The 115,343-nt window shown below is 35.6% G+C and carries 90 protein-coding genes, 1 tRNA gene, 4 pseudogenes and 2 riboswitches (2 of these 97 cut by a window edge); of the genes and pseudogenes, 39 read left to right on the top strand and 56 right to left on the bottom strand.

What is annotated here, in order from left to right:
- From ABEA36_RS04770 to brnQ, 3 genes are all read right to left on the bottom strand, one after another.
- Positions 1-556 carry the 5' end (the start) of a membrane-bound PQQ-dependent dehydrogenase, glucose/quinate/shikimate family gene (locus ABEA36_RS04770; protein ID WP_345489345.1) on the bottom strand. Its footprint begins 1,841 nt before the window's first position, so only the first 556 of its 2,397 coding nucleotides appear in the window; its start codon is at positions 554-556; its stop codon lies off the left edge, out of view.
- Between the two features lie 219 nt (positions 557-775).
- Entirely contained in the window at positions 776-1,327 is a 552-nt protein-coding gene (apt, locus tag ABEA36_RS04765) for an adenine phosphoribosyltransferase (RefSeq protein ID WP_345489343.1), read from the bottom strand.
- An 11-nt stretch (positions 1,328-1,338) separates the two neighbouring features.
- On the bottom strand, positions 1,339-2,682 hold the full coding sequence (gene brnQ, locus ABEA36_RS04760; RefSeq protein ID WP_345489340.1) for a branched-chain amino acid transport system II carrier protein: 1,344 nt from the start codon (positions 2,680-2,682) through the stop codon (positions 1,339-1,341).
- A 192-nt stretch (positions 2,683-2,874) separates the two neighbouring features.
- Here brnQ and ABEA36_RS04755 point away from each other — a divergent pair, with 192 nt between their 5' ends.
- The 5 genes from ABEA36_RS04755 to ABEA36_RS04735 all read left to right on the top strand — a co-directional run bounded on the left by ABEA36_RS04755 (position 2,875) and on the right by ABEA36_RS04735 (position 7,925).
- Positions 2,875-3,639 (top strand): transporter substrate-binding domain-containing protein, encoded by a 765-nt coding sequence (locus ABEA36_RS04755; protein ID WP_345489338.1) that lies wholly within the window; start codon positions 2,875-2,877, stop codon positions 3,637-3,639.
- Positions 3,640-3,834: 195 nt separating this feature from the next.
- The gene (locus ABEA36_RS04750) at positions 3,835-5,178 is read left to right on the top strand and encodes a vWA domain-containing protein (protein ID WP_345489336.1); all 1,344 of its coding nucleotides are present in this window, start codon (positions 3,835-3,837) and stop codon (positions 5,176-5,178) included.
- A 132-nt stretch (positions 5,179-5,310) separates the two neighbouring features.
- On the top strand, positions 5,311-6,819 hold the full coding sequence (locus ABEA36_RS04745; protein WP_345489334.1) for a sensor histidine kinase: 1,509 nt from the start codon (positions 5,311-5,313) through the stop codon (positions 6,817-6,819).
- Positions 6,820-6,825: 6 nt separating this feature from the next.
- Positions 6,826-7,509, top strand: coding sequence for a response regulator transcription factor (locus tag ABEA36_RS04740; RefSeq protein WP_345489332.1), 684 nt, complete (start codon positions 6,826-6,828; stop codon positions 7,507-7,509).
- An 83-nt stretch (positions 7,510-7,592) separates the two neighbouring features.
- Positions 7,593-7,925, top strand: coding sequence for a DMT family transporter (locus ABEA36_RS04735; RefSeq protein ID WP_345489330.1), 333 nt, complete (start codon positions 7,593-7,595; stop codon positions 7,923-7,925).
- Between the two features lie 67 nt (positions 7,926-7,992).
- Here ABEA36_RS04735 and argS read toward each other — a convergent pair whose 3' ends face one another.
- On the bottom strand, positions 7,993-9,729 hold the full coding sequence (gene argS, locus ABEA36_RS04730; protein ID WP_345489328.1) for an arginine--tRNA ligase: 1,737 nt from the start codon (positions 9,727-9,729) through the stop codon (positions 7,993-7,995).
- Between the two features lie 116 nt (positions 9,730-9,845).
- A riboswitch (TPP riboswitch) is annotated at positions 9,846-9,973 on the top strand.
- Positions 9,974-10,040: 67 nt separating this feature from the next.
- On the opposite strand from argS, the gene thiB reads away from it, so the two are divergent.
- The 8 genes from thiB (at position 10,041) to ABEA36_RS04690 (ending at position 25,813) form a co-directional block, all read left to right on the top strand.
- Complete coding sequence (gene thiB / locus ABEA36_RS04725) at positions 10,041-11,021, top strand: thiamine ABC transporter substrate binding subunit (protein WP_345489326.1); 981 nt, start codon at positions 10,041-10,043, stop codon at positions 11,019-11,021.
- On the top strand, positions 10,997-12,577 hold the full coding sequence (thiP, locus tag ABEA36_RS04720) for a thiamine/thiamine pyrophosphate ABC transporter permease (protein WP_345489324.1): 1,581 nt from the start codon (positions 10,997-10,999) through the stop codon (positions 12,575-12,577). Before thiB ends, thiP begins: the two co-directional genes overlap by 25 nt.
- Positions 12,574-13,278 carry a thiamine ABC transporter ATP-binding protein ThiQ gene (gene thiQ / locus ABEA36_RS04715; protein ID WP_345489322.1) on the top strand — a complete coding sequence of 235 codons (705 nt, stop codon included), beginning with the start codon at positions 12,574-12,576 and terminating at the stop codon, positions 13,276-13,278. Before thiP ends, thiQ begins: the two co-directional genes overlap by 4 nt.
- Positions 13,279-13,487: 209 nt before the next feature.
- A complete protein-coding gene (gene proC / locus ABEA36_RS04710; RefSeq protein WP_345489320.1) occupies positions 13,488-14,300 on the top strand; it encodes a pyrroline-5-carboxylate reductase in 813 nt (270 codons plus the stop codon).
- Between the two features lie 237 nt (positions 14,301-14,537).
- Positions 14,538-16,241, top strand: coding sequence for a ShlB/FhaC/HecB family hemolysin secretion/activation protein (locus tag ABEA36_RS04705; RefSeq protein ID WP_345489318.1), 1,704 nt, complete (start codon positions 14,538-14,540; stop codon positions 16,239-16,241).
- Positions 16,242-16,324: 83 nt separating this feature from the next.
- Complete coding sequence (locus ABEA36_RS04700) at positions 16,325-24,991, top strand: hemagglutinin repeat-containing protein (RefSeq protein WP_345489316.1); 8,667 nt, start codon at positions 16,325-16,327, stop codon at positions 24,989-24,991.
- Positions 24,992-25,002: 11 nt separating this feature from the next.
- Positions 25,003-25,290, top strand: a complete 288-nt coding sequence (locus tag ABEA36_RS04695; RefSeq protein ID WP_345489314.1) for a hypothetical protein — start codon at positions 25,003-25,005, stop codon at positions 25,288-25,290.
- The gene (locus tag ABEA36_RS04690; protein ID WP_345489312.1) at positions 25,280-25,813 is read left to right on the top strand and encodes an O-acetyl-ADP-ribose deacetylase; all 534 of its coding nucleotides are present in this window, start codon (positions 25,280-25,282) and stop codon (positions 25,811-25,813) included. Before ABEA36_RS04695 ends, ABEA36_RS04690 begins: the two co-directional genes overlap by 11 nt.
- Positions 25,814-25,873: 60 nt before the next feature.
- On the opposite strand, the pseudogene ABEA36_RS13245 reads toward ABEA36_RS04690, so the two are convergent.
- Positions 25,874-25,975: pseudogene (locus ABEA36_RS13245) on the bottom strand (SymE family type I addiction module toxin); the annotation flags it as partial.
- Between ABEA36_RS13245 and ABEA36_RS04685 the strand changes: the two are divergent.
- Both ABEA36_RS04685 and ABEA36_RS04680 read left to right on the top strand, forming a co-directional pair.
- Positions 25,937-27,703, top strand: coding sequence for a VENN motif pre-toxin domain-containing protein (locus tag ABEA36_RS04685; RefSeq protein WP_345489310.1), 1,767 nt, complete (start codon positions 25,937-25,939; stop codon positions 27,701-27,703). The pseudogene ABEA36_RS13245 and the gene ABEA36_RS04685 overlap by 39 nt on opposite strands.
- Positions 27,700-28,080 carry a contact-dependent growth inhibition system immunity protein gene (locus ABEA36_RS04680; RefSeq protein ID WP_345489308.1) on the top strand — a complete coding sequence of 127 codons (381 nt, stop codon included), beginning with the start codon at positions 27,700-27,702 and terminating at the stop codon, positions 28,078-28,080. Before ABEA36_RS04685 ends, ABEA36_RS04680 begins: the two co-directional genes overlap by 4 nt.
- A gap of 100 nt (positions 28,081-28,180) precedes the next feature.
- Here ABEA36_RS04680 and ABEA36_RS04675 read toward each other — a convergent pair whose 3' ends face one another.
- Entirely contained in the window at positions 28,181-28,294 is a 114-nt protein-coding gene (locus tag ABEA36_RS04675) for a SymE family type I addiction module toxin (RefSeq protein WP_345490863.1), read from the bottom strand.
- Positions 28,295-28,682: 388 nt separating this feature from the next.
- Between ABEA36_RS04675 and ABEA36_RS04670 the strand changes: the two genes are divergently transcribed.
- The 9 genes from ABEA36_RS04670 (at position 28,683) to ABEA36_RS04630 (ending at position 37,018) form a co-directional block, all read left to right on the top strand.
- On the top strand, positions 28,683-30,758 hold the full coding sequence (locus ABEA36_RS04670) for a hemagglutinin repeat-containing protein (protein WP_345490861.1): 2,076 nt from the start codon (positions 28,683-28,685) through the stop codon (positions 30,756-30,758).
- 979 nt (positions 30,759-31,737) lie between these two features.
- On the top strand, positions 31,738-32,136 hold the full coding sequence (locus ABEA36_RS04665) for a hypothetical protein (protein ID WP_345489306.1): 399 nt from the start codon (positions 31,738-31,740) through the stop codon (positions 32,134-32,136).
- Positions 32,137-32,155: 19 nt separating this feature from the next.
- Entirely contained in the window at positions 32,156-33,658 is a 1,503-nt protein-coding gene (locus tag ABEA36_RS04660) for a VENN motif pre-toxin domain-containing protein (protein WP_345489303.1), read from the top strand.
- An 8-nt stretch (positions 33,659-33,666) separates the two neighbouring features.
- Complete coding sequence (locus ABEA36_RS04655; protein WP_345489301.1) at positions 33,667-34,032, top strand: hypothetical protein; 366 nt, start codon at positions 33,667-33,669, stop codon at positions 34,030-34,032.
- 16 nt (positions 34,033-34,048) lie between these two features.
- On the top strand, positions 34,049-34,390 hold the full coding sequence (locus ABEA36_RS04650) for a DUF6717 family protein (RefSeq protein WP_345489299.1): 342 nt from the start codon (positions 34,049-34,051) through the stop codon (positions 34,388-34,390).
- A gap of 117 nt (positions 34,391-34,507) precedes the next feature.
- Complete coding sequence (locus ABEA36_RS04645; protein WP_345489297.1) at positions 34,508-34,741, top strand: hypothetical protein; 234 nt, start codon at positions 34,508-34,510, stop codon at positions 34,739-34,741.
- 634 nt (positions 34,742-35,375) lie between these two features.
- Positions 35,376-35,636 carry a hypothetical protein gene (locus ABEA36_RS04640; protein WP_345489295.1) on the top strand — a complete coding sequence of 87 codons (261 nt, stop codon included), beginning with the start codon at positions 35,376-35,378 and terminating at the stop codon, positions 35,634-35,636.
- Positions 35,637-35,891: 255 nt separating this feature from the next.
- Positions 35,892-36,791, top strand: coding sequence for a hypothetical protein (locus tag ABEA36_RS04635; protein ID WP_345489293.1), 900 nt, complete (start codon positions 35,892-35,894; stop codon positions 36,789-36,791).
- The gene (locus ABEA36_RS04630; protein WP_345489291.1) at positions 36,776-37,018 is read left to right on the top strand and encodes a hypothetical protein; all 243 of its coding nucleotides are present in this window, start codon (positions 36,776-36,778) and stop codon (positions 37,016-37,018) included. Before ABEA36_RS04635 ends, ABEA36_RS04630 begins: the two co-directional genes overlap by 16 nt.
- Positions 37,019-37,924: 906 nt before the next feature.
- On the opposite strand, the gene ABEA36_RS04625 is transcribed toward ABEA36_RS04630, so the two are convergent.
- The 5 genes from ABEA36_RS04625 to ABEA36_RS04605 form a co-directional block, all read right to left on the bottom strand.
- The gene (locus tag ABEA36_RS04625) at positions 37,925-38,335 is read right to left on the bottom strand and encodes an H-NS family histone-like protein (protein ID WP_345489289.1); all 411 of its coding nucleotides are present in this window, start codon (positions 38,333-38,335) and stop codon (positions 37,925-37,927) included.
- 3 nt (positions 38,336-38,338) lie between these two features.
- Complete coding sequence (locus ABEA36_RS04620; protein WP_345489287.1) at positions 38,339-39,871, bottom strand: Ppx/GppA phosphatase family protein; 1,533 nt, start codon at positions 39,869-39,871, stop codon at positions 38,339-38,341.
- Positions 39,872-41,941: a polyphosphate kinase 1 gene (ppk1, locus tag ABEA36_RS04615; protein ID WP_345489285.1), complete on the bottom strand. Its 2,070-nt coding sequence runs from the start codon at positions 41,939-41,941 to the stop codon at positions 39,872-39,874.
- A gap of 160 nt (positions 41,942-42,101) precedes the next feature.
- Positions 42,102-43,511: a pyruvate kinase PykF gene (gene pykF, locus ABEA36_RS04610; RefSeq protein ID WP_345489283.1), complete on the bottom strand. Its 1,410-nt coding sequence runs from the start codon at positions 43,509-43,511 to the stop codon at positions 42,102-42,104.
- A gap of 414 nt (positions 43,512-43,925) precedes the next feature.
- Positions 43,926-44,357: an META domain-containing protein gene (locus tag ABEA36_RS04605; protein ID WP_345489280.1), complete on the bottom strand. Its 432-nt coding sequence runs from the start codon at positions 44,355-44,357 to the stop codon at positions 43,926-43,928.
- 87 nt (positions 44,358-44,444) lie between these two features.
- Between ABEA36_RS04605 and hrpA the strand changes: the two genes are divergently transcribed.
- A complete protein-coding gene (gene hrpA, locus ABEA36_RS04600) occupies positions 44,445-48,347 on the top strand; it encodes an ATP-dependent RNA helicase HrpA (RefSeq protein WP_345489278.1) in 3,903 nt (1,300 codons plus the stop codon).
- A gap of 9 nt (positions 48,348-48,356) precedes the next feature.
- Here hrpA and ABEA36_RS04595 read toward each other — a convergent pair whose 3' ends face one another.
- The 8 genes from ABEA36_RS04595 to ABEA36_RS04560 form a co-directional block, all read right to left on the bottom strand.
- Positions 48,357-49,373 carry an alpha/beta hydrolase family protein gene (locus ABEA36_RS04595; protein WP_345489276.1) on the bottom strand — a complete coding sequence of 339 codons (1,017 nt, stop codon included), beginning with the start codon at positions 49,371-49,373 and terminating at the stop codon, positions 48,357-48,359.
- Positions 49,374-49,474: 101 nt separating this feature from the next.
- Positions 49,475-50,554 carry a YdgH/BhsA/McbA-like domain containing protein gene (locus ABEA36_RS04590; RefSeq protein WP_345489274.1) on the bottom strand — a complete coding sequence of 360 codons (1,080 nt, stop codon included), beginning with the start codon at positions 50,552-50,554 and terminating at the stop codon, positions 49,475-49,477.
- Positions 50,555-50,590: 36 nt separating this feature from the next.
- Positions 50,591-51,310 carry a fumarate/nitrate reduction transcriptional regulator Fnr gene (gene fnr / locus ABEA36_RS04585; RefSeq protein WP_345489272.1) on the bottom strand — a complete coding sequence of 240 codons (720 nt, stop codon included), beginning with the start codon at positions 51,308-51,310 and terminating at the stop codon, positions 50,591-50,593.
- A gap of 742 nt (positions 51,311-52,052) precedes the next feature.
- A complete protein-coding gene (locus tag ABEA36_RS04580) occupies positions 52,053-52,943 on the bottom strand; it encodes an SDR family oxidoreductase (RefSeq protein WP_345489270.1) in 891 nt (296 codons plus the stop codon).
- A gap of 1,001 nt (positions 52,944-53,944) precedes the next feature.
- The gene (locus ABEA36_RS04575) at positions 53,945-56,812 is read right to left on the bottom strand and encodes a valine--tRNA ligase (protein ID WP_345489267.1); all 2,868 of its coding nucleotides are present in this window, start codon (positions 56,810-56,812) and stop codon (positions 53,945-53,947) included.
- A 202-nt stretch (positions 56,813-57,014) separates the two neighbouring features.
- The gene (locus tag ABEA36_RS04570) at positions 57,015-57,446 is read right to left on the bottom strand and encodes a DUF3597 domain-containing protein (RefSeq protein ID WP_345489265.1); all 432 of its coding nucleotides are present in this window, start codon (positions 57,444-57,446) and stop codon (positions 57,015-57,017) included.
- A gap of 119 nt (positions 57,447-57,565) precedes the next feature.
- Complete coding sequence (locus tag ABEA36_RS04565; RefSeq protein WP_345489263.1) at positions 57,566-58,024, bottom strand: DNA polymerase III subunit chi; 459 nt, start codon at positions 58,022-58,024, stop codon at positions 57,566-57,568.
- A 67-nt stretch (positions 58,025-58,091) separates the two neighbouring features.
- Positions 58,092-59,579, bottom strand: coding sequence for a leucyl aminopeptidase (locus tag ABEA36_RS04560; protein ID WP_345489261.1), 1,488 nt, complete (start codon positions 59,577-59,579; stop codon positions 58,092-58,094).
- Positions 59,580-59,836: 257 nt separating this feature from the next.
- On the opposite strand from ABEA36_RS04560, the gene lptF reads away from it, so the two are divergent.
- Together lptF and lptG are read left to right on the top strand one after the other, a co-directional pair.
- Complete coding sequence (lptF, locus tag ABEA36_RS04555) at positions 59,837-60,952, top strand: LPS export ABC transporter permease LptF (RefSeq protein WP_345489259.1); 1,116 nt, start codon at positions 59,837-59,839, stop codon at positions 60,950-60,952.
- Between the two features lie 13 nt (positions 60,953-60,965).
- The gene (gene lptG, locus ABEA36_RS04550) at positions 60,966-62,033 is read left to right on the top strand and encodes an LPS export ABC transporter permease LptG (RefSeq protein ID WP_345489256.1); all 1,068 of its coding nucleotides are present in this window, start codon (positions 60,966-60,968) and stop codon (positions 62,031-62,033) included.
- A 35-nt stretch (positions 62,034-62,068) separates the two neighbouring features.
- On the opposite strand, the gene ABEA36_RS04545 is transcribed toward lptG, so the two are convergent.
- Positions 62,069-62,947, bottom strand: a complete 879-nt coding sequence (locus tag ABEA36_RS04545) for a DMT family transporter (protein WP_345489254.1) — start codon at positions 62,945-62,947, stop codon at positions 62,069-62,071.
- A gap of 175 nt (positions 62,948-63,122) precedes the next feature.
- Between ABEA36_RS04545 and ABEA36_RS04540 the strand changes: the two genes are divergently transcribed.
- The 5 genes and pseudogenes from ABEA36_RS04540 to ABEA36_RS04520 all read left to right on the top strand — a co-directional run bounded on the left by ABEA36_RS04540 (position 63,123) and on the right by ABEA36_RS04520 (position 66,969).
- Positions 63,123-63,209 (top strand) — tRNA-Leu (locus ABEA36_RS04540).
- Between the two features lie 563 nt (positions 63,210-63,772).
- Positions 63,773-66,133, top strand: coding sequence for a hypothetical protein (locus ABEA36_RS04535; protein WP_345489252.1), 2,361 nt, complete (start codon positions 63,773-63,775; stop codon positions 66,131-66,133).
- Positions 66,103-66,528, top strand: coding sequence for a DUF7878 domain-containing protein (locus ABEA36_RS04530; protein ID WP_345489250.1), 426 nt, complete (start codon positions 66,103-66,105; stop codon positions 66,526-66,528). Before ABEA36_RS04535 ends, ABEA36_RS04530 begins: the two co-directional genes overlap by 31 nt.
- A 44-nt stretch (positions 66,529-66,572) precedes the next feature.
- Positions 66,573-66,740 (top strand): annotated as a pseudogene (locus ABEA36_RS04525) (polymorphic toxin type 17 domain-containing protein); the annotation flags it as partial.
- A 7-nt stretch (positions 66,741-66,747) separates the two neighbouring features.
- Positions 66,748-66,969 carry a hypothetical protein gene (locus ABEA36_RS04520; RefSeq protein WP_345489247.1) on the top strand — a complete coding sequence of 74 codons (222 nt, stop codon included), beginning with the start codon at positions 66,748-66,750 and terminating at the stop codon, positions 66,967-66,969.
- Between the two features lie 201 nt (positions 66,970-67,170).
- On the opposite strand, the pseudogene ABEA36_RS04515 reads toward ABEA36_RS04520, so the two are convergent.
- From ABEA36_RS04515 to ABEA36_RS04470, 10 genes and pseudogenes are all read right to left on the bottom strand, one after another.
- Positions 67,171-67,419 (bottom strand): annotated as a pseudogene (locus tag ABEA36_RS04515) (integrase core domain-containing protein); the annotation flags it as partial.
- Positions 67,420-67,494: 75 nt separating this feature from the next.
- Complete coding sequence (locus ABEA36_RS04510) at positions 67,495-69,552, bottom strand: DUF262 domain-containing protein (RefSeq protein ID WP_345489245.1); 2,058 nt, start codon at positions 69,550-69,552, stop codon at positions 67,495-67,497.
- A gap of 52 nt (positions 69,553-69,604) precedes the next feature.
- On the bottom strand, positions 69,605-72,688 hold the full coding sequence (locus tag ABEA36_RS04505; protein ID WP_345489243.1) for a type I restriction endonuclease subunit R, EcoR124 family: 3,084 nt from the start codon (positions 72,686-72,688) through the stop codon (positions 69,605-69,607).
- Positions 72,689-72,701: 13 nt separating this feature from the next.
- Positions 72,702-73,943 (bottom strand): restriction endonuclease subunit S, encoded by a 1,242-nt coding sequence (locus ABEA36_RS04500; RefSeq protein ID WP_345489240.1) that lies wholly within the window; start codon positions 73,941-73,943, stop codon positions 72,702-72,704.
- Positions 73,940-76,519: a type I restriction-modification system subunit M gene (locus tag ABEA36_RS04495; RefSeq protein ID WP_345489238.1), complete on the bottom strand. Its 2,580-nt coding sequence runs from the start codon at positions 76,517-76,519 to the stop codon at positions 73,940-73,942. The genes ABEA36_RS04500 and ABEA36_RS04495 overlap by 4 nt, the downstream gene beginning before the upstream one ends.
- Positions 76,520-76,793: 274 nt before the next feature.
- The gene (locus ABEA36_RS04490; RefSeq protein ID WP_345489236.1) at positions 76,794-77,462 is read right to left on the bottom strand and encodes an antirestriction protein ArdA; all 669 of its coding nucleotides are present in this window, start codon (positions 77,460-77,462) and stop codon (positions 76,794-76,796) included.
- A 72-nt stretch (positions 77,463-77,534) separates the two neighbouring features.
- Entirely contained in the window at positions 77,535-78,782 is a 1,248-nt protein-coding gene (locus tag ABEA36_RS04485; RefSeq protein ID WP_345489235.1) for a tyrosine-type recombinase/integrase, read from the bottom strand.
- A gap of 97 nt (positions 78,783-78,879) precedes the next feature.
- Positions 78,880-79,089 carry a helix-turn-helix transcriptional regulator gene (locus ABEA36_RS04480; protein WP_345489234.1) on the bottom strand — a complete coding sequence of 70 codons (210 nt, stop codon included), beginning with the start codon at positions 79,087-79,089 and terminating at the stop codon, positions 78,880-78,882.
- A gap of 186 nt (positions 79,090-79,275) precedes the next feature.
- Positions 79,276-79,619, bottom strand: a pseudogene (locus ABEA36_RS04475) (JAB domain-containing protein).
- A 174-nt stretch (positions 79,620-79,793) separates the two neighbouring features.
- Positions 79,794-80,375, bottom strand: coding sequence for a YagK/YfjJ domain-containing protein (locus ABEA36_RS04470; protein ID WP_345489232.1), 582 nt, complete (start codon positions 80,373-80,375; stop codon positions 79,794-79,796).
- A gap of 377 nt (positions 80,376-80,752) precedes the next feature.
- Between ABEA36_RS04470 and ABEA36_RS04465 the strand changes: the two genes are divergently transcribed.
- Positions 80,753-81,619, top strand: a complete 867-nt coding sequence (locus ABEA36_RS04465) for a hypothetical protein (protein ID WP_345489230.1) — start codon at positions 80,753-80,755, stop codon at positions 81,617-81,619.
- Positions 81,620-81,737: 118 nt separating this feature from the next.
- Here ABEA36_RS04465 and ABEA36_RS04460 read toward each other — a convergent pair whose 3' ends face one another.
- The 13 genes from ABEA36_RS04460 to ABEA36_RS04395 form a co-directional block, all read right to left on the bottom strand.
- A complete protein-coding gene (locus ABEA36_RS04460; protein ID WP_345489228.1) occupies positions 81,738-82,178 on the bottom strand; it encodes a toxin-antitoxin system YwqK family antitoxin in 441 nt (146 codons plus the stop codon).
- A 45-nt stretch (positions 82,179-82,223) separates the two neighbouring features.
- Positions 82,224-82,778: a GYF domain-containing protein gene (locus ABEA36_RS04455; RefSeq protein WP_345489226.1), complete on the bottom strand. Its 555-nt coding sequence runs from the start codon at positions 82,776-82,778 to the stop codon at positions 82,224-82,226.
- A 1,535-nt stretch (positions 82,779-84,313) separates the two neighbouring features.
- Positions 84,314-85,219: a radical SAM/SPASM domain-containing protein gene (locus ABEA36_RS04450; protein WP_345489223.1), complete on the bottom strand. Its 906-nt coding sequence runs from the start codon at positions 85,217-85,219 to the stop codon at positions 84,314-84,316.
- Positions 85,220-85,351: 132 nt separating this feature from the next.
- Positions 85,352-85,753 carry a hypothetical protein gene (locus tag ABEA36_RS04445; RefSeq protein ID WP_345489219.1) on the bottom strand — a complete coding sequence of 134 codons (402 nt, stop codon included), beginning with the start codon at positions 85,751-85,753 and terminating at the stop codon, positions 85,352-85,354.
- 1 nt (position 85,754) lies between these two features.
- Positions 85,755-86,114: a hypothetical protein gene (locus ABEA36_RS04440; protein ID WP_345489217.1), complete on the bottom strand. Its 360-nt coding sequence runs from the start codon at positions 86,112-86,114 to the stop codon at positions 85,755-85,757.
- On the bottom strand, positions 86,111-88,759 hold the full coding sequence (locus tag ABEA36_RS04435) for an SMEK domain-containing protein (RefSeq protein ID WP_345489215.1): 2,649 nt from the start codon (positions 88,757-88,759) through the stop codon (positions 86,111-86,113). Before ABEA36_RS04435 ends, ABEA36_RS04440 begins: the two co-directional genes overlap by 4 nt.
- A 1,024-nt stretch (positions 88,760-89,783) precedes the next feature.
- Positions 89,784-89,996, bottom strand: a complete 213-nt coding sequence (locus ABEA36_RS04425) for a hypothetical protein (protein ID WP_345489213.1) — start codon at positions 89,994-89,996, stop codon at positions 89,784-89,786.
- A 2-nt stretch (positions 89,997-89,998) separates the two neighbouring features.
- Positions 89,999-90,151 carry a hypothetical protein gene (locus tag ABEA36_RS04420; RefSeq protein WP_345489211.1) on the bottom strand — a complete coding sequence of 51 codons (153 nt, stop codon included), beginning with the start codon at positions 90,149-90,151 and terminating at the stop codon, positions 89,999-90,001.
- Between the two features lie 124 nt (positions 90,152-90,275).
- The gene (locus ABEA36_RS04415) at positions 90,276-90,635 is read right to left on the bottom strand and encodes a hypothetical protein (protein ID WP_345489209.1); all 360 of its coding nucleotides are present in this window, start codon (positions 90,633-90,635) and stop codon (positions 90,276-90,278) included.
- 300 nt (positions 90,636-90,935) lie between these two features.
- Positions 90,936-91,124 (bottom strand): hypothetical protein, encoded by a 189-nt coding sequence (locus ABEA36_RS04410; RefSeq protein ID WP_345489207.1) that lies wholly within the window; start codon positions 91,122-91,124, stop codon positions 90,936-90,938.
- 113 nt (positions 91,125-91,237) lie between these two features.
- Positions 91,238-91,639, bottom strand: coding sequence for a hypothetical protein (locus tag ABEA36_RS04405; RefSeq protein ID WP_345489205.1), 402 nt, complete (start codon positions 91,637-91,639; stop codon positions 91,238-91,240).
- Between the two features lie 95 nt (positions 91,640-91,734).
- Complete coding sequence (locus ABEA36_RS04400; protein ID WP_345489203.1) at positions 91,735-92,388, bottom strand: antirestriction protein ArdA; 654 nt, start codon at positions 92,386-92,388, stop codon at positions 91,735-91,737.
- Between the two features lie 81 nt (positions 92,389-92,469).
- A complete protein-coding gene (locus ABEA36_RS04395; RefSeq protein ID WP_345489201.1) occupies positions 92,470-93,711 on the bottom strand; it encodes a tyrosine-type recombinase/integrase in 1,242 nt (413 codons plus the stop codon).
- Between the two features lie 472 nt (positions 93,712-94,183).
- Between ABEA36_RS04395 and ABEA36_RS04390 the strand changes: the two genes are divergently transcribed.
- The gene (locus ABEA36_RS04390; RefSeq protein WP_345489199.1) at positions 94,184-94,390 is read left to right on the top strand and encodes a helix-turn-helix transcriptional regulator; all 207 of its coding nucleotides are present in this window, start codon (positions 94,184-94,186) and stop codon (positions 94,388-94,390) included.
- A gap of 63 nt (positions 94,391-94,453) precedes the next feature.
- Here the strand turns inward: ABEA36_RS04390 and ABEA36_RS04385 are convergent, their stop codons facing one another.
- On the bottom strand, positions 94,454-95,032 hold the full coding sequence (locus ABEA36_RS04385) for a YagK/YfjJ domain-containing protein (RefSeq protein WP_345489197.1): 579 nt from the start codon (positions 95,030-95,032) through the stop codon (positions 94,454-94,456).
- A 365-nt stretch (positions 95,033-95,397) separates the two neighbouring features.
- On the opposite strand from ABEA36_RS04385, the gene ABEA36_RS04380 reads away from it, so the two are divergent.
- Positions 95,398-96,258, top strand: a complete 861-nt coding sequence (locus ABEA36_RS04380; RefSeq protein ID WP_345489195.1) for a hypothetical protein — start codon at positions 95,398-95,400, stop codon at positions 96,256-96,258.
- A 478-nt stretch (positions 96,259-96,736) separates the two neighbouring features.
- On the opposite strand, the gene ABEA36_RS04375 is transcribed toward ABEA36_RS04380, so the two are convergent.
- From ABEA36_RS04375 to ABEA36_RS04355, 5 genes are all read right to left on the bottom strand, one after another.
- A complete protein-coding gene (locus ABEA36_RS04375; protein WP_345489193.1) occupies positions 96,737-97,741 on the bottom strand; it encodes a carboxylesterase family protein in 1,005 nt (334 codons plus the stop codon).
- Positions 97,742-98,005: 264 nt separating this feature from the next.
- Entirely contained in the window at positions 98,006-99,121 is a 1,116-nt protein-coding gene (locus ABEA36_RS04370; protein WP_345489191.1) for an MBL fold metallo-hydrolase, read from the bottom strand.
- Between the two features lie 356 nt (positions 99,122-99,477).
- Positions 99,478-100,590, bottom strand: a complete 1,113-nt coding sequence (locus ABEA36_RS04365) for an alpha/beta hydrolase (RefSeq protein ID WP_345489189.1) — start codon at positions 100,588-100,590, stop codon at positions 99,478-99,480.
- Between the two features lie 144 nt (positions 100,591-100,734).
- Positions 100,735-101,841 (bottom strand): cupin domain-containing protein, encoded by a 1,107-nt coding sequence (locus tag ABEA36_RS04360; RefSeq protein ID WP_345489187.1) that lies wholly within the window; start codon positions 101,839-101,841, stop codon positions 100,735-100,737.
- 52 nt (positions 101,842-101,893) lie between these two features.
- Entirely contained in the window at positions 101,894-102,970 is a 1,077-nt protein-coding gene (locus ABEA36_RS04355; protein ID WP_345489185.1) for an alpha/beta hydrolase, read from the bottom strand.
- A 122-nt stretch (positions 102,971-103,092) separates the two neighbouring features.
- Between ABEA36_RS04355 and ABEA36_RS04350 the strand changes: the two genes are divergently transcribed.
- Together ABEA36_RS04350 and ABEA36_RS04345 are read left to right on the top strand one after the other, a co-directional pair.
- Positions 103,093-104,001 carry a LysR family transcriptional regulator gene (locus ABEA36_RS04350; protein ID WP_345489183.1) on the top strand — a complete coding sequence of 303 codons (909 nt, stop codon included), beginning with the start codon at positions 103,093-103,095 and terminating at the stop codon, positions 103,999-104,001.
- Between the two features lie 125 nt (positions 104,002-104,126).
- Entirely contained in the window at positions 104,127-105,044 is a 918-nt protein-coding gene (locus ABEA36_RS04345; RefSeq protein ID WP_345489181.1) for a bifunctional helix-turn-helix transcriptional regulator/GNAT family N-acetyltransferase, read from the top strand.
- Positions 105,045-105,203: 159 nt separating this feature from the next.
- On the opposite strand, the gene ABEA36_RS04340 is transcribed toward ABEA36_RS04345, so the two are convergent.
- The 7 genes from ABEA36_RS04340 to queD form a co-directional block, all read right to left on the bottom strand.
- Entirely contained in the window at positions 105,204-107,135 is a 1,932-nt protein-coding gene (locus tag ABEA36_RS04340; protein WP_345489179.1) for a heavy metal translocating P-type ATPase, read from the bottom strand.
- Positions 107,136-108,167, bottom strand: a complete 1,032-nt coding sequence (locus tag ABEA36_RS04335; RefSeq protein WP_345489177.1) for an SPFH domain-containing protein — start codon at positions 108,165-108,167, stop codon at positions 107,136-107,138.
- Positions 108,160-109,113, bottom strand: coding sequence for a protease modulator HflC (gene hflC, locus ABEA36_RS04330; protein WP_345489175.1), 954 nt, complete (start codon positions 109,111-109,113; stop codon positions 108,160-108,162). The genes ABEA36_RS04335 and hflC overlap by 8 nt, the downstream gene beginning before the upstream one ends.
- Positions 109,114-109,197: 84 nt before the next feature.
- A complete protein-coding gene (gene hflK, locus ABEA36_RS04325; RefSeq protein ID WP_345489173.1) occupies positions 109,198-111,228 on the bottom strand; it encodes a protease modulator HflK in 2,031 nt (676 codons plus the stop codon).
- A gap of 208 nt (positions 111,229-111,436) precedes the next feature.
- Entirely contained in the window at positions 111,437-112,432 is a 996-nt protein-coding gene (locus ABEA36_RS04320) for an aldo/keto reductase (RefSeq protein ID WP_345490859.1), read from the bottom strand.
- 198 nt (positions 112,433-112,630) lie between these two features.
- Positions 112,631-113,245 carry a 7-carboxy-7-deazaguanine synthase QueE gene (locus ABEA36_RS04315; RefSeq protein WP_345489171.1) on the bottom strand — a complete coding sequence of 205 codons (615 nt, stop codon included), beginning with the start codon at positions 113,243-113,245 and terminating at the stop codon, positions 112,631-112,633.
- Complete coding sequence (gene queD, locus ABEA36_RS04310) at positions 113,242-113,670, bottom strand: 6-carboxytetrahydropterin synthase QueD (RefSeq protein ID WP_345489169.1); 429 nt, start codon at positions 113,668-113,670, stop codon at positions 113,242-113,244. The genes ABEA36_RS04315 and queD overlap by 4 nt, the downstream gene beginning before the upstream one ends.
- Positions 113,671-113,672: 2 nt before the next feature.
- Positions 113,673-113,718: riboswitch (PreQ1 riboswitch) on the bottom strand.
- 213 nt (positions 113,719-113,931) lie between these two features.
- On the opposite strand from queD, the gene ABEA36_RS04305 reads away from it, so the two are divergent.
- Positions 113,932-114,828, top strand: coding sequence for an acetamidase/formamidase family protein (locus ABEA36_RS04305; RefSeq protein ID WP_345489167.1), 897 nt, complete (start codon positions 113,932-113,934; stop codon positions 114,826-114,828).
- An 82-nt stretch (positions 114,829-114,910) separates the two neighbouring features.
- On the top strand, positions 114,911-115,343 hold the 5' portion of the coding sequence (yddG, locus tag ABEA36_RS04300) for an aromatic amino acid DMT transporter YddG (RefSeq protein WP_345490856.1). The gene runs 479 nt beyond the window's last position; the window shows 433 of its 912 coding nt (coding positions 1-433); it begins with the start codon at positions 114,911-114,913; its stop codon lies beyond the right edge, outside the window.

The following is a 115,343-nucleotide window of genomic DNA, read 5'->3' as shown; positions in this document are numbered from 1 at the left end:
CAGCGCCAGAGAATCGTGTGCCCTTTGTGGTATTGGCATATTGTTGCCAATCAGTCGGTGCATCTTTTGCTGCTAGTGTATTTTTTTGGACTTGAATTGAATTGTAAATGGTATTATGTTCAGTAAACATCAGCCCTAATGCAATCACCAAACAGACGGCTATGATGCCGCCAAGTTTATAACCACCCGACGATTTTTCACGTCGTTTTGCTAAAATGAGTGCAGGATATGCAAACGCAACGAGCATTGCAAAGCCACCAAACACGGCTAAACGTGAAAATAATGGCCAAAATTGCAGACCCACTTCGATTAATGCCCAGATAATTGTTAATGCATAAGCGATACCATAAACGACAGCACCGATGGGTTTGAACATGAAAAGGGTGATTGATGAAAATAGCATAGCAATGCCCATTAGAGCAAAATACCAGCTACCGCCGACCATGATCAGCCGAATACCATTAATAAATAAAAATGCTCCACTTGCCAGCAATATCAATGCAACCAGCCAAATGAAATACTTGCTAAAACCTGTCGGTTTATTTTGTATACTCATTCTTAATTCCTTACTTTCTATGTGGTTTATATTTTGAGATAAGCCTATGGCATTATCTGTTTTTATAGTGCGCTTTAAACACAATAAAAGCTAATAAAAATAACCTATCGAAGTATTAGGAAAAATGACAATATCATTGCCATAATAGCGTGTATTGATAGACGTTATAACACGGTTAGAAAAAAGGGCACAGACGTGCCCTTGATAATTTATGAAAAATTAGTGTCCAGCAAAATCAACCAACGTAAAGCAATTGACACCCATATCCGTTAATTTTTGTTTACCACCAAGATCAGGTAAATCAATCACAAACGCCGCATCTTCAACAATTCCACCGGCTTTGCGAATTAAATTTGCTGTCGCCGTTACCGTACCACCGGTCGCAAGAAGATCATCAACGATTAACACTCGCTCACCAGAATTAATCGCATCGGTATGAATTTCTAACGCATCAGTACCATATTCAAGTTGGTACTCTTCTTTAAACACATGACGTGGTAATTTGTGCGGTTTTCTTACCGGAATAAATCCGACACCCAGTGCTAAAGCAATTGGCGCTGCAAAAATAAAGCCTCGCGCTTCAGTACCAACAACCTTATCTATCTTTTTACCTTGATAGTGTTCAACAAGTAATTCAATTGTGGTTTTAAAGGCCATTGGATTTTCTAACAAACTGGTGATATCACGAAATAGTATGCCTTCCTTTGGATAATTAGGAATAGTGATAATACTATTTTTAATAAGATCTAATTGAGCTTGTTTATCTGACATCGCTGATTTCCTTATTGACGTACGATACATTTACTACAAATATAGCCTAGTATAGCACCAATTATTGCTGGTGTGATCCATCCTAATCCTTGCAGGTAAAGTGGCACATACATCACACATAAATCATTGACAGACCAAACTGCTTTAGCGAGCGCTGGCATATAATCATACAGCATTGAACCCGGCAACATGACGGCATTTAATTCGAATAGAATACTGGTTAATAATGTTAAATAAATTGCCCCAGCATAAACTAATTTGCTCCCATTAAAGAGTTGATGTGCAAAAGTCAATACGATGAAAATGATCGTGACCGGGTAAATAATCGATAAAACCGGCACAGAAAATGAAATTAATGTGGTTAAGCCAACATTTGCAAATAACGCACTTACAATCGAGAAAATAACGGCATACTGACGATAAGACAATTTTGGAAAGATTGAGACTAAATAATTAGCGCAAGCATGTGTTAAGCCAATATTTGTCGTCATACATGCAACGGTAACCATTAGACCTAGAATTAAGTTACCCCATGTACCAAAGTAGTAAGTTGACACTCGGGCTAATACTTGCCCACCATTTTCAAGTACGCCTAATGTGGTGACACTTGTTGCGCCCATGTAGGCTAAAGAAACATAGAAAAAGGCTAAAATAATACCGGCAATTAAACTTGCTTTAAAGCAAGCAATAACAATTTTACTTTTATCTTTTATGCCAAAACTGATGATACCCTGCACAACAATAATACCAAATACTAATGAGGCTAATGTGTCCATTGTTAAATAGCCTTCAGAAAATCCCGTGAAGAAGGGCAAGTTTTGATACTCTGCGGTAATAGGCGGTAGTGATTGGCCCATAGGGAAGATTAAAGCGGCTAAAATTAAAATCAGGATAAAAGTAATTTTTACAGGGGTTAAAAATTTACCAACAATATCGATAAATTTATGCGGGTTTAATGATAATAAACAGCAAAAACCATAAAAACCAACAGAAAAAAGAGCTAAGCAAACAGTATTATATTTTTCATCGACAAACGGTTTAATACCGATTTCATAAGAAACACTTCCCGTTCTTGGCATTGCGAATAAAGGCCCAATTGTCAGATAGAGAGTTGTTGCAAAGATAAGTCCAAACACGATTCCGCAGCGTTGAGCAATTTTTAGAAAATCTTTCTCACCTGAGAACCCCATCGCCATGACGCCAAGCAAGGGCATAATGACACCTGTTACAACAAAACCTAAAGAAGCTAGACTAAAATGGTTACCAGACAATTGCCCTAACATAACCGGAAAGATAAGATTACCCGCACCAAAAAACAGTGCAAATAGAGTGATACCAATAAGAATAATACGCATAATATAAAATTGATTAATAGAAAAGTTTGGGATTATAGCGTAAAAATTACGTTATACACATAAATAAAATTTTATTTTATGTTAAGTAATTAAAAGATGAGTCATTATTGCTGCATTTTTCGCTAGACAACAAAAATACAGATAATCAATAATGTCAGTCTATTTTGACGATAACGATAAAAAGAAGGGTTTATGAAAAAGGTCTTATTGATTTTAGTGTTGCTGTTAACCGCTCAATCACTTTCTGCTAGAACATTTGAACAAATACAATCATCAGGGATGTTACGTATTGGGGTGCCTGCCGATTATGCACCATTGGCGTATTTTGATAATAATAAATTGGTCGGTTTTGATATTGATCTAGCAAAAGATTTAGCGCATTCATTAAATGTTGTCCCAGTATTTGTTATCAGCAGTTGGCCCACATTATCTCAAGATCTTGCCGATGATAAGTTTGATATTGCGATGGGCGGTGTCACCTATACCACGGCAAGGGCTGAGCAATTTTTATTATCAAAGCAAATTGTTCCCAATGGGAAAATTGCTTTAGCCAGTTGTGCGTCAGCCCCGAAACTAGTTGATCTTCAACACATTAATCAAGCTGAGGTTAAAGTCGTGGTTAATCCTGGTGGGACGAATGAAAGTTTTGTCAACCGCTATATTGATACAGCCCAAGTGATTCGTGTTAAAAATAATATTGATAATCTACAAGCGCTAAGGGATAAAACCGCGGATATGATGGTCACCGATTTAATTGAAGGTTATCACTATGCTTATACAGAACCTGGTGTTTTATGTATGGCGACCACCACACCATTTACTGGTACCAAAAGTTACAAAGCGTATATGATGCAGAAACAAAATGATGAATTATTAATTTTTGTCGATAATTGGCTTGCACATGCAGATATTGAAAATGTTGCTAAACGATGGGGTGTTCATACATCTAATGATTAAATGATCAGTTAAAGTTATTCAAATCTCACGTTAGTCACGATGACTAACGTGTTCCATGATAAAGTCAATTTCAAAAAAATCAGTGTATATTTTTACAAATTTTTACAATATTCTACAAATATCTAACAGATAATCTTTTTTATCGTGCAAACTGCCTAAAACAACACAGTTATAATCAATAAAAGGAATGATGGCATGAAGATCAAATATACCCTTACTGTCTTAGGCTTATCTTGTTTGGCTTTGTTTGCACAAGCAAAAACATTACCAAGCCAAGTCACCGTAAAAACAGAATTAGCATCGCCCGTTGTCTTAGTCGATGAAGCTCAGCCCAATTATTTAAAAGTATCATTAATTGGCGATCCCATTAAAAATCAAACACGCGTGCCCATTAATTTAGCATTAGTGATTGATCGTTCGGGTTCAATGTCTGGTGACCGTATTGAGAAAGCGCGTCAAGCCGCCATCATGGCGATCAATATGCTGAATCAAGATGATATGGTTTCAGTTATTGCTTATGATAGCGATGCTAAGGTGGTGATTCCGGCGACTAAAGTCGTGAACAAAACGCAACTCATTACAATAATCAACCAAAAAATACAGGCTAATGGCATGACGGCATTATTTGCTGGTTTAAGCAAAGGTATTAATCAAGTCGATAAATACTTAGATAAAAGTAAAGTGAATCGCATTATTTTACTTTCAGATGGTCAAGCTAATGTTGGACCGACCTCGGTCAACGAGCTTGCTGAATTAGCGAAAATTGCAGCGAGTAAAGGCATTGCCGTTACGACTATTGGTTTAGGTGATGATTACAATGAAAAATTAATGGCAAGCATTGCCAGTTATAGTGATGGAAACCACGCATTCGTCGAGAAATCAGCTGATTTAGAAGCTGTTTTTGTGAATGAATTTAAAGATGTTATGTCTGTGGTTGCACAAGAGGTTACCGTAACCATTACTTTACATGACGGGGTCACTCCAATTCGCTTATTGGGGCGTGACGGAAATATTGACAATAATACCGTTACCGTCAAAATGAATCAGCTATATGCTAATCAAGAAAAGTATGTCCTGTTAGAAATCGTGTCTGATGAAGAGGCTAGTGAACAACAAAAAACCATTGCTGATGTCACCGTTAATTATGAGGATTTGGTCAACCAGCAGGCGATTAACTATGAAGACTATATTATATTGACTTATACAGACCAAGAAGACGACGTTAAACAAAATATTGTTGAAGCCGTGTTGGCTGAGTCTGAAATCCAAAAAGTCACGCTTGAAAACGAAAAAGCGTTACAACTTTATAATCAAGGCAATATTACTGAAGCTAAAGAATTGATTATTGAGAATGCGAATAAATTGAAAGTACTAACCAGTAGTTTTGCATCACCAGAAGCGTCAAATCGAGCTTTAGAACAAGCTGAAAAAAATCAAATCATGGCAGACAGTATTGATGAAGATAGTTCGGATGTGTATATGAAAAAAGCCACTGAATTCCAATTTGATTCAAGACAAAGTACGATAAAACAAAAATAATGTTATGATTGCATAAAACCACATCACACATTGTTAACGACGATGGATCATCGATTTTACCTTAAAGGTTTCAGTATTCAGTGTGAAACCTTTTTATGATCACAGGATATTTCATATATAGTTATGAGCAAAATGAAAATAGATAAAAAACGATTATTTTTTATAGTGAGTGCATTAGTTATTATTACTTTTGTCATTTTGCTTGGTGCGAGGGCGATTAAGCATGAAGTCTTATCACGGCAATATCAAAGCAGTCAGTTTGCACAAAGCCGTGTTAATACGATCAGTTTAATGGTACAAACGCTGTTAGAACAAAAAGCGGTACATATTCAGGCAATCAGCCGCTTTATTCAGCCTGAGAAACCAAATTTTAACCACTTATTAGACAATGATATTGATATTAAAAATGTTTTTGTTATTGATGGTAAAGATGAGGTATATACGTCAAATTCGACTCAAACTAATACATCTTGGCAATCTCTTGTGGGGATGATTGCACAAGATCCATCTGTACTATTTGCTCATTACATTGATTCAGAGCAAGCAAAACCGAAATCAGGCTGGTATATGAGCTATGATAATAACGGCCCGGTATTAATTTATTGGCTTTATAATCAAAACCAATTAATGGGATTTCAGCTTAATTACATTAAATTATTACTTGATTTAACCTTAGAACTTGATGATCATCATTTAGTTGATCACTTTGTGATTATCGATAACGGTCAATTGATTTATCAGAATTCACCTGAACAAGTGCTTGATGACCAATCACTTCAGTCAATATCATTACTTTTAAACTATCCCTTAAAAAATTGGCAGATAGAATATTACTTTCAAGATCAAAATAATACCATCCTTTATTTGTTAGGTATTGTCGTACTTACTGTGTTAGTTGGATTTATTATCGTTATTTTTGTCTATAGCTACCTTGAATACACACGAACATTGAGACTTGCTCGTCAGCAAGTTAGTTTTGTTGGTCAAGTCTCTCATGAATTTAAGACCCCCTTAACGAATATCACATTGTATTCTGAAATGCTTAAAGAGCGTTTAGTTGATGAAGCGGAACCTGTTCCACAATATATTGATGTTATTACCCAAGAAAGTCAGCGATTAACCCGATTGATTCAAAATGTACTCAATTTTACAAAATCAGCAAAGTTAACGATCAAAAAAATTCATCTTAATGTATTGTTAAATAAAAACTGCCTAATTTTTGAACCTATTTTAGCTAAAAAATCAATGAAATTACATTTCAACCCTTATGTTGGTGATGATACGATTGTGACAGATGAAGATAAACTAATCCAAATTATTAACAACTTACTCAGTAATGCAGAAAAATATGCAGCAAAAGGTCAACGTGTGGATTTATCAATTGATCGTCAAAACTCACATTTTATGATTTCTATTCGTGATTATGGTGAGGGTATTGCTAACCATGCATTATCAATGATTTTTAAACCTTTTTATCGATTAAATAATTCATTAACTGAAGGGGTATCAGGGACTGGCATTGGACTTACCATCGCTAAACAATTGGCGATTCAGTTACAAGGTGATATTACCGTCAAAAATAGGAATCCAGGGGCTCAGTTTACATTAATGTTGCCAATCCATCAGGACATAAAGGAATAATATAAAATGAAAATTTTAATTGCAGAAGATGATTATAATATCAGACGGGGTTTAGTCGATGTATTAAGCCATGAAGGTTATGACGTGATTGAAGCTGAAAATGGCCAGCATGCTATTGAACAGTTTAAACAGTTTTCCCCTGATTTTGTCATTCTTGATATTATGATGCCAATGCAAGATGGATATAGCGTATGTCGTGAAATACGTAAACAAAATGAACAGATTCCCATCCTCTTTTTATCGGCAAAAGATGAAGAAATTGATCGCGTGGTTGGCCTTGAACTTGGTGCCGACGATTATATGACAAAACCCTTTGGTATTCACGAGCTAAGAGCTAGAATTAAAGCCATAGCTAAACGTTGCCTACACAATCAACGCAGTCCAATAGATGATAATTCTTTTGCCTTTGGTGACTTAATCATTTATCCCAAAGAGTTAAAAGCCAAAAGGGCGGATGTTGAAATCGAATTAACACTACGAGAAATCAAAATCATCAGCTGCTTTTATCAACATAAAAACCAAGTGGTAACACGTGATATGCTATTTGATTATGCTTGGGGATATGATTACCTACCTAATAGTCGAACCTTGGATCAACACATCTCGAAATTACGTAAAGCCATTGAATGGGATCCAACCGAACCAGCAATGATTAAGACCGTGCATGGCGCAGGCTATCGTTACAGTTAGTGGCGTCATTAAAAGAATGTCACTTGATTTTTACCATTGACATAGTATGCTTGCTACTTGTTTAGCAAGCTGTTGATATTAAGATGAATGCTTATTTATTTCTTTTTTTAGCAATTATTTGTGAGGTGATTGCTACCTCATCATTAAAGTTATCAAATGGTTTTACGCAGTTAGGTTTTACCATTATTACTATTGTTGGTTATAGTGCGTCATTCTATTTACTTTCACTTACCTTAAAAACCATGCATGTGGGCATTGCATATGCCATTTGGTCCGGCATCGGGATTGTGCTAGTCAGTTTAATTGCGTGGTTTTTTTTCAAGCAAAGTTTAGATTTAGCGGCTTTAATTGGGATGGGATTAATTATGGCTGGCGTGGTCGTTATTAATGTATTTTCGAAAGTAGCAGGGCACTAAATTTAAATTATCATAAAAAATAAAGGGCTTTAGTTAGCCCTTTACTCAAAATCCAACATGTTATGTCTTACATTTTTTCGACCGTTTTAATGCCTAGCATATCCAAACCGGTTTGAAGTGTTCGGGCAGTTAATGCGGCAAGTTTTAAACGACTCAGTTTTTGCGGTTCGTTTTCAGCACTTAAAATTGGGCAATGTTCATAGAAACTCGAAAATAGCGTTGCTATATCATATAAGTAATTACATAAAACATGTGGCAATCCGTCACTCGCAACCGTTGTGATCGTTTCATCAAATTGGCATAAGCGTAAGGCTAAAGCACGTTCTTTTTCATGCTCAATTGTAATATGACCACTTAATGCTTGGTCAATACTCAGTTCAGCCTTTCTAAACACTGATAAAACACGCGTGTAAGCATATTGTAAATAAGGTGCCGTATTCCCTTCAAACGATAGCATATTATCCCAATCAAACACATAATCGGTCGAACGGTTTTTGGATAAATCTGCGTATTTAACTGCTCCAATTGCAACAGCATCGACTACATCAGCAAGCTCTTGTGCGGAAAGTGATGGATTTTTCGCTTTAATTAAATTCGTTGCGCGTTCAGTTGCCTCGTCTAATAAATCATTTAATTTAACGGTATCACCTGAACGTGTTTTAAATGGTTTACCATCTTTACCTAGCATCATACCAAACATATGATGCTCTAGTTGTAGGCTTTGTGGTATATAGTTTGCTTTGTGGGCAATTAGCCAAACTTGCTCTAAATGTTGGTGCTGTCTTGAATCGGTATAATATAAAATACGATCTGCATGTAATTGTTCATAGCGATATTTTACACTTGCAATATCGGTTGTTGCATATAAGTAGCCACCGTCGCGTTTTTGAATAATCACGCCCATTGGTTCGCCTTCTTTATTTTTATATTCATCTAAAAAGACCACTAAAGCACCATCACTTTCAACGGCAATCCCTTTTGCTTTTAGATCGGCAACAATTTGTGGCAACATCGCATTATAAATGCTTTCACCCATGGTATCTTCAAGTGACAATGTCACATTTAAGCGTTTGTATGTTGCAATATTTTGCGACATCGTGATATCAACAAGTTTACGCCACATGGTGCGGCAATATTCATCACCACCTTGTAATTTAACCACATAACCACGGGCCTTTTCAGCAAAAATCGCATCGTCATCATAATGCTGTTTAGCTGCACGGTAGAACGCTTCTAAATCAGCAAGCGCCATGTCATTGGCATTTTCATTTTGCATCTTTTCAAGATAGGCGATTAACATGCCAAATTGAGTTCCCCAATCCCCGACATGGTTAGCACGAATAACATGGTGACCTAAAAATTCTAATACACGTACACTCGCATCACCAATAATAGTTGAACGCAAGTGACCAACATGCATCTCTTTTGCTACGTTAGGAGCCGAATAATCAATTACCACATTTTGTATTTGGGTTGCTAAGGTTAAATTAAGTTTTTCATGTTGCAAGGCGAGCTCATTTTGAGTTGCAAGCCATTGTGCTTTTAGAAAAAGATTAATAAAACCAGGGCCTGCAATTTCAACTTTCTCAATATAATCATCAAGCGTTAAGTGCTGTATAACATTTTCAGCTAACTGACGTGGGTTCAATCCCATTTTTTTGGCAGCCGCCATAATACCGTTAGCTTGGTAATCACCAAACTGGACTTTAGCGGATTGTTTGACTAATGCATCACAATCCTCTGGAGCACCAACGGCTAACATAGCTTGTTTAATTTTGTCTGCTAATAAAATTTGAATATTCACTGAATTTACCTAAAACATTGCTAAAATATTGGCGCATATCATACCTGTAAAGCGCAAGATTGTCATTCTTACAATGTAATTAGGTTTACTTTGTTTTATTATCAGCTAGAATAAATCTGTTCTCAACGGGGAGCATACAGGCGATCGCCTAAGCTGAGAGTTGCTGTTTATCAAGATCATAAAAGCATGACCCGTCGAACCTGAACCGGCTAATACCGGCGGAGGGATTGAGTATGTCTAAGGGGGATCATCACCATCTTTATTGACTCAAACCTTTTGCCCATATTGAAATTTCTTAATCTGGAGGCAAAATGTTTCGTTTTATTTCTGTGCTTATATCATTACTTTTTATCATCACCACAGCGAAAGCAAATGATAAACCGACATTAACGGTTTACAGTTACAGCTCGTTTGGTCCAGCCAAAACACTCAAAGCTGATTTTGAAGCTCAATGTTATTGTGTGGTCAATATTATCAGTATCGGTGATGGCGTCACTATTTTGAATCGACTTCGCTTAGAAGGAAGTCGCACTAAAGCAGATGTTATCATTGGACTTGATACTAACCTAACCAGTACCGCAAAACAGGCTAATTTGGTGCAACCACATCATATAGCAAAACCTCAAAATTTAGCGGTTGATTGGTGGGACAATGATTTTGTTCCTTATGACTATGGTTATTTTGCGTTTATTTATGATAAAGAAAAGATAGCCAATCCTCCAAAAAGTTTTGAACAACTGATTAATAATCAAAACGGTTGGAAAATTGTGTATCAAGATCCTCGAACAAGTACACCGGGATTAGGGTTATTACTCTGGATGAATTATGTTTATGGAACACAGACGCCTCAAGCTTGGCAGCAACTTGCCCAACATACGTTAACTGTAACAAAAGGATGGGGCGAATCTTACGGGCTATTTTTAAAAGGTGAGGCTGATTTTGTTTTAAGCTACAGTACTTCGCCTGTTTACCATATTATTAATGATAATGAACATCGTTACCAAGCGGCTATTTTTGACGAGGGTCATTATAACCAAGTTGAAGTGGCTGCAATCACCAAATATACAAAACAATATGACTTAGCTAACCAGTTTATGGCCTTTTTATTAACACCAAAAACACAAGCAGTGTTTGTTGATAAAAATATTATGTATCCAGCGATAAATATTGAATTACCTGCGGCATATCACGAGATTAACACGGTCAATCAATCATTGTCGTTTACGGCAGATGATGTGACGAATAATCAAAAACACTGGATTAAACAATGGCAAGACATCGTCAGTCAATAGTGACGTTTATACCAGGAACAATCGTTGTAATAGTGATAACAACGATTGTTTTTAGTGCATTAACTGCACTGTGGTTATTTGCATTTCAAAATAGCGACGAAAGCTTCTATTTTGACCGCTATTTATGGCGAGTATTATCGTTTACTTTCATACAAGCTACATTATCAACGATTATCTCCGTTGGGTGCGCTGTGTTATTAGCTAAATCACTTTATCAAAATCGTTTTTTGGGTAAGACTGCATTTATTCGCATTCTTTCTATTACCTTTGTTCTCCCTTCATTAGTGGTTGTGATGGGGATATTAAGTGTTTATGGTAATCAGGGATGGCTTGCCCGACTATGTGATGGTTTAGGCTTTAATTATACTGGGTCAATATATGGATTAAATGGTATTTTAATTGCTCACGTTTTCTTGAATTTCCCCTTTGCAACGCGTTACTGCTATCAGTCATTACAACTTATCCCAAATGAACAAAAACAGTTAGCAGAGCAATTAGGTTTGAGTTATTGGCAAACGTTTCGACATCTTGAATTACCGCTTTTACTCAAACAGCTCCTGCCGCTTGGTGGATTAATTTTTATGCTGTGTTTTTCGAGTTTTGCAACGGTGTTAGCGCTCAGTGGGGGGCCTAAATATACCACAATAGAAGTTGCCATATATCAAGCAATACGTGACTTTGAACTGTATCAAGCCGTCATCTTATCGGGCATTCAACTACTCTTTTGTTTAGGGTTTATGATCGTGTTAAAACGGTTAGAGCCAAAACAATCGCCCAAACAGATGAGCAATATTCAACCCTATATTGTGAAGTCAACACGATTACAGCAATGGCTGAGTTACAGTTGTATCATTAGTAGTATGTTATTTGTTTTCATGCCACTGTTGGCACTGGTTATCGATGGTATTTCCTTATTTTCGCCGCAATTTATGACCGCTAGTTTAGTCCAAGCATTGCTAACCTCGGTAAGCATTGCAATAAGTTCCGCAAGTTTAGCTATGATAATGGCGATGGGGTTATTATGGACGAATAGCCGCTTACAGTTAATAGGTAACCTAAAGGCAAGTGAAGGATTGATGCTTTTAGGATCATTAATTTTAGCGATCCCCTCTATGGTATTGTCTGCAGGACTCTTTATTTTATTTTTCCGTTTTACTGATATACCGGGCTTTATTTTTATATTGGTGGTTATCAGTAACAGTTTGCTTGCCTTACCGTTTATATTAAAGCAATTAGCGTTGCCGCTTTCGGAACTGACAAAACAATACTATTTTTTAAGTCAATCATTGAATGTTCAGGGTCTAAATTATTTCTATCGTATTGAGTTTTTGGGGTTAAAACGCTTATTTTTATATTGCTTTGCATTGGCCTGTATCATGTCTATGGGTGATTTTGGTATTGTCGCTTTATTTGGTGGACAAGATTTTATGACACTCCCTTTGTATCTTTATGAATTGATTGCGCATTATCGCTATGATGAAGCGTCGTTTGTCGCCATGCTACTCTTAGTAATCAGTTTTCTATTTATGACATTTTTTGAGTATAAAAAACCATGATCAAACTTAAGCACGTCATCTATCTTTATGGTCAACAACAGATGGTCTTTAATTTTAATGCCAATAAAGGTGAAACGATCACTATTTTAGGGCCAAGTGGGGCAGGTAAAAGCACTTTGCTTAGCCTCATTGCTGGGTTTATTCAACCAAACTCAGGGCAAATCCTACTCAATAATCAAGATGTCACAGAGGTACCTGCCAGTAAAAGACCGGTATCAATGCTGTTTCAAGATAATAATTTATTTAATCATCTTACGGTTGAACAAAACTTGGCATTGGGGTTATCTCCCACATTAAAATTATCGCCACAACAACGCGAACAATTATTGCGTATTGCCAGTCGAATCGGTCTTGACACCTATTTGTCAGTTTATCCAAGTCAGTTATCTGGTGGGCAAAAACAGCGTGTTGCAATTGGTCGATGTCTATTACAACATCGTCCGATTTTGTTGTTAGACGAACCGTTTTCATCACTAGACCCAAAATTAAAAAAAGAGATGTTTGAACTTTTATATGAAATTCAACAAGAGTATCAGTTAACTGTTCTAATGGTGACGCATCAATTAGAAGATATTAATAAAAATAATTGTCGTTGTTTGGTGGTTGTCAGTGGCGAAATTGCCTTTGATGGGGATTATGCTCAATTAGTTAAGGAAACGCAAATCGCCAGCTATTTAGGCATAAATGCATCTTCGTTATAATAGTTTTCGTTAAAAAATGGTTGTAATGGGTAATTATAGTGTAAAAATGTAATGATAGGCATTAAGCTAAAATTGATTGTTTAGCAAATCCGCAAACTCATGCAATATTGCTTAATAAGCTAGCGATTTAAAATATATTTTGCTATTTTAATTAAATCATTATATAACTTTTGTACTTCAATTTGTTTAATCATTAAAGGTGAACCTCAGTGGAACAACGTATTGGATTTATTGGATTAGGAAACATGGGCAGTGCAATCTTGCAAGGCATTTTAGCGAGTCAAACAGTAACAGCTGAACAATTTTATGTTTACGATATTAATCCTGAAGCAACGGATGCATTAAAACAACAATATAGCATCAACGTCCTTGAAACAGCAAAAGACGTTGCTAAAGAATCTGATATCGTATTTATTGCAGTAAAACCCAATAATATGAGTGAGATTCTTACTGAGATACAAAAAGAACTTAAAAAATCGACGGTTGTGGTTTCCATCGCAGCGGGTATTACCATTAAAGCGATCGAAGCGGTTATTGGTTATGATCAAAAAATTGTCCGTGTAATGCCAAATACACCGGCGTTAGTTAATTCGGCCATGTGTTCAATTACGCCTAATACAGAAGTCTCAGCCGAGGAACTGTTAACAGTTAGGGCATTGCTCAACTGTGTCGGTTTAACCGAAGTTTTACCTGAGTATCAAGTCCATTCAGCAACCGGGGTCGGTGGCAGTGCACCTGCCTTTGTGTTTATGTTTATTGAAGCCTTAGCGGATGGTGCCGTAAAAGGCGGCATGTCACGCAAACAAGCCTACAAATTTGCAGCGCAAACGGTATTAGGTTCGGCAAAACTCATGTTAGATACAGGTAAACATCCTGGTGAGCTTAAAGATATGGTCTGTTCACCAGGCGGGACAACCATCGATGGTGTGCAAGTGCTTGAGGAAAAAGCATTTAGAGCCGCTGTCATTGATGCGGTTGAAGCCTGCATCAATCGTTCAAAAATGCTTAGCGGTGAAAAATAGCCACATCATAAAATTAACGGGTTTTATCATTAACCCGTTAATATCAAAATATCCTATCTGTTTTATTTCTGCCATTAATTTTTTCTTTAAAAATCTTAATCTTACTATTTGTGGTGAATTAAATTCATTATTAATCAATAGGTTGTGAATTCTGTCAAAATTGTAATTTTTGCTAGACAATTGTTAACGAGCGGTTTAGCATACTGCGCAAGTTTGTAAAGAAATGGTTAAGAATCAGTGAGAAATATAATAACAAAAAATAAGCTATTAACTGCAATGCTAGGTTGCACAGTGTCTGTACAAGGTTTTGCTGCACCAGAGGTAACACCTCAGGATAAAAATATCAGTAATCAGCAACTTATTTATCAGCAAGAGCGCCAAAAAGCGATTGAGGAGACCTTATCACCACAAGCGCCAGATGTTCGTTTACTGCCACCATTAGAAAGCAATCAAACGCTTCATTTTCCGCAAGAGAGCTTATGTTTTCAAATCGATCAGGTGGAATTGCTTGAGCGCGATGCGTTACCTTATATTATGCCTTTGTGGCCACTTGCCAAACAAGCCGAAGGCCAATGCCTTGGTGGTGAAGGGATTAATTTACTGATGAGTGAACTGCAAAACCGTATTATTCGTTACGGCTATATCACAACTCGGGTTGTTGCCCCTGAACAAGACTTAACAAATGGGACGTTACAATTACTGCTCGTAAAAGGGTTAGTTCGCGATATTTATTACTCACCTGAGAGTGATACTCATGCTAATTTAAACAGTTCGATGCCCGTACAAAAAGGGAAAATCTTAAACTTGCGTGATATTGAACAAGGGCTTGAGAATATGCAGCGTTTACCCACCACGAGTGCACAAATGCAGCTTATTCCGGGTGATCATCCTGGGGAAAGTGACATTATGATAACCCGCAGTCAATCTAAATATTGGCGTATTGCTATGTCATTAGATGATTCCGGGACGAAAGATACCGGTCGCTACCAAGGTGGTTTAACGTTTTATCTTGATAATCCTTTAGCATTAAATGACAGTTTTTATGTGTCAGGCGGACATGATATTGACGGTAACAGCAATTATGGCTCTAAAAACTATCTCTTCTCATACTCATTGCCGTTTGGTTATTGGCAGTTTAACGCATCATTAAGCAGTAATACTTATCATCAAATTGTTGCTGGAACACCTGATTATGAATATAGCGGCCGTAGTCGTAATGTCAATTTACAAATGAGCCGCGTTATCCACCGCAATGAATCACAAAAAACGACACTGAGTTATGGTATCAATCTTAAACAATCACATAACTTTATCGATGATACCGAAATTGATGTACAACAACGTAAAACAACCAGTTGGATGCTTGGAATTAATCATCGGCACTATTTTGGGGATATCACCTTAGATTTGGGGGCGAGTTATAAAAAAGGCGTGAGATGGTTTGGTGCCCATCGTGCACCAGAAGAGTATGCCGGTGAAGGTACGGCATTAAGTGATATTATGACCTTAAATGCCTCATTAGCCGTCCCATTTGACATCGCGCAGCAAAAATTTCGCTATAACATTGATTATCAGAGTCAATTCACCCGTGGTGGTGATTTAACACCACCAGAGCGTTTCTCAATCGGTAGCCGATGGACTGTGCGCGGATTTGATGGTGAGTTAACATTAAGCGCGGATAATGGTTGGTTTGTACGCAATGAGCTTTCATGGAGTGCGCCATTAAACCAAGAAGTTTACTTAGGGCTTGATGCCGGGGAAGTGTCTGGCGCAGATTCAGGTTACTTATTAGGAAAACGACTCGTCGGTAGTGCCATTGGCATCCGAGGCAATCAACTAGGCATTTACTACGATCTGTTTGCCGGCATGCCATTACATAAACCCGATGGCTTTAAAACAAACAGTGCCGTATTGGGCTTTAATTTGAACTGGTCATATTAAGTCGTAAATAAAAAATAATAATAAATTTATTCAGTGTATTACAAATATTACATGTCTGAATAAAGGTGGGAAAAGGAACAACTATGAATAAGCATTTTTATCGAATCATATTTAATAAAGCTCGTGGTATGTTGATGGTCGTGGCAGAAATTGTTAAAAGCCATCAAGGGTCAAGCCGAAGTAGTGAAAAGGCCAAATCAACAATCGTTGATAAAAATACAATAGCAGCATTAAAACCGGTTGCCTTTATGACCTATATCGCTTTAGGTTTGATTTGTTTAAGCGCAACAAGTTATGCTAATACTATTGTGGTCGATAAAAATGCGGATAAGACTCAGCGTCCGATTATCATGCCAACCGCTAACGGTGCCACCCAAGTAAATATTACTGCACCAAGTGGCGCAGGGGTATCTCATAATAAATTCACGCAATTTGATGTATCCGAAAAAGGCGTTATTTTAAATAACTCACATAAAGCATCTCAAACAGAACTCGCCGGCTATATTAAAGGTAATGACTTATTGCTGAAATCGGGTAGTGCAAAAGTTATTTTAAATGAAATTAATTCAAAGCACGCTAGCCAGTTAAATGGGTATATTGAGGTAGCAGGCCAAAAGGCGCAAGTCGTTATTGCTAATGCTGCAGGGATTACCTGTAACGGTTGCGGTTTTATCAATGCGAATAGAGCCACGTTAACAACCGGTAAACCCATTCTTGAAAATGGTGAGTTGAAAGGTTATCTGGTTGAGCAAGGCAATATTGCCATTAATGGCAAAGGACTCAATAGTGCCAAACAAGACTACACAGATTTAATTGCACAAACCGTGAATATTAACGCAAGCCTATGGGCTAATGATGTTAAGGTTGTTGCCGGGCGAAACAACGTTAATCAAGATGTCAGCCAAATCACAAAATTAACGGATAATGATCAAGCGCCTCCCCAACTGGCTATCGATGTGGCGGCACTCGGAGGTATGTATGCTGGTAAAATCCAATTAGTCGGAACGCAAACGGGGGTTGGTGTTCATAACTCAGGTCAGTTAGGTGCAAGTGCGGGTAACATCACCATTACTGCGGATGGTAAAATAGTTAATACTGGGTCAATTCAGGCTAAAGGGGATATTACACTAACCAGTCAACAAGATATTACGAATAGCAAACAAATTTATAGTCAAAAAAACATAAAAATTACCAGCCAAAAACAAATTAATAATCAAGCGACGATAGTTGCTCAAAATGATATTACACTAAACGCTAATACAATTGTCAGTGATAGCACATCAACCATTGCTGCTGGGATTGATGACAAAGGCCAATTAACCGATTCCGGCTCAATATATTCAAACGCGGCTGACATCACATTAACAGGGCAAACTTTAGCGACCCAATCGATTAATCTTCATGCTGATAAAACGGTTAATTTAAATAATGGCAAGATGTTGAGTGGCAATCTACAGATTATTGGTAATGATATAAATGCTAAATCAACAACAATTAAAACGAATGATTCAGTCAATATTCAAGCCGATAATTCAGTAAATACAACATCGTCAATGATGACTAGTCATGGCGATATTACTATTCATGCAAAACATATTGAAAATGATAATAGTTCTTGGCAGGCTGACAATAATATTTTACTTGACGCTGATGTGATTAATAACCGTAATTCTGACTTATTATCACTGGGTAATACGACGCAAAATGCATTGGCGTTGGATAATAGTGGAAGTAAACTCCGTGCGAAAGGCGACATCAGTCAAACTGCGGATGATATTGATAATCAAAAAGTAATAATGCTATCTGAACAATCGATTAATATTAATGCAAACAATATTAATAATAAACACGCAGATCTAAGAGCACAACAAAATATCTCACAACAAGCATTGATAGTATTAGATAACCAACAGTCTAAATTTGTTGCAGGCGACAATATTCAGTTAACCGCTAAGCAACTAAATCAGGGTGAAGCATCACTCACCGCTAATCAACTGATTAATATTCATGCACAAAATATTGATAATGATGATGCCACTTTATTAAGCAAAGATTTACAGATTGTGGCTGACGAATTAAGCGGTGGTGGTAAATTATCAGCAACTGGGGATATTACGTTAACGCTTCAAAATGATTTTAATAATAACGGTGAAATAAGTGCTAATCGCACTTTATCGATAACCAGTCAAAAAACGATTAATAATAATCAGCTTTTTATAGCAAAAAATATGTCACTAAACAGTGAGCAGCTAAACAATAATAGCCAAGCTGAAATCAGTGCTGATAATTTAGAATTAAAAACGAATACGCTTATTAACCAAAGTCTTATTGATGGTGGGCAAGTTAGCATAACCACTCAGTTGCTAGATAATAAACCGAGTGGACGAATCTATGGCGATAATCTGACTATTTCGGCAAATACATTAAACAATCTTGGTGATGGGCTAACCGCTCCTGTTATCGCAGCTCGTAATGATTTCAAATTAGCAGTGGGTACACTGAATAATTATGCTCATGGATTATTATTAAGTTTAGGTAATTTTACAATTGGTCAGCAAATTGATAGTAATAATCATGTTATCGGAAGTGCTGTTGTGATCAATAATCACTCTTCAAAGATTGAATCTCAAGGTGATCTCCTTATTAATTCACAGATCATCAATAATATTAATGATAATATTGAGGTTGAAGATGTATTAGTTGATGAAAAATATGTAACTGAGTGGTCTTTTATCGATTCGCCGGATGTGCGTTATCGACCTGATGAAGTACGTGAATATTGCATTGGTTGTAAGAAAAAAACTAATTATCGAGTCCTTGAAGTAATTGCTACTGGTAAAACAATGCCTAAGTATAACTTTTATCATTACAATCAAAAGACTTATCAAACTCAAGTTGTTACTACCGATCCAGCTAAAATTATTGGTGGCGGTAATGTGATACTCAATACAGCTAAAACAACCAATGATAATAGCCATATTAATGCAGGGGAAAATTTATCAATCAATGGTGTTCTTGAAAATATCGTTATTGAATCAATACAACGTATAGTTAGAAATGGTGGTAGAGACTATCATTATGATTATTTTCCAGGAAAAGGGAAACACTATCATGATATAGACTATCATGGTTATAATCCTTTAGATGAAATCTCTGCGATTGATTTATCATTATCAACCATTAAAGATCATACTGTGGTGGCTAATAATGTATTAGATGATAGTCATCGAACAAGCATAAGTCAAACTAACTTAGATAAAGCAAATATTGATGTTGGATCGGTCAGTACCATAGAGCCAAATATAACCCTACCAACAAATAGCCTGTATACAATACATAAAGATACTGAACATCATTACTTGATTGAAACCGACTCTCGTTTTACGAATAAAAAAGCGTGGTTAAGTTCTGATTATATGTTCAAGCAGCTAAAAGCTGATCCCAATAATATTCAAAAACGCTTAGGCGATGGGTATTATGAACAACAGTTAATTCAACAGCAGATTATTGGTTTAACCGGGCAGCGTTATTTAGCCGATTACGCAAATGATCTTGCTCAATATCAAGCCTTAATGAACAGTGGTGTTGAATTTGCAAATCAGTATGGCTTATCAATTGGCGTAGCTCTAACCGATGCGCAAATGAATATGTTGACGTCAGATATAGTCTGGATGGTCAGTAAAACAGTGACTATTGATGGTCAAGATATCGAGGTGTTGGTTCCACAAGTTTATATCGTAAATCGACCACATGTAACGAGTGCAGGCGCTTTAGTGTCGGGTAAAAACGCGACGATTCAAAGTGATTCTGATATTCATTCATCAGGAACAATTGTGGCAAAAGACCAGTTATCTATATCCGCCAATAACATTCATAATCAGGGCAATATGATTGGTGGTAAGGTTCTTATCGATGCACAAGATTCGATCTTTTCGTACGGTAAAATAGCGGCTGACGCACAATTAATGTTAAATGCTGGGAAAGATATCAATTTAATCACCAATACGCATACAGAGGAACGTAATAATTATAAAGAACATGATATCAAAACCGTGCTTGATAAGGTTTCAACCGTTAATGTAAAAAATGGAGATATGACGATAAAAGCAGGTCATGACATTAACACAGCTGGTGCCTTAATTGTTAACCAAGATAAAAATAGTACAACCTTACTTGAAGCGGGTAATGATATTAATTTATCGACCGTAAAAACGCGAGATAAAGAGGAATTTTATATTAGCAATAAAGACTACCAACGTTCTGATATTGAACATGTTGTCGGTAGTGAAATATACAGTCAAGGAAATATCAGCTTAAAAGCAAATAATGATATCAAAGTGACTGCATCAAGTGTTAATGCCGATAATGCTTTGGCCATTCAAGCTAATAATATTAATATCAACTCTGAAGCATCATCACAACTTATTGATGTACATCAAGAAGTGGTAACAAGAAGTACATTTTCAAAAACAAAAAGCGTCTTTGATTTGGCAATAGATAACAATGTACAAACCGGAAGTTCATTAAGTGGCAAAACCATTGATGTAAATGCAAAAAATGATATAAATGTGGTTGGTAGCCAAGTTATTGCGAGTAAAGATATTAATTTGACTGCTAAGAATGATGTTAGTATTGATTCAGCACAAGAAACCTATTATCAATATCAAAAAACAACAACAAAAACATCTGGTATCACATCCAGTGGTATGGGTATCACGATTGGATCTCAATCAACCAGTTCTTCCTTGAAAGAAAATGAAACTAATTTTTCTAATTCATCGAGCTTAATTGGTTCTGCTGGCGGTAATGTGATTATTTCGGCCGGCAACACTGCATCTGTAAGTGGCAGTGAGATTGTTGCGGTGAGGGCGGAAGGTGATACATCAAAAGCAACAGGTCATATTGATATTACAGGCCAAGATATCCAAATTATTCCGGGTCAAGATACCATTGATACAACAACCACATATTCATCTAAGTCCAGTGGTGTTCACATCTCAGTTTCTAATCCTATCGTTGATAGTTTTCGTAATTTCAAAGATATACTCCATTCAGATGATGGAAAAGTTGAAAAGGGTAAAAAACTTATTAACGAAACAGCCGCAGCTGGTATCGATATATTATTACCCACTCAGCTACCTATTACTTATGGTAAATCATCATCAAGCAGCAGCAATATTACACATGGCGAGTACCAAAACGGTAGTAGTTTAACCGCATCAGGTAATATTCAGCTTCATGCTACAGGTAATAAAGCTGATAGTGGTGATATTTTAATAAATGGCGGCCAGTTGGGTGCAGGTGAATCTATAATTTTGGATGCAAATAGGAATGTAGACGTCGTTGCATCAACGGATAAACAAACAAACAATAATTCATCAAAAAGCAGTAGCTGGAGTATAAATACGGGGGCACCGACAACGGGATCAACGATTCGTTTTATCAGTGGCGGTCCAAATCATGGCACAGGAATATTGCCTTTTGGTAGTGAAAAATCACAATCTAAAGCAGAAAAAGAAATAACAGCACAAACATCATCTGTATTAACGGCTAATGATATTTATGTTAATAGTAAAGAAGGCCAAGTCAATGTTACTGGTAGTAATATGACCGCTCAAAATGATTTAATGATACAAGCTCAAAAAGGTAATATTAATGTTACTGCTGGGACGAGTAACATTTATGATCATGAAACGGGCAGTGAAAGTAAAATTGGTGAGTTGAAAGGTGATGGTTATAGCGGTACTGCTGGTTTTAGTAAACAAAGTCACAGTAAACTTGATAATTCAGATACGCAAAGTAATTTACGTAGCCAACTAAATAGTGTTAAAGGTGATGTCTCGTTACAATCAAGTAATGATATTAATTTATCCGGAACCGATGTTAATGCAGGTAAATCCATTAACTTAACAGGCAAAAATGTACAGTTAGATACAAGTGAAGATAACAAACTGTCTGAATATCATTCCAAATCACAGCAATATGGTGTTACAGTTTCAACTTCAGGTTACGCTGTAACCGCTGCTCAAGCAATTGAAAAAGCAGCTAAGTCTATAGAAAATGGCGACGATGCTCGTCTATCTGCGATATATGGTGCTCAAGCCGCATTAAATACAGCATCCCAAGCGACCCAAATTGCAAAAGATGGGATGGGAACGTCAGCAGTTAAGGTGACCGTTAGTGTCACTGCGGATAACTCAAAACAACAACAGAAATATGAAAGTCAGCAGCAATTAGGCAGTACTTTAAATGCGCTACAAGATGTTAATATTACTGCAGATGAAAATATTCAAGGTCATGGTGTTGATATTCATGGTAAAAATATTAACCTTAATGCAGGAAACGATATCACATTTATTTCAGCTCAAACCAATGAAAAACAAAATAATACAAATTCTGGAAGTCATTATGGTGTTGGTGTTGGTTTTAGTGCAGGGGGAAGCCAAAATGGCTTTACGCTAGAACTCAGTGGTAGCCAATCAAAGGGTAAAGAAAACGGGACATTATTAGTTAACCATAATAGCCAAGTTCATGCTGATGATGCTTTAACCATTACAAGTGGTAAAGATGTCACCTTGAAAGGTGCTGAGCTGAAAGGTGATAAAGTGGTTGCTGAGATTGGTGGTGATTTAACCATTATAAGTGTACAAGATGTTGAACACTATGATAGCAAGCAAACCACTGGTGGTGTTAATGTCAGTGTTTGTGTACCACCATTTTGTGTAGGAGCCACAGAAGTGAGTGGTAATTTTAGTCAAGATAAAATGAATAGTGACTATGCATCGGTTAATCAACAAAGTGGTATCTTTGCAGGAAATGATGGCTTTGATATTAAAGTCGAGCAACATACACAGTTAGATGGCGCTGTAATCGCATCCCAAGCACACGATAAATCAAAGAATAAATTAGATACAGGCTCGTTAGGTTTTAGCAATATTGAAAATAAAGCTGAATTTGATGTAAATAGTGTTTCTGTCGCTGGTGGGACGAGTATTGCTGGTGGTCAGGTGACACCAACAGCGGGAAATCCTGCTTTTTATAGTCATGATGGCGACGCATCGAGCATAACACAGTCTGCTGTGGCGGAAGGTGAAATAATCATTCGTCATCAAGATGAGCAACAACAAGATATAACGCAATTAAGTCGAGATACCGACAATGCAAATAATGCGTTAGATAAAATTTTTGATAAAGAAAAAGAACAAAATCGCCAAGATATAGTCAATTCTTTAAAAGAGCTTGCTGCACAGGTTAAAAAGTTAGAACAAGATTTTAATCAGAATGCAGGTAAAGAATCGACTGATGGAAAAATGGGGAATGCGTTTAGTAAAGGTATTGATGCAGCGACATCCATTTTAACGGGATTAATCACCGGCGATATAGCGGGAGGCCTTGCTGGTGCAAGTGCACCATATTTAGCTGAATTAATTAAAAACAATGCTCCTGATGAGGCTTCAAGGCTTGTCGCTCATGCGCTATTAGGTGCAACGATTGCTCAATTACAGGGTAATTCAGTATTATCAGGTGGTTCAGGTGCATTATTAGGTGAAACCGCAGCTGACATTATTCGACGTGGACTATATAATGGTCGAAATGTAGAAGAGTTAAGCGAAAGTGAAAAGGATAATATTAGTGCACTCGCACAGTTGGCTTCTGGTTTTGCTATTGCATTATCGGGTGGTAATACCAATGATATTGGCACTGCCGTTGCCGGCAGTAAAAATGCCGTTGAGAATAACTTTTTATCTAATATATATGGTGTTGAAAAGTTAGATGATGAAGGTAAGGCTCTTCATAAAAAATTAGAAAAAGCAGGTATTGGTGGTATTGATGAGCTGCAAGCTCAATATGAAAACTGTAAGGGAGATGCAGATTGTAGACGAGATATTCGTAATGAATTCCGTAAGCAAGAAAACGCCGCAGGTGAAAAAATAGTTGAGCTCTATGAATCGGGGCAATTAAGTGAAAAGGAATTTAATTATCTCGTTACCGTATACGCAAGTAAGATGTTAGAGGGAATAATTGAGGGAGAGAAACTCAGTGATACAGGACTAGATTGGATTGGTGATATTTATAAGGCATCCGGTCTTTCATGGACATTTGCAGGGAAAATGAATAATCCATATCTTAATGCTATCAGAAGTAATGATATTATTGAAAAGTCGAAAGCTCAAGGAATGAGCAATGAACAGATCCAAGAAAAAATTCTAGAAGATAGTGTTTTGGGTTCCGCAATCGCTCCTGTTGATGTTAATGGTATCCTTAACTTATTTGATAATGGAGCTAGCAAAGAAGATATTATCAGGTTTGCAGCAGTAGCTGCTTTTGGTAAAGCAACAAATATTCCAAGTGCTGGAAAGGGGAATGTAGGAGCAAAAAGCAATATTAATTCATCATTAAAACTTGGTGAGACAAAAGTTGTTAATGAAGTTAGTGTTACTCGCGTTGGTCGTTGGATGTCTCCAGAAGAGCTAGCTCAAATGCAAAGTACAGGTAAAGTTGTTCAAGGTGGTGGTGGGCAAACGTTTATTTCAGTAAATGGTGTAAATGATTTTAAAGGCGCTGCACCAAAAGGTTCTGTCTATGTGGAATTTGATGTTCCTAGTAATAGCTTAATTCAAGGTGGTAATGAAGGGTGGTATAAAATGATAGGTCCAAATGCCCAACCATCTCAGAAATACCAAGTAGAAAAGAAAGGTGGTTCACTAACTCCGGATGTAAGTAATATTAAAATTCTTGAACATAAATAAGGCTAATTAAAATGGATATGAATTATATTAAAAATAATGTTTCTCCTAAGCTAACTAACTATAAATTAACTTATAGCTCATATCCTAGCGGTGATTTTGGAAGCTTAGAGAGAGTAGTTGTTGAAGGTCGTAATAAAATGGGTGGTATTGATGTATGGTCTAAAGGCTGGTTAGATATCAATATTTATGATTTGACTCTAGATAAAGAAGTAATGAATATTCTTTTAGAACCATCTGAAACTCAAGAGCAAGAAATAGCAATAGCTAAATTTTTAGGAATATTATTAAGTGAAAAGTAAAATAAAAATAATTCAAGGTGATATAACTAAGATTGCTGTTGACGCGATTGTTAATGCAGCAAATAGCTCTTTGCTTGGTGGAAGTGGTGTTGATGGTGCAATTCATAGAGTTGGTGGAAAACAAATTTTAGAAGAGTGTCAAAAAATACGAGCTAGGCAAGGTGGTTGCAAAGTTGGTGATGCGGTGATCACATCAGCAGGAAACCTTCCAGCTAAATATGTTATCCATACAGTAGGCCCTCGTTGGAATGATGGAAATAATAATGAGGTTAACTTATTAAAAAACTGTTACTTAAATTGCTTTAAACTTGCTTATGATAATAATGTTACAACTATTTCATTTCCCAATATCAGTACTGGTATATATAAATTTCCAAAAAATAAAGCCGCAGAAATAGCATTACGAATAATTAAAGAGAGTTTAAATAAGTATCTATCTATAGAAAAAGTAAATATTGTTTGTTATGAATCTGATAACTATAATATTTATTGCTCATTGATTGAGAATTATAGTTTAAAATGATTTAGACGAATCACCCAGTTATGCGATAGAGATCGCAGAACTAGATTAATTATTTATCAACTATGCGATCTGCTTCGCAATCTTCACAATCAACTTGCCCTTTTTAGCAGTAATCGTAACGGCTTGTCTGTTGATAAAGCCGGCTTGCTCAAGCCAGTTGGCTTTAAGATCAAAGGCCGGATATGTACTGTAGTGGGTGCAAGTTTTTGCTGCTTTAAGTTCGTGGTGGACGTTGAGGCTGTAATCGCATCCCAAGCACACGATAAATCAAAGAATAAATTAGATACAGGCTCGTTAGGTTTTAGCAATATTGAAAATAAAGCAGAATTTGATGTAAATAGTGCTTCTGTCGCTGGTGGGACGAGTATTGCTGGCGGTAAGGTGACACCAACAGCGGGAACCCCTGCTTTTTATAGTCATGATGGCGACGCATCGAGCACAACCCAGTCTGCTGTGGCGGAAGGTGAAATAATCATTCGTCATCAAGATGAGCAACAACAAGATATAACGCAATTAAGTCGAGATACCGACAATGCAAATAATGCGTTAGATAAAATTTTTGATAAAGAAAAAGAACAAAATCGCCAAGATATAGTCAATTCTTTAAAAGAGCTCGCTGCACAGGTTAAAAAGTTAGAACAAGATTTTAATCAGAATGCAGGTAAAGAATCGACTGATGGTAAAATGGGGAATGCGTTTAGTAAAGGTATTGATGCAGCGACATCCATTTTAACAGGATTAATCACTGGCGATATAGCGGGAGGCCTTGCTGGTGCAAGTGCACAATATTTAGCTGAATTAATTAAAAACAATGCTCCTGATGAGGCTTCAAGGTTTGTCGCTCATGCGCTATTAGGTGCAACGATTGCTCAATTACAGGGTAATTCAGTATTATCAGGTGGTTCAGGTGCATTATTAGGTGAAACCGCAGCAGACATTATTCGACGTGGACTATATAATGGTCGAAATATAGAAGAGTTAAGTGAAAGTGAAAAGGATAATATTAGTGCGCTCGCACAGTTGGCTTCTGGTTTTGCTATTGCATTAGCGGGCGGTAATACCAATGATATTGGCACTGCCGTTGCGGGCAGTAAAAATGCCGTTGAGAATAACTCTTTGGCTAAACCAATTATTAAAGGTTTGGAGAAAGGTTATGCATCATGCATGAAGAATGCAACCTGTCGAAATGGACTTGCACAATTAGGTGTGAATTTTGGTTTAACTAGTGCCCAAATACAAGAAGCCATGGATGCAGGTAATAGCCGAGATCCGGATCGCATTAAAGAGCTATTACCTGAACAGATAGCTTGGATAGATAAGCAAATCATAGCAAAGAAAGGACTTGCTCCGATAATGTTTGGTAGTGAAACATGGGGAGACAGGCTTTATGATGAATCGTCAGATAATGGAAATAATAGTAACCATCCACTGGCAGGAGGAGGTGCAATAGCTGCTAATCCAGGGTATCCACCTAATGGTGATAATAATAATGATGATGATGATAAGAAAGATCAAGAGAAGGATAATTCTAAAGCTGATAATAAAAATTCAAATTCATCAAATAACTCAGTTAAAGATAATCAAACAGTAGATAAGCTTAATCAAAAACAAGAAAGCGCAGTTAAGAAAATAGATAACTTAGTTAAAAACTCAATAAAAGATCATGATATTGAAGGTGCTTTGAAGGATATGGGAGGAAATCCGGTTCCTAAAGCAGATGGTTCAGGGTATTGGAATCACTTAAAAGAATTGCAAGATACTTTGAATGGACTAAGAAATCATGCTAATACATTAAAAGATGTGAACAATCCTACAGCTCAAGCTGCACGACAAAAAGCATTAGAGGCAATAGAACGAATTGAATCAGCAATAAAAGGATATGGATTATGATGACATTAAGAGCTTTGTTAAAGGAAAAAAATATTGAATACAAAAAACAAAATATGTCTTATCTTGATGAGTGGTTTGATGAAATAATTGATATTCCATTATCGGAATTGTTAGTCGGAGATATCTCTCGATTAATAAGGCAACAAATTTTTATTTGTGAAATGCTACCTTATGCTTTAAACCTTCTTTCTTTAGACCCTTTAGCTGGGGACTCATATGATGGTCAGTTAATCTCATCCTTAGCCACTTTAACTACAAATGATATAGAAAAATGTTCATTTAGTTTTGATGAGATTAAAAAAATTATAAATCAAATAGATAAGTCTTTATTAGATAATAATTTATTAACGGATATTCAGAAAATTAATACCTTTTAATAAAAGTAATAAAAAGGATGTCATTATTTTATTACAACACCTATCATTATTTATTCAGTTCTGCGATCTCTATCGCAGAACTGAGTTAATTATCTATCAACTATGCGATCTCCCTCGCAATCTCTACAAGCAACTTGCCCTTTTTAGCCGTGATGGTCACTGGTTGCCCTGTTGCAAATCCAACTTCCTCAAGCCAGTTACCTTTAAGATGCAGAGCAGGGTGTTTTTGCTGTAGTGGGGCTTTGTCGGGCTTGCTTTGGGTTCGTGGCGGACGTTGATGTAACCAACGGTATAATGACGTTGCGAGGGCTCTTGCAGGGTTTTACCGGTGGTTTTGGTTTTAGCAGTTTTTGCCGTAGAATGGGCGTTAGTCATGATAACTACCTCATCAACTCTTGACGTACCTCCAAGTATCGTCCCTCAGCTCATTTTGTCTTTGTTGCAGAATAGAATGTACTAAGTTGATCCCTCATTCGGCACTCCGTAGAGCAACGATAAAGATCAAGACCGTTACAACCTTAATGATATTTTTATGCAAATAAATCAATAACTTACAATTGATTGCTAATTAATTTTAACTTTTTGATTTACTTGCAAAAACCATTAAAAGCAGTGAAATCCGCCCTGGTGGCTATATTAGCTTAGATGCTAACCGTGATTTAAATGTGATTGGTGCTGTCAATACACAGCATAGCGATAGCGATGAAAAAAGTTATGGTGGTGCCGTCGGTATTCAATTCCAAATTGGTGGTGATGAAAGTGGATTCCGTGTTAAGGGGAATGCTAACTTTAGTCGTGAACGTGAAAATGCGGATGGTAGTGCTTGGAGTGAATCGGTGATTAATGCGGGGAATACCTTAACCACCAAAACGGGCAATGATACGACGATTATTGGCGGTCAGGTAAACGGTGATACCGTTAAAATGGATGTAGGCAACAATCTTAACATCCAATCACTGCAAGATACAGATAACTATGACTATGACAAGATTTCGGCCTCTGTCAGTGGCTCAGGGGGTATGGGGGGCTTTAGTGCCAATCTGGCATTGTCAAAAACAGATATTGAAAGCAACTGGGCGAGTGTCACCGACCAGTCGGGTATTTATGCCGGCAAGGGTGGATTTGATATCACGGTCGGCAATAATACCGACTTACAAGGCGCGGTCATTGCATCAAGCGCTGAGGATAAAACGCATAATAAACTCGATACCGGGACGATAAGCTTTAGTAATATTGAAAATAAAGCCGATTTTGATGTGAGTTCAATGTCAATGAGTATTGGCACGAGTGGTGGTCCATCACCGACAGCCGGTATGCCAACGATTTATCATAATAGTGGTCATGACCACAGCACAACGGCTTCGGCGGTTGAAGATGGCAGCTTAACAGTACGAAATCAGGATGAACAGCAGCAAAATATTAATCAACTCAGTCGAGATACGGCTAATGCGAATAATCCACTTGCTCAACTCTTTAATAAACAAAAAGAGCTTGATAAAATAGAAGCCATTGAGCTGGTGAGGGATATTGCTGCCCAAGCTAAGAGTATTGCCAATAAGTATGACCGCATTCAAGCGCAAAATGACGTTGATAAAAACGGTATAGATAAAGATTCCAAAGATGAGGCAAGAAAGACATTAGGCCCTGATGCAACAGAACAACAAGTTAATAGTCTTGCTTATAGTTATGCCGTTGATAAACAAGTAATAAATAATCAAAAACCCGATAATCCAGATAATAAAAATATTGGTGGTATGGGTAGCTCGCTTTCAAAAGGTATTGATGCAGCGACCTCGATAGTGACGGGATTAATTACGGGCGATATCACCGGTGGTTTAGCTGGAGCCAGTGCGCCTTATCTTGCTGAACAGATAAAACTGGCAACGGGTCATGAAGACCCTAAAACAGGGGAATGGCAGACAGATGATAAAGCGGCTAATTTAACGGCTCATGCGCTATTAGGTGCAGCCGTTGCTATTGCACAAGGTAATTCGGCATTAGCGGGGGGAGCAGGTGCTTTAGCTGGTGAGGCCGCGGCTGATTTTATCCGTGAAAAACTGTATAATAAAGACGTTAAAGATTTGAGTGAAGCTGAAAAAGAAAACATCAGTGCACTTGCTCAATTAGCCGTAGGACTTGCCGTCGCAGCAGGTACAGGCGGTAACACCAGTGACATTGGCACCGCCGTTGCAGGCAGCAAAAATGCGGTTGAGAATAATTTCATGGCTCAACAAGTGCGAGATGAGTATGATAAAGACTATCGAGATGGTTTATTGCTATTCAATGGTGATGAAAAGAAAGCAACTGAATATGCAAATGGAATTATTGTAGATAGAGGTCAAGCAGCAGCGGTAGGATTAGGTGCTTTATTTACTGCTCCATTATTACCTAAAAGTGCAATTATTGGCGGAGTGGTTAGTGGTGGTATGAATGCGGGTGTGCAGTATGTAACTACAGGTGATGTTAATACTAATGATGTTATGATCTGGACATCTGTCGGAGTGATTACTGGTGGCTATGGGACTGGACTTTTGGGAACTACTGGTTTCACTGGTCATTTTATAGAAAGTTCTGTGCCTGCCAATGTGGGAAGTTTCTTTAGTTCTGCCTCAAGTGAAGGAACGAATTATTTAATTGATCAAATGAGAAAGAATAAAAATGAAAATAAAGATGAATAAATATTATGGATTATTATTTTTTTGTACAGTCATATATTTAAGTTTATTTTTAACTATTGTTGTAATGAGCTTTATTTATGCATTATGTATGTATGTATGTTAGCTATGATGTTTTTTTGTATAAATGTGAATATGTATTGTTAGCATTAAAAATATCTCTTTTAGCTATACCTGCTAGTATATTGATGTGGTATTTAGAATGTCGTCGTCTAGGAATTAAAATCTTTGGTAAATAATCAAAATCCCAGCCTAAAAACTGGGTTTTTTATATCTTCGAGCCCTATCGCAAAACTGAACTAATTATTTCTTGATTATGCAATCTGCTTTGCCAGTTCGACAATCAACTTGCCTTTTTTAGCGGTAATGGGGTATTTACAGGGGTACCCGCACCGGTTACACCGACTACGCCAGCGACGTATAGACTCATGACACCACTGGCAACTTGGGCTGCACCCGTTATTCTTTTTAGTAAGGGCTTATTGAGCCCTTGTTAGTTAATATATTATTTGAATTTTTTTTTCTTATTAGATGGATGTTTTGGTGTCTCTAACCTACCTATTGATATAAATATATAAAGGTAAATAAAAATAAAAGCAGAAAAAATTAATATATCGAAATTATTGTTTATAGATAAGATCGTTTTTCGAAACCCTGCGATCATTGCTTGAATATAAATAAAAAATATATTCAAAAAGAGTGCATAACGTCGTTTGGTATTTATTACTTTATTATTTTGATAAATTATTATTGTATATTTACGAAATTGATAAGAAATAATTATCGGTAATACCGATAAAACGTAATATACAACAATTGTAGGAGTAAGAGCAGGAGAAGGTGGGCATTTTATAATTGTTGATTCATATAAAAAAGTCGATGGAGTCGGTTATTATATGATCCGTGATCCATATAATGGTGCGATGGGAGTAAGAGCTGATCTTTTAGAAAATAAATTAAATCATAATGGAGTTATCCTTAAATGATATCAGTCAATGAATTAATAAGTAATCCAGTTTATAATCAAAAAATATTGGTGGAAGGATGTATTGTTATTATTGATCAAAAATTGTGGTTAATTGATTTAGCCCATATAAATAATTATCCTAATTCAGTAAAAATTAGAATTATTAATGATAACCTTAAACAAATTCTTTTGAATAGTGTTGCATTATATAGTGGTGTTACTGCTTTGTTTCATGATGCAAAAATAATAGGGTATCTCTCTAATGACATTTTATCTAATCAGCTAGATATTAATGTAATTGAATTATGTATTAAAGATGGGAATGAATGGAAACACATTGATGTTAATAATTTCGTTAAACATATAGATATGGAAGAAAAAAGAGAACTTGATTGGCATGATTTATTTAAATAATTATTGTTGAGAATAATCTTTGGCCATAGTTGCAGAGCCAAAACGAATCGATGAACTGTCTGGAAACGATCCGAGAGAAAATTATTCTACCTATGATGAATTTGGAAATCCAAAAGTTAATAAAGCCGCTAATTTAACTGCTCATGCGTTATTAGGTGCTGCAATTGCTATTGCACAAGGTAATTCGGCATTAGCGGGGGGAGCCGGAGCTTTGGCTGGTGAAGCCGCGGCTGATTTTATCCGTGAAAAACTGTATAATAAAGACGTTAAAGATTTGAGTGAAGCTGATAAAGAAAACATCAGTGCACTTGCTCAATTAGCCGTAGGACTTGCAGTTGCAGCAGGTACAGGCGGTAACACCAATGACGTTGGCACTGCCGTTGCGGGCAGTAAAAATGCAGTTGAGAATAATAATTTGGCTGCTACTGTTCCTATTATTAAGCAATCTTTAGCTTCTTTATTGGGCGTTCAAAACCTAAATCAAGTCAATAATGACCAGCTAGCGTTATCAATTGAGAAAAGCTTAAAGGGTTTAGGTGTAACAATATCCGATACTTATGACAATTTGACTTCTGAACAAAAAGTAACGTATCTTGGCGAATTAGTTCAAGAACTGAGTGATGAAGATAAAGCTAAAGTCCAATATCAATATAAAATTGATACCGAACGTAACCAAATTGCGATGGGTAATCGGCCTAAAGTCGACAGTTTTAATGATTATTTAGCAACCAATGAGTATGGAAAAGGACTTTCAGATAAATTAACGCAAATAGGTGTAGATGCTAAAGGTAATCCTATTTACCAGGCGACAGGCTCGGGTTACGGTAACTATATTTGGGGTGACAGCTATGTTACCATGGATTCAGGTAAAGATACGTTACTGGTCTACAGTAAAGATGGTTCATTCCAAGCTGCGCTTAATTTAGATGGAACAATAAATGAGACATTGACAGGGATTTCTAAAGGAGGCAGTTTACCTACAATTGTAGATAAACCGATTCAAAACCATACAGGTGGAAACCAAATACAAGATCCGCTACCGCCATTACCAGGATTTATACCGCAGGAAAGCCTAGTTCCAAATAACACTGGACATGGTGATGGTCTAGATAATATTGAAATTAAGCATGATACAGGCGGAAATCAGCTCCCAGAAATTTTTGTACCTAATACTGGTGGGGAGCAGATAATTGAGAAAGATTGGCGGGATAATATTTTAATTTCTGAATCCAGACCTTTAACGCCAGATGATTTAGGTATTAAAGGAAAAGTTGAAATACTTGACGGCACTATAACAACCGATAACGGAAAAACCATCGTTAGAATTGAGATGATCGAGGGGGAGGTCGGCAATCCACTGGCAATTATCAATAACCTTATTGAAAAAGCTAAAAATGAAGGCTCTAATAAACTTGTAGTAGAGGGTACTTTAGCTAATGAAAAATTATTACGTATTTTAGAAAAAAGATATGGAATGAAAACAAAGGGTGGTAATGATTCTTTCGAAATAGACATAAAGTAGGAAAAACAATGGAAATTATGGTTAGGATTAAACGAATTTTATCAGATATGGAAAGGTTTACCTACTTATCTGGATATGATGAAGAACTTGGTGAAATCTTCGGGGTTTATGATAATAAGCCGGAGAAAGACTCTCTCTATATTTGCCAAAATGGAATCTTTTGGAATGTTAATAGTGAGAGAGTGTCTATAAAATATAGAGACATATTAAGTATAGAGTTTGAAGATCCTAAAAAATCTATTTTTATTAAACTTGAAGTCATAGATAAAAAAATCTTCAATTTACCAGTAAGAGGCGTAAGAGGTAACTTAATGGACGTGATGGAGTTTTTTCGGTTTTTAAAAAGAGTAATTCATGATTTTGAAAAACAATAATTATGGTATGTAATATATGAATTTTATAAATATTATAAAGCCTTATAAATATCTAGGTATGTGGGTTTTTGATGATCCCAAAGTAGGTTTAATACAAGAACCTTTTGTATCAGGGACTGACATTTTAATTGATAAAGTAACAAAACAGATATCAGATGCAGAAAAAGGTTTTATTTTAATTTTTTCAGAAGTTAATTTTCCTGATTCAGATTTGTATTTAGAATGGCAAAGCGAAGAACATTCGGGAAACTGGTATTATTCACCTGAATTTGATATGGAAGGTTGGCTATGTCCTGCCTTATTCAGGTATTTCGATAAGGCACCAAAAAGAATATACATAAAGATTAAGTCCGTTTAATTTTTATGTATTAGTTTTGCGATCTACTTAGCAAGTTGTTAAATAATCAATTGACCTTTTTTAGTGGTAATCGTCACAGGCTGCCCAGTTGCAAAGCCGACTTGCTTTGGGTTCTTGGTGAACATTGATATAGCCAACGGTGTAATGGCGTTGCGAGGGCTATCGCAGGGTTTTACCAGTGGTTTTGGTTTTAGCTGTTATTACCGTAGAATTGGCGTTAGTCATAATAACTACTCATTAAATCTTGAATTGCCACAAACGACTTACAAAGAAGAGTATAAATACGAAAAATCAGGGCTAACTGTTGCATTAACGTGGCTGTTGCTGTTCCTATTATTCAGCAATCTTTAGCTTCTTTATTGGGCGTTCAAAACCCAAATCAAGTCAATAATGACCAGCTAGCGTTATCAATTGCGAAAAGCTTAAAGGGTTTAGGTGTAATAATATCCGATACTTGTAACAATTTGACTTCTGAACAAAAAGTAACGCACCATCAAATACAAAACATACTCCGGGAGCGCCTGGGTTTAGGCCTAATGCAGGAACGGAGCCAAGGGATTCTCTTGATATTTTCGAAGGTTCAATATCCATTGGTGGTAACAAACATAGATATGCTATCGATTCAGAAGGAAATATTCATAGATATTCACCAAGTAATACTGGAGCATATCATTGGACTGGTAGTACTGGAGATAAGAAAAATCCGTTAGAACTAGATAATAAAACTAAGTCTAATTTAAGAAAACAAGAAGGGTGGAAAATAAAATGATATTTGGTGATCCATATCAAGTAGCTATCCAAATAGAGAAAATAGATATTTTATGTTCTCCTAGTGGAATGTTTAACTTTATTATCGATGATCTTTTGATTCCTGGAAAAGGGGGTAACGATTGATTTATATCTTGTTATTAACTCATTAAAGGATAGTCTTAAGATAAATTTAGAACAAAATATACCTGAATTGGGGGGTAAAGATATTAATCTGTTGGATTTTTCTGAAGGGAGCCCTGAAAATTGTATTGTATTAGATACGGGCGTATTATCAGATTATGGTTGTTTGTTCTGGTTAGCATTTGACGGTAATGAAGAAAGACTTATTTACTCAACTGATTACGAAAAAACGTTTCAAGAAAAACGTTATCCCAAAGGAACCATAGAGAAATTAATTTCTAGTTTGCCCTCTGCTGAGAGTTTATCAATAAAACGGCTAAAAAATTTTGTTAGTAACACTGAAATTATGTATTAATTGATGTTTAGGAGTAAATATTTCTCCCCTGTTTGCGATTCCCCTCGCAGAATGGTTTTAATTATATCTTCATTCTGCGAGTTACTTCTTAAGTTCAATAATCAATTGATCTTTTAAGTATAGAAAAAGGCGATTAGTTTTATTTAACTTGCTCAATTAGCCGTCGGACTTGCAGTTGCAGCAGGTACAGGCGGTAACACCAATGACGTTGGCACTGCCGTTGCCGGCAGTAAAAATGCAGTTGAGAATAACTCTTTGACAGGAAAACAGATAGTTGAAGAAAACACGAAAAGTGCGGAGTATTGGAAAGACAAAGCACGTGAAGTTATGGGTGAAAATGTAGCATCATTGATTGTCAATACGGCAATAACTGTTGCCGCCGATGGAATGAATGGAACTGTTGCAATGGTTGATACAGCTGGTGATTTATTAGCTGCTTTAGTCACCTGTGCAACAGGAGAAAATTATTGTACCCAAGCAAAATCTGATTTAAAAGAGACTAATGACAAAATCGGTGTTGCTTTTGATGCAGTGGTTAGTGGTAATACTTGGGAAAAACTCAAACAAACTATTAATGCAGCGGAGCATGGCGATCAAAAAGCACAAGAAAATATTTCTGCACTTTTAGCTTCTCTTCTCGTTCCTGCAAAAGCTGTGTATCCAGGAGGGAAAACCGGTGGGACAGTCAATAAGGTTGAGAATGTAGCTTCTGATGCTAGTACTGTTAATAAGATAGAAAATAGTGTTTCTGATATTAATAAAATTGAAAAAATAAATACAACTTCAGTTGTAGTTGAATATGGTCCATTAAATAAGGGACCTTTACCAGAAAAAATTGCTGAAACTTTTAGAAGTGGGACATATAAAGAAGTCATTACGACAGATACAACTTCATTATATAGAGTTTATGGTGGGAATTCTAAAGAACTAGGTCCTTATCGGACAACTGAAAAACCATCAGGACCAGTACAATCTATTATTGATAGTGCTTTAGAACCGAAGTGGGGAAATACGGCAACCAAAGTTGTTGAAATTAAAGTACCAGCAGGCATAAAGTTTTATGAAGGAATTGCGGCTAAACAATCGGGATTAGTTGGTGGTGGTAATCAAATATTCTTTATAGATAAGGTGGATCCATCATGGATAGTAAAATAATTTGGGAAGAAATCGAGCATTTTAGTTCTTATGATGAATATAAAAATTTTTATGATTGGCTATATAAACTAAAAATGAATGGACTAATTGAGCTGGTTCCCGTTAAAGAATACTACGCAGGCCAAAATTTAGATGAATATTGGTTTAAGAATCAAGAAGGAAATATTTGGAGATTAGTTGTTCCCGATTTTCCTTTTGAAGGTTATTGGGGGCCTGTTTGTACATAAATAATATATTAGGTAATTTGTAGTAGTTGGCAAACATTTAGAGGTAAAGATGGCTCTAAAGTTGATATTAACTGTAATACTGGTCGAGTAGTTAGAACAGCAGCACCAAAATATGGTCAGAATGGTTCTAACAGAGATTGGATTCAAGTGGCTCTGAAATTTCTAGAATATAAAATAAGTAGCAAAGGTAAAAAAATGATTAGTCATTTAAAAATATTATCCAAAATATTTATTTTATTTGAAATAACTTTAGCATTTTGTGTTGTAATTATATGGGGCTTTTTTGATTTATTATCATATATTAAAGATGGAACTTTACACCTAGATATTTTATATACAGGTTTGAAAACAATAACATTATGTTCTTTATTTATAAGTCTAGTATTCTGGTTGGCTTATTATTTATGGCCTATATTTAAAAATAGAAATACATTTTGATTAATATTGAGACGTTAGTTGTAATACAAAAGCTCCCAGCCTAAAAACTGGGATTTTTTGTTTTTTTACGATCTATCTCGTAGAAGTGAACTAATTTTTATTTTGATTTAAATGGGTGGTTAACAGGTATCTTTTTTGTAAACCGTTGCATATGATGTTTAATAAAATCGATTAAAAAGTGAGGCAAGGAATTCTTTAGGATAAATAATGCTATTAAGGACTTGGCTATTTAATGCTTTGGATCTACTAAAGAAATTTAATCCTAAAGAAATCGTATTTCGGCAAAAACCATTATTGAGAATAATGGATAAAAATGACTTTCTAGCTATAATAAAAATGATAACTTGTAGATTACTAGTGCAGTGTTTTTTGCAATTGAAATTAGCTATATAAATGAATTTGTACGTACGTCAATAATTATTTTTACACTATAATTATAGCTTATGATAAAAATATAACGAAAAATACCTAAATAAGAAAATCCTTTAATGATTTTTTGGTGTTATGTAATGCAAGTTGTATTGGTTTTGGCATACGGCCTTGTCCCGTCCATGTGCGTAAATTGCCCTGTTGGTCGAAATATTTGTATTTTGGGGGTCTTGTCGGGCGATTTTTACGCAGTTTTTTAAAAGTAGGAAAGTCTGCTTTTTTCAGTAATTCGGTGATATTAATACCATCTTGTTTGATTTGGGCAAGATATTGTTCAACTTTTTGGTTATGCTTAGCCAGATTGGCTTTCGCATGTTTATCTTCAATTTGACGTTCAGCAACAACCTGTTTTAATTTGTCTAAAACAGATTCAAGCTCATTAAGAGGCAAATGTTTTGTTTGCGCTCTTATACTACGAATGTTATTGGATAAGAATATCTTTTTTGTCATCGCTTAATCAATTTTAATGTGTAATTGCCAAGGCTTATTTTGTTGCCAATAAAGTTGTTCTTGTTCTAAATCGAGTACCACTAAGCGATTATGCTGTGCAAACTGTTGATCAAGGGTTAATTGAAATTTGCAAGGATCGTTATCCATGATCGCTAAGGTGAATACATGCGGATCAAGCGTACTCGAACGCTGATTATTAATCAATACGGCCAGTCTTAGTATTTGTAATAGTGGATAAATTTGTTTTGTCTCAAATAAGCTAAAGTAGGGAATGCTCTCAATTTTTAGCCCTTTGCGGTGATACCTCACCAGCGTTGACAGTAAAAATTGTTGTTCTTCATTAAAACCGGGCATATTGCTGTTTTGTAAGATATAAGCCGAATGTTTATGAATACCTGAAAAGTTAATACTCAGTCCAATTTCATGCAATAACGCAGACCAATATAAGATCGATTCTAAAATGGGGTCAAGCGTTACCGTTGTTTGCTTTTTCCATTGCTTAAAAAGGTGTTTTGCTGTTTGTGCAACTTGGTTGGCGTGCTGTTCGTCAATACGATATTGTTTAAATAGGGTATCAATTGTCTTTTGGCATATATCTTGTAAACTTTTATTGTCTTCGGTCATTTCGTAAAGTAGGCCTTCACGTAATGCACTTTGTGTATAATGAAGCTCTTTTATACCGAATGCTTTAAAGACACCATAAAATATCGCTAATCCACTAACAAATACCGCTTTACGTTCATCCGATAGTGAAGGGTAGTCAATATCACTAAAATGTTTAAACTCAAGGATATAAGAAACCAAGTCATCGAGTCGATTTGGGGTAATAATGCCATCAGACACGCCAAGATCCAACAAAATACTATAGATACTTTTTATGGTACCCGATGCACCAAACGCCACGGTAATATTTTTACTTTTAACCAATTTAATCATTTTCTCGACTTGCTGTTCGGCAGCAAAACATGCTCGTTCAAATAATGGTCGACTGATGGTTTGTTTTGGGAAAAATTGTTTAGCATAGGTTACGCAGCCCATCGGACGACTTTCAACTAACGTCGGCGTTGAGCCTGTGCCTATTGCAATTTCAGTTGAACCACCACCGACGTCTATCACAAATTTGACATCTGATTTGGCTACGGACTCAGTATTAATGGCTCCTATATAAATCAATCTTGCTTCTTCTTGCCCTGAAATGATTTCAATCGGATAGGGGAATACTTTTGCGGCTTCTAATAAGAATTGATAGCGGTTTTTCGCCACTCTTAATGTATAAGTGCCAACGACTTTAATGTGGCTTACCGGAAAATCCTTTAAACGTTCAGCAAACATGGCTAAACACGCTACACCACGGCAAATACTTGTTTCACTTAATTGAAAATCATGATTAAGTCCTGTCGCTAAGTGAACATTTTGTTTATGTTTATAAATGACTTGCAAGGCATTATTGACTTTTTTAGCGATGACCATATGGAAACTGTTTGATCCCAGATCAACGACCGCATATTCATGAAAATCATTAATGTTAGATTGCACTTAGTAATCCTCAGTTTTTGGCTTATTTTCTAGTCGGTTTAAGTAATCATAGATAGCTATTTGTGCTCTAATTTTCTTTTTGTTACCGCGTTGAATATAGTTGTTTTGTAAATCTTTATCGATAATCCTCGCTTTGACATTATCGCTTGCTTGGATCATAAAAATATCTTGGATGATCTTTTGTAAACTCGGATCTAAAATTTTCACCCCCACTTCAACACGATTATCTATGTTGCGAGGCATCCAGTCAGCGGAAGAAATATAAGTATCTTTCAAACCATTATTTTCAAAAATGTAGACCCTAGCATGTTCTAAAAATCGGTCAACCACACTTGTCACAATGATATTTTCACTTAAGTTAGGGACTTGTGGAATTAAGACGCACATACCCCGTACGACCATTCTGATTTTGACACCGGCTGATGAGGCTTCGTATAACTTATCGATCATCTCTTTATCCGTAATCGCATTAAGCTTTAGATAAATACCGGCGGGTTTCCCTGCTTTAGCATGTTTAATTTCACGTTGAATCAGCTCCATAAAGCGGATACGGGTATTTTGTGGTGAAACTAATAAGTAATTAAATGTTACAGGTTTAAACGGATTTTCGATAAAATTAAAGACTTTTCTCACTTCTTCAGTGATCATCGGATCGGCGGTTAGTAATGAAAAGTCAGTATAAATCTTTGCCGTCTTTTCATTAAAGTTACCCGAACCGATATGAGCATAACGCACAATTTGATCATTCTCTTTGCGTTCGATTAAAAAGAGTTTGGCATGGATCTTTAACTTAGGTTGTGAATAGATCACTTTGACCCCAGAACCAATCAGTTTTTTAGCCCAACGAATATTGATCTCTTCATCAAAACGCGCTTGTAACTCCACAACAACCGTCACTTTTTTACCGTTGTTTGCCGCATTAATCGCCGCCTGTACAAAGCGGGAATCTTTGGCGACACGGTAAATATTGATTCGAATATGGGTTACGCTTGGATCAAATGAAGCTTGACGCATGATCTCAAGGACATGGCTAAATGAATAGTAGGGGTAATAGAGTAAGATATCTTTGTCTTTAATCGCATCAAATGCATTTCTAAATTGTTTAAAGCGATTATAAGTTAAATTAGGGAGCACTTTGTTTAATAAATTAGGACTACCAATTCCAGGAAATCCCATCAAATCTTTAAAATTAGGGTAGCGGCCACCCGTCATTGCATCACTTTCAGTCAATTTTAGTTTAGACAATAACAGTTCGAGCAGGGCTTTTGGCATGTCTTTTTGATAGATAAATCGAACGGGCTGCGCTGTCAGGCGTTGTTTTAAACCTTGTGACATTAGCTCGAGCAAACTATCAAGTTCACTGCTTAATTCGTATTCAGCATCACGGTTTATCTTAATTGAGTAAGCATTAAATTCGGTGACATCAAAAAAGATTTTAAAAATATCCGGTAGACAAAACCGTAAAATATTATCTAAAAAGATGATCGATTTATTTTTGGATGCGGTATCTGACGGTAATAGTACAAATCGAGATACTTTTTCAGTCGGCAACTCTAAAATGGCGTATTTGGTGTCATTATTATTAATGATCTCGACGGCCAGATAAGAGTGATCATCTTTCAAAATTTGAATTAAATCTGTATGACTATCAAGCAGAATTGGGGTAATGTATTGACGTAAATTTTGCTTATAGTATTTTTTAATCCAATCTTCTTGTAGTGAGGTTAATTGTCGTTCATTGATCAAGAAAATTTGATTACGAGCCATCTCAAGCAATAACTCATTATAAAGTGTATCGAATTTTAAATCAGTCTGAATGACTTTTTGGTGAACTTGACGTAATATGCTTTTAGCGTTGGAACCATTACCTTGTTCTTGCTCAATTAAGACATCACGTTTGAGATTAGCAAACTGGACTTTGTAAAACTCATCCAAATTATTGGAGTAAATCCCGAGAAAGCGCACCCGCTCAATGAGTGGATTGCTTTTATCTGCCGCTTCTTGTAATACCCTTTCATTAAATGAGAGCCAGCTAAGCTCTTTTTGGAAATATCGGTTTTCTGTGCTCATATTATTTTTATTATACCTGCTATACAACGTCTTATTGCTATTGATTATATACTTAATTTACTTGAATTTGCACCTTTAGTTTTATGTGATATTGCCGTCAGTATTTGTCAATAAAAAAAGCCGACAGTTGTCGGCTTTTATGATCACTCTAATGAGCGAATTAAATGCGGTGTACAGATGTTGTATTTGTTGTACCGCTTGGTACTAATGCACCAGATACCATTACAACGATATCACCCGATTGTGCATAACCTAATTTAACCGCCATTTCTTTACCTAAACGGTAGAAATCATCTGTTGAAGCAATTGAATCAATTAATAGAGGCTCAACACCTTTAGTTAAAATTAATTGATTGATTGTTTTTTGGCTTGATGATAATGCTAAGATGCGTGCTGTTGGGAAGTAGTGACGCACTTCACGAGCTGATTTACCACTACGTGTTGCAACAATGATCAATGGCGAGTTTAAACGTTCAGCAATTTCGACTGCACCACAACATACCGCCGCTGTGATTCGTAATTTTTCTAATGCTTGAAGCTCTAAAGATGCTGGAATTGTTTTGTCAGTACGTTTACAGATAGTTGCCATCACGTTAACCGTTTCTAACGGATATTTACCTTTAGCACTTTCACCTGAAAGCATTACTGCATCAGTACCATCTAAGATAGCATTTGCAACGTCACCCGCTTCAGCACGAGTAGGGCGTGGGTTTTTGATCATGGAGTCAAGCATTTGTGTTGCAGTAATAACTGGTTTAGATGCACGAACACATTTTTTGATCATCATTTTTTGTGCAAAGATCACTTCCTCAACTGGGATTTCAACACCTAAATCACCACGCGCAACCATGATTCCGTCAGACGCATCTAAGATTTCATCAAAGTTGTCTAAACCTTCTTGGTTTTCAATTTTTGAAATGATTTTGATGTCTTCGCCACCGTGTGCTTTTAAATGTGCACGAATGTCTTCAACATCAGAACGTTTACGGATAAATGATGCAGCGATGAAATCAACGCCTTGCTCACAACCAAAGATAAGATCTTGTTTGTCTTTTTCAGCTAACGCAGGAAGTTGGATTGAAACACCAGGTAAGTTAACACCTTTGTTTTCACCTAAGTCACCGTTGTTAAGTACAGTACAGATAACTTCGTTACCTTTAATTTCCTTAACATCCATAGCAATCAGACCGTCATCAACTAATACGCGATTACCCACTTTTAGGTCACTTGCGAAACCAGCGTAAGTCACAGCAACACGCTCGCAATTACCAACGACGGTTTTGTCTGTTGTGAACGTAAACGTTTGACCTGCGATTAATGAAACATCGTTACCGCCTTCAAGTTTAATCGTACGGATTTCAGGGCCTTTAGTATCAAGCATGATTGCTGCTTTAAGGCCTGTTTCTTGCATCACTTCACGTAGATTTCTAATACGTCCACCATGTTCTTCATAGTCACCATGAGAGAAGTTTAAACGCATAACATTCATGCCAGCATTTAATAGCTTGGTTAACATTTCTTTAGACTCTGATTTTGGTCCAATCGTACATACAATTTTTGTCTTTTTCATAATGATATATATCTGCTAGTTAAGTTAATGTTAAAAGTTAAGTTAATTTAAGTTTTTCTTATAATAATTGTCAAAATTTAGGAATAAAAAAACCAATGACTATGCATTGGTAGAAATTTGGTTACGCTGGTTTTGAGATCGTCTCAATGTAAAAACAATATCGACAAAGTTACTCGCGTTTTTTGTTGAAAACATCTTCACAATAATTAAACTCATAAACAGTTTTAAAAAGTTGGCTATATTATAGCTTAACAAGAATTTTAATAAAGAATTTTGTCAGAATAATCAAAAAATATTCGCTTTGATGCCTTATATTTATACGCAATAGCACTTTAAGTGCTATTTTTTGCGAGTTATCAAAACCGTTTAACAAAGTGATAAAAAAAGCCCTTGATTGGGCTTTTAATCATCACACTACATCAGATCTTTTAATTCAAAGACTAACTGATTAGTTTTGTCCGATAATTGTAAAAAGGTTTTATCGCCTTGCTGATCTATTTTTACTTGCGCACCATGGCTAAATAGTTCACCCAAAATAAAATCAAGCTGATTTAATTGCTCATCTGGGCAGAGCATTCTCGTCATAGCAAGTCCAGGACTTTTAATTACGCCGTCTTCAAGTGATGATTGACCAAAAAAGCGATTACACATTTTACCATTGACGGTTAAATGTTCACCAAATTCAATAAAAGCGTGTTTATCCATCGAGATGTCTTGTGTATTAAATTTTATTAATACAAAACGGTGGTGTAACAAATCTTCGGTTACAACCGTTCTACTTTTATCACATGCTGACATACTGACAACGCCAATCAATAATACAAAAAAACAACAAAATCGTTTCATAACCAGTTCCTTTCATATTTCTTTCCTTATACCTTGCAAAAATTTGCTATAATACAAGCAATGAATTTATACGTAACAAAATAATCTATGTCATATTCTGAGCAAATACAAGCGCTTTTTAGCGCACTAGAGGCCGTTTGCATTAGCGATAAAGTAAAGCTAAAAAAAGCGTTGTTGGATATTGTCAAACAAAAACCGCTATCTGCTGAAAGTTTGTCTGCCATTCAAACTAAAATCGATCAGGCCAATGAAATATTTCAACAGCGTAAGCATAGCTTACCCACAAAAATCGATTATCCACCTGAGCTTCCTGTCAGTGGTAAAAAGCAGCAAATTGCAGATTTAATTCGTCAACATCAAGTTGTGATTATCGCTGGTGAAACCGGATCAGGTAAAACGACTCAAATACCCAAAATTTGCCTTGAATTAGGATTGGGGGTAAAAGGTTATATTGGCCATACTCAACCAAGGCGGCTTGCGGCTCGATCTGTTGCGAGTCGAATAGCTCAGGAGTTGCATTGTGAGCTTGGCACGACAGTCGGTTATAAAGTACGATTTAATGATCAGGTGCAAGGCAATACACTCGTTAAATTAATGACAGATGGGATTTTGCTTGCTGAGATTCAACAAGATCGACTGCTTAATGAATATGACACCATTATTATTGATGAAGCACATGAACGCAGTTTAAATATTGACTTTATTTTAGGTTACCTTAAACAACTATTACCCAAACGTCCGGATCTGAAAGTGATCATTACGTCAGCAACGATCGATGTGGATCGTTTTTCTCGTCATTTTAATCAAGCGCCAATTGTTGAAGTATCGGGTAGAACTTATCCGGTTGACGTGCGTTATCGCCCGCTGCAGCAAAATAGTGAAGAGGTAAGTGATGATTTTCAAGGGGTAATCGATGCTATTGATGAGTTATCATATGAAGATAAACGGGGCGATATTTTAGTCTTTTTAACCGGAGAACGAGAGATTCGAGATCTGGCTGATACCTTAACAAAACTTAATTTACAACACACTGAAATTGTGCCACTTTATGCCAGATTATCCGCATCAGAGCAAAATCGCATTTTCCAATCGCACAGTGGCAGGCGAATTATTTTGTCAACCAATGTGGCTGAAACTTCATTAACGGTACCTGGAATTAAATATGTGATAGATCCTGGTATGGCTAGAATTAGCCGCTATAGCTATCGTACTAAGGTGCAGCGATTACCCATTGAAGCTATTTCGCAAGCGTCAGCTAATCAACGGAAAGGGCGTTGTGGTCGTACCTCAAATGGGATTTGTATCCGCCTTTATGATGAACATGATTTTTTAAGTAGACCTGAATTTACTGAGCCTGAAATTTTAAGAACCAATTTAGCATCAGTCATTTTGCAAATGACCGCCCTAGATTTAGGGAATATTGCGGCCTTTCCATTTATTGAACCACCAGAACAAAAACATATTAAAGACGGCATTCGTTTATTAGAAGAATTGGGTGCAATTTATATCAAAAAAGGGCGCTATTACTTAACTAAAATTGGTCAAATTTTAGCACAACTGCCGATTGATCCGAGACTTGCAAGAATGTTAGTTGAGGCAAGGAAAACCAGTTGCGTTAAAGAAATCATGATAATTACCGCTGCTTTGTCAATTCAAGATCCTCGTGAAAGGCCATTAGATAAACAACAAGCATCTGATGAAAAACATCGTCGTTTTATGGACAAAAATTCCGATTTCATGACCTATCTGAATTTATGGAAATATATCCAAGAGCAACAAGATGCTTTAACGAATAACCAATTTAGACAATTGTGTCGCAAAGAGTTTTTAAACTATCTCCGGATCAAAGAGTGGCAAGATATTTATACACAAATAAGGCAAACAGTGAAACAAATCGCCATTCCAATTAACAGTAAAGATGGTGATTATCAATCACTGCATATTGCGATATTAAGTGGTTTACTGTCTCATATTGGTATGAAAGAGATTGAAAAGTTTGAATATATTGGCGCTAGAAACATTAAGTTTGCTATATTTCCTGGGTCTGGTGTTTTTAAAACATTACCTAAATGGTGTGTTGCCAGTGAACTGGTTGAAACCGCTAAATTGTGGGGGCGTAATGTTGCTAAAATAGAACCAGAATGGATTGAACCACTTGCAGTTCATTTATCTAAGAAACAATATAGTGAACCTCGTTGGTCTAAGAATCAAGGTACGACGATTGCAAATGAAAAAGTGACTTTGTTTGGATTACCTATTGTCAATAATCGCACAGTGAATTATCACAATATTGATCCAACATTAAGTCGTGAACTATTTATCAAACATGCTTTGATCGAAGGTGACTTTGATACTAAATATGATTTTTTAACCAAAAATCATCAATTAGTGGCAGAAGTTGAAGATCTCGAGCATAAATCACGAAGGCAAGATATCTTAGTTGATGAGACGATTTTATTTGAATTTTATGATCAACGTATTCCACAACACGTCACCTGTGCTACTGATTTTGCACGGTGGTGGAAACAACAAAGTTTAACCAACGCTGATTATTTAGTCGTAACCAAATCGATGCTAATCAATCCAAACGCAACGAGTATTACGAAACACGATTACCCTGATTATTGGTTATATGACGCACAGTTAAAATTGAAGTTAACCTATCAATTTGATATTGGTGGAAGTCGTGATGGTGTAACCGTTAATATTCCCTTAAGCATTTTAAATCAGATTGAAAATGACAGTGCATTTCAATGGCAGGTAGCGGGGTTTAGACACGATTTAATTGTGGCGTTAATCAAATCATTACCTAAAGCTTTACGGCGCCATTTAGTTCCTGCACCTAACTATGCCAGTGCATTTTTATCTCGTGTTGAAGTAGGCCAAAGTGATTTATTTGTTGCATTAGAACGAGAATTTAGACGAATGACGGGTGTAACAATCACTAAGGAAGATTGGCAACTTGAACAGATTCCTGAATATCTAAAAATGACGTTTAATATTGTTGACGATAAAGATAAAACCATTATTGCAGGTAAAAATCTTGCCAGTTTAAAAGATCAATTAAAAGATAAAGTACAAAAAGTATTAACTCAAATCACTCAAACTCAACATAATGAGCTTGAAAAAGTTAATTTAACCCATTGGGACTTTGGTAATTTACCGCGTATTTATGAGAAAAAACAACAAAATTATGTTGTTAAGGCTTACCCAACGCTGGTTGATGAAGGCAATAGTGTTGCGATTAAATTGGCAAATAGTGAAGATGAACAAATTAAATTGATGCAACAGGGAGTTAAGCGACTGATTTATTTAAATATTCCATCTCCTATTAAGTATTTACATGAAAAATTACCGAATAAAGCTAAATTAGGTCTTTATTTTAATTCATTTGGTAAAATTAATGATTTAATTGATGATTGTATTTATTGTGGTATCGACTATTTAATTGAACAACAGCACGGAATTATTTTTGAACAAGCTCAGTTTTTGCCGTTATTAGAAAAAGTGAAAGCTCATATAAATGATGTGATTGTTGATATCGCAAGTCAAGTCGAACGCATTTTAACCCTTAATTATATGATCAGCAAAAGATTAAAAGGGCGCATGGACTTAACCATGGCGCTGTCATTAGCTGACATAAAACAGCAATTATCACAATTAATCTATAAAGGGTTTGTTGCAGAGACAGGATATCAAAAATTATCGGATGTATATCGATATTTACAGGCTATTGATAAACGGATCGAAAAACTGTACCAAGATCCCAATAAAGATCGTTTGCAACTAATGATCATTGAACGTGTTTATAAGACGTATTTAGACATTAAGCAGCAGCAAGAAAATAATAAGATGAGTCTAAAATCAATTGTACAATTGCGTTGGATGATTGAGGAGTTAAGGGTTAATCTTTTTGCTCAGCAATTAGGGACACCATATCCCATTTCTGAGAAAAGAATTCATCAATATATTGATGAAATCAAAAAATAATTGTGTTTGTTAGTTGTGGCATTGTTGGTGTAAAACCCAATCGGAGATGTCATTTAAAACATTAGGCGAGTAGGCGGATGAACCGGCTAAAATAAATAATGCTTCATGCCACCAAGGCCATTGTGAGGCTTGTTGGTAATTGAACCAGTCACTATTTAACAGGCTATGGGTTGCATTTCTTACAATTTTGATACAATGTGGTGTCTGTTTGGGTAAATTTGAAGACCAAACTTGTACGGTTTGAAGTGGGTCTACATTGATATCATCTTTACCGACAAGTATCATCACCGGTGTCACCATGTTTGTGATATCATTTGTCGCATCAATTAATGCATTACGACGTTCAAAATCAAATCTAGTACAAATTGATTCACATGGCTTTACTATTTCTGATTGTGTAAATACTTTGTCATAATTTGTTCTCTCGTGTTGGAGTTGTGATGTAATCTGCGAACACTCCAATCCTGATAACTTAAGTCTTTGATATATATAGTAAAACCCTTGTTCGCGCCAATTAATTGCCGGCCCCAATAACAATGAAAAATCAGGTTTTGAAAGGTGACTTGCTTGAGGAATAACCCAACCAGCTTGTGAAAATCCCATTAATCCAATTCTACTGTTTTTTAGTTCGGGTTGCAGCCTAAGCAGTTCTAATATGAAGGCGGTTTCATTCGCTCTATCATGCATGGTTTGAGCTAACCAATTGCCTTGACTTGATCCTACGCCAGGTTTATCCCATGAAAAAACAGCAATACCGTTTTTAAGTAAGTGTTTTATTAAGGGAGTATATCCTCCATCAGAAAATCTGTCTTGTGGGCCATCGCCATGCACCAAAATAACTGCAGTAGGGGAATGTTCCTTATTAGGCGGGAATAAAAGGGTTCCTTCTAATATTTGATGATGATAGTTGATCTGAATAATTCGTTGATCTGGATAACCAGAAAGATCAAAATCAGACAAACGATATAAAAAAAATGAAGCCAAAAAAGCGATAATGAAGATCGGAACAATTAAACGTAACTTCATTATATTGATCCTGCTGATAACTTAGAAAAAACTGACGTATAGTCTGTGTAATATGTCAATATTAATGAGCTACACAAGAATGTAGCTCATTAAATAATTGCTTAACGGAATAGGTCAACGTAAATTGTTCTGTTTGGACCTTTAGTATCTTGGGCAATACGAGAGATGTGGTAGTATTTAGCGCCTTTTTCGGCCGCTTTTTTACCTGCATTATAAGAAATCTCTTGTTCAGTTGCGTAGTAGCCTCTAAATTTAATCGTATCAAATGGCACCATTTTAGCAGCGGTTGCATCATTAAGTTCTTCAATTTTTGTACCATCTGGTAGCGTTACAGTGTAACGAGATGATTTTGTCGGCATCATTGATTTAGCCGGTTGTTCATTCGATGGTATCGCTTGGCTTGAAACAACCACATCTGCTTTTGGCGCCGTTGTGGCAGATTTGTTATCCGATTTAACGTCTTTAACTGATTCATTTTTAAACTTATCAACATAAAACTGTTCATTAAATGCTGAAGATGAATAATAACCAGGACGTTCTACTTGCATAGCAGCTTCGCCACCTTGTGCTAACGCTAGTTGTCCCGCTTCTGAATCGTAAGGGATCGCATCTTCAACTTGAAGCTTACGTTCTGCTGCATCTTTTTTAAATAAATAAGCGGTTATTTGTAAGTTTCCACCGTTTACTTCAACTAAACGATCAATAAAGAAAGCATAAGCACCTTTAGATGCCGCTTCTTTAGCAACCGCATTATTTAATTCGTGTTGCGTTGGGAAGTAACCACGTAGACGGATAATATCATACGGTTCATAACGAATAGCGGTATTTTTAGGGTACTCATAGACACCGACAAATTGTCTAAAATTGTCTGATTTTGGTGCAGCTTCAGGAGCATCTGATTTGTATAATTTAGCATAAACAACACGTAGACTATCGTTACCTGGGTAAACATTCACACTCGAGATATAAAAGTAGCTTGCGCCTTCTTTATCTGCGAGTTTTGAAATTGCACGAGAGTAGTCTGATTCACTGTAGTATTGACCTCTGACAGACACTTCTTTAAAGGATTGTAGCGAATCAGCTTTTTCAGGTGTCAATTCCTGAGCAGCATAAGATAACGTGCTAAAAGAGGACAATAATAGTAAGGTTAAACAAGATTTTTTTAAATGTGTAATTTTCATAGATCGATAAATCCTATTTTTTAAGTGACACTGTCACTAGTTGTTTTCTGCTGCTAACTTATATAAAGCGAGGAGGTTTTTAATACTGATATATTTTCCTCGCACACTTAAAACATCTAATTCCTGCATTCTCGTTAAGATTCGACTCACCGTTTCGATGGTTAATCCTAAGTAATTTGCAATATCAGAACGACTCATAGACAGTTTTATATTTAATGAAACATGTCCACGCTCAGAGTAGCGGGTATATAGGGCATAAATAAATGCGGCCAGTTTTTCTTCAGCTTTTTTCTGAGAGTAAGATAAAATTAATTTTTGATAATTTAAAATATCCTGACTCATCAATTTAAATATCATATCTCTAACTTTAGCATCGCTAGCGACTAATTCCATTAATTCGTCATATTTTAACTCACAAGTGATCGTGTTTGTTAAGGTTTTAATTGAATTATTGTATTTTTGAGTGGCGATACTATCAAAACCCACAATGTCACCTGGGAGATAAAAACCATTAATTTGTTCAATACCGTTTACGGTGACGTAAGTTTTGACCGCACCAGAGTGGATGATAAAAAACTTTTTAAATGCAGAGCCTTCATCAACAAGAACCGTATCCTTAGTAAATGACTTTTTACGTTCTAAAAGTGTATTTGTACGATTATTCAATGACATAGGAATACACATTGAACCAATGCTACATAATTCGCATGGCACTGAATAGCTTTTAGAACGAAGGGGCTTATAGATTTCTTGCATGATATAGGATTAATGTTGCCTTGATGAATAAAATTTTTGTATAAGATTACCATCATTACTCAAAATCGCAAAGATTTAGCGGGGGTTTTCAGAAAATATTTTATTATTGATGTTACCACTGAACAGGGCTAATACGTTTAGTCATTGGTGTTGTAATTGTCACTTTAAAATTTAGACAAAAAAGGATACAAACAATTAGTCTAAATAAATCTCAGAATTATTTGGTATCAAATGCCACAAATTTTTAAGGCAGCTTAATGAAAAGAATCACTGAATTTTAAAATCTATGAGGGATTAATTTGGCGGACTTGATCCCTCCTCTAAAACGACACCTTAGTTCGCATAATGTATATTATGTTAAATAATACATTATAAATTACCCTTTTAAATCAAAAAGATAACTAAACCACTGATAATTAAGTAAACACACACTAACTAACCTCAATGTAGTCTATTAAATTACCTTTTATGCTATTTTTATGTCATAAAATTAAATTCTACACATGGCACATTAAGTTGATTGATAAAACTCAACATTCAAATTTCATCGTTATTAGATGCAAAGAATTCACAATTTTAGTGGATAACTAATGGCATAACTTGTAGATGGTGATCTAATTCAATGAGTTATCTGGCCGATCATTAATTCATCAGTAATCATTTCAATTAGTGTTGGTAAAACTGATATAAAAAACCGTAGGCAGCGCTACGGTTATATTTGAATAATTTAATACTAAATAAATCAGTTAATATGAAGCCCACCTGTCACACCAAACACATCTGCGGTAACATAACTTGATTCTTCTGATGCCAAAAACACATACAAACTCGCTAGTTCAACGGGTTGACCTGAACGTTTTAACGGTGCTTGTTGACCAAATTCTGGGATTGCCTCACTGGGTTGACCACCACTGATTTGTAATGGTGTCCAAATTGGTCCAGGTGCCACACAATTCGCTCGAATTCCTTTATCAGCAAGCTGTTTAGCCAATGCTCTGGTGAAAGCAATAATTGCGGCTTTGGTCGATGCATAATCCAATAAAATTGCACTTGGTTGATAAGCTTGGATTGATGATGTCGTAATGATTGTAGATCCTGATTTTAAATAAGTTAATGCTGCCTTTGTAATCCAAAATAATGATAATACATTGATATCAAATGTTTTTCTCAATTGTTCTGTTGTTAAATTTAAAATGTTATCCACCGCAACCTGTTTACCGGCAACTAAGGTTAGGTTATCAAGACCACCCAGTTTTTGATGTGCTTGCTCAACAAGTGTTTGACAAAATTTTTCATCACTCAAATCACCTGGGATTAATATTACTTTACGCCCTGCTGCTTCGATAATTTTTGCCACATCTTCAGCGTCTTTTTGTTCATATGGAAGGTAATTAATTGCAACATCAGCCCCTTCTTTTGCATAAGCAATCGCGGCGGCTCGACCTATACCTGAATCACCACCGGTTACCAAAATCTTTCGCCCTAATAAACGTTGGTTGCCTTGGTAGCTGGTTTCACCACAATCAGGAATCGGTTTCATTTCTCGTTGTAATGCGGGGGCGGGTTGTTCCTGTTTTGGGTATGCTTCGTGATAATATTTGGTTGTCGGATTGTCTAAGTTGCTGTTACTCATATTACTCTCCTAAGGATTGTTTGCATTGAACTGCAATTTAAATAAAATCAATTTACTAATCAACAATCCCTATCACAGGCATTGCTTGATATAAAAAACAACTCATGTTTCAACTATATTAATATCAATAACTTAAGTTATTTTAATTTTTATGTAATGTTATGTTATGGAAATTGAAAATTTGCTATCAAACAAGGTAACAATAACATGAACAGATAGCGTTCTAATTAATCGCCCCGCCTATGTACTTTTATTCCCTTTGAATAAATCACGTACAGAGACTATATCGCAATCAATCCTTTGTTGCTGGCTAGCGTATTAAATGAGACAGTATTGCTGCGCTAACGCCTTATCATACAATAGCATCATATTCGTGGGTCTTAATAACGTATTTAGCATAATTTTAATCCATTCATTATTAATCCTACCGAATTTATGGTATGGATTGTTCTTTATCGCCAATTATTTTATCCTTGTTGGATAAGTCTATTCCCCGATCGGCTTACGCTCTTCATTTGTCGTTGCTTTTGGCATTTTCGTTATATCAGTTAGTTGAGTATAACGTCATGTTTACAGCGCAATTACTCTGTATATCCATTGAATGTCACAATCATAAAAAAGAATAAATAAAATGTGACAATAGATGATTTCTAACCATATTCATTCCCTGAACAGTTACGTATTTTATTCTTTACTTTAGTGCGTTTCTCAATATTTAGAAAATATTCTTTCTAATGTTTCTTACCTGTGGATAACTTGTGAATGAAAATAAGTGTAAATTATTTTATACAGTCGATCGCCTCTTGCATTGTTATTGTGCAAAAAAGAGAATAATTAAGAATTTTATGATGTGTTTTTAATTAAACTGAAGCAAAAGTTGTTAATTTGATTTTTTTTCGGTAGTTAATTTACGTGACAATGTAACGCTTTGGTGTGTGCCCTACTCGATTAGACATAAAAAACCCGCAAAAATACGGGTTTTATTTTATTTGAATCACTGATTACAATTTTTCAATCTCTGCATATTGTTCAAGCAATTTTACTTTATCGTCTTGATAGCCTTGTTGCTTTTCTTTTTCTTTCGCAACAACAGCTTCTGGCGCTTTATCAACAAAACTAGGGTTAGATAATTTGGTCTCAATACGATTGATTTCATTATCCATTCGTTCAATTTCTTTACGTAAACGAGCGAGTTCATCTGTTTTATTAATTAATCCGGCCATTGGAATTAATAATTCAGCCCCTTCGACTAATTTTGTGACCGACATTGGACCTTTTTCACCTTCATCTAAAATAATGATTTCAGACAAGCGTGCTAATGACTCAATAAAAGTGACATTGTCACTAATTCGTCGGTGTGTCGTCGGTGAAGCATCCCTGACCATAAGCTCAAGTTGTTTGCTTGGTGCAATGTTCATTTCAGCACGGATATTACGTACAGCAATAACGACTTGTTTAATCCAGTTTAGATCGTTAACAGCGTGTTCGTCATAAGCATGTTGATCATATGACGGCATTTTTTGTAGCATAATTGTATCTGCGGTAATACCCATAATGCCTTTGACATTTTGCCATATTGCTTCAGTAATATATGGAATAATTGGGTGTGCTAATCTAAGTAACGCTTCTAATACTGATACTAAAGTATGGCGAGCGGCCCGTTGCTGATTCGCATTACCATGACTTAGTACAGATTTGGTTAACTCTAAATACCAGTCACAGAATTGGTTCCACGTAAATTCATATAGAATACTTGCTGCCATATCAAAACGATAGGTTGAAAAGGCATCTTGATAAGATTTCACCGTTTGATTAAATTCAGCTAAAATCCATTTGTCAGCAAGGGAATACTCAAGTTCACCACCTTTGAAGCCACAATCATGTTCTTGGGTATTCATTAAAACATAACGACTCGCATTCCAAAGTTTATTACAGAAATTACGATAGCCTTCTAACCGTTTTAAATCCCAGTTAATATCACGACCTGTTGATGCAAGAGCAGCTAAGGTAAATCTCAATGCATCAGTACCGTGTGGTTCAATACCATTTGGGAATTGTTTTTCAGTTCGTTTAGCTATTTTTTCTGCCAATTGCGGCTGCATCATATTTCCAGTGCGTTTTTCTAACAACGCTGGCAATGAAATTCCGTCAATCATATCAAGAGGATCGATAACATTCCCCTTAGATTTAGACATTTTTTGCCCTTCTTCATCACGAATCAAGCCGGTGACATACACCGTTTTGAATGGAACTTGCGGTTTACCATTTTCATCTTTGATAAAATGCATGGTCAGCATGATCATTCTTGCAACCCAGAAGAAGATAATATCAAAACCTGTTACCAACACATTTGTGGGATGGAAGGTTTTAAGATCATCGGTATTATCTGGCCAACCTAATGTAGAAAATGTCCATAATCCTGATGAGAACCATGTATCTAATACATCATCATCTTGTGACAATTTGATATCAGCCGCGAGGTTATTTTCTTGACGTACTTCATCTTCATTACGCCCAACATAGACGTTACCTTGTTCATCGTACCAAGCTGGAATACGGTGTCCCCACCATAATTGACGGGAAATACACCAATCTTGAATATCATTCATCCAGGAAAAATACATATTTTCATATTGTTTAGGTACAAACTGGATTTCACCCGTTTTTACGGCATCAATTGCCACTTCAGCAAGTGGTTTAGTTCTAACATACCACTGATCGGTTAGCATCGGTTCAATTACTACACCACCACGATCGCCATATGGAATGGTTAAATTATGCGGTTCGATTTTGTCAAGAATACCTAAAGCATCGCACTCAGCAACAACAGCTTTACGTGCGGCAAAACGCTCTAGGCCTTGTAAAGATTGTGGTAAATCAGTTGGATAAACCGTTGATGGTTCACCGTTTGTATCAAACACTTCTGCTTGATGGCGAATATCACCATCAAAGGTTAATATATTGATCATCGGTAAATGATGACGTTTACCAACTTCATAGTCGTTAAAGTCATGCGCTGGGGTGATTTTTACACATCCCGTACCTTTTGTCATATCGGCATGTTCATCACCAACAATCGGAATACGACGGTTAACAAATGGTAAAACAATAAATTTACCGATCAAATCTTTATAGCGAGGATCTTCTGGATTAACCGCAACACCTGTGTCGCCTAAAATTGTTTCTGGCCTTGTTGTGGCAACCACTAAATAGTCGTTGCCATCAGCAGTTTTTACACCATCAGCGAGTGGATAGCGAATATGCCACATTGAACCTTTAACGTCTTTATTTTCAACTTCTAAATCAGAAATGGCTGTACGTAATTTAGGGTCCCAATTAACTAAGCGTTTACCACGATAAATGAGATCTTCTTTATATAAGCGAACAAAGACTTCTTTTACTGCATTAGATAAGCCATCATCCATGGTAAAACGTTCACGTTCCCAATCAACTGAGTCACCTAAACGACGCATTTGTTTGGTGATACTACCGCCCGACTCTGCTTTCCATTGCCAAATTTTATCAATAAATGCATCTCGACCATAATCATGACGTGTTTTATTTTCTTCCGCCGCAATTTTACGTTCGACGACCATTTGGGTCGCTATGCCTGCATGGTCAGTACCCGATTGCCATAGTGTATTATTACCCTGCATGCGGTGATAGCGAATGAGCGCATCCATGATGGTTTGCTGGAAGGCATGCCCCATATGCAAACTCCCCGTTACATTTGGTGGCGGAATTGCAATACAGTAGCTTGGCGCGGATTTATCACCATTTGGTTTAAAGTATCCGTTTTCTTCCCAATGAGTGTAAATCGGTTGCTCGATTTCTTGAGGATTATAAGTTTTATCTAATGTTATTTTCATAATGCTTTTCAGATCCAGTAAAAAGAATATGCACTAATTGTACTTGAGTACATAAATAGAAATAAATAGAGACTATTCTACAACAAATTAACATGAGTTAAAAACTGAATAATCACGCTATTGTAAGATATAAAAATAAAAAGGGGGGATTTGATGGGAAATTGACAGATGCCTTGATAGGATCAAGGCATCAAGGTGATCATTAAAAGAGATCTTTAACGTTTCCGCCTTTTTCAGCAATTTTTTTCATAACCGCTTTGTGCAACCAAATATTCATTGCTGCACTATCATCTGTATTACCTGTGTAATGCAGTTCTGACGCTAATGCTTTACGTGCCGTTAAGCTGCTATCTAATCCTAATAGTTTTAAAAGGTCAACGATTGACGTTTTCCAATTTAATTTTTGTGGGTTTTTCTTAGCCATTTCATCTAAGATAGCCACTACGTCAACATCTTTGAATGGTTCTGCTGTATCGACGACAGAATCCGTTGTATTTGTTTCAGCTGGTGATTCAACTTTAGCCGCTGCCGGTGTTTCATTAGCATGTGCTTTTTTTACAATTTTATCAGCGATTGAACCAACAATGCTCGTTGATGGAATTATTTTTGAAAAAATATCTGATAACATTCCCATTATTCACTCCTTAATTTTTTTAAATTTTTAGATGGTGCTTTTTTTCAAAAGCGCCTTAGTAAATAGCAAAAAAAAAGTGATGTCAATCAACAATAATCAATTGATTATTATTAAAACAATTATTCTGCTTTATTAATATTAATGGTTTTTAAATTAAATCCGACATTTTTATAAGCAATATAGCGCTCACGAGCTAATGCTTTTAATCGACTTTCAAAGGGAACAAAATCAATGATATCTCTATATACCGTCGAAAATTCAGGAAATGACTCTTGCAAATTAATGAGCAATTGACGATTGCCATTACTTCTTTTTCCTAACCATGCAATTTCAACCGGCGATCCCCCTTTCATTCCCTCACCAACTAAATTATGCGGTACGAAGCGGTCTGGTTCTTGTTGCCAAAGGTATTCATCAACTTTTTCAGCTTGTTGTTGATCTTGACATGCAACAAGGATCCGTTGTCCTTGTTGCCAATGTGTAACGATCGTCTGACAAGCAAGTTTTTCATGCGGCAGTAATAGGGGATCAGCCAATGTGGTTTCATCATCAATTAAATAGAATATGACTTTTTTCAATTAACTTACCCCAATAAAGATCAAGACACGCATGTTTTATACGATAATGATATTTTATATTAACATTTTATGAATCAGACTGTTCAATTAAATATTGAACTAACAATGATACAGGACGCCCTGTTGCACCTTTATTCGCACCTGAAACCCAAGCCGTTCCAGCAATATCAAGATGTGCCCAATGATAATTTTGAGCAAAACGTGATAAGAAACAACCTGCAGTAATTGTTCCACCATCACGACCTGCTGCATTCATAATATCGGCACAACTTGATTTGATTTGTTGTTGGAATGCATCATCAAGTGGTAGTTGCCATGATTTATCATAAGCTTTGGTCGAAGCTGCCACTAATTGTCCCACTAACTTATCGTTATTGCCCATTACACCAGTATAATGGTGACCCAACGCTACAATGCAGGCTCCTGTTAGGGTCGCAATGTCAATCACCGCTTGTGGTTTAAAGCGTTCAACAAACGTTAACACATCACAGAGCACTAATCGTCCTTCTGCGTCTGTATTAATGACCTCGACCGTTTGGCCAGATAGCGTGGTAAGAATATCACCAGGGCGATAGGCTCCTGTTCCTGGCATATTTTCACAACCAGCCATAATTCCAATCACGTTGATGGGTAGATTTAACGCTGCAACTGCTTGCATTACACCATAAACAGTCGCTGCCCCACACATATCATATTTCATTTCATCCATTCCGGCGGCAGGTTTAATTGAAATACCACCTGAATCGAAAGTTAATCCTTTACCGACAAGGACGATTGGTGCTGCATTTTTATCTTTATGACCTCGATATTCAATCACACTCATGATGGATTCATTTTCTGAACCTTTACCCACGGCAAGGTAGGCATTCATACCTAACTTAGCTAGCGCTTTTTCATCATAAAAAGCTGTTTTTAGATCGGTATACTGCTGATTTAAGTATTTTGCTTTATCAGCAAGGTACTGCGCATTACAGACATTAGACGGCTGGTTTGCAAGCGTTCTTGTTGCACTAACACCATTAGCAACCGCTATTCCATGTAATAATCCTTGTTCGGCAGACTCAACCAAGGCTTTATCTGTTACTGAAAAGACCATATTCTCAGTTTTGATTATTGGGGACTTAGTAGATTGATATTCATCAAAACGATAGCAATGAAACTCAATGGTTTCGATAAATCGTCTTACAAACTCATAGCTTGTGGCAGACGTTAAATCCGTTAATGAAACTAGCATGTGTTTACTATTCAAATTCGCCAAACGATCGGCAATGCTTTTGGTGATTTGGCTGACTTTGTCCATTGTAAAACTTTTTTTATCGCCTACGCCAACAAGTAACACTTTTTTAGCACTAATATTAGGTACATTATATAATACAGTGGTTTCCCCTATTTTACCGCTAAAGTCCCCTGCTTTGATTAACTGAGTCACCAGATTATTGGTAATGCTGTCAAAATCCCTGACACGTTCAGACTGCGTTTTGCCCTGCCAAATCGATAACACTAAGCAATCTGTTTTTTGTTTGAAAATATCACCATGTTTAATTTGAAAGTTCATTTTTATGCCTTAATCATTTAGTCTATTTGAATGCTATTTAGTTTTTATAACTACTCATGTAACCAGATAGCACGGATACTCAAAATCGTTATATTGAGCGCTATTTCAAGCATATGAAGCGCTATAATAATATTATTGTGCCATTCTAACGTTAAACAATAGCATATCAACAAAAAATTGATAACGAAAAGTCGGATTTAAGGCTATAATATTTCATTATATTTGATGAGTTATATTGTTGAGTAGGCTTATTACACGTGATTATTCGTCGTTACATCATAAAAGAAACATTTAAAACACAGCTCGCCATCCTATTTATTCTATTCATGATCTTCTTTTCACAAAAATTGATCAGAATTCTATCTAGTGCCGTTGATGGTGATGTTCCCAGTAATTTAGTTATGCCGCTCCTACTGCTGGGGGTGTCAAGTATGGCTCAATTAATTTTACCGTTGAGTCTTTTTCTTGGTATTTTGGTTGCTTTTGGGCGATTTTATACTGACAGTGAAATGGTTGCTATGTATGCATGTGGTGTTAAAAAACGTATCATTTATCAAGCAATTTTATTTCTCTCTATTATTACTTGCTCTTTCACTATAGCCAATTTAGTTTGGTATAGTCCATGGTCAAGTGTACAAGAAGAGCAACTCGTCGAAAATGCTAAACTTAACCCGAGTTTAGCTGGTTTACTTGCGGGGCAATTTCAAAAAACACAAAAAGGTGATTCGGTAATATACATTGGTAAAGTTGAAAATAATCAAATTAAACAAATTTTTATTGCGCAAACGAATCCAGGAACCGCTGCGAGACCTTCGGTAATATTATCAAATCAAGGTAAAGTCTTACATGATGCACAGGGTAACCAAATTATTGTGTTAGATAATGCTAATCGTTATGAAGGTTCGGCACAATTAAAAGACTTTCGAATTTCACATTTCAATAATTATCAGGCGATTATAAAACCAAAAACATTAACATCAACTGATGCACAAGCTAATGATAAAGTAGATCAAATGTCATTTAGTGAATTACGCCAAGTCAATACACCAAAGGCCAAAGCTGAATATTATTGGCGGGTGTCGTTAATTTTATCCGTTCCATTGATGGCCTTTTTAGTCATTCCATTAAGTTCATCAAATCCAAGACAAGGACGACTCAACCGCATTTTACCTGCTATTTTATTGTATTTAGTTTACTTTTTATTAGAAAGTTCAATCAAAGCCCATGCAAGTAAAGGACGACTTGATCCGACTTTCTGGTTTAACTTAGTTAATGGATTCTATTTCATGTTAGCAGTATTGTTTAATGTTTGGGATAGCATACCAATGCGAAAAATTCGTTATAGATTAACCCCTGCTCGCACAGCTTCATAAAAGGATGTTTAGTATGTTTTCTATTCTTGATCGTTACATTGGTAAAACCATATTAAACATGATTGCGATAACTTTATTTTTATTAATAAGTTTATCTGGCATTATTCGCTTTATTGATCAGCTTCGCCGAGTGAAGGTTGATTATGATGCGATGGCTGCCGCACTATATTCTGTATTGATGATTCCTAAAGATCTTGAAGTGTTTTTTCCGATTGCAGCATTAATCGGTTCACTCATTGGACTGGGTTTATTAGCGTCTAAAAGTGAATTAGTGGTAATGGAAACCGCCGGTTTTAGCCGATTACATATTGTCAAAGCTGTCATGAAAACGGCTATTCCTTTAGTCCTTATAGTGATGGCGATTGGTGAATGGGTAGCACCGACTAGTGAACAAACTGCGCGTAACATGCGCTCAGAAAAAACCTATGGCGGTTCATTAATCGCAACGCAAGATAGTATTTGGGCAAAAGATGGCAATGATTATGTGCATATTGGTAAAGTCGATTCTGATAACACCATTTCAAATATTGATATTTTTTCTGTCAGTGATGAAGGTGAACTGAGTGTTATCACCCATGCGGCTTATGCAACTTATCAAAATAATGCCTGGCAACTTGTTCAAGTAGATAAAAGTGATCTTACTGACCCAAATAAAGTCAGGGGAACTAATTTATTATCAATGCAATGGACATCATCAATTACGCCCGATAAATTAAATATTGTTGCGCAAAATCCAGAGTCGCTTTCCGCCTCTGGTTTGTATCAGTATGCGCAATATTTAAAATCATCAGGGCAAGATTCAACGAACTATCAACTCCTTTTCTGGAAAAAACTGCTTAAACCGTTATCAGTAGCTGTTATGATGCTATTAGCGCTATCCTTTATTTTTGGACCGTTAAGAAGTGTCCCAATGGGCGTCAGGGTTATTACTGGTGTGGCGGTTGGCTTCATCTTCTATATTGCGGATAGCTTATTCTCACAAGTGAGTATTGTTGCCGGATTACCGCCCATATTAGGCGCGATGTTAACCAGTATTGTCTTCTTGGCAATTAGCTACTACCTATTTAACAAAAAGAGTTAGTTTTATCTATTTTAGTTTTACAATTATCCCCTAAACTAATGGCGTTTAGGGTGATAATTAATAAAGACTAACCCTAGCAATATCAAAAAAACACCCAAAAACTCAAAATGGGTTGGCCGTTCATGAAGTAACCACCAAGATAGAAATAGTGTTATTACTGGAATTAATAGCGTGCTAAGCCCTGCTACACTGGCATTCATTGTTTTTAATATGTACATCCATAATACCCAAGCTAATGCCGTCGCAGGGATAATCGTATAAAATAGAGCAAACCATAAGTAAGGTGCATTCATAACATGATGGTCAGCAACAATCAGTGATAATATGACTAAAAATATGGCACCATATCCCATCTGCCAGGTCGTTAAAGAAAGCGTATCGATCGTGAGGTTACGATATAATCGTTTTGCTATGACAGCACCTATTCCCCAAAATAATCCAGATAATAAGGCAAAAAACGAACTCAGAAGCGAATTTTGACTATTCCAAGGTTGAATAATACATAATAATCCCATTGCGGCAGTGATCAGTGCGATAATTTGCAGTAAACCCAATTGCTCTTTTAATACAAATACTGACAATAATGCTATCCAAAATGGCATGGTATAAACCATAATCGTCACTTTACCTGCACCACCAACAATCAGGGCAATTTGGGCTAAACCAATCATGCCAGTTGTTTGGAAAAAGCCAATAAGCATGGTTGGCCAAAAAGGCGTCGGAGCTAATGAACGGCCTGATATTTTTAACACGACTAATAACATCAAAAATGCCAAAACCGTTCGGTAAGCAGAAAAGTCAGTGGCACTCATATAAATTAATGCAGATTTCATCACAATCCAGTTATAAGCCCAAATAAAGGTTAATATAACTAAAGCGATCAATCCTAATAAACGTGTTTTTGATAGTGACATTATCATGTTGTTTGTCGACCAGATTATACAATTGGCTGTACAATTCCTATTATATGCAAAATGAATATTAAATTAAGCTGTTTTTTTCAGCAAATAAAGCGAAAAATAACAATTCTAGTTGCAACCAGACAAGAGCTTAGTATAATGCCAAAGTTTACTTTATTTACATCTCAATGCCTGAGTGGCGAAATCGGTAGACGCAGCGGATTCAAAATCCGCCGCCCTTAAAAGCGTGTCGGTTCGAGTCCGACCTCAGGCACCATCACCTACTCTATCAAGCTCAACCAAAGTCAATAAAGCCTTTACTTACAAGCCTTCAAGAGATTGGTTTGTCTACTGATGTCTATGGGATTTACTGGGCATCAAGGAAAAATATGGAGTTTTTATGGAGTTTTTTGAGTTCGATTTTAGTTGACTCCATAAAATGAGTGGAAAGGCTTTTGGGATAAGGGATTGGATAAATTTTGGTTAATAATATGGTGGTAAAAAGTTTTTACTATTATATTATTTGGATATTAAGTCTAACTTAATTTATTAAAATCATAATAAATAGATTTCAATCTATTTAATTGATTTTTTTTATTGTAATTTTTAGATATTTACTTACTTGATTTTGATTTAATACCTTTCTCTGTGAATTTAGTATCCATTCACTCTTAAGCTGACAACCTCACTCCCATCTTTTTCTTGCCTTCACCAAGTGACATGCTATGATTAACCGAATTCGTGTATAAATACTCATAATCAACATCCTCATAATAAACACGCTAGGGAATAGTAAAATACATGTATCTTTATCAACTGATGTTAAAAAAGCAGTGGTTAATGCTTGAGGAAGATGATGCATCATCATCTTCTTATTATCAGCCGAAACCGACACGCATTAAGCACTTTTATGATTGTGGTTATGATGATATCGTCAAACAACTGGTTAATCAGCCACAAAGTTGCAAAGACTTTTACCCAGTCCTACAGCAAGTCGGTTTACCTTATCAAAGCTATTATGACAAAATGCCGGATAAAGTCTCAAATACCTTAAAAACCGCATTACATCAAGAACACGTCGTATTAGTTCAGTTGCCCGTGATTAATGGCTATAGTGGAACCGCATCCTATTCGCATGATATCAAGCCGATACCAATAGTGAAAAAAGAGCCGACGTTTGAGCCGGATGACAGTTGGTTGGTGGTGGATTTACTCAATCACAAACCAGAGCTGATTCAAATCCTTGATGCCAGTAATAATCATCAGGTGACGACGGCGCAAACCAGCCCCAACCAGATTTTTTTAAAACACGGTGATGTATTTTCACCCTCCAAGGTCCTGCCCAAGGTACATATTGTCTTAGGCGGTTTAGGCGGGAGCTATGATTTGGCGCTGCGGGGTGATAAACCACTACGCGTTAAACAACTCGCACAAAGCTGGCTCGATGAGTTATCAACACTGCTAGCGTCAGGTAACTCCCCTTTTACCATAGAGCTTGATGAAGCAATGGCAAGTTTGATTAATCAAAAAGCCTTACCACAACGTGGGCTTCAAGCCAAATACATTGATGAGCACACCGCCTTTCGACCCGATGAAACGGTGGGTGTCTTTTTTTACCACATGCTCGCTTTACTCAATCATACCAATTTTATTACCGCAAGGCAGCGTATTGGCACCTGTGGTGCGGATGAGGGCGAGGGAGCAATACCCGATGTTAAATCACTCAAACAAGCCCTAAAATCCTTACATAATATTCGCCACAGTGACGGGCAAGATAAGCCAGACTATGCGTATCACAATGATACCCTATCTAAAATGGCTAACCACTATCTAGGCAGTCCACTTGTCCTTGATGGCACAGGCGGTGATAACGACGCACAGTCAGCCCTATTGACTCAAGTGAAAATAGCAACAGAGCAAGACCAACTGACGGATATTGCATCGTTATATGCTAATGCCATTAAACTGCTTAAACATCTACGTGAACCGGGCATCATTCGCCATGTGGAAACCCGGCGTGAATATCAACTTAAAGCCACTAAACTTGATTATCGCCCGGTTGAGCTTAAAAAGCTGGACTTTATTCAGCTTGAACTTCATGCCAATTATCGTTATGAAATCGTCTCTGAAGATAAGGCTTATCAATTTATTGGGCGATTTAATCCTGACGGTAAAGTGCAGGTTAAAGTGCCTGCTAAATGGGCTTCAGCTAAAAGCTGGCAACTCAATGCACAAGCGGTTGAAGATGATTTTGTGGCTAAAATATTTCCTAAACTGGTTAATCCAACGTGGACTTTACAAGATAGAAATAATGCCGTCATGGGGTTGGCAAGCGGTGGCCTTATCGGTGGCGTTACGGGCTACCTTTACGGTGATCAAATTAAAGAAACGGTGCTTGAAAATCTACCAAGAATAACCGGCGCAGCCCAAGTGGCTAGTGGTGTCATGAGCCTTTACGTCGCTGGTGTAGTCGGTGTAACCGGTGTGGGAGCCCCATTAGCCGCTGCAATTGGCTTTGTTGCATTAGATAATATTCAAGCAGGCGCTCGTTCAATGTGGACCAATGAACATACCCCAACCTACGGTGGCGAGCTGATTGAATGGTCAGGATTATTGCCGAAAGGTTATGGTGAAATCACCTATTCACTGGTTGATATCGGTTTAGTGGGTAAAGCCGGCTCACTGCTAAAAGCAGCTAGCCAAACTACCAATTTTGTTAAATTTAAAACTGTCAATACTGTTAAAACCGGTCAAATAGTGAAACCAACTGAAGTAACTATTTCAGTAGAAAAGATTAGCTTAAATAAACCGAATGTGATTGAATTAAAGGGATTAGAAGTAGATAAGATTGCAGTTAAAGTAAATAAAAGCTCAAGCTTATTAGATGATGTATCTAAAACAGCATTTTATGCAGCAAAAAATAGTGTCAAGTTTTGGGTACCAAAAGATAAGCATATGCTCGGAACTGCTGCTAGCAGATCAGCGCAGTTTAATACAAATAATGTATCAGATATTAGAAATTTGGTAGAAGAGGCATTAAATTCACCAAATGCTCAATTTCTTCCTAATAATGTAGAAAATTCTTTTCGGGTTGTTGTTGATATGGAGAGAAAGATTGGTACAAAAGGTCAAACAAGTATTCGAATAATAATTGGAGATGATGGAAAAATATGGAACGCATTCCCTGTGAACTTTCAATAAAAATTGATTATACAAATTTATCTGTTGGTGAAGTACTATTAACATCTCAGCTTTTTACTGAAATTGAAGGTAGCTTGTTTATTTCATTAGAAAATAAGGTTATTTTTTCGGAAAGTGGCATTTTACTACTTGAATTAGCAAAGCAATTGAATGATTGGCTTAAGGATCCACAATATGATTTTGAATATTATTCAATGGATTATGAAGATGGACCAATATTGTTTTTTAAAAGAGATGGGATTGAATGTTGGAAAATTGGCAGTGTTTGGATGGAAGAGATATATTCTAGTATTGATATATTTGAAATAATTAATGCGAGTAAAAAATTTATTGATAAGTTATGCAGACAATTACATTCGGAAGAAATTAAATTCGAACATCTATTATTAAAGTAAGACGCTTATTAGTACATTTACTCTGGGAGAAAACTTGAAATGATTTAGATAATTTTGATAATGAATGGGTTAAAGGGCCATCGAGAACCGTTGGGCAAGAGTTTGAATGGGATGTACAACTATCGAAATTAGGCGAAAAACAATTAGGTTGGGCTTCCCGAGATGGTAAACATTTGAATGTTTCTTTAGATGGCAAAATAACGCATAAATAGGGCTAATATGACAAATAAAATAGATTTTGATTGTGAAGTAGAAATACAAACAACCTGTTTACACAAGGAATATATAGGTGATAAAGGCATTGTAGTTGGCATTAGTGAGGAAGATGGTATCACTTATGGTTATGGTATTGTTTTAAAAGGAAAAGATATCGTGACTTATTTTGATAAACAAGATGTCAAACCTACCGGAAGAAAGTTTAACCGAGACGACTATTACTAATAAAGTAAGAAGTCAGTAAAATGAAGAAATTAAAAAAAGGCTTTTTTAAAGCGATCTCTTATGAAATTAAGTAAAATTAATCAGATACAAATATCGAGTGCACAAGAAGGGCTTCTATTAAATATATTACATTAAAAGGAATATAAGTATGCCCGAATATAATAGTAAAATTAGATATCCAGAAGGGTAATCCACCCATTTTTAATGGAAGTTTGGCGTAGAATTTTGCTGTTGTATTAATTTAAGTTTTTGCATAGGCGTGATCCAACCAATTCCCATATTAGGTCTTTCATGATTATATGTCCATAACCAACGAGTCGCTTTATCTTGTAATTCACTAATCTCGTTGTAAATATAATGACTTAGCCAATCATAATGAACAGTACGATTAAAACGTTCAATATAGGCATTTTGCTGAGGATTACCCGGCTGGATAAAGCATAATGTTATTTTTGGGTTTATATCCAAAGTTGTACTCATCTTATTAATCACTTTCTATGTATCATTAAGCTTATTACATAATAATTAATTTGATTTTGTTAAAATATTAAAAGTCAACTCTTCAAATGGAATATCACATTGTTTAAAAAATGATTTTAATCCTTGAATTTTTGCCGATGTATTACAATTGGCATAGATAAAATAATCACCCAGTAGCGAATAAGAGTTAGATAGTTTAGTCTTTGCAATATAACCGCCATCTTCTAATGCTAATTGTTGCATTTTAGCTGGATATAAAACAATTAAAGAAGTAATGACATCACCTAATAAATTTTTCCAATTACTAAATGGTTTTTCTTCACCCAAAAACTCATAAGAAGATAAATTAATTCCGGTAAAATCAAAATCATCTTCTAAAGAATAAGAACTCACTTCTTGTTTAGGCGAAACATAAACGGAACAAGGGAAAGGCCACAGTTTTTTAGCTTCTTCTTCAAGTATATGTTGGCGAGCCAAAAGTTCTTTTTCAGTCCACGAGTAACATTCGCTCACAAATTTGTTTAAACGTAAATTGCTTTCCTTAAAACCATTTTCAATCGTTAATTTCACGTCAAATGAGTGATTGCTGTATTTGCTATTATATGCAGTTAATGTCAAATTAGGTAAAGTATGTAACCACTTATTATGAATTTCAGTAAAATTCTGGCCTAAAGACTCTTTCCATTCATTATTTAAATTCTGCGGCATAATATGTTCGATACTATATTCGCTGTTTTGCAAACGTTCTATGACATTAATTTGTTCCCTACTATTGCTATTTTCCAAACGACTAAATAGATATTGTTTATTACCTGAACTTAATGCATAGATATTTCTTGTCATTAACATTTCGATAAATTCTTCGTCTGTTGGGAAACGTAAGCTTTGCTCTTTACTCAATAAAATAAATTTACAAATTTCAGCATAACTCTGATTATTATTTTGGCGCTTGCTAATATCTTTATCTAAGGTAGCAAAAAACTTATTTAAGGAGTTTGATGCCAAACCAACAATGAGACGACGGAATATATAACTTTCGATAATTGAAAAAATATCTTTGGCTTCTTTCTCTGTTAATTTTCCTTTAGAAATATGATCTAAAATAGCCAATAAGAACGGGTGAATAACCGTTAAATCAAGCTGATTTAATCGAATAATATTCGGTTCTAAATCATTTGTGCGCCCTGTCGGTTTTAGTAATTTTTCGTATAAAGAGGCATAGTGCAGTAAATCGATGAGTAAGGCTTCTTTTTGGTATCCTTTAGCAAAATCTTTAAAATAAAAATAAATATCACGAATAACGATTGTTTTGCCTAGCTTTAAGGTCAAGTAACTCTTAATAAAATCACTCACATAGTAGTAATTGTCAAATTCTGTTTTCTTTTCAATCCTATGCCAATATTTTACATAATACTGTTCTTGCACCACGGGCGGTAAGCTCATTAGAATATAGTTACGGATTTTATCCCCTTCCTCTAACGCTAAACCAGTAGAATTTAAACTCTCAAATATTAGTTGAGGATCATCGCTTTTTTCAAGAAAAATATCGATAATCTCCAAGCGAGAAATCGCATCATAGAGATGTTCAAGATCGATACTTTTATTAATAATTTCATTTTTGAAAAAATAGTAATTTGCGGTGACATTAGAAGTCGCGATAAAATCGACTTCATCCTCAAATAAAGCATCAAATGCTTGCCGATCTTCATTGATTGGTTTAAGACGAATCTTACGGAATTCAGTATTATATTCATCCACAAGATGACGATTTTTAATTTTATCTTTTAACTTACTATCATTAACTTGAACCAATTTTTTCTCTAACAAATTAACCATGGCTACCAATAAGATGGAAACCGTAGTTAATCGTTGTTGACCATCAATAATTAAATAGTCTTCACGGTTACCGTTCTCCATATTGCTTGATACCACACTACCAAAAAAATGGGGTTTAAGAGGTTGTTCTATTAAGGTTAAAAGGTCATCGAGTAGCTGCTTACAATGCTTAATTTGCCAATTATAATTACGTTGATAAACAGGAATAATAAAACGCTTATCTGAACCATCTAGAAACTTTAAAAATGATTTTGCTTCACCTTTCATCTAACTATCCTTATTAACGATTATCTTTAGAATTAGTTCTTACACTGCAAATTTAATTATATTTGCTCTTAACTTCAGCGATCCAATGTGGCAATTCTGACGTTAGCTTCAAATTGTGGGAAAATAAATTATCCATAGTCTTATTTTCTATTCGACTTAAATCAACACTTTGGATGATCTCTTCAAAATAAGGGATAACATCTGGCTGCGATAGTCCAAAATTAAGGATTGATTGCTGTAACAATCGGCTATCAATACCCCATTCGCGAGCAAACTCAATTGATGAGTTAATTATTTTTTCGGTTTTCCATGCATTAAATGCTTGATCAAAATGTACCTGACTGGAAAGCTTACCGGCTAATAGTTGGGTATCTACAAACTCTTTTAATATTTTTGCTTGCTGATCATCACCCATATTACTGAGTTCTTGGATTTGCTCATAAATAATACGTAATGTTTCGCTATTGACTGTTTGGATACCATCAACATTAGCGACTTTTGAACCAATCAAACTTAATATATGCGCTGCGTCAATGACTTGTGTACCCGCTAACTTAGTTTTACCAATTAAAGCCGGCACAATTATTGGTGTTGTTGGTATATCGGATTTAGCCGTTAAGTTCTTAAATGCACCGACATACTGTAACCAAGTATGTTCTGTCATACCAAAAGAGGCATCATCCCATTTAAATTCGTAATATTGTTGCACAGTATTCAGCTGATCCGCTGCTGCCTTAAACGCTTGTAAAAACTCAGTTAATTTTTTATCATCATAAACAATACTTTGCCAATCGGTTGGATCGGTTAAGGTTAAAATGAGCTCATCAAAATGATTTGATAATTTTTGTACCGCAGCGGCATAGGTATCAACAATCGCTTTACTGCTTTTACCGCCACTGCCATATAATTCTAATGCTCGGTTAACCATCTCTTCGGTGATTCGTGGCAACTGAAAATTCACAATAGTGCCAAACTCTTTACTTGAACCAAACACGCGGTTAGTGCGTGAATAGGCTTGAATTAATCCCTGTAATTCTAAAGTGCGGTCAACGTATAACGTATTTAAGCGTTTAGAGTCATAGCCCGTTAGTAACTGATCTGCCACAATGACCAAATCGATATTTTTAGCATTACGTCCGCTCCCTCCACGGGTTGCACGTTCAACAATATCCTCAAAATATGCCTTTTCACCATGCTTTTTATCACCAGCGATAAAATTAATTCCGGTAAATTGGGCATAATCTTTAAACATCGCTCTAATGACGTAAGGATCAACGTTATCGGGATCATTTTCATTACCAAAGCTAAACGTCATGGCGACGTTGATTTTTTGTGGATAATTCGCCAGTTGCTTTTTAAATTCATCATAATAAGCAATCACCCGATCTTTATAAGCAACGGTTAAAATAGCATTAAATTGTTGCTGTTGTGATTGAGTTTGCCAGTTGGTAATTATTTCTTCAACGACACGAGGAATATGGGTTTCATCATAATAGGCCAGTACACCTTTTTTAACTGCTTGCTTTTCGACGTCAAGCTCACTCCAACTTTGTACTAATCGATCAATTTCGCGATCTGCCATCTCTGGCTTTTCGATTTTTATTCTTTCGGCAAGTTTATCGCGCAGATCATCATAGCTTTTAAATTCGCCGGTATTGATGTAGTCGACATGAAAGCCTAGCACATTGCCATCTGCAATGGCTTCATCAATGGTATATTGGTGTAATTTAGGGCCAAATAGCTTTTCGGTGGTATTAATCACTTCGCTTTTTTCGTTTATTTTTCCTTTGATATTATTTTCATCAAATAATGGGGTTCCGGTAAAACCAAAAAACAAGCTATTCTTTTTAAAAAAGCTTTTGATATCCCCCATCATTTGCCCCATAGTGGTACGGTGCGCTTCATCGACGATGAAAATGATTTTCTTATCAGCAAGACTTAAGTCTTTTGCCTCTTCAAGTTCTTTAATTAAGACATTGAGTTTAAAGGTTGTGGTCACCACAATGCCGTTCTTGGCTGAATTTAGGTGCTTACGTAATTGGGCGGTATGTTTAGTATCATCAACAGATACCGCTTCGAAAGCGGCATAGGCTTTAAAATTAGCACTAGTACGGTTATCCAGTTCGCGCCGATCAACTAAAAATACCACTTTATCAAACCCTGCTCGGGTAGATAAAAACAGCGCAGTTTTAAAACTGGTGATGGTTTTACCCGATCCGGTGGTATGCCATACAAAACCGCCATGCGGTTTATTTTGTGGATTATCCCAACCAAACGCAGCCCCCTCAACCGCTTGCAAAGCAAACACTTGATAAGGTCGCATTAACATATGGCGGCGGTTTTCTTCCTCTTTCGCTTCATCAATCACCAGATAATCACCTACCATTTGGTGCGCCATGGGAATCATTAAGAAGTGTTCAATAACTTGCTGCCAATGGTTGATGGGTTTGTTGAATTTATCCGCCCAATGGAATACAAAGCTTGGATTAAATTCGTTCAAGGATTTAGGTGTAGCAAAGTAGCGGGTTTCGATCTCGGTCACCATGACCATCATCTGCGAAAAAGCCATAAAATTATTGCAGTATTCGCCATCGCGATAGTAGCGTTTAAATTGTTCAAATGCTTCATCTAAACTTTTATCGGTACGTTTTTGTTCAATATTAATTAACGGTAAGCCATTAATTAATAACACCAGATCAAAACGGTTGCCATTAGCAGTTTGTACTTCGCGCGCAATACGGTAACTGGAGTCACCACCGCGCACTTCAGCTTTTTTAAAGATGGTTAGGGTAATTTGTTTACGCGTAATATTGGGGTTATCATCACGATAAATGCCATCAATTTTGCCTTTTGACTCTTCCATGGCTAAAATCTTGGCGGCTTCATAGCTATTACTGATTTGCCGCACTTTGGCCATCACTTGCTTAAATTCGTTATCGGTGAGTTCAACACCTTCAAGCTGATCAGCATTAAGCCGATTGAGTTCTTGCCGCCAGTGGTTGATTAAATCATCAACGGTGACTTTACGCTTATTGCCATTTAAATAGTCAGGTGCTTGCCATTTATACTTTTCGAGCTCTTTAACAAAGCTTTCTTGAAATGCCTTTTCTGACGTATCTTTTACTACCTGACCCATAACCTCACTCCTGTTATACAAACATTTCATTCAAATAAGCATGTTTTATATTGTTTAATTTATCTAATTTACGTTGTTCTAAGGCAATTTTTTGGTCTAATAATTTAAAGAAATTACCGATTTTGGTTTGTTCAATTTTATCTGTATTATTAATTAATAACGTAGATAAAGAATCTTCACTAATATGCCTAACAGTAGTTCCTGTAACTAAAGGTAATATTTTTTTACAGTTGGCGTTTATTTCATATGATAAATATTCTGCAAGCATATCATTTGAAATTGTTGCAATTAAAGTATCACCGCTAGCTCTGACATTCTCTTTAATAATTGTTGTTGTTCTCGCCAATCCATTAGGAGTAACATCTGACATTGGAAACAATAAAGAATTTGGTGGAATTATGTTTCCTTCTTCTGTGTCAGACCAATGAATTACCTCATCAATCACGGGGGTAAATTTATATAAATCGGCATAATGTATTACTGGATTTCCTTTACCGTCCTCATTTAATACATTTTTTGCTAAATTAGCACCTTTACTCCATTTTGTTATATCACCTAATCGGATATATGACCAACTGCCACTAAACCCTTTAAACCGCAGTTTAGGTTTTAATTCACCATCACAAGGAAACATTTCGGCAAGGTACGCTGATTTCAGAATTTTGGCCTTGTGTAATTTTTTTTGTTGGGTTTGAATTAGATTATCAAGTTTTCTAAAGAATTCGCCTATTTGAGTTTGTTCTTTTTTTTCAGGAAAAATAAATTTGACTTCTTTCAAATCTGAATTATGTATATGTACAACTGTTTTTCCTTGTGCTCTTTTAACTAATTCTTTTCTTTGCTTTCCATTTGAAAGCGATATTGCTAAAAATATGGGGTCAATCTGAGCCTTTGGTTTAATAATATTGAGATCACCACCAATTATTATGCCAGATTGTTCTATAAATGAAGCTCTTGCTATATCTTCAGCAGTCTCACCTGATGCGGGAACAACAACTTCATTACCAGAACTAAAAACTATAGAGTCCTTCCTATTTTTAACAAATGTATCTACTGATTCTATAACAGTTTTATATTGTGTATAAAGTCTGCCATATAAAAGAATAGGTAATCCACACTCACAAAGATCATTTTTTGAATACCCATTTCCTTTGCTAAATTCAGCCATAGATACTAGCTTATTAGTTAGCCATTGTTGATCAATTTTAAACTCTCTAAACCGCCGTTTAGGAATTAATTTTTTACTTTGGCTCATTGGGTTACCACCAGTTCTTGCATCATGGCTTGCAGTTCAGCTTCAAGTTGTAAAATTTCATCATCAATGGAGGTTAAGGTATCTTGATACCGTTCGCTTAACATCTGCAAGGTTTTTAACTCGGCTTTTATTGTTTTTTTAATTAGTTCACTAAGTAATGCTACAGTATTACCAAACCATTTTTTATACATTAGGTTGTCAATTTCGTGATCGGTTAAGTTTAAGATCTGTTCTTGCACAGCCTCTTTTAATGCTAGTTCGTCAGATTTGACTTGCTTGCTTAATGCTGATTTTTCGCTAATTAACTTATCGACTTTTTTGAGTAACTTATACTGTTCGCTGTTTTTCGGGCTATTTTTTAACTCTTCTTTTAGTTTTTTATTATCAAACGCATCTAACGGTTCATCATCGTCGTTCTTTTTCAATGATTCATACAGGGCTTCGTACTCTGTGCTATCTTCAACTTTGGCAGCTTCAATCAGTTCGGCAAGTTCGCCTTCAAGCGTTTGAATTTGACTTTTATTGTTTTCAATATTGACTAACTCTTCGGCATACAGCTCACTCGCAATTAAGGCATTGGGCACAATGCTACCAATAAATCCATCTTGGACTTCCCGTTTTTTATCGCCCGTTCCCTTTGTGACCATATTGGGCACACGACTGCGCCCGGCAGTATAAAAATCAGTTAATGCGATGATTTCGCAGTCATGCAATAGTGAGCTTTGCCAAATTTCAGCAATAATCTGATAACCATCATAAATATCAATATTATTAAAACCTGATAGCAAGGTTTTAATCTCCGCTAACATTGATTCCATCAAATCATGGATTTTATCTTGATCATCAATAGTAATGATTTGTGGCCAATATTTATCAATATAGGTTTGTGCCTGCTGAGCTAATTTCGCTGATTGATTCATTACACGTGGGTCATTGAGAATGTCATCACTTAACCCAGTTACATCCCCTTTTAAGGTGACATAGTTAGGGCGTACAGATTGTAATGCGGCTTGCAGCAGATCAGGCGTAGTCGACTTAATAATCGCTAACTCATCAATATTATGTTGTGGAATTCCGCCAAACAGGTGCCCATCTACATCATGGGCAATTTCATTATCAATGGCTTCGATATAGCGTGGAATATTTAAGTTATATTCATTGGCAATAATTTCCTGACGATTTGCTAAGTGGCTATAACCAGCTTCTTCGCTGCGATTCACATAGGTATCAACAATTTTGGCAATATCTTTTTCCTGTAGGACGTTTTGCTTGCCAACTTTAATAAAATGGTTGGATGCATCAATAATTAAAACAGGTTCAGCTAAGTGACGGTTTTTCTTTAATATTATAATCACCACCGGGATGCCAGTATTACTAAATAGGTTGCTTGGTAAGCCAATAATGGTATCAATGTAGTTTTTTTCTAGCAGCCGTTTACGGATTTCACCTTCTGCCGCACCACGAAACAGTACCCCATGCGGTAGCACAATCGCCATGGTACCGCTTTGTCCTAAATGGAAAAGGCCATGTAATAAAAAGGCAAAATCCCCTTTAGAATCGGGTGGCAGCACGCCTGCCATTTCAAAACGGGGATCACTCACTTTTAGCCCAGCGCGGTTCCAATTTTTAGCAGAATAAGGAGGATTCATTACCACCGCATCAAACTGAATACCTTCATTAGGATGAGCTGGGTCTTCTGGCCAGTCATGTGATAAGGTATCCCCATTTTTGATGGTCATTTTGTTGGGTTTGACTTCGTGCAGCAGTAAATTCATACGCGCTAAGTTATAGGTGGCAGTATTTTTTTCCTGTCCATAATAGGTGAGTGATTGTTGTACTTCTTTGGATAGATGCTTTTTAACCGTTAATAACAAGGAACCCGATCCCACGGTGGGATCATAAATGGAACGTATATTAGACGTTTTTGCGGCAATTTGTGCCATAATTTCGCTAACTTGACGTGGCGTATAGAACTCGCCGGCCTTTTTGCCAGACTCCATCGCAAATTGACCAATCAAATATTCATAGGCATCTCCGAGTACATCGCCCTTCTGTAAGGCGACCATATCGAGATCAGCAAATAATAAAATAAGTGCCTTAATGTTTTTACTACGTTCGTTTAAATTGCTACCAAGCGCAGTATCGGTTAAATCTAAGGTTGAGCTAGAAAACAAGTTTTTAAAATCATCAGCATCCTTTGAACCAGCAATTGAACGCTCGAAGTGATTTAAACTGTCGATCACTTTTTGTACTTCAAAATCGCCGCTATTGATGTCTTTAATCCAAGTTTGGTAAAGGTATTGTGGTAAAACATAATAACCCTGCATGGCTTGTAGCGTTTTTTCTAACTGCGGACCACTACTTGCAATAGATTGCTTAAATGCGGTAATCAGTTCTGATTCGGTGATGTGATCTTTAGTATAAATACTTTTGAATGTGGATAGCGTTTTATCACTTAAAAACTTATAAAACATTAAGCCTAACATATAGTCTTTATAACGGCTGGCATCCATAGAACCACGAAGTTCGTTAGCACCATCCCATAATCTGCGTTTTATCTCTTCCGATGTTATCACAACTTACTATCCTCTTTAATTAACTTACTTTGGTATAGGTAAATTATGTATCGTTTACTTATTAAACTTATACCAATAGAATTTACTGTCTATTTTAACGATGATTGGTTTTAAATCATAGTAAAACAATATGATTAATTGTTCGTAACAAACTAAAAATTATTTTAATGTCCATATTTTTTAATAAATGGACATAACAAAACAAAATAATCACAAAAATAAAATTATTAATATTCCCCCTATAACACTTATCAAAAGCGTCATAGGGGGTTTACTAATCATTCAAGTTATTTAAAACATAATATTCATCCGGCACATCTTCCCCATCATAATATTCAACGGAACGTTCACCAGTATGATAAACATAACCACAAGAACAGAATGTACCACCCTGTTCAAGCACAATATCATGGCCATACTTTTCGTAATCAAAGTAGTTAACTAAATTGCCAAGCTCTTTCAAGTTGTAACCACCGCTTTCTTCAATCCAGTAATAGCCTAAATCGTATTCATCGTTCACATTCCACAAGCACTGAAAACAATCTAAGTTATCAACTAAGTTAATAAGATCGGCAACGGACTGAACATGCCCACCAATATCAATAACCGCTTCATAGATTTCAATATCATTATTACTCATCTCTTCAAGCTTGGATGCTAAGTAGTTAAGCTCATTAAGATTGCTGTATTCCGAAATATATTCCGATACACCACTAATCGATGATTCATAATCAGTTAAAAAGAATTCCTCATAGCTGATACCATCAATACCAATTCGCTCAAGGCACTGAGTCACATTTTCAGGCGTTGTTGGCAAAGCAAGCCATTCACCAACAAGTTCACCTTCGTTATATTTTCCTAAATTAGTGATAAATACTGAGATCATACCCGAATCCACATCGGTGGATTCGGGGCATGACGTTACATTCGGTAATGTTTGCATAAACATCTCCTTGAATTTTTAGATATTAAAATGATAAATTTTTGAAATGAGAATTAAATAGTTGGGTAATTTTTAAGCGGCATTGAACTCATAAGGCATGACAAACTCAGTTCCAATTGCATCTAGATAATCGGCCCACCACTGGACCATTTGGATACGTTCATTAATTAGTCCTGATTTATGAGTGTAAGCCGCCCTAACCTTATTACGTTCTTGATGGCTCATTTGCCTTTCAATTGCATCAGTACTCCATAAACCAGATTCAACTAATGCACTACAAGCCATTGTCCTAAATCCATGTCCACAAAGTTCCGTTTTTGTATCATATCCCATACTGCGTAGTGCTTGGTTAACCGTATTTTCGCTCATTGGTTTATATGAGCTGTGATCACTAATAAAAATTAATTCGTGATCTCCACTAATCTCATAGAGTTGTTTTAAAATATCCATTGATTGTTGACTAAGTGGTACTTTATGAGTAGTTTGCATTTTTGAACCACGATAAGAATATCTAACCCCATCAATCGCCTCCCTATCTTCTGGTATAGTCCATTCCTTACTCTCAAAATCAATTTCTGACCATCTAGCAAACCGCAATTCACTGGAGCGAATAAAGGTTAATAATGTTAGTTTTATTGCCAATTTGGTAATTAACCGACCATTATAGTTATCAATACGATTAAGTAGTTCAGGAATCTGATTAAATTCTAAGGCTGGGCGATGAACAGTTTTCTTTTTTGTTATACATCCTGTTAAATCTTGTGCTGGGTTATAGTTAATATATCCATTTTGTACAGCATAACGCATAATTGCATTTGTCCTTTGCTGTAATCTTGATGCTAACTCTGTCTTATCCTGTTCTTCAACAAGTCTTATTGGTTTCAATAATTCTTGTGTAGTTAAAGATGCAATATGTTGATTACCAATATATGGGATTAAATTGGTTTCTATGGTTTTTAATACTCTAATTCGATGAGGTTCAGACCATTGACGATTGCTATCACACCATTTTCTAGCAATCGTTGCAAAATTGAAATCACCGTTTTGTTCAGATCTTTTCTTTTCATGCAAAGCTTTAGGGTCATGCCCTAAGATTATTTCCTTTTTGACTTTATCACGTAACTGACGAGCTTCTAATAATGTTATTAATGGATATTTTCCTAATGATAGAATGCACTCCTTATTTTTGAATCTATATCTAACATTCCATAGTTTAGAACCATTTGGATTAATAACAATAACTAGACCATCACCATCATTTAATCTATATTTTTTATCTTTTGGTTTGGCTGATTTTATTTTTGAGTCATTTAAAGGCATAGTAATTCCTCCCTAATTGAATAAGGCTATAAATTCTGGACATAAAAAAGCCACTGTTGAATTAGTGGCTTAGTGATAAGGTTAAAAAATTATTTGTTTAGTTGGCTTGTGCAGAAATCCAAGCTTCAACATCTTTTAAACGCCATCTTGATGAACGACCTAGCTTTATAGGCTTAGGAAAGCGTTCTTGTTGTATTAACGAATAAAACCATTTATCCGTCATTTGTGTAAGCTCAGTGATGTACTTCATATCAACCAAGAAATCAGGGTGATGAATAGCTAAAGGTAAATCTTTTTGATGTGACATGATAATTCTCCAATTTATGCAATTTTAATGTTTTGTCATAAGTTAGAGAGTGCAGTAATTTTTTATTGGAAATAACTGATAACCAACTAATCTTCCTTATCTATATTGTCTTTTACTACCTTGATAATTAAAGCTAGTATCTCTAGTATCACTGTTGATGACATGATAGAACTCCTTCGTTAATATTTATAAGCAAGGCATAATGCTTGTTTCTTTAAATGAGATATAACACTGATGACCAATAACAATATGGTCTAATACTGAAATATCGACAGTTGAGAGTGCTTGCGTAATACATTGTGTAATTCTTTTATCTGCATCACTAGGCGTAGGTATTCCTGATGGATGATTATGGGCTAGTATTAACGCATTAGCATTGTGATTGAGAGCCTGTTTTACAATCTCCCTTGGATAGTGATAGTGCCCTGAAAAAGCACCTCATGGCTAATTAGCTGATTTTGTGTATTTAAGAACAATACAATAAACTGTTCTCGTTCTTCATGTTCACATAACAGCCTTAGATAATTCACCACTAGCTGAGGGTTACTAAACGAATGAGAATAGGTTTTTAGCTTAGATTCAAGTACTTTTAAAGCTCGATTAACTAATCGCTGCTCTTGGACTGTATATTCCATATAACCTCCTTAAACTAAATGGTGTATACAACCAGATGATATAGACTTAAAATTTTATCTAATTCAATTTCAATTCTTTCTTGGTCGTCCTCGACCACTAGGTTTAGGTACTTTGCTCAAACCATATTTATACTTATCCTCAATGCCTTCTTTCTGCTCATCTTTAGCCATATAAGATAAAACATAGCTAACTCTTTTTAATGCGTCTTTGTCATTGTGCTTTAGTATGCCTAGAGCGTTATATTTATAGCTTTTCTTGTTCTTATTGCAATCATACGTATAGCCTTTTTTATTTAGAATCTCTAGCCATAAAGAATTGATTTTTTCATAGATAGGGTAGTACTTTTGAATCTTCTGTCCATTAGCAAAAAAGAATGTATGAAAGTGAATATTATCAGTCTTACTAACCTCCATTACCCAAACAAATCCAACCAAGTGCTCAATGCATTCAAATAGTTTAGTGGTGAGTGCCTTTATATCATTACAAGCTTGTTGAATAGTCTTATTGCATTGCTTGTTATCATCTAAAGAGTAATGTAAATCAATTCTTAGCGGTAACATTTTAGAATAGACTTTTGTTAACTTTCTTAAATGCTCATCCATTTGATAATAAATAAAGTGATTACTTGTTAATCTAGGTTTTGTTGTCATTTGGATCTCCTAGTTATGTGTTTATAAACTAGAAGATAAAAAATGCAGTAATGAATTACAGAATGATTAAATTGTCTCTATTCTTACTATGTATATTTCTTATAAATCTTAGGTAGTATTGAATGGTTATATTGGTATTTATCATTAACACTAGGATCACATTTACTTCATGTACTCTTCTATATAAATAATATTAATTAACCTAAATTCCCTTTGTGAAAGATATTTATAATTAAGTAGTGGATTAGCTATCAAAAATCACAATAAAGATATAAAGTGACATTTAATTCACTTGATTTATAATAACTTTATTAAATAGTGCTGCGCAAAAGATAAGGGTGAAATAACGATTTAATCGTATTATATGAGAGGAAAAAATGGTATTTAAAGATAAGAAAAGAGTAACTGTAAATTTTAAAAATGAAGAGCTCTATCAAAAATTGGTTGCAATATCGAAAGCTCAAAACAAATCTATGTCAAGTTGTATAGAGTCAATCATTATGGATAATTTATACAGTTTTCCTACAACAAAAATAATGACCTCTCTGATATCTACATATTTTTTACCTATAAAACTAGTCGATAAAGAAAAAGCCAATATAAAAATAATGATAAAACAGTTTTATAGAGATATCACTGTTGAGATAAAAACAAACTCATTAAAACCCGAACATGTTCAAAAAAAAGTAAAAAAAGAAATTTTTGAAAAAGGTGAATTTATAGATTTCATACAATCAATCTATAATTTCTCTCCTCACTTTTATACTATTATTATTACAGGAATGAATATTAGACAGGAAAAAAAACCTTCTAGTTGCTATTTCATCAAAGTAAATTTTGTAATTATACTTTTTGATAACTCATTATCAATACTAGAAGAAACGCAATTGAATCACCTTCAACATCTTAATTTCTGTTCAATTACATGTAAAAAGGATTTTGAGTATAAAGCAGAAAAAAATTTTCAGAATAAATACTCTGACTGGATTGAGCTACCTTTTCATTTCAATATAATGAAAAATGGACATACCAAGGAAAAGAGCCGTTACTACATTAAATTAAGTGAAAAAAAGAAAAAAATTGAGAATTATAGTGCAAAAGACCCTAATTTTTACTTAATAAACACCACAAAAAAAATAAAAATAGAAAATCCAGAGCTACCCCACAAATATGAAGATATAACAATCCCTATACTTATTAATTATATTGGTATTCCTTATATACCTTTTTTACTATCAAAATAAATTAGCGGGAGCTAACAACCCCGATTAATAAAAAATTTAAACCAGATTGAATCTGACAGATATCTGTTTTTATAAATATCTGCCAGATTAGGTTTGAACTAGTACAAGTTAGTACATTTTATCTATAATAGTTTTTACCATTTAGTTGACCATTTTTATAGTTTTCTTCTAATACTAAATTTCCGTCATGATCATAAGTTTTTTGTACTCCATCTAATCTACCATTTTTGTAGTTATATTCAGTTCTTCCATTAAATCCATAAGCAGTTTGTTCACCTTCTTTTTTTCCATTTTCATAGTATTGTAAGAGCTTTATGCTTCCATCATCGTAGTAAGCTTTTTGGATTCCCTCCTGTTTTCCATCTTCATAATTTCCCTCAAATACTATTTGACCATATGTATTCTTTCTTATAGCTTTTCCAGTAAAAGGGTCTTTTTCATTAATCAAATATAATACACCTTTTCTCATTTGTAGCTGATCAGTGCTAACGGTTTTTTCTTGATTGCAAGAAAATAAAATAAAACTAAATAAAATTAAAATAAGAGTTCGAATTTTCATAATTTTCTCTTTGTTATCCTTTTGCTAAAAAATAAACTACATCAGTTACCATAATAACGTAATAACGAAAGTAACAATCCATACCCAAAAATAAGCTTGATTTTGTTTAAGGAACTTAGCTCTCTGGAAGAGGTACACAGGCACTAACCATACCCAACCTTTAAATTTTGATGTATCGTTACCTGATTTTTTTAAGATATTTTCATCAACTATGCTTAGTAAAATATTTACTATGATTGCTATCCACCAAAACTCACCATTGTAATAAGCATTCAACATGCGATATTCATTACCTTTATATTGGAATGCAAGTATTATCATGACAATAAATACGCTAATTATTGGAGCAAATGCCAATAACCAAACAACAGTATTGTTTACATTTTTACCAGTTAATGGTGGTGGAGCCATGGTTGAAAGATGTTCTTTTAGTTCAGAGTCTTCTAAATTAATCCAATCGGGATAATTACTTCTCCATACTACATTTCCATAACCGATCACATTTGTTTTAATTAACGCAATCATACCGTTTTCAGATACGGGACCTATTCTTTTACCTGATAATTCATAAAACCACTGTTTGTTTTCTAAATTGTCCAAAATCATGTTCCTTATTAAAATTAAGTAATTAGTAAATAATAAAAAAAATAAAATATGCTATCTATTTTTTGCAACTATAAAAAAGACAATCACAGCTAAGATAGGATCAATTATGAAACTTAAAGCAGTCCAAGTAATGAAACTTCGACCGGCAGCTTTTGCTATCATTCCAACAAAGATACAAAAAGCAAGATATATTACTAGGATAATCATTTGTATTTCCTTATAGATATTAAATTTTTATATTCAAAAAGTTATTTCGGAATTATCAATAAACCGATTATCTTTGTCATATCGTTTGTGTCGATCATTTTTCTTTAATTGATCGGTTAAAGCGATCAAAATGATTTTGATCATTTATTGGTGGTTTTTATGAGGAAAGTTGTCACTGTATAGCGTGAGATTTTTGATTTTTAATTGCAATAGATTTAGTGGTGCTAATAGGGGTATTACAAAGATGGGAGTAATTCTGGAACCAACAAAACATCAGTTTAAAAATAGTTATTATTTTTCAATAAATTAACTGTTTTTATTGAGTCCGACCTCAGGCACCATCACCTACTCTATCAAGCTCAACAGAAATCAACAAAACCTTTATTTTCAAGCATTCAAGAGATTGGTTTGTCTACTGATGACTATGGGATTCAACCTATATCAAATTGAATTGTGGGTAAAAAATGGGTAAAAGCGATTCGATTTAGTTTTTACCCACAATATTGTACTTAATTTAGATAAGAGAATGGGTTTATTGGGATAACTTGTTGAATTTTGATTGTCACAAGTAATATATAAGTAATCTGCACTACTAACATTGAAAGTTAATATATTATTTAAGTAGATATTATTCATATTAATGACAATCAAATTCCCGAAGCACCTGTCGTTTTCGATTTACTTAAATTTATATTTAAGGGGTGATTGACTTCAGTTGAATTGGGTTGATAAGTAAATGGTGTGTGAGCGTGAATGTTTTAAGGTAAATTAATCATTAAAAATCAATAAATTAACTATTTTTAATGTTTGTTTTTTCCACAATTTCGCCCACAGTTGGAGTTGTTTTGAATTAACTCAAATGAACCAATTAAACTACCAGTTCAGTTCCTTATACAACACTAATCATTACATTAAAACGCTTCTTTTAAAAGTTAAAATTTAGTTTGTGAACTACAGTAATTAAGGTTGAAAACACTAAAATGGGAATCGAAGATACAGCTTTAAGCATCGGAATTATTGGGTTGGAGGATTTGAGACAGAGAAATTTATCCGTGTTTATATCCATAGTGGGATTAGTTAGGTTTTAGCTTATTACAATCAATTTTATCCGCTATAACGGTTATTAATGAAAATCATTCTATTATTTCCAAAAAGTTGGTATGCTGTCGCTGTGGCATTTTTAGTTCTAAGCCATTTATTTATTTATAAATTTTTACCCACTTCAATCTTTGCCAAATCTATCGTTATGTAATTAAAATGATCTCTATAAATAATCCAACATATTGATAATATTTGTTAAAAAAAATAATTCATCATTTTAATTACCGATATCCACAAACAACAAGCTTCTCAAATATAGGACAGCCATTCATACAGACAGATTTGTGATTACATCCACTACATTGATCCGAACTAAAATATCGACGAAAAGAACGCATATTTTGAGACTTCGTCCAGATATCTAAAAATGATGTTTTATCATCCAGTTTATCTCCCTCAATCAGCCCACTTTGAAACGAACAAGGATAAACCTTTAGATCTTCAGATACATAAACAGAAAATCGGCCAGCATCGCAAGCATCTACCATTACTGTACTAGCATTTGTTCTTGCAAACACAGCGCTAACACAACACGCGTCAAATCCAACCTTCAGCTTTTTTTGAGGTGACGTTGCCAAATTAAAAAACTCATCCAATCTTGAACTATTTCTCAACATTTTTCTTTCAAAGATTTTTCTACCAGATGGTTTGTAATTTAGGAAAATAATAGCATTAATTCCTGAAAGAAATTCAGGTGGTTCACTAAGCCAATTTATTGCAGTACCAATACTATCCGCATCCAAAATGAAGTGTATATTGACCTTAATTCCTTTTTTAACTAACTGAGCTATAGTATCGGCTGTTTCAACATAAGGAGGATACGCAGAAACCGCTACCGCACCGCAATACTTTCGCGTCGCTTCAAGAATTTCCTCACTTAAGCCACGACCATTAGTAGTGTAGTTTGGCACAATTCCCTTACCTACAGTATATTCAAGAATTTCCATAAAATTTGGGTGCTGATTAGGATTCCCTCCCCCTAAAGCCACTTGAAATGTTCCCATTGAAGCCGCTTGATCAATTACATTTTTATAGTCGCTGAATGCCATATGTTGGCCGAGAGTAGTAGATGACTTATAGCAAAAAGCACATCCTTTATCACACCAATTTGTAATAGAAATATCCATCAACTCTGGCCCATGAGGAGACCAGAAAGGCTCCCGTCTCCCTTTATCAGGAAACCGTGCAAAAAAGCCGGTATCTGGGTTAAAAAGAGATGTATACCCTAATCTGTTGTATCGAATTATTTTTAGCATAAACTACCAACCGTTATCGTAAGCATTAATGTAGAAATCTTCTGACTCAATCTCAAATATAGCCATGCACAGAAACGACTCAGCAAGAGCTCCATCGCTGTTCAGCGTTGATGTAACGACTTTCTTGCCTTGTTCAATCGCATCTTTCATCTTCTCAATAACATCGGGAGTGAATGAATGTGTATCCACAAGCCTATCGACAGCTTCTTTTGTCGTGACTAAATCCCCACTGCAATAAATCGCATGATTGATCTCATGATACATTTGGCAAAATAAATCGCCAACAGGACCATTTTTGTCGACTCCAACCGCTTTGAAAAAAGCTTCTTCACTCAACTCTTCATCTGAGATGTATACAAACGATGTAGATGAGCTGTTCGAAACGAAATCAAATTTGATTTTCACTCTACGCCTCTTCTAATTTTTTAATGCATTCCAGTACTGTATCTAACTTGTTATCCTCGTACAAATCATTGACAATCTGTGGTAGCCAAGTTACTACAAACACTTGGTTTACGTCTAACTCCTCATCACTTAAAGTTTCCCCATATCGAATTTCCAGATACTCGGATAGACTCGTATACTCGACGGAATAATATCTCTTGAACTCATCTTTAACGTCAATGGATGTGACAAACAATGCATCATAGACGCTCCCTAAAAATTGCTCGCCAATCCCTCCATGAGAAACACCTAAAGCTGCAAGAAATGTATTCCGGTCTGGTTCCCATGACGTAGGAAGAATCAATTCAATTTCATCTATCATAGTTCCTCTCGATCTTTTGATATTTCTTTTAAGCAAGCTTGTACTTTTTTAGATACCGCGCTTTTACAAAGCTCGATAGTATCGATAATTATCGGTGTAAGCTGAAACTTATCGAAATAATTAAGTGTAATCTCTCTTTCATTCCAACGAGCATATGGTACAAGATATAGAACAAAAGCTAACATAAAAGAGCCTAACCCCAGTTTTTGGTCTTCTTTTAACTCGTTAAACTCAAGAAGAAAACCACTAATATTCCCTCTCCAATCACTCTCAAAATATCTGGAAAACATCAAGTCAAAGAATTGCTCAGCACTTTCATCATCCAATTTGTTAACATGATTAAGCAAAATTCGAATATTAAAATGCTCCGAATCCTCTCTTTTTTTAAGCAAGAACCAAGCGATACGCTGGATGTCATGCCGATCAGTACTATCTCTTAATATAGTCTCAATTCGAACAACATCTTCGTGCGTTTGAATATTTGCCGATAAAAGTGAAAGATTATTCAAATAATGCTCAATAAAATCAGGAGAAGACTCGCAGATAGTTAAAATCTTTTCATTTTTATGTTTACGCGCAAGAACATAGGCGTACCGAAAAAATCCTTCATAAATAGGCCTGTCAGAAATTTTTTCAAAGATCATATCAACTTTTTCTGGATTCGATTGTGTAAACTCAATAACTATATAGTAAGCTAATAAAAAATCCCTCAACTCATCATATGTAAATGAAATATTTTCAATTCCCAATGATGCAAGCCCAGTGGACGGCACTTCTCTACGAAGAATAATATCCTCCCCTATTAATCGTTCAAGAATTTGCCGTTCGTTATCATCAAATCCATCAAGAGCTATCTGCGAAAAATTTTCCTCATCCAACATGCGAGAACAAATTTTATAAAGAGACTTTAAAACTTTTTGCTTTAAAGATGTAGGAAACTCTTCAACTTTCATCACTAGATATTTTTCAAAGATATCACCTTTGTAAATATTCGCTATACATCCAATATTTTTGCCTTTATGAATTTCGGAGAAAATTCGCAATAAGATAAGATCGTTTTTTAAAAACTCCGTTGCATTTTTGGAAAGACTCACTTGGATTTGAAAATAAGTCAGGTAAGCATTTAATAGACGAGACTTGTTGGTGTCTGACATCTCGCCACGAAGATCTCTCACACGATACAGATGAGCGGAGAATTGTGGTTCAAATACTCCAGCAAACTTATGATCAAAAAATTCATTCCTACAGGTTATTACAATCTTTAAGAAATCATACTGACATAAAGCTTCGAGAAAAACTCTGAGCTCTGAAACAAACCCATCTAAATCGCCAACTTCATTTATTCCGTCAATGGCTATTACAAATGGTTTTTGGCATTCCTTAGCTACATTATCTAACAGTGTAAATAGTGCATGAAGATTAGCAACATCAGGTGCAAACCGGTTATTTGTAATGTACGATAAAATCCGGTTGGGGCTTGGATAATCATTTAATAAGCGCGCAGGAATGAAGATTGTTGGAATCTCAAATGCCTTATATTGATTTTCGACTAAGTCACAAACAAAGTTTGTTTTTCCTTGTCCAGCCATTCCTGTCACTAAAAAAATCTTGACTTGGGTAAGTCTAATTTTCTTGGAGATGTCCTTAAGTAAACGCAATACCCCGCTTCCATTTGATTGAACTGCATGCTGAAATACATCCCAGTAACCACTCAAGTTGGCATTCGGCACAAATCGCTCAGCACGATCAACATCCCAAGAGAACAGAGAAATAGGCCCTTTGATAGCTTCAAGTGCAGTGTTTTGCTTGATCAGCCGTTCCCGAAGCTCAAGCAGGCTATTTGGAACCTCTAATGTGCTTATTTCATGCCAATTCTCTGCAATAGGTTCAACTTTGACCATAGCTAAAAGCTTATTGAGATGGGCTAGGTCGACTCGTTGTATGTCGTCATCGATCTTCCTGTAAAAAAACATAGGATTTGCAAAATATCGCATATCCTCTTTTGTCTCTGAAGTTTCTACAAAAACTGAAGAAATATATTTTTTTGCTAGTTTTTCATCCTCTATCTTCTGTTGGCTAACACTAAGAAATTCATCCAAATTGTTCCGAAATTGAAGATTTGCATCTACCTTTTTAAACTCTGCTTCGAGGTGAGCATTGATTTGCCGGAGTTGTTCATCAGAAAGTCCTTTAAACATCTTCGCTAAATCTTTAAAATCAAGAATGTTATGTGAAGGGTCGAATTCAATTGACAGATTAGCCACTGTTTCTGTTAGTTTCTCGGAAATATATGATTTCTGCCTCTCCGTGATTACATACACGTAAAGGCAATCAAAATTATCCCCAAGGCTGTGAGACTCAAATTTCTCTAATGTTTCACATACTTTGTTACTTGAAGAATCAGAAGTGATCTGGATAGATATCCTACTAGTTTTACACCCTAAATCAACGGCTGGAAAATTCATTTTGATACGATTTTGATTACACAAGTCGGGGCTATTAAAAGTTATCGCAAAAATGGGGATAAAAAAGTCCTCTGCGACAGTATTGATGTCAAATAATCCCATAGCATTCGCGGTCTTCACCCCGTGAGCAAAACGTCCCAGAAGAGTACTTGATCTTTGCAGCAGCTCTAGTTTCGTCATAATTTAATTATTAACCCCAATTAACTAACTGATATGCACCTCTTATATTATAACTTATTCTGCAACAATTAAATTGCTTTTCATAAGGCTAGTAAATTGCAATTAACAAAGTCGATAGAGGTGGCTTTTATCAACTTTTTTGGCGAGTAGCAATCCCACGAGTAACCATCGTGCAGATTCATAATCTCGACTCTACGATACTATTAATTCATGCTATAAAAATTCTATGATTTTTCATTCTCAGCATAATCATCTAATACAGTGTAATCCTCCTATTTCTAACATTAGCTAAAAGTAGAAGTTATTACCTACTATCTATGCACACAAGGTGGTAAAAAATCATTCGCCTTTTGAGGTCTTTCGTTATTGTATATCCACAACCAATCCGTTGCCAGTTTTTGCGCATACTCTATGTCATTAAACAAGTGGCAGGATCATAATTCATGTACATACTGTACGGTTAAAACGTTTAATATAAGCATGTACTAGCTCAAACTCGAGCTGACAGTTAATATTTTTGTATAGGTGCCAGTCAGATTAAGTCGAACCAATAAAAATTAAATGACTATTCACTAAGAGTAAAATTAACAATCTTTTTAGAAAATATCTCGCGGAATTTACATACAACAAAATCAAAAAAATTAAATCACCAATAAATAACCCTATAAACCTTCTCTGAAAATTTATAGGGCTGATAATTGAATAACTGAAATTAGGTCTGTTTTTGATAAACTATTATCAATGATTGTTACGGACTGATTTAATTAAAAAAATAATCACAAATCCAAATTACCACAGAATAGATAATCCATCTTACGATGAAATTAACTTTTATTGACTTAAAAATTGACTGAAGAATTAACCCAATAATGAGAATAGCAAAAATAAAGCTCCATGAAGCATTAGTCAAAAATTCAAACATATTATTCCTTATATATTTAACCAAAAAAATTAGCCTGACACCCTAAGATGCCAAGCTAATAACCATGCAAAAAAATGAAAAGCTTATTACCGTGATAAGCCGTTACCAACTTTTCCCTTGATTTTTTCTAGCCTTTTCTTCATTTTCTTTCTGTGATTTATAATAATGCTGAGCTTGAGCCATTAGGGATTTGTACTCTTTATCATCCCCTCGACCTTTAGCATCCATTGCCTGTGCGTAATAACTATCACCTGCTTTCTTGTCTTTTTCAGCTCTTTGTTTAAACATGTCTGATTGATTCTCATATACTGCCATAATTACTCCTTATTTCTGTTGTTTTGCTTTTCTGCATAGTCTTTTGCTTGTTGATACATCTTACTCATTCCATTACCAATATTTTTCATTCCTTCTTTAGGATCGTCCATAAATCGGCGAATACGTGAAACAATGAAAATAATAAGGCATATCACTACAACCCCACCTATAACATAATGCATAATTAGTCATCCTTTAAAAGATTGTTTAATAACTAGTATATGGTTAAACCAAACTGGAAAATTTAGATTAATCATATAGATAAAATCAGTCTTGAATTTACTGAAATGTCCATGAACCAAGATTTGTATCCACTTGAATCTCAACACCGCCACAATCGTCATAATATTCATAAGTAGCCGTTTTACCGAATTTAAGCGGATACGAAATATTAGCTCTATTCAATTTATTCTTTTTCGCTCCAAGCGCATCTCGACAGTTACCTTTATCTACCGTTACTTTTTGTATCACTAAGTCATTATTTAGACTGGTTATATTGACAGTTAACCATCTGACATGAAATCTCCCACTGCTTTCAGTCTTATATCCTGTGGATACCTTTACAGGTATATCATCAGCATAAGCATTCACCATAAAAGCTAAAGCTCCTATAGCGACTAACGATTTAATTGATATCATGTTGTCTTTCCTTAATAAAATTGATAAAACGTTTCGTTAATGTGATTGATTAATATTTTATTTAAATAGCTTTCATCGATCAAATATATTACATTGATCGGGTTATCCGATCAATGTAATATTTTAAGAAATTATAAAAAGATAAATTGGGTGTTTATGAAGGGTTGTTCAACGTTGTCGCAAGCTAGCTTTTCAAAGGCTTGGCTAGAATAGCATTGCCTAAAATAACAAACCGGTTACTGAAAAACTGGCAATATTAGTAAAAAATAACAAGTCAGTGTGATTCTGACTTGTTATTTTTTAATTAAAATCTTCATCACTTAATGCGCCTAATATCTTCGCTAAACTGGATTGCTTATCAATTAGCACATAAAGTAATGACTCTCGGTCGCTTGCATCTTCCGTATTCAATGCTGCACGAGTAATCGCAATACATTGAATAATTAGCTCTTCTGGCTGAGTCGTTAAATAGGTGGATAAATCTTTCATGATTACACCACCTTTATTAGCCAAAAATGAAGTTTGCAAAACAACAAGACACATATCTGTTCTTTACTAACCACGATATTACCTCGAATAATATGTTGGCTAGATACTACACTTTACGCGCAATGGAAGTAACATGAGTGCTGACCTTTCATTTCTTTTGAACGCGCTAAAGCCATATCTAACTCTGTGATGACGTTGTCTGTCACATCCATCTCCTCAATCGTTCCCTCACCACTAGTGTAGTTTTCCCAATACGCTTCTGCTGCCATAACAATCAAAGCATCATACTGATACTTTTCTAGGTAGAATAATGCACTAATATAACTTGCATTATTTTGTGAGTGATTGAGTACCCACGAATAACCTTGAATATATTCACGCTTAAGTAAACGCGTCATTAACAACTCAATTGCATCACTGTGAGCAAGCTTAGCCCAATGAAAATCAATTCTAAGTTGAGAAAGGTGTTGGTATTTATGGTGATTGGCTTGTAAGGATATAGGTGCATTTGACATGATAATTCTCCTGATGAATAAATTTGGGGTTACTTCTCATCAGAAGGGTTGTTGTTGTAAAAAAGTGAATTAATCCTGATTAAAGCGCCTTTACGTCATGAAACACAATATTCTTCAGGGATATTCTTGCCATCATAGCTTTCAATAAAAGACTCACCTGTATGATAAACATATCCGCATGAAGCAAATGTACCACCCTGCTCTAAAGCAATATCATGACCGTAACGCTCATAATCAAAGTAGTTCATCAAGTTACCTAGCTCTTTTGTGCTGTAACATCCACTTTCATCTATCCAGTAATAACCTAAGTCATATTCATCTTTCACATCCCATAAGCACTGAAAGCAATCTAAATTATCGGGCAGATTGATTAGGTCAGCCAGAGACTGAACATACTCACCAATATAAATAATCGCCTCATAAAGCTCGATTTCAACATTAGTGAGCTCTTCTAGTTGGTATGCCAGATAATTAAGTTCATTAAGATTACTGTACTGTGAAATATAGCTTGAAACGCCATCAACGGTGGACTCATAATCGGTTAGAAAATACTCTTCGTAATTTACACCATCAATACCAATACGTTTAAGGCAATTAGCAAGCTCTTCTTGCGAAGTGGGTAAAGAGAGCCACTCACCAACGAGCTCTCCTTCGTTATATCGACCTAAGTTGGTAATAAACACGGAAATTACCCCTAAATCTGGGGATACAGATTTAGGGCATAAAGCTTCCACTGGCAATGTTTGCATAAACATCTCCTACAAAATAAATGTGATTGATTAATATTGAATTAAATATAATGAAATATGATTGAAGATAATAAAGATGGGTTATGCGACTTTAAACTCATAAGGCATAATAAAACCATCCTTAATCGTATCAAGATAATCTGCCCACCATTGAAGCATTTTAATACGCTCACTAATGTGCTCGGCTTTATGAATATAAGCAGCACGAACACCATTACGCTCTTGATGACTCATCTGCCTCTCTATTGCATCACGAGACCATAGATTAGACTCAACTAATGCACTACATGCCATTGTTCTAAAACCATGACCACAGACTTCAGTTTTTGTGTTGTATCCCATTTTTCTTAATGCATGATTAATGGTGTTTTCGCTCATTGGTTTAAATGGATTGTGATCACCAATAAACACCAGATCATAATGACCGCTGATTGCGTGAAGCTGCTTTAAGACTTCAATTGCTTGTGTACTTAATGGTACAAGATGAGACGTCTTCATTTTAGAGCCACGATAGGAATACCTTGTATCTGGTATTTCTTCTCGCTGTGCAGGAATAGTCCAAATCTTCTTGTCAAAATCAATTTCAGACCAGCGAGCTAAACGAAGCTCACTAGATCTAATGAAAATTAACAATGAAAGTTTTAACGCAAGTTTAGTAATAATCCTACATTTATAATTATCAATTCTTTGTAACAATGTGGGAATCTGCTCTAACTCTAACGCGGGTCGATGAACCACTTTCTGTTTCATCACACACCCCATTAAATCCTGAGCAGGATTATAGTCAATTAATCCTTGTTGCACGGCATAACGCATTATTGAATGAATACGTTGTTGTAACCGTGATGCAAGCTCTGTTTTTCCTTGACCTTCTACATTTCTTATTGGAATAAGTAGTGATTTAGTTGTTAACTGTGATATTTCTTTTGCTCCAATAATTGGAAACAAATTTAACTCCAAAGTTCTAAATACTCGGTGACGATGAGGTTCAGACCATTTCAATTGACTTTTACACCATTTTTTAGCAATAACTTCAAAAGTAAGAGTTTCTTGATTATCTAATTGTTCATGTTTCACCTTTGGGTTCAATCCTTCTGAGAGTATTTTTTTAGCCTTATCTTTAGCTAAACGAGCATCTGACAATGATACCGTTGGATATATTCCTAAAGATAAAATATTTTCCTTGTTGTTAAAACGATATCTTAGATGCCAATATTTAGAACCATTAGGATGAATTGTTAAAGATAATCCCCCACCATCAGATAAACGATATTGTTTATCTCTAGGTTTTGCTGATTTAATTTTAAATTCAGATAATGCCATAATTAATATTCCTTAATGAGATAATAATTTGATTAATTCAGATAGAAACGAATTGTTATTCCCATAAGTGAGGGATTACATGTAAAAAATTAATTTAGGGAATGGTTCAATAAAAAAGGAGATAGTTTTAATGGCTATCTCCTGTGGCTTCGTTCTAGTTCTTAAATGAACTGATTAATCTTTATTTTCTAACACCGCAATAATCACTGACAAAGCCAAAATAATTGCCTTATCCATAATTCGATACCTCTCTATTCGTTGATAATCACTAATGCTTAATTAACACAATTAAGCACCTTACAGATGAATACAGTTTCATATTCATTAAGATAATATATATCTCAACTATTTTTCATTGTGTCTGGGCTAGTTAGTTATCAACTTAATAAGAATATAGCTATCAATCACTATTCTAAAAATTACAACCAAAGTCCTTAGTTTGATAATCAAAATTCAATTAGAGGACAACATGATGAAAATGATGACTGAAGCAACAGAAGATAAACTTATCGATATGAAATATATTTCAGCTTATACAGGCATGACAGATAAATGGTTCTATGCACTTATCAAACAAGGTAGATTCCCTAAACCCATCAAATTAGGGCGAACCTCAAGATGGAAGCTAAGCGAGCTACTGCGATGGATAGAAGAGCAGGAACAAGCATCTAATCGGTGATTGACCTTTGAACTTATTTCAAAATTAAACAGTGTAGAGCTAATCTACACTGCAATTTTATTTTTATTGCATCCTAGGTCTACCTCGACCACTTGGCTCTGGTACATAACTTACACCTAACACCCCTCTCATATCACCAAAGATTTCTTTCTGCTCTTGCTTAGCTAAATAGCTAATCGCATAGTTGAAGTTACTGCGCTGTTTATCATTGTGGTAATCTAGAGGTTTAAGACCTTTAACGGTATAGTTTGCTTTATTGCGGTTACAATCATGAACATTACCTTGATTAAGGGTAATAAAATCCCAATACTCTTCCGCTTTTTGATATATCGGATAGTAGCTACGTTGGAGCTGAGCATTAAGATAAAGCACGGTATGAAAATGAATACCATGTTGCTGAGTGTATTCAACTACCCAAGCATAACCAACAATCGTGCCATTACTAATTAAATACTCCATCAATTTACAAATATCACAAGTACTGTAGTCGTTGTTGCGTTGATGCCATCTTGGGCTATGACTTCGATAAGAGAAATCTAATCGAATAGGTAATAGCTTTGAATATTTATTTGATAATTGGTTTAAATGATTTTTTAACACCCCCATCAGGTAAGGGGCAATTTGATAATTTTCATTAGACATTTTTCTCTCCATATAAATCTGGTTGGGTTTCTTGTTCATAGGGAGAGGTCATGTTGTAAAAAAATAAATAATAAGTTTTGGTTGATATGGGGAAATAGTTTATGAGGGTAATAACTGAGTCATAATATAAAGATTGGATGGTTTAGATAGGATGATTTGAAATAGATAGGATTAGTATTCTTTATATATTAATAATACTAATTAACCTTAATTCAAATTAATTTTATTTTCTATAACAGTGAGTATTTGGCATTAAAACTGTTTTTACCTACATAATTACAGTGATTATGATATAATTAGTAATACATGATTATTACATGAAATACTAATTAAATTAGCATAATTTAATCACAGGAAATGCATGAATGGAAAGTTACAATGATTTGACGCAAGATAGAAGAATAGCAATTTGTTGTTTAAATAACCTCAGAAACGAGGCTGGTGTAAATAAATACTTTTTAGATTTATCACTTGATCAAATGAGAACCATAATCATTTGCGCATTAAACAAACCTAATGCGCAATGCAATTACGCATCACTTAAAATGAATTTGATTTCCCTAACCAACACACGCATATTAGACTGGATTAAAACAGATAAAAATGCTTGTTATTATCTATATCTAAGAATGCGAATGGTAAGTGACATTAACCTATTAATGTCTCAAATGACATCTACTTTCCCAATAAATCACGAACGTAGATATGAACTCATCCTTAGTGTTTTAGATGCATTTAATACAGCTTACAAAATTAATTATGAGTATTATATAGTTAAACAAAGAGAGGAATGGTTAACCACTATACAAGAAAAGAATCCTTTTATTTGGTTAAAAAAAATTGATGAGGAGACTGCAAAATATATACTGGAAGACCATATGAAAAAAATACCTAATTACTGCAAGGAGGAATCATTACTTAATAGATTTTTTGATATAAAACCACAAACTCACGAGGAGCGATGTTTAGCTATTATTGCAATATTCAATTCTTGGGAAGTTCCAAGTGATACAAAAAAATTATTTTTGCTCAACTTAAAAAGAAGCATCAGTATAATTAATTTTAGGAAAAGACAGAAAAAGAATCATCGGATTGCCTTTCAAACATACATTTCACAAACTACGAAAAATAAATTAAAAGAATTAGCCCACAGCAAAGAACTACCCATTAATAGTTATTTAGAATCTTTAATTGATAGGATATATAGTGAAAGAAAAACAAAATAAGTTTAATTTCAAATCACAAAATTTTATTTGTACTTGCATTGATAACAGATATATTCAAACAAACATTACATTTTTTAAATGCTATTTTGAATGAGGGTAAAAATGCGAGTAAAAAACCAATTCAATTAAACCTATCTAATTGAATTATATAGTATAAATCCGCCTCATTGAGCCCGACCTCAGGCACCATCACCTATTCTATCAAGCTCAACCAAAGTCAATAAAACCTTTATTTTCAGCCTCAACAGAACAGGTTATCGATAGGCGCTTAGATAAGCTGATTAAATACGACAGAAAGTAGTCAACTCTTTTTTAAACCTTTAAAAATGCAATTACTGTCGACACTCATTTGCACCCATATGTTAGCAATCGTTAAAAACGGCTAACATCCATTTACACCGTATGAAGCAGGCTTTCATTCATTTTTTAATTTTATAAACAAATAAGCTGAAAATAAAACTTAAGCTTAACGGTGTAATTAACTTTTCTTCTGTTTAAATAACCAATCACGAACGCTACTTAATTTATAAGCATAATCAAATGAATACATATGTTCCGCACCGTTTTTTAGGTCTGTTCCTTCCGGAATGACGGTACCCTTATCGAATTGAACAAAATTAATGTGATAACCTTGATTAATTAAGGTCTCAACTTTTTGATCTTGCTCAAGTTGGGGCAATCGAGCTGAAAATGAGGTTAAACCATATATGATGCCATGTTGACTCAACATTTTACCGACTTGTTGCATCCCTTTAGACGCTTTTTCATCACCAGCCGAAACGATATAAAAAAATGTCGCATCAGTAAGCGGGCTTAATACATTAATATCCCATTGGCTTCCAACAAAAATGGAAGCAGCGAAAAGATTGGGATGCGTAGCGTTCAAATAAAATGAGATCATCCCCCCCATTGATTGACCTGTGGTATAAATGCGATCTTGGTCTATAGAATAGGTATTAATGATATTATTGAGCAAGCGATAAGCGATTTCGACTTCCTCACTTGTCTGCCAATCATCATTAACAGGCCACTGTGGACCTTCGAATGATGGCACTAATACAAAACTTGGATTTTGTGCTTGGCTCTCATCAGTTGCCCAGATAATGCCACCATAACCTTGTTTTAATGGTGCTTCAATTCCTTTACCAACTGTACTCGCATCGGCAATGAATTGTACTAAAGGATAGTGTTTGTTTTGATCATAATTCTTTGGAATATAGAGATTATAATTCATTTCACGACCGGTAACCTCATCTTTATAAACAAGTTTTTTGAACTTTGGTGCAACTTCATCACGTAGTGCTAAAAGGGCTAAATCGTAAGATTTATCAGCTCCTCCATAACTAGTGTCCCATGGTGTTACTTGTTGTTGTGACGTGTCTGTTGCTATGGCGTTTATATTTTTTTTGTTATCAGGTTGACATGAAACTAAAAATGTCAATACGATGCCAAATCCTGACAATTTTTTAAAATCAATATTCATTTGTTTATTCCTGTTATAATAATAAAAATATCATAACATGCCCCCACAAATAAAAATCATTTTTGACATTGATTTTACACATTAAAATCACACTATTTAAGATGATAACTCTTCAATAGGCAGAAATAAGTTATCTTTTTAATATTTCCCCTTGTTGTCGCAAAATTTTTACTTAGTTGTTGAATTAAATAAAAAAATACACGACTAATTCAGTAAAACAATAAAACCTTCGATCATTTAATTAAATAACATACCGTCAATTATTTAGTTAACTTGCCGCCACCATAACTCGTTAGGTAACGGTTTTTTAATGTTGAAAACTTGACCTATTTTAGGTGTTGCTAGGCTAATGTCATTGTATGGTTTCACGATTTCAAGTAAACGTTCAATGGGTTCTTTCCAACTATGATTGGCTAAATCAAATTTACCCCAATGAATCGGGAGTATTTTATGAACACCAATATCGTTTATTGCTTGCAAAGTTTGTTCTGGAAATTCATGTATCGATGCCCAATCTTTATCATATGCACCATTTTCTATCATTGCAAAGTCAAATGGGCCATATTTTTTAATTCGCTCAGCATAATGTGTACCATAACCGCTATCAGCGCTAAAATAGAGAGATAAATCTGGGGATTTAACAACGTACCCACCCCAAAGCGTTGGGTTATCTTGATTCAAACGTCGTCCGCTAAAATGCCTTGCAGGTACAAATGTCAATGTCACATTATCAATATGAATGTGTTCATCCCAATCGAGTTCAACAATTTTTTGATTTTCTATCCCCCAGTGTTGTAAGTGCCCTTTTACGCCGAGTGGTGCAACAAATAATTCGGTTTTTTTATCTAGCTTTTGTATTGCTTTGTAATCTAAATGATCATAGTGATCGTGCGAAATTAACACTGCATCTATTTGAGGAAGTTCATCGATAGTTGGCTTATGAGTCATATTAAACGCGTTACCTGTAAATGGCACTGGTGAGGCGTTGTAAAAAACAGGATCTGTAATAAATATTTTATTTTCCGTTTTAAATAGTACCGTTGAGTGACCAAACCAAACGAAATCATTGTTAATTAATGTTGATGGTTCTAGCATCAAGGTTGGCAATGGTTGATTCGGGTTTTTACCTTTAGGAGGGGTAAAATATGACCCGATCCATTTTAATAAAGAACCGTCTTCATCGGAAGTCAGTTTTACTGTGGGTTCGATATTATTAAACTGCTGACCATCAAACGCTTTCGATTGATGTATTCTCGTTAAACTTTGTTCATCAGGAGATCCACCAAATACTGGATGGAAATGTAGAAAAAGATAGACGCCAATACTTAATATAATAAAAATAATGATAGCCCATTTGATTATAGAGATAAAAATATGCATATTTTCTCAACTTATTTTTGGTTAGATTCAAATTAAACTTACTATATAGTGTTTATTTAAAAGGATAAATTAGGGGTTAATTTATAGAATAGTGAATTTTATTCACGAATAAAAACATGACACTTTTGACAGCAGTACCAAACACGTAATCATAGTCAGCTATGATAATGACTTCATCGCTTTATGATAATACCGATAAAACGAATACAGAATTAGTCTGAAGTTATTAATACAGAAATGTTTGATAATTTATGATACTTAAAATATTTTGGTTTTAAATATTACAATCTATTCAGCTAAAATAAGTGATTGCATAGCTGAATAGAATAATAAAAATTTATGTTCAAATGACCACGTTATTTATTAAGCTCTTTTACTTTTAACCAGTTTGATAAATGCGCTGCTACTTTGTCATTATTTAAATCTTGCATAATAAAATGCGTATTACCTTTAATTCCAACTTCGGGTAAATGTATAACTTGTACATCTCCGCCATGTTTATTGACAATATCAGCCCATTGCTTAGCTAACGCTAAACGAATACGCCACTGATCTTCTCCTTGAATATTAGATGGCCTATCAGAAATATTGTCACCAAAATAGATGATAATTGGTATATGCGTTAATTTATTAAAATCCATTTTATTAACTTGATTTGGTGTTATGTCACCAAATGCACTTTCAATCGTGTCAGGAACCTCACCTTCCGGGAATGGAAAATTACCGGGTTCAATAGCAACAATTGCTTTGACTTTTTCCGGTGCTTTAATTGCCGTCAGCCAACCTACACTTCCCCCTTGAGAATGCGTGATCAAAATACCATTACCAATACGATCGAATAACGCTTTAAGACTATCAGAAATCACCCCCTCATCAAACGGACCGGTATTTGGAGTCATCTGTCTAAAAAATTGATTTAAACTAGCGGCATCTTTTGGAAAAGCAACGCCGTCAAAAAATTTAGGGTATTCACCCATTCGAAATTGTGCAAACCAAAATTGATCATCTGGCGTTGCTGAAATCACACTATCTACCGTTGAGCGTCCTGACCAACCTCGTCGTGGTTGATCAACCAAATAGACAGCATAATTTTTGCGTAAAAAAAGATTATTCCACCCCTCCCGTCCATCAGGTGTTGTTTGCCAACTTCGCATTGATTGGCCTGCACCATGTAAAAAAACTAATGGCAATGCTTTAGCATTCGTTGGAATCTGATAGGAAACCGTTGCATGATCACCATGTAGTGTTTGCCCACCATTTTGGATATTTGCGTTAAAAACATCCATAAAACGATTGTTTGTATTTTCTTTAGTCATATCTGGACGTGGGTTATAGTTACCGTCACTCGTCTTCACTATGCCGCCAACAGCAAAGCTACCTTGCTGCTCAATCATTAAAGGAGTTGCGATAGCTTGATGCGTATAACTAAACGCTAATGCAAATAAAGTATAAAGTATCTTGTTTTTCATTTATTTATCCTATTATGTGTTTCATCAATGTTGATGGGCGCTAATCTTTGTTTTACAGTCTGTTCAACGGCTAATGAGCCGATATCACCGTTAACCCAACGATTAGGACACTTTGTATTTGTTCCATGTAATCTCTATGTACATCTATGGGGTTATGCCGTGCCACACCATACGTAAATTTTGTGATTGCTCGGGGGTAATCACGCTAGCAATTTGAAGCAGACCTTCTTCAGTTAACCCAAGTTGTTTTAATAACAGTAAATGAGAGCGCAACTGTGCATTGACACTGTCACCTAGCCCAATTAAGCTACCGATGGTTACCAGTTCTCGATCGATGTCACCTAAATTATCACGGCTAAATTGATACCCAAAGAGTTGTGCTTTGATGGCGTAATCAACCGCGGGGGCAAAATCAAAAATAGCCGATGTCGTTGCCCTATTGGTTAATGCGGCCAACTTTTGTTCACCCAGTTGATAGTAATCAACAGGCCCTAACTCTGTTGCAAGATTGCCTTGAGGATCAACAACACCTTGTTTAAAACGATCTTCAAGCACTGACTTTAGCATCATCACGCCATTTAGTGTTTTTGGTGCTCCAATATAAGAAAATTGATGTGATACAGCTTCTTTAAGTTCATTGACCGTTAAGCCCGCATGTAACGCTTGTTCAATTGCTGTTTTTTCGGCTAATGAATCACCTTGTGTAATGGCAATGGCTAATGGCACAATGGTTAATTGTTTACGCGTAAATTGACGTTCAGATATTTTATTAACCGGCACAGCTTGTGATGTTTTTTTGGGTTGGGCCTTTTCATACCACGTAACCTCATTATTATCAACTGGGCTCATGGCAATATGTGTCATTGCGGTAAATTCACCTGCACCATGCCAATGTTTGACATGTGGTGCAATCCATATCACATCGCCTTTGGTCATCATTTGAATCGGTTTATCCCATTCTTGAAAACGCCCTGTTCCATCTGTCACAATTAAATATTGCCCTTGGCTATGAGAATGCCAATTGGTAAAGCTATTGGGTTTAAAATAAACGATAGCTGGCGCAATATCGCCGTTACTTGGCATAGCAGGAAAACGAGAAAATGAAGCGTCACCTGTAAAATTGTTGTTATCTACTGATTGTAGAATAAGCCTATTTTTAGCAGTATATTGCGTCGTTATGGTCTCTGCCATTGTGAATGATGAAACAATCATTAAAGGCAATAACAGCAAACGATGACTGATTTTATTCATTATTTTTTCACCTAATCGCCACCAGCGAATAGACTCGGTAGTGGCGTGTTATTTACATGAATGATTTTAAATTTTCACCATAAAACTGTGTCAATTTATCTGTGATTTGTTTTACATACGGTTGTTTCCAATAAAGCTCCATATGTGTGGCATTTGGTATTTTGACTAATGATTTATGACTTGTGCCCGTTGCATTTGCAAAGATTTCTTCAGTCATATACAGTGAATCAGCTTTTTCACCTGCAATCATTAATAAAGGTTGATTGATTAAATCAACATTCGTATTGGCATCAAATTCCATTAAATCTTGTAAACTATCAATAGTACTATTGGTTTGTGAATTAGGGTGAGCATGAGTTTGGGCATAATACTCATAACCTTGACGGTATAATTCAAATGGCATAGCGTCAACTTGTGCTTTCGTCATGTTTTGTCCAAATGAAGGGGTATATTGTATCTCGCCATTTTTTGCTTCCATTGCTCTGACTTTTGCAATATCCGCTAAACGTTGCTCAATGGTTTCTTTTTGGCTGTCCATAAAGCCATTTCGTCTAACTTTTCCTGAATTGAATAAACTGATCGTTGCAATCGTTTTAAAACGCTTATCTGTTTCAGCAGCTTTAATTGAATAGCCACCACCGCCACAAATACCGAGTAATCCTAATTGGTCTGCATCAGCGCCTGGGTACTGAGTAATAAAATCTGCTGCAGCACGAATATCTTCAATCCTATTTTGTGGTTTGTCAGTATAACGAGGCACGCCACTACTCCCCCCTTGGTATGCTGCATCAAATGCAATAGTAATATACCCTTGTTCTGCCAAATTTTGCGCATACAATCCAGCCACTTGCTCCTTAACACCTCCATTAGGGTGCGCAACAACAATAACGGGATATTTTTTACCTGCATCATAATTTGCTGGCGTATAAACGTTAGCAACAACCTCAATACCCGTCTCTTTTTGGGTATATTTAACTGGATGAATATTGACCATACCTTTAACATTTTCAGTTAGTGCATTATCGTACGTCAATGTGAAAGGATTATTTCTGTAATCTGCAGCCATAGCGCTACCTCCTAAGGTGATACTCAATAGTGTTGCTAATAAGGTGGTTTTAACGATTTTCATTTTTGCCTCAAAAAATAGTTTAATAATGGTTGAATGACGGAAGTATAACTAAGTCTTATTAATGTGATAATATGGTGTAATAACAATACTCTTGTGAAAAAAAATCAATAATGAGATTGATAATGAATGATAGTAAACAATTTAATGATTTGTACGCTTTCGTGCAGGTAGCCAAATTAGGGAGTTTTACTCAGGCAGCAATGGCCTTAAATGTGCAGCCATCAGCTTTAAGCCATCGTATGAATGATTTAGAAAAACGTTTAAAAGTTAAATTATTAAATCGTACTACTCGCTCAGTATCAACCACAGAAGCGGGTCAGCAGTTGTTAGAGCGAACGGCACCAATGTTTAATATTATTCAACAAGAGCTGCATGCTTTATCAGATTATACGGATAAGATGAGTGGTAAAATTCGGATTAACACCCCTGAGCGGCCAGCATTTGAATTAATCTATCCTAAAATTAATCATTTTTTAGTGGAAAACCCTGAGCTGGAACTGGAAGTTTTTATTAATAATCGCTACTGTGATATTGTTGCTGAACGTTTCGATTTTGGCGTGCGTTCAGGGCAAGATGTCGCACAAGACATGGTTGCGGTAAGAATATCAAAAGAAAATACGATGACAGTTGTTGCTGCACCTCGTTATATTAATCAATTCGGGATGCCAAAAACATTAAAAGAATTAATGTATCATCGTTGTATCGTAAATTCATTCAATCCTGAATACCGCTTAAGTGAATGGGAATTTATTGAAAAAAAACAGTTAACTAAAATTCGTGTACGTGAAAGTGTTGTCTTTAACGCTTTAGTATTAGTTAAACAGGCGGTGCAAGATGGACTAGGTATTGCTTGGTTACCCCGAACGACAGTTGAAAAAGAGATCGCATCTGGTCAGTTGATTGAATTTTTTACTGATATGAATATTACTTATCCACCAATGCATCTCTATTACGCTAAAAACAAACATAAAACACCAGCAATGTTGGGATTAATCGAATTACTTAGATGGAAAAACGAAGATAAAGTTTGATCTATTTAATTATTATTTATTACCTGTCATGTGTATTTATATAATAATCAATATATTTTAATTGCTAAGCTCAATAAAAGTAGTTAACATTATCAACTATCTTTATTGTTTAGTTGAGATATATGATGAATAAAATTGAAATACGGCAATTTAGAGCCGCATTACGGGAAATGGTAAGAGAACTGGGAATGTTAAGTCGCAAAAGTAGCGGTACAGAGCTTTCCCCATTGCAAAGCCATATCCTAATTGAGCTAGAAGCAAAACCTTGTGGTGTCATTGAATTATCAGATAAACTTTGTGTAGATAAAGCCAGCATTAGTCGTACGATACGAAGTTTAATTGAAGCTCACTATTTGCTGAGGGAACAGGATAAATTTGATGGTCGAGCGTCCACATTTAGGCTTAGTGATATCGGTAAACAAATACTTGATACGATAGAACATAATGCAGATAGATTTACAGAAGATGCTTTATCGTCATCATCTGATCATGAGATAGCCTTTTTTTTAAAATCAATTAAACAACTTTCAATAGGGTTACGTAATGCACGCCTTCAACGTGATGCGAATCTCACGATCAGACACATTACTGCGCAAGATAATGCTGCAATGGCCAAGCTCATTCGTAACAGCTTTTGTGAAAATAAAATTGATCATTTAGATGGCGTAAGCTTACATGACCCTGAACTAGATCAATTGAGCCAAGCCTATCAAAAATCAGGTGCCAGTTATTGGGTGGCTGAACTTGATGGCAAAATAATCGGCGGCGCAGGGTTAGCGCCACTATTTGGTGTGAATGATACCTGTGAACTGCAAAAATTATTTTTTAGTAGTCAGGTTAAAGGGATGGGGTTAGGTAGACGTATGTTAGCTCATATATTGTCACAAGCTAAATCAATGAAATATACCTTTTGTTATTTAGAAACCCTCAATGAATTGAAAGATGCCGTAAAACTATATGAAGCATTTGACTTTCAATATACGCCTAAATTAGGTAACACAGGACATAATAGTTGTGATATTTACATGCTAAAAAAACTATGATGCATTGTTTATACTTGCTTGAGCTAGTACACTTGAGCAGTATTGCTATCTATGCTGTTTTTTTTAATTCCATAAACTCGACAGCACGCATTTTATCCCTTATCAAGTATGGTTTAGATAAAATTTGCGTCCTGTCTATTCCCATTATCAAAATGGGGGCTATTGTTCATGTTGATCATCAAATTGTAACAATCTCGCCGCATTGCCTAATACAAGTATAGTACTGATATTATGTAAGATTGCAGCTATCATCGCACCAGCCATACCAAGTAAGCCAAACGCAGCTGCGATAACAATAGCAAGTGTCCAAATTAAACTAATAATCACGTTAAACTGTAATATTCTTCGACAATGACGACTTAAACGGATACATGTCGCAAGACATCTTAAATCACTACCGATTAATACAATATCCGCAGATGATATTGTAATATCTGAGCCACCAACTCCCATAGCAACACCGACAACGCCAGCTTTTAAGGCTAATGAATCATTAATACCATCGCCAACGACCATTGGTCGAAATCCATTGTTAATTTCATTATTAACACATTTTAATTTATCTTCTGGTAACGCTTGAGCAATCACATTTTGAATGCCAACGTCATGAGCGATACGTTCCGCAACATTTTGCCGATCGCCAGTTAATAATAATTGCCTTGTTAAACCTAAATCACGTAACTGAGATAATGCTGTTAATGTTTCTGGGCGTAAATTATCAGCCAGCAAAAACCAGCCTTGAAATTGTCCCGCTAATGCAAAACCTGTAATTGGTCCATCATGTTCTGGTATATTAGGTAAAATGATATCGAGCTGTTGAAATAATTCAACACGACCAAGTACAATAAGCCCATATTCACATTCTGCAATAACGCCTAACCCTTGTTTTTCAGTGATATTAGTCAATGGGTAATATTGGTTATATTGGCAGAGACTTGATAATGCTTTACTGACAGGGTGGTTGCTGGTAGCACCAAGGGATGCAGCTAAACATGTTATTAGCGTTTCATTGATGCCAGTCATAAACTGTATTTGTTGCAAATGCAGACTACCTTGCGTCAAGGTCCCTGTCTTATCAATAATCAGGGAATTAATATCAGCAACCTCTTCTAAAAAAGCTGAGCTACGAATTAAAATACCATGTCTTGCAGCAACAGTTATGCCTGCAATAGCTGTTGCTGGCGCTGACAATACCAAAGCGCATGGGCATGCAGCAACTAAGACAGATAACATGGCTTGCGGATCATTAGTGATAAACCACGTGATTGCAGCGACAAGGATAACTAATACAATATAGCTACCAATATAACGTTCTAATAATCTTGTAATCGGTGGTTTAGCCCGTTCAGCTTGTTGCATTAATTGGATAATCTTACCTAATGTTGACTCTCCGCTTGGTCGTATGATTTGTATCTGCAAAAAACCATCAAGATTAATTGCACCACCAAATACATCCATTCCTACAGTGACATCAAGCGGTATAGACTCACCCGTAATTGAAGCAGTGTCTAAACTGGCTTGCCCTTTTATAATTCGACCATCTGCTGGGATTTTATCCCCAGCTCTAACTTCAACACGATCGCCAACAGCTAATCGATCATTATCAATTAAAACAATATTCCCATCATCATTAATAAGACGTGCTTTGCTGTGTGTCAATTTACTTAACGCTGCAATAGCTTGCTGTGATCCGACCATACTTCTTTCCTCTAGAATATGGCCAAAAATCATGATAATAGGCAATAATGCTGCTGTGATTAAATCACCAACAGCCCAAGCCCCTAACATCGCAAGGGCAATTAATTGGTCGGTAACACCATGTAATGTCTGACGATAAAGGCTCTTATACGCCGATGAAAAAACAGGATAAGCAACGATTAAAGATGAAACACCACACAGTATTTGTGCAATATATTCCCCTTGTGGAATAAACCAACGCCAAAATAAGCCTAGTGCCAAAAGCCCTATAGCTAGCATAGCTAAGGTAAGTTGTTTAGATGCTTTTCGCTGTTCTTCAGGTGTAAGCATATTGCCATTAAATGGAATATGGTTATGACCACAATCCTGATGATACCGTTCATTTTTAGTCATCTATTTAGCACCTTCAATAATTAAATGACCAGCATCATTTTCATTAATCATATCTACTGTTTTTGCGCTACGCAATACAGATGCGATTTTTTCATGATAGATATTTAGTAATGAATTTGTATTCATAGCATACTTATTATTGCTAATTAAAGTTGTTATAACTGCTGTGTCAGTCCGAGCTTTAGCTAATCGTTCAGATGCTTTAGCTTGAGCTACTTGTAAAATATATTCGACCGATTGTGTGGCTTGTTGTAAGGTCTGAGCTGCATCATTTTGTGCCGAAGCTATCTCTTTAGCAGCTTGTTGGCTTGCTGTTAATACAGAATTAAAAGCGCTCATTGCTTTATTTGGTAGCGATGATTGAACGTCAACCCTGACGATTGAAATGCCTAATCCAGCTTGTTTTTGCTTTAAATCAATTAAATTGTTATTTATTTTATTTTGAATGTCTAAGCGCAATTGCTCTCGGCTAGTTACAATAGTATTACTGTTCATTAATTCAGGCCTAGCCACTAGAATTTCATCAATATCTCTTTCTGCACAAACTGCCATAGCACTTTGTTGAACAAGACGATCTAAAGCAGGCATAACATGGTCACCTTGTAACACAAAATCATAGGGTTCAGTTATATTGTAAAAAACACTTAAGTCTAATTGAACAATCCCTGAGTCGCCGGTTAATAAATAACCCGAACCAGCTAAGGCATCATTAAGGGTGCTATTTATCATATCTGCTTTTTTTGCTCGTTCTGTGCGTAATAAAGCTTGGCTTCGCCATTTTATTGTTTGTTCTATGGACGGAATAATAACAACTTGTTCAAAGGGCTGAGGCCAAGCAAATAATAATCCTGAGTTTTGTATATGCACCATTTCCCCCATCCGAAATACGACAGCTCGACTATCTGGTGCAATTTTTTTTATGTTAGATGTAGCCCAGCTGATCGCAGTTAAAATCACAATAAGATAGAGTACAAGGAAAGCAATTTGACTAGCTTGTTGCCAATGACTTAACATTTTTGGCGGTTTATTCATTTTCTCCGCCTTGATTATTCTTGGATGGAATGAATAACGTTGATGGACCATCAATAAGCACTTTAAATGGCGCGGAATCAGTACGTAATATAATTCGTGTGTTAGTATTAATAACGTTATTTAATGTATCTAACGATCTTAAAAAAGTATAAAGTTCTGGCGATTTTGCATAAGCATCGCCATAAATGGCAGCTGCTTTAGCTATTGATTGGGCATTAATTTCAGCAGCTTTAATATTTGCGTCTGCAACCATAATGCGAGCTTCTTTTTCAGCCTGAGAACGGATTTCAGCAGCTTGTTGTTTGCCTTCGGCGGTTCTTTCTGTTGCAATTGTTTCTCTTTCCGCTTTCATTCGTTCAACGGTAGCATTCAATGTGACAGATGGTAACGTTAAACGTTCAATACCAACTTTAACTATTTTTATCCCATATGTTTTGAGTAAGGATTGCTCTAATTGTTTTTGCAAATGAGATTCAAAATCAATAAGTTGTATATCATTAATATTCGTATTAACTAAATTTTCAAGCTTATAACCACTAGCTGTTGTTTCTAACGCAGAGCCAGCAAAAGTACGGATCTGTTTTGTTACTTCTTCATCAAAATTGCCTGGTATTGCTCTTAAAAATTGCAGAATACTTTCTGTATTTGGTTCGACTTGCCAAATAATATAAGCTTGCATGATGATTCGTAATCCATCTTTTGTTCCTACATCATGTAAGCCACTTGATGTCGTTCGTAATCTTAAATCTATTGCTGTAGTGGATTCAAAAGGGATTGGTAAACGCCAGTTTAAACCTGGTGTAATTAATACTCGAGTCGGATCGCCAAAACGTGTTATGACGATAGCCTGTCCTGACCTAACCTGTACTAAACAAGCAGTAGCGATGGCAAACAAAATAATAATGAGCGCGAAGATTATACGCTTTATTTTAGTATTTTTTTTCATATTCATTTCACCCTGTTTTTGCTGTTCTTTACAGTTTAGGTGATTTGCTTGACATTGGTGTGTGTCCGAAGAAGTGATCAAAATTTAATCCCCTGTATTTGTTGCTTTTATTTTAACATTATCTGGTGTTATATAATTTCGCCAATCAATTGTTGGCATATTATCTGCATCTAAACGATGATCGATGATAAGTAGTGGCGATGAGTTTGTTGATAATGCTAGACTTAATTGAGATAGATAGTATTCAAGTAAAAAAGCTTGATTTGTGTTGAGCCAAGCTAATTTTTCTGTATTGAATCTTATTGAATCTGCTTCTGCTTGTGCTAACGTTTCTTTTGCAAATCCGGTGGCTGAATTTGTTAATTCTGTTGTTTTTATATAAGCATCACTTTTATCTTGTATTGCATTAGCTTTTTCTTTAGATATTAACACTTGTGTTGTAATTTGCGCTGCTTGTACTGCATGATAAGCATTAGCCGCTCCTGCTGGTGGGTGAATTGCCTCAATAACGACGGCTAAAACTTCAACGCCACTAACTAATTGGTCTAAATTATGTTGCATAAGCATTTTAATGTCAGAGGTTAAAATATCACGGTGTTCAACAAGCGCTTCATCGAGTGTTCTTGATGCAAATTCATGAACTAAAATTCGATCTAAAGTACTTTGGACTAATGTCGAAATATCATTAGTGTTATATATTGAATTCAATGCATCTTGATCGTTAAAACCAATACGATAGATAACTCGAACATCCATGTTTAAAATATGAAAGCTCTGCTTTTGGTTGATAAGACTTGCTATAATCTGAGATTTCTCATTACGATGCGTTGAATCCCAAAGTCGATTAGCACTTTCTGGTGCTCTACCTTCGGTTGTTCCCCACCCCGTAATATCCGTATTTTCATTATCAGGTAATAAATTATTTTTCGTTTTATTACCATTTGACGTGGACACTTCATGAATAATGCCATATTCAACCGCAATAATGCGTCCAAATGGCCACGGTAATCCAAGATGTAAGCCCGATTTAAGAACCTTTACAGGCTCACCAAAGCGCTCATATATACCTCGTTCATTAAGAGGAATAACTGAAATACCACTTAATAACCAACCAACAAATATCATTAAACAAAATATTGGTAAAAATGCTTTTCTTAAAAACGTAAATGCCCAAACTTGCTGCAAATCGATACCTAGGTGAGATTGTAACTCAGATTGTATTTGTTTAAATGGTTGTGGAGGCCAATCTAACATACTTGCAATTAGGCTATTCCCTAAAAATTTGGGTTCAAGCATTTCCCTTTTGGGGGTAAAGAAAGACAAGATTGATCGAATAACTAATTCAAATGTTACAATAGCTGGTAAACATCCGATAATAACCAATAAACATAACGGCCATAGTGAATCAGAATCAATTGATATGAGTGAAATGACCGTCAACAGTTGTACTGCGATCACAATCCTAATGACAAATCCAATCATGAATGCTTCTGGCCATTGCTTTTTTGGTAATGAGAACAGATACCTTTCTATTACCAAAAAACTAAAAGCAGTAATAACAAACAGCACTGCAGCAGCATAATTGAGTTTACCAGATGATGCTGCGGGTAGATAAAAATCCCATCCCCAATAGAGAATACACAATATTAATGATGATAAACCGATCACTAAAGGCACGTCAGTTTTAATTAAATAGAAAATATTAGTTTTTATGGAATATAACGAATTAAATTTTGACTGTTGAATTTGATTTGAAAACGTGGATGACTTATTAATATTTTTATCATGTTTATCATGTTTATCATGTTTATCATGTTTATCATGTTTATCATTTTCTGTTTTATCAATAGCTTGCACTCGCCATATATCTAAATGGTATGCTAATTTAGTCACCATCGCTAATAATAGCAAGACCGCTGAATTATTACACAATAACGGTATCCAAAGAGAAGATGCATTAAATACACGTATAAAAATAGCTAATAAACTCAATATTACAGCGGCATATACACAAACACGTGTTATTAATAATAGACTTGGTAAGCGTTTTTTTGCCAATTGAAAGCGCGGTAAAATACCAATTTGTTCTGCATGCTTTGTTAAATCCAACCTCATAGGACTTAAATCTCATCTTATTATAATCGTATTATTTATATTAAAGGCTATATTAAACACATTATATCGACGTTATAATGTGTTTAATATAGCCTTACCGAGGCTCGAGTATATACTTATCATGCCTGATATTACAATACTTTTAAGCCGCAAAACTCTAAATTGACTTATGCATTTTCATCGCACTAATCCTCAATCATTTTATTTTTTAGCGCCCTACTAATTTTTGTTGTGCGTCAGGATAACGGTTACCTAATAATTTTATTTGTTCAGAAGCTTTTTCGAGCGTTTCAATCTCATATGGTGTCAGTTTTACGTTGACGCTGGCTAGGTTTTCATTTAAACGGGCTAGTTTGGTGGTACCTGGAATTGGCACTATCCAGGGTTTCTTAGCCAGTAGCCATGCTAATGCAATTTGACCAACTGCAAGCTGTTTTTGGTCTGCAAACTGCTTAATGATTTCGACTAACTTTAAATTAGCCGCTCTATTTTCAATATTGAAACGTGGCACAGTACTTCTAAAGTCATCATCACCATATTGAGTTGTTGCATCAACTTTGCCCGTTAAAAACCCTTTACCTAATGGACTAAAAGGAACAAAACCAATATTAAGTTCTTCTAAAACAGGTAAAATATCATCCTCGGGTTGACGCCACCATAATGAATATTCGCTTTGTAGTGCTGTAACTGGCTGCACTGCATGTGCCTTACGTATCGTATCAGCACTGGCTTCAGATAAACCAAAATACTTCACTTTACCTGCTTTAATGAGATCTTGTACCGCACCGGCTACATCTTCAATCGGAACATTAGGATCAACACGGTGCTGGTAGTAAAGATCAATTGCTTCAACACGTAATCGTTTTAATGATCCTTCAATAGCGGTTTTAATATGTTCTGGTCGACTATTGAGTTTGCTCCATCGCGTTGTATCACCAACATTAGGAGCCCAACCAAATTTCGTGGCAATTACAACGTTATGTTTAAATGGTTCTAGCGCTTCACCAAGTAAGTCTTCATTGGTATATGGACCATAAACTTCAGCTGTATCAAAAAAGGTGACGCCAGCTTCAACGGCATTTCTCAAAAGCGCAATCATCTCGGATCGATCTTTGGCTTGTCCATATGACCAGCTCATCCCCATACAACCTAAGCCTAAAGCTGATACCGTTAAATCACTATGACCAAGTTTTCTTTGCGGAATATTCATGACTGCCCCCTACTTTCAAAATAATGATTATGTAAAACAGCGTATTTATGTCAAATTAGATTAATCTTAGCATACTTTTTATTATCGATTGTAGATAAGATTATTTTTTACCAAACTGATCATTTCACTCATTATTCACCAAAAATAGTGGCGCTTATCACCTATTTTTGATGGCTTGAAATAAAAGGTTTGTTATTCAATATTGGCCAGTTTATGGGTTTGTATGCTAAGTAACCATTTATTATCAACCCGCTTTTGATTAAGTTGCCCTAGTAATTCAATGGTTTGTAGCATATTAAAGCTACCATTTTGTTCGCAAGGTGAAACAAAATAACGTTTGGCCTTAATGTGCTGTTCAATATAGTGACAAAAATCGATTAATTCAGGATGATCTTCAACCACAATCCGAACCTCATCTGCTTTGGCTTGTTTTATTTCTTGATAACGCGTTTGGTAACAAAATTTCGGGCTCATCGCAATATAATCGATATGTTCATCGACTTGAGCAAGCCCATTGGTTTCAATCGCAATATAATAACCCGCAATTTTCAGCTGTTCGAGTAGTAATGGTAATGCTTTAACAAATGTCGGTTCTCCACCGGTAATGATAATATTTTTACTCTTATAGCGTTGAATATGCAATAAAATTTGCTGTAGTGTAAAAGGAGTATAACGTCTAAAGTTAGTGTCACACCAACGACAGTTTAAGTTACACCCGGCAAAACGGATAAAGATTGCTGGCATTCCGGTGTTATAACCTTCCCCTTGCAATGATTCGAAAATTTCTACAATGCGATACTCAGTCATGATTTACTCCTTGAGTATTCGCAATAAGATGTTGGCGTTTCCCACAGCTTAACCATCGAAATGGGTAAATAGTTTGCAAGGAGATCAAAGATATATTGACTCATGCCCTCTGCTGTTGTACGACAAGGAAATGCATAGACTTTGCGATCCATTTGCAATAATAGCTCGGCAATACGATGTTCATTAACGTTATGTTGATGGTACAAAAAAGCATGATCAAAAGGATCAACAATATGTTGTTTAACGATGGTTTTTAAATCAGCATAATCCATAACCATTGCTGAACTTGAACCCTCATTAATTAATTCACCACTGATTTCGACTAATAAACGGTAAGTATGACCATGTAAATTGTGACATTTTTTATTATGACCATCTAGCATATGACAGGCGTCAAATTGGAACTCTTTAGCAATTTTAAACATTTTCTCTCCTAGTTTTTTTACGTGGGATGGGTTACGAACCACGGTTAGAACCTCTAACAATATGAGTGGTGTAATATAATAGAGTGCAGTTAATTTGTCACGAATTGGATAATCATAATATTAAGATAACGTTTTCTTTGACTTTCATGTCATCATCTTAAACAGTGGGATGATGTGCAGGTAGATTACGCTAAAAAATTTGCTTAAAAAAAATGAACTGGTGTATAGTTGCTCATTATAACAATTAATATTGGATATCGTATGCGAATTAAAAAGAATAATGTGATTTTTGCTATGTCAAAAAATAACCAACCTGTTGCACATGTATCAAGTGGTAGTCAGGTCATTTTCGAAACGTGTGATTGTTTTTTTGACCAGATTTTAGATGAAACAATGACATTTAATGAATTGGATTGGAATCATATTAATCCCGCAACCGGCCCTATTTATGTTGAGGATGCATTACCTGGTGATATTTTAAAAATTGAAATAAAAAAAATCAGCTTAACTCGAGATTTTGCCATTATGGTAACGGGTCATCAGTTAGGCGTCATTGGTGATCAATTATCGGATAACCATATTTACAAAGTTCCAATTCTTGATAATCAGGCTATCTTACAGGATCATATACATATTGACCTTAACCCAATGATTGGCGTGATTGGCGTTGCACCTAAAGGTGATGATATTTCGTGTGGTATACCTTGCCAACATGGTGGCAATATGGACTGTAAAGAAATTGCACAAGGTGCAACGCTGTATTTACCGGTTAATGTCCCAGGTGCTTTGTTTGCATTAGGTGATTTGCATGCAGCGATGGGGGATGGTGAGGTTTGTGTGTCTGGCTTAGAAATTTCGGGTGAAGTTGAAGTGGTAATTAGTGTACTAAAAAACAGTGCATTACCTACCCCATTAATTGTCAATCCACACATGATAAGTACGGTAGCGTCAAGTCCGACACTTGATGAAGCAGCGGTAGATGCAACAAAGCAAATGGTAAAATTAATTAAGCAATATAGTAACTTAAGCGAAGCAGATATTATTACAATTCTAAGTGCTAAAGGCGATCTAAGAATTTGCCAAGTTGTTGACCCACAAAAAACCTGTCGTTTTGAAATTACGCAGTCGTTAGCAAAACAGCTATCTGTAATACTCTAAGATAAAGTGATCTTTATAAGTTAAGTGTGATTCATAATGAATGACACTTTTTTTATATCTAATACATACTAAAGGACACACTATAATGAGTAAAAATAAAGCAACATTAATTGGCTTAATGGCCGTGTTATTGTGGAGTTCTTTAGTTGGCACGATTCGCATCGTTAGTGAAAATTGGGGCGCGATAGGCGGTACCGCCATGATCTATAGTCTGGCCAGTATATTGCTGCTTTTTACTGTTGGTCTTAATAAAATGCATAAATATTTACTCCCTTATTTGATTGCGGGCGGTATATTATTTGTGTCATATGAATTATGTTTTTCACTTTCTATTGCATTTGCCAATAATGGTCAGCAAGCTATTGAAGTCAGTATGCTCAACTATTTATGGCCCACTTTGACGATACTTTTTACGATATTATTCAATCAACAAAAAGCCAATTTTTTGATTATTCCAGGTGCAGTTTTACCCGTTATTGGTATTGGTTGGGTTCTGGGTGGTGAGCAAGGTTTCA

This window comes from Orbus sasakiae, from assembly GCF_039542345.1.
GTDB classification, from domain to species: domain Bacteria; phylum Pseudomonadota; class Gammaproteobacteria; order Enterobacterales; family Orbaceae; genus Orbus; species Orbus sasakiae.
This window is presented reverse-complemented; position numbering and strand designations above follow the sequence as displayed.

Excerpts from the sequence above, each read along its gene's own strand:
- apt (WP_345489343.1), bottom strand. The coding sequence starts at position 1,327 with ATGTCAGATAAACAAGCTCAATTAGATCTTATTAAAAATAGTATTATC.
- brnQ (WP_345489340.1), bottom strand. The coding sequence starts at position 2,682 with ATGCGTATTATTCTTATTGGTATCACTCTATTTGCACTGTTTTTTGGT.
- ABEA36_RS04755 (WP_345489338.1), top strand. The coding sequence starts at position 2,875 with ATGAAAAAGGTCTTATTGATTTTAGTGTTGCTGTTAACCGCTCAATCA.
- ABEA36_RS04750 (WP_345489336.1), top strand. The coding sequence starts at position 3,835 with ATGAAGATCAAATATACCCTTACTGTCTTAGGCTTATCTTGTTTGGCT.
- ABEA36_RS04745 (WP_345489334.1), top strand. The coding sequence starts at position 5,311 with ATGAAAATAGATAAAAAACGATTATTTTTTATAGTGAGTGCATTAGTT.
- ABEA36_RS04740 (WP_345489332.1), top strand. The coding sequence starts at position 6,826 with ATGAAAATTTTAATTGCAGAAGATGATTATAATATCAGACGGGGTTTA.
- ABEA36_RS04735 (WP_345489330.1), top strand. The coding sequence starts at position 7,593 with ATGAATGCTTATTTATTTCTTTTTTTAGCAATTATTTGTGAGGTGATT.
- thiB (WP_345489326.1), top strand. The coding sequence starts at position 10,041 with ATGTTTCGTTTTATTTCTGTGCTTATATCATTACTTTTTATCATCACC.
- thiP (WP_345489324.1), top strand. The coding sequence starts at position 10,997 with ATGGCAAGACATCGTCAGTCAATAGTGACGTTTATACCAGGAACAATC.
- thiQ (WP_345489322.1), top strand. The coding sequence starts at position 12,574 with ATGATCAAACTTAAGCACGTCATCTATCTTTATGGTCAACAACAGATG.
- ABEA36_RS04700 (WP_345489316.1), top strand. The coding sequence starts at position 16,325 with ATGAATAAGCATTTTTATCGAATCATATTTAATAAAGCTCGTGGTATG.
- ABEA36_RS04695 (WP_345489314.1), top strand. The coding sequence starts at position 25,003 with ATGGATATGAATTATATTAAAAATAATGTTTCTCCTAAGCTAACTAAC.
- ABEA36_RS04680 (WP_345489308.1), top strand. The coding sequence starts at position 27,700 with ATGATGACATTAAGAGCTTTGTTAAAGGAAAAAAATATTGAATACAAA.
- ABEA36_RS04665 (WP_345489306.1), top strand. The coding sequence starts at position 31,738 with ATGATATCAGTCAATGAATTAATAAGTAATCCAGTTTATAATCAAAAA.
- ABEA36_RS04655 (WP_345489301.1), top strand. The coding sequence starts at position 33,667 with ATGGAAATTATGGTTAGGATTAAACGAATTTTATCAGATATGGAAAGG.
- ABEA36_RS04650 (WP_345489299.1), top strand. The coding sequence starts at position 34,049 with ATGAATTTTATAAATATTATAAAGCCTTATAAATATCTAGGTATGTGG.
- ABEA36_RS04630 (WP_345489291.1), top strand. The coding sequence starts at position 36,776 with ATGGATAGTAAAATAATTTGGGAAGAAATCGAGCATTTTAGTTCTTAT.
- ABEA36_RS04625 (WP_345489289.1), bottom strand. The coding sequence starts at position 38,335 with ATGACAAAAAAGATATTCTTATCCAATAACATTCGTAGTATAAGAGCG.
- ppk1 (WP_345489285.1), bottom strand. The coding sequence starts at position 41,941 with ATGAGCACAGAAAACCGATATTTCCAAAAAGAGCTTAGCTGGCTCTCA.
- pykF (WP_345489283.1), bottom strand. The coding sequence starts at position 43,511 with ATGAAAAAGACAAAAATTGTATGTACGATTGGACCAAAATCAGAGTCT.
- ABEA36_RS04605 (WP_345489280.1), bottom strand. The coding sequence starts at position 44,357 with ATGAAACGATTTTGTTGTTTTTTTGTATTATTGATTGGCGTTGTCAGT.
- hrpA (WP_345489278.1), top strand. The coding sequence starts at position 44,445 with ATGTCATATTCTGAGCAAATACAAGCGCTTTTTAGCGCACTAGAGGCC.
- ABEA36_RS04595 (WP_345489276.1), bottom strand. The coding sequence starts at position 49,373 with ATGAAGTTACGTTTAATTGTTCCGATCTTCATTATCGCTTTTTTGGCT.
- ABEA36_RS04590 (WP_345489274.1), bottom strand. The coding sequence starts at position 50,554 with ATGAAAATTACACATTTAAAAAAATCTTGTTTAACCTTACTATTATTG.
- fnr (WP_345489272.1), bottom strand. The coding sequence starts at position 51,310 with ATGCAAGAAATCTATAAGCCCCTTCGTTCTAAAAGCTATTCAGTGCCA.
- ABEA36_RS04580 (WP_345489270.1), bottom strand. The coding sequence starts at position 52,943 with ATGAGTAACAGCAACTTAGACAATCCGACAACCAAATATTATCACGAA.
- ABEA36_RS04575 (WP_345489267.1), bottom strand. The coding sequence starts at position 56,812 with ATGAAAATAACATTAGATAAAACTTATAATCCTCAAGAAATCGAGCAA.
- ABEA36_RS04570 (WP_345489265.1), bottom strand. The coding sequence starts at position 57,446 with ATGGGAATGTTATCAGATATTTTTTCAAAAATAATTCCATCAACGAGC.
- ABEA36_RS04560 (WP_345489261.1), bottom strand. The coding sequence starts at position 59,579 with ATGAACTTTCAAATTAAACATGGTGATATTTTCAAACAAAAAACAGAT.
- lptG (WP_345489256.1), top strand. The coding sequence starts at position 60,966 with ATGTTTTCTATTCTTGATCGTTACATTGGTAAAACCATATTAAACATG.
- ABEA36_RS04545 (WP_345489254.1), bottom strand. The coding sequence starts at position 62,947 with ATGTCACTATCAAAAACACGTTTATTAGGATTGATCGCTTTAGTTATA.
- ABEA36_RS04535 (WP_345489252.1), top strand. The coding sequence starts at position 63,773 with ATGCTTGAGGAAGATGATGCATCATCATCTTCTTATTATCAGCCGAAA.
- ABEA36_RS04530 (WP_345489250.1), top strand. The coding sequence starts at position 66,103 with ATGGAACGCATTCCCTGTGAACTTTCAATAAAAATTGATTATACAAAT.
- ABEA36_RS04520 (WP_345489247.1), top strand. The coding sequence starts at position 66,748 with ATGACAAATAAAATAGATTTTGATTGTGAAGTAGAAATACAAACAACC.
- ABEA36_RS04510 (WP_345489245.1), bottom strand. The coding sequence starts at position 69,552 with ATGAAAGGTGAAGCAAAATCATTTTTAAAGTTTCTAGATGGTTCAGAT.
- ABEA36_RS04505 (WP_345489243.1), bottom strand. The coding sequence starts at position 72,688 with ATGGGTCAGGTAGTAAAAGATACGTCAGAAAAGGCATTTCAAGAAAGC.
- ABEA36_RS04500 (WP_345489240.1), bottom strand. The coding sequence starts at position 73,943 with ATGAGCCAAAGTAAAAAATTAATTCCTAAACGGCGGTTTAGAGAGTTT.
- ABEA36_RS04490 (WP_345489236.1), bottom strand. The coding sequence starts at position 77,462 with ATGCAAACATTACCGAATGTAACGTCATGCCCCGAATCCACCGATGTG.
- ABEA36_RS04485 (WP_345489235.1), bottom strand. The coding sequence starts at position 78,782 with ATGCCTTTAAATGACTCAAAAATAAAATCAGCCAAACCAAAAGATAAA.
- ABEA36_RS04480 (WP_345489234.1), bottom strand. The coding sequence starts at position 79,089 with ATGTCACATCAAAAAGATTTACCTTTAGCTATTCATCACCCTGATTTC.
- ABEA36_RS04470 (WP_345489232.1), bottom strand. The coding sequence starts at position 80,375 with ATGACAACAAAACCTAGATTAACAAGTAATCACTTTATTTATTATCAA.
- ABEA36_RS04465 (WP_345489230.1), top strand. The coding sequence starts at position 80,753 with ATGGTATTTAAAGATAAGAAAAGAGTAACTGTAAATTTTAAAAATGAA.
- ABEA36_RS04460 (WP_345489228.1), bottom strand. The coding sequence starts at position 82,178 with ATGAAAATTCGAACTCTTATTTTAATTTTATTTAGTTTTATTTTATTT.
- ABEA36_RS04450 (WP_345489223.1), bottom strand. The coding sequence starts at position 85,219 with ATGGATATTTCTATTACAAATTGGTGTGATAAAGGATGTGCTTTTTGC.
- ABEA36_RS04440 (WP_345489217.1), bottom strand. The coding sequence starts at position 86,114 with ATGATAGATGAAATTGAATTGATTCTTCCTACGTCATGGGAACCAGAC.
- ABEA36_RS04435 (WP_345489215.1), bottom strand. The coding sequence starts at position 88,759 with ATGACGAAACTAGAGCTGCTGCAAAGATCAAGTACTCTTCTGGGACGT.
- ABEA36_RS04425 (WP_345489213.1), bottom strand. The coding sequence starts at position 89,996 with ATGGCAGTATATGAGAATCAATCAGACATGTTTAAACAAAGAGCTGAA.
- ABEA36_RS04415 (WP_345489209.1), bottom strand. The coding sequence starts at position 90,635 with ATGATATCAATTAAATCGTTAGTCGCTATAGGAGCTTTAGCTTTTATG.
- ABEA36_RS04410 (WP_345489207.1), bottom strand. The coding sequence starts at position 91,124 with ATGAAAGATTTATCCACCTATTTAACGACTCAGCCAGAAGAGCTAATT.
- ABEA36_RS04405 (WP_345489205.1), bottom strand. The coding sequence starts at position 91,639 with ATGTCAAATGCACCTATATCCTTACAAGCCAATCACCATAAATACCAA.
- ABEA36_RS04400 (WP_345489203.1), bottom strand. The coding sequence starts at position 92,388 with ATGCAAACATTGCCAGTGGAAGCTTTATGCCCTAAATCTGTATCCCCA.
- ABEA36_RS04395 (WP_345489201.1), bottom strand. The coding sequence starts at position 93,711 with ATGGCATTATCTGAATTTAAAATTAAATCAGCAAAACCTAGAGATAAA.
- ABEA36_RS04390 (WP_345489199.1), top strand. The coding sequence starts at position 94,184 with ATGAAAATGATGACTGAAGCAACAGAAGATAAACTTATCGATATGAAA.
- ABEA36_RS04385 (WP_345489197.1), bottom strand. The coding sequence starts at position 95,032 with ATGTCTAATGAAAATTATCAAATTGCCCCTTACCTGATGGGGGTGTTA.
- ABEA36_RS04380 (WP_345489195.1), top strand. The coding sequence starts at position 95,398 with ATGGAAAGTTACAATGATTTGACGCAAGATAGAAGAATAGCAATTTGT.
- ABEA36_RS04375 (WP_345489193.1), bottom strand. The coding sequence starts at position 97,741 with ATGAATATTGATTTTAAAAAATTGTCAGGATTTGGCATCGTATTGACA.
- ABEA36_RS04370 (WP_345489191.1), bottom strand. The coding sequence starts at position 99,121 with ATGCATATTTTTATCTCTATAATCAAATGGGCTATCATTATTTTTATT.
- ABEA36_RS04365 (WP_345489189.1), bottom strand. The coding sequence starts at position 100,590 with ATGAAAAACAAGATACTTTATACTTTATTTGCATTAGCGTTTAGTTAT.
- ABEA36_RS04360 (WP_345489187.1), bottom strand. The coding sequence starts at position 101,841 with ATGAATAAAATCAGTCATCGTTTGCTGTTATTGCCTTTAATGATTGTT.
- ABEA36_RS04355 (WP_345489185.1), bottom strand. The coding sequence starts at position 102,970 with ATGAAAATCGTTAAAACCACCTTATTAGCAACACTATTGAGTATCACC.
- ABEA36_RS04350 (WP_345489183.1), top strand. The coding sequence starts at position 103,093 with ATGAATGATAGTAAACAATTTAATGATTTGTACGCTTTCGTGCAGGTA.
- ABEA36_RS04345 (WP_345489181.1), top strand. The coding sequence starts at position 104,127 with ATGAATAAAATTGAAATACGGCAATTTAGAGCCGCATTACGGGAAATG.
- ABEA36_RS04340 (WP_345489179.1), bottom strand. The coding sequence starts at position 107,135 with ATGACTAAAAATGAACGGTATCATCAGGATTGTGGTCATAACCATATT.
- ABEA36_RS04335 (WP_345489177.1), bottom strand. The coding sequence starts at position 108,167 with ATGAATAAACCGCCAAAAATGTTAAGTCATTGGCAACAAGCTAGTCAA.
- hflC (WP_345489175.1), bottom strand. The coding sequence starts at position 109,113 with ATGAAAAAAAATACTAAAATAAAGCGTATAATCTTCGCGCTCATTATT.
- hflK (WP_345489173.1), bottom strand. The coding sequence starts at position 111,228 with ATGAGGTTGGATTTAACAAAGCATGCAGAACAAATTGGTATTTTACCG.
- ABEA36_RS04315 (WP_345489171.1), bottom strand. The coding sequence starts at position 113,245 with ATGACTGAGTATCGCATTGTAGAAATTTTCGAATCATTGCAAGGGGAA.
- queD (WP_345489169.1), bottom strand. The coding sequence starts at position 113,670 with ATGTTTAAAATTGCTAAAGAGTTCCAATTTGACGCCTGTCATATGCTA.
- ABEA36_RS04305 (WP_345489167.1), top strand. The coding sequence starts at position 113,932 with ATGCGAATTAAAAAGAATAATGTGATTTTTGCTATGTCAAAAAATAAC.